General features: G+C 66.7%; 109 protein-coding genes and 1 tRNA gene (1 of these 110 only partly in view). 56 read left to right on the top strand and 54 right to left on the bottom strand.

Annotation, left to right across the window (positions count from 1 at the left end):
- From PSA7680_RS03345 to PSA7680_RS03330, 4 genes are all read left to right on the top strand, one after another.
- A protein-coding gene (locus PSA7680_RS03345; RefSeq protein WP_085867245.1) for a GNAT family N-acetyltransferase crosses the window boundary here: on the top strand, positions 1 to 529 show its 3' portion. It extends 11 nt beyond the left edge of the window; the window shows 529 of its 540 coding nt (coding positions 12-540); its start codon lies off the left edge, out of view; the stop codon is at positions 527 to 529.
- A 100-nt stretch (positions 530 to 629) separates the two neighbouring features.
- Positions 630 to 1,676 carry a GTPase ObgE gene (gene obgE / locus PSA7680_RS03340; protein WP_085867244.1) on the top strand — a complete coding sequence of 349 codons (1,047 nt, stop codon included), beginning with the start codon at positions 630 to 632 and terminating at the stop codon, positions 1,674 to 1,676.
- Positions 1,664 to 2,770, top strand: coding sequence for a glutamate 5-kinase (gene proB / locus PSA7680_RS03335; RefSeq protein WP_085867243.1), 1,107 nt, complete (start codon positions 1,664 to 1,666; stop codon positions 2,768 to 2,770). The genes obgE and proB overlap by 13 nt, the downstream gene beginning before the upstream one ends.
- Before the next feature lie 69 nt (positions 2,771 to 2,839).
- Complete coding sequence (locus tag PSA7680_RS03330) at positions 2,840 to 4,096, top strand: glutamate-5-semialdehyde dehydrogenase (protein WP_085867242.1); 1,257 nt, start codon at positions 2,840 to 2,842, stop codon at positions 4,094 to 4,096.
- Between the two features lie 107 nt (positions 4,097 to 4,203).
- Here PSA7680_RS03330 and PSA7680_RS03325 read toward each other — a convergent pair whose 3' ends face one another.
- Positions 4,204 to 4,806, bottom strand: coding sequence for a histidine phosphotransferase family protein (locus PSA7680_RS03325; RefSeq protein ID WP_176244071.1), 603 nt, complete (start codon positions 4,804 to 4,806; stop codon positions 4,204 to 4,206).
- A 58-nt stretch (positions 4,807 to 4,864) separates the two neighbouring features.
- Here PSA7680_RS03325 and PSA7680_RS03320 point away from each other — a divergent pair, with 58 nt between their 5' ends.
- From PSA7680_RS03320 to olsA, 3 genes are all read left to right on the top strand, one after another.
- Positions 4,865 to 5,011 carry a DUF3553 domain-containing protein gene (locus PSA7680_RS03320; protein ID WP_085867240.1) on the top strand — a complete coding sequence of 49 codons (147 nt, stop codon included), beginning with the start codon at positions 4,865 to 4,867 and terminating at the stop codon, positions 5,009 to 5,011.
- Between the two features lie 156 nt (positions 5,012 to 5,167).
- Positions 5,168 to 5,947 carry an L-ornithine N(alpha)-acyltransferase gene (gene olsB / locus PSA7680_RS03315; RefSeq protein WP_085867239.1) on the top strand — a complete coding sequence of 260 codons (780 nt, stop codon included), beginning with the start codon at positions 5,168 to 5,170 and terminating at the stop codon, positions 5,945 to 5,947.
- Entirely contained in the window at positions 5,944 to 6,774 is an 831-nt protein-coding gene (olsA, locus tag PSA7680_RS03310) for a lyso-ornithine lipid O-acyltransferase (protein WP_085867238.1), read from the top strand. Before olsB ends, olsA begins: the two co-directional genes overlap by 4 nt.
- Before the next feature lie 38 nt (positions 6,775 to 6,812).
- On the opposite strand, the gene PSA7680_RS03305 is transcribed toward olsA, so the two are convergent.
- Complete coding sequence (locus PSA7680_RS03305; protein WP_085867237.1) at positions 6,813 to 7,433, bottom strand: thiamine phosphate synthase; 621 nt, start codon at positions 7,431 to 7,433, stop codon at positions 6,813 to 6,815.
- A gap of 55 nt (positions 7,434 to 7,488) precedes the next feature.
- Positions 7,489 to 7,818, bottom strand: coding sequence for a TfoX/Sxy family protein (locus PSA7680_RS03300; protein ID WP_085867236.1), 330 nt, complete (start codon positions 7,816 to 7,818; stop codon positions 7,489 to 7,491).
- 73 nt (positions 7,819 to 7,891) lie between these two features.
- Here PSA7680_RS03300 and PSA7680_RS03295 point away from each other — a divergent pair, with 73 nt between their 5' ends.
- The 5 genes from PSA7680_RS03295 to PSA7680_RS03275 all read left to right on the top strand — a co-directional run bounded on the left by PSA7680_RS03295 (position 7,892) and on the right by PSA7680_RS03275 (position 12,855).
- Entirely contained in the window at positions 7,892 to 8,632 is a 741-nt protein-coding gene (locus PSA7680_RS03295; protein WP_085867235.1) for an RNA methyltransferase, read from the top strand.
- Between the two features lie 145 nt (positions 8,633 to 8,777).
- Positions 8,778 to 9,929, top strand: coding sequence for a heme A synthase (ctaA, locus tag PSA7680_RS03290; protein WP_085867234.1), 1,152 nt, complete (start codon positions 8,778 to 8,780; stop codon positions 9,927 to 9,929).
- Positions 9,926 to 11,404: a carboxypeptidase M32 gene (locus tag PSA7680_RS03285; RefSeq protein WP_085867233.1), complete on the top strand. Its 1,479-nt coding sequence runs from the start codon at positions 9,926 to 9,928 to the stop codon at positions 11,402 to 11,404. The genes ctaA and PSA7680_RS03285 overlap by 4 nt, the downstream gene beginning before the upstream one ends.
- Before the next feature lie 85 nt (positions 11,405 to 11,489).
- Positions 11,490 to 11,915, top strand: a complete 426-nt coding sequence (locus PSA7680_RS03280) for a PaaI family thioesterase (RefSeq protein ID WP_085867232.1) — start codon at positions 11,490 to 11,492, stop codon at positions 11,913 to 11,915.
- Between the two features lie 154 nt (positions 11,916 to 12,069).
- Positions 12,070 to 12,855, top strand: a complete 786-nt coding sequence (locus PSA7680_RS03275; RefSeq protein WP_085867231.1) for a lysophospholipid acyltransferase family protein — start codon at positions 12,070 to 12,072, stop codon at positions 12,853 to 12,855.
- A gap of 15 nt (positions 12,856 to 12,870) precedes the next feature.
- Here the strand turns inward: PSA7680_RS03275 and PSA7680_RS03270 are convergent, their stop codons facing one another.
- Positions 12,871 to 13,674: a methyltransferase domain-containing protein gene (locus tag PSA7680_RS03270; protein ID WP_085867230.1), complete on the bottom strand. Its 804-nt coding sequence runs from the start codon at positions 13,672 to 13,674 to the stop codon at positions 12,871 to 12,873.
- A 125-nt stretch (positions 13,675 to 13,799) separates the two neighbouring features.
- Entirely contained in the window at positions 13,800 to 14,033 is a 234-nt protein-coding gene (locus tag PSA7680_RS03265; RefSeq protein ID WP_085867229.1) for a DUF1127 domain-containing protein, read from the bottom strand.
- A 98-nt stretch (positions 14,034 to 14,131) separates the two neighbouring features.
- Here PSA7680_RS03265 and PSA7680_RS03260 point away from each other — a divergent pair, with 98 nt between their 5' ends.
- The 5 genes from PSA7680_RS03260 to PSA7680_RS03245 all read left to right on the top strand — a co-directional run bounded on the left by PSA7680_RS03260 (position 14,132) and on the right by PSA7680_RS03245 (position 17,695).
- Positions 14,132 to 15,568: an aminotransferase-like domain-containing protein gene (locus PSA7680_RS03260; RefSeq protein ID WP_085867228.1), complete on the top strand. Its 1,437-nt coding sequence runs from the start codon at positions 14,132 to 14,134 to the stop codon at positions 15,566 to 15,568.
- A gap of 173 nt (positions 15,569 to 15,741) precedes the next feature.
- Positions 15,742 to 16,203, top strand: a complete 462-nt coding sequence (rplM, locus tag PSA7680_RS03255; RefSeq protein ID WP_085867227.1) for a 50S ribosomal protein L13 — start codon at positions 15,742 to 15,744, stop codon at positions 16,201 to 16,203.
- A 2-nt stretch (positions 16,204 to 16,205) separates the two neighbouring features.
- Positions 16,206 to 16,694: a 30S ribosomal protein S9 gene (gene rpsI, locus PSA7680_RS03250; protein ID WP_085867226.1), complete on the top strand. Its 489-nt coding sequence runs from the start codon at positions 16,206 to 16,208 to the stop codon at positions 16,692 to 16,694.
- Between the two features lie 76 nt (positions 16,695 to 16,770).
- On the top strand, positions 16,771 to 16,950 hold the full coding sequence (locus PSA7680_RS18470) for a hypothetical protein (RefSeq protein WP_139838539.1): 180 nt from the start codon (positions 16,771 to 16,773) through the stop codon (positions 16,948 to 16,950).
- Between the two features lie 19 nt (positions 16,951 to 16,969).
- Positions 16,970 to 17,695, top strand: coding sequence for a hypothetical protein (locus tag PSA7680_RS03245; RefSeq protein ID WP_139838538.1), 726 nt, complete (start codon positions 16,970 to 16,972; stop codon positions 17,693 to 17,695).
- Here the strand turns inward: PSA7680_RS03245 and PSA7680_RS03240 are convergent.
- The 9 genes from PSA7680_RS03240 to guaA all read right to left on the bottom strand — a co-directional run bounded on the left by PSA7680_RS03240 (position 17,656) and on the right by guaA (position 26,292).
- Positions 17,656 to 18,276, bottom strand: coding sequence for a TetR/AcrR family transcriptional regulator (locus PSA7680_RS03240; RefSeq protein WP_085867224.1), 621 nt, complete (start codon positions 18,274 to 18,276; stop codon positions 17,656 to 17,658). The two genes, PSA7680_RS03245 and PSA7680_RS03240, sit on opposite strands and share 40 nt — an antisense overlap.
- Positions 18,269 to 19,138: a polyphosphate kinase 2 gene (gene ppk2, locus PSA7680_RS03235; RefSeq protein WP_085867223.1), complete on the bottom strand. Its 870-nt coding sequence runs from the start codon at positions 19,136 to 19,138 to the stop codon at positions 18,269 to 18,271. Before ppk2 ends, PSA7680_RS03240 begins: the two co-directional genes overlap by 8 nt.
- A 62-nt stretch (positions 19,139 to 19,200) precedes the next feature.
- On the bottom strand, positions 19,201 to 20,196 hold the full coding sequence (locus PSA7680_RS03230; protein WP_085867222.1) for an alpha/beta fold hydrolase: 996 nt from the start codon (positions 20,194 to 20,196) through the stop codon (positions 19,201 to 19,203).
- Positions 20,180 to 21,097, bottom strand: a complete 918-nt coding sequence (metA, locus tag PSA7680_RS03225; protein ID WP_085867221.1) for a homoserine O-acetyltransferase MetA — start codon at positions 21,095 to 21,097, stop codon at positions 20,180 to 20,182. Before metA ends, PSA7680_RS03230 begins: the two co-directional genes overlap by 17 nt.
- Positions 21,098 to 21,143: 46 nt before the next feature.
- Positions 21,144 to 22,004 carry an ATPase gene (locus PSA7680_RS03220; RefSeq protein ID WP_085867220.1) on the bottom strand — a complete coding sequence of 287 codons (861 nt, stop codon included), beginning with the start codon at positions 22,002 to 22,004 and terminating at the stop codon, positions 21,144 to 21,146.
- Positions 22,005 to 22,149: 145 nt separating this feature from the next.
- Positions 22,150 to 23,310 carry an OmpP1/FadL family transporter gene (locus tag PSA7680_RS03215; RefSeq protein WP_085867219.1) on the bottom strand — a complete coding sequence of 387 codons (1,161 nt, stop codon included), beginning with the start codon at positions 23,308 to 23,310 and terminating at the stop codon, positions 22,150 to 22,152.
- A 149-nt stretch (positions 23,311 to 23,459) separates the two neighbouring features.
- Positions 23,460 to 24,320 carry a DMT family transporter gene (locus PSA7680_RS03210; protein WP_085867218.1) on the bottom strand — a complete coding sequence of 287 codons (861 nt, stop codon included), beginning with the start codon at positions 24,318 to 24,320 and terminating at the stop codon, positions 23,460 to 23,462.
- An 8-nt stretch (positions 24,321 to 24,328) separates the two neighbouring features.
- Complete coding sequence (locus tag PSA7680_RS18685; protein WP_085867217.1) at positions 24,329 to 24,694, bottom strand: hypothetical protein; 366 nt, start codon at positions 24,692 to 24,694, stop codon at positions 24,329 to 24,331.
- A 35-nt stretch (positions 24,695 to 24,729) separates the two neighbouring features.
- Positions 24,730 to 26,292, bottom strand: a complete 1,563-nt coding sequence (gene guaA, locus PSA7680_RS03200) for a glutamine-hydrolyzing GMP synthase (protein WP_085867216.1) — start codon at positions 26,290 to 26,292, stop codon at positions 24,730 to 24,732.
- A 184-nt stretch (positions 26,293 to 26,476) separates the two neighbouring features.
- Between guaA and PSA7680_RS03195 the strand changes: the two genes are divergently transcribed.
- A complete protein-coding gene (locus tag PSA7680_RS03195) occupies positions 26,477 to 28,018 on the top strand; it encodes a trimethylamine methyltransferase family protein (RefSeq protein WP_085867348.1) in 1,542 nt (513 codons plus the stop codon).
- A gap of 5 nt (positions 28,019 to 28,023) precedes the next feature.
- Here PSA7680_RS03195 and PSA7680_RS03190 read toward each other — a convergent pair whose 3' ends face one another.
- A complete protein-coding gene (locus PSA7680_RS03190) occupies positions 28,024 to 28,320 on the bottom strand; it encodes a DUF6477 family protein (protein ID WP_085867215.1) in 297 nt (98 codons plus the stop codon).
- A 236-nt stretch (positions 28,321 to 28,556) separates the two neighbouring features.
- On the opposite strand from PSA7680_RS03190, the gene PSA7680_RS19130 reads away from it, so the two are divergent.
- Positions 28,557 to 29,696: a DUF6456 domain-containing protein gene (locus PSA7680_RS19130; protein ID WP_503128324.1), complete on the top strand. Its 1,140-nt coding sequence runs from the start codon at positions 28,557 to 28,559 to the stop codon at positions 29,694 to 29,696.
- A gap of 22 nt (positions 29,697 to 29,718) precedes the next feature.
- Here PSA7680_RS19130 and PSA7680_RS03180 read toward each other — a convergent pair whose 3' ends face one another.
- Together PSA7680_RS03180 and PSA7680_RS03175 are read right to left on the bottom strand one after the other, a co-directional pair.
- On the bottom strand, positions 29,719 to 30,264 hold the full coding sequence (locus PSA7680_RS03180) for a peroxiredoxin (RefSeq protein WP_085867214.1): 546 nt from the start codon (positions 30,262 to 30,264) through the stop codon (positions 29,719 to 29,721).
- A 174-nt stretch (positions 30,265 to 30,438) separates the two neighbouring features.
- The gene (locus PSA7680_RS03175; RefSeq protein ID WP_085867213.1) at positions 30,439 to 31,128 is read right to left on the bottom strand and encodes an aquaporin; all 690 of its coding nucleotides are present in this window, start codon (positions 31,126 to 31,128) and stop codon (positions 30,439 to 30,441) included.
- Positions 31,129 to 31,292: 164 nt separating this feature from the next.
- Here PSA7680_RS03175 and lipA point away from each other — a divergent pair, with 164 nt between their 5' ends.
- Positions 31,293 to 32,243: a lipoyl synthase gene (gene lipA, locus PSA7680_RS03170; RefSeq protein ID WP_085867212.1), complete on the top strand. Its 951-nt coding sequence runs from the start codon at positions 31,293 to 31,295 to the stop codon at positions 32,241 to 32,243.
- Between the two features lie 201 nt (positions 32,244 to 32,444).
- On the opposite strand, the gene PSA7680_RS03165 is transcribed toward lipA, so the two are convergent.
- From PSA7680_RS03165 to hpt, 3 genes are all read right to left on the bottom strand, one after another.
- Positions 32,445 to 33,341: a c-type cytochrome gene (locus tag PSA7680_RS03165; RefSeq protein WP_085867211.1), complete on the bottom strand. Its 897-nt coding sequence runs from the start codon at positions 33,339 to 33,341 to the stop codon at positions 32,445 to 32,447.
- Between the two features lie 89 nt (positions 33,342 to 33,430).
- Entirely contained in the window at positions 33,431 to 33,613 is a 183-nt protein-coding gene (locus PSA7680_RS03160; RefSeq protein WP_085867210.1) for a hypothetical protein, read from the bottom strand.
- 1 nt (position 33,614) lies between these two features.
- Positions 33,615 to 34,160 (bottom strand): hypoxanthine phosphoribosyltransferase, encoded by a 546-nt coding sequence (gene hpt, locus PSA7680_RS03155; protein ID WP_085867209.1) that lies wholly within the window; start codon positions 34,158 to 34,160, stop codon positions 33,615 to 33,617.
- A gap of 70 nt (positions 34,161 to 34,230) precedes the next feature.
- Between hpt and PSA7680_RS03150 the strand changes: the two genes are divergently transcribed.
- Positions 34,231 to 34,683 carry a type II toxin-antitoxin system RatA family toxin gene (locus tag PSA7680_RS03150; protein WP_085867208.1) on the top strand — a complete coding sequence of 151 codons (453 nt, stop codon included), beginning with the start codon at positions 34,231 to 34,233 and terminating at the stop codon, positions 34,681 to 34,683.
- A gap of 2 nt (positions 34,684 to 34,685) precedes the next feature.
- Here PSA7680_RS03150 and PSA7680_RS03145 read toward each other — a convergent pair whose 3' ends face one another.
- The 5 genes from PSA7680_RS03145 to PSA7680_RS03125 all read right to left on the bottom strand — a co-directional run bounded on the left by PSA7680_RS03145 (position 34,686) and on the right by PSA7680_RS03125 (position 39,997).
- A complete protein-coding gene (locus PSA7680_RS03145) occupies positions 34,686 to 36,404 on the bottom strand; it encodes an amidohydrolase (protein ID WP_085867207.1) in 1,719 nt (572 codons plus the stop codon).
- A 117-nt stretch (positions 36,405 to 36,521) separates the two neighbouring features.
- The gene (locus tag PSA7680_RS03140; RefSeq protein WP_085867206.1) at positions 36,522 to 37,697 is read right to left on the bottom strand and encodes an ammonium transporter; all 1,176 of its coding nucleotides are present in this window, start codon (positions 37,695 to 37,697) and stop codon (positions 36,522 to 36,524) included.
- Between the two features lie 154 nt (positions 37,698 to 37,851).
- On the bottom strand, positions 37,852 to 38,337 hold the full coding sequence (locus PSA7680_RS03135) for a CinA family protein (protein WP_085867205.1): 486 nt from the start codon (positions 38,335 to 38,337) through the stop codon (positions 37,852 to 37,854).
- Complete coding sequence (locus PSA7680_RS03130) at positions 38,334 to 38,840, bottom strand: phosphatidylglycerophosphatase A family protein (protein ID WP_085867204.1); 507 nt, start codon at positions 38,838 to 38,840, stop codon at positions 38,334 to 38,336. The genes PSA7680_RS03135 and PSA7680_RS03130 overlap by 4 nt, the downstream gene beginning before the upstream one ends.
- Positions 38,837 to 39,997 carry a bifunctional 2-C-methyl-D-erythritol 4-phosphate cytidylyltransferase/2-C-methyl-D-erythritol 2,4-cyclodiphosphate synthase gene (locus PSA7680_RS03125; protein ID WP_085867203.1) on the bottom strand — a complete coding sequence of 387 codons (1,161 nt, stop codon included), beginning with the start codon at positions 39,995 to 39,997 and terminating at the stop codon, positions 38,837 to 38,839. The genes PSA7680_RS03130 and PSA7680_RS03125 overlap by 4 nt, the downstream gene beginning before the upstream one ends.
- Positions 39,998 to 40,183: 186 nt before the next feature.
- On the opposite strand from PSA7680_RS03125, the gene dusB reads away from it, so the two are divergent.
- The 9 genes from dusB (at position 40,184) to hflX (ending at position 52,017) form a co-directional block, all read left to right on the top strand.
- Complete coding sequence (dusB, locus tag PSA7680_RS03120) at positions 40,184 to 41,167, top strand: tRNA dihydrouridine synthase DusB (RefSeq protein ID WP_245824427.1); 984 nt, start codon at positions 40,184 to 40,186, stop codon at positions 41,165 to 41,167.
- Positions 41,164 to 42,246 (top strand): two-component system sensor histidine kinase NtrB, encoded by a 1,083-nt coding sequence (locus PSA7680_RS03115; RefSeq protein ID WP_085867201.1) that lies wholly within the window; start codon positions 41,164 to 41,166, stop codon positions 42,244 to 42,246. The genes dusB and PSA7680_RS03115 overlap by 4 nt, the downstream gene beginning before the upstream one ends.
- The gene (locus PSA7680_RS03110) at positions 42,246 to 43,610 is read left to right on the top strand and encodes a response regulator (RefSeq protein ID WP_085867200.1); all 1,365 of its coding nucleotides are present in this window, start codon (positions 42,246 to 42,248) and stop codon (positions 43,608 to 43,610) included. The genes PSA7680_RS03115 and PSA7680_RS03110 overlap by 1 nt, the downstream gene beginning before the upstream one ends.
- A 98-nt stretch (positions 43,611 to 43,708) precedes the next feature.
- Complete coding sequence (locus tag PSA7680_RS03105) at positions 43,709 to 45,982, top strand: sensor histidine kinase NtrY-like (RefSeq protein WP_139838536.1); 2,274 nt, start codon at positions 43,709 to 43,711, stop codon at positions 45,980 to 45,982.
- Positions 45,975 to 47,387 carry a nitrogen assimilation response regulator NtrX gene (gene ntrX / locus PSA7680_RS03100; protein WP_085867199.1) on the top strand — a complete coding sequence of 471 codons (1,413 nt, stop codon included), beginning with the start codon at positions 45,975 to 45,977 and terminating at the stop codon, positions 47,385 to 47,387. Before PSA7680_RS03105 ends, ntrX begins: the two co-directional genes overlap by 8 nt.
- Before the next feature lie 94 nt (positions 47,388 to 47,481).
- Complete coding sequence (trkA, locus tag PSA7680_RS03095) at positions 47,482 to 48,858, top strand: Trk system potassium transporter TrkA (RefSeq protein ID WP_085867198.1); 1,377 nt, start codon at positions 47,482 to 47,484, stop codon at positions 48,856 to 48,858.
- 3 nt (positions 48,859 to 48,861) lie between these two features.
- Positions 48,862 to 50,382, top strand: coding sequence for a TrkH family potassium uptake protein (locus PSA7680_RS03090; protein WP_085867197.1), 1,521 nt, complete (start codon positions 48,862 to 48,864; stop codon positions 50,380 to 50,382).
- A gap of 123 nt (positions 50,383 to 50,505) precedes the next feature.
- Positions 50,506 to 50,739 (top strand): RNA chaperone Hfq, encoded by a 234-nt coding sequence (gene hfq / locus PSA7680_RS03085; protein WP_085867196.1) that lies wholly within the window; start codon positions 50,506 to 50,508, stop codon positions 50,737 to 50,739.
- A 3-nt stretch (positions 50,740 to 50,742) separates the two neighbouring features.
- Positions 50,743 to 52,017, top strand: coding sequence for a GTPase HflX (gene hflX / locus PSA7680_RS03080; RefSeq protein ID WP_085867195.1), 1,275 nt, complete (start codon positions 50,743 to 50,745; stop codon positions 52,015 to 52,017).
- A 104-nt stretch (positions 52,018 to 52,121) separates the two neighbouring features.
- Here hflX and PSA7680_RS03075 read toward each other — a convergent pair whose 3' ends face one another.
- A complete protein-coding gene (locus PSA7680_RS03075) occupies positions 52,122 to 54,581 on the bottom strand; it encodes a penicillin acylase family protein (protein WP_085867194.1) in 2,460 nt (819 codons plus the stop codon).
- Positions 54,582 to 54,640: 59 nt separating this feature from the next.
- Here PSA7680_RS03075 and PSA7680_RS03070 point away from each other — a divergent pair, with 59 nt between their 5' ends.
- Positions 54,641 to 55,552: an NAD(P)-dependent oxidoreductase gene (locus PSA7680_RS03070; RefSeq protein WP_275936510.1), complete on the top strand. Its 912-nt coding sequence runs from the start codon at positions 54,641 to 54,643 to the stop codon at positions 55,550 to 55,552.
- A gap of 105 nt (positions 55,553 to 55,657) precedes the next feature.
- On the opposite strand, the gene PSA7680_RS03065 is transcribed toward PSA7680_RS03070, so the two are convergent.
- Together PSA7680_RS03065 and hemB are read right to left on the bottom strand one after the other, a co-directional pair.
- Positions 55,658 to 56,218, bottom strand: a complete 561-nt coding sequence (locus PSA7680_RS03065) for a lipid-binding SYLF domain-containing protein (RefSeq protein WP_085867192.1) — start codon at positions 56,216 to 56,218, stop codon at positions 55,658 to 55,660.
- Between the two features lie 147 nt (positions 56,219 to 56,365).
- The gene (gene hemB / locus PSA7680_RS03060; protein WP_085867191.1) at positions 56,366 to 57,367 is read right to left on the bottom strand and encodes a porphobilinogen synthase; all 1,002 of its coding nucleotides are present in this window, start codon (positions 57,365 to 57,367) and stop codon (positions 56,366 to 56,368) included.
- Between the two features lie 145 nt (positions 57,368 to 57,512).
- Here hemB and PSA7680_RS03055 point away from each other — a divergent pair, with 145 nt between their 5' ends.
- The 3 genes from PSA7680_RS03055 to PSA7680_RS03045 all read left to right on the top strand — a co-directional run bounded on the left by PSA7680_RS03055 (position 57,513) and on the right by PSA7680_RS03045 (position 62,793).
- The gene (locus PSA7680_RS03055) at positions 57,513 to 58,034 is read left to right on the top strand and encodes a component of SufBCD complex (RefSeq protein WP_176244070.1); all 522 of its coding nucleotides are present in this window, start codon (positions 57,513 to 57,515) and stop codon (positions 58,032 to 58,034) included.
- A 31-nt stretch (positions 58,035 to 58,065) separates the two neighbouring features.
- Complete coding sequence (gene mfd / locus PSA7680_RS03050) at positions 58,066 to 61,527, top strand: transcription-repair coupling factor (protein ID WP_085867345.1); 3,462 nt, start codon at positions 58,066 to 58,068, stop codon at positions 61,525 to 61,527.
- Between the two features lie 501 nt (positions 61,528 to 62,028).
- The gene (locus PSA7680_RS03045) at positions 62,029 to 62,793 is read left to right on the top strand and encodes a helix-turn-helix transcriptional regulator (RefSeq protein WP_139838535.1); all 765 of its coding nucleotides are present in this window, start codon (positions 62,029 to 62,031) and stop codon (positions 62,791 to 62,793) included.
- Here PSA7680_RS03045 and PSA7680_RS03040 read toward each other — a convergent pair.
- Genes PSA7680_RS03040 through PSA7680_RS03025 form a run of 4 tightly spaced genes read right to left on the bottom strand, consistent with a single transcriptional unit; the run spans position 62,718 to position 66,470 of the window.
- Complete coding sequence (locus PSA7680_RS03040) at positions 62,718 to 63,083, bottom strand: potassium channel family protein (RefSeq protein WP_085867189.1); 366 nt, start codon at positions 63,081 to 63,083, stop codon at positions 62,718 to 62,720. The genes PSA7680_RS03045 and PSA7680_RS03040 overlap by 76 nt on opposite strands.
- Before the next feature lie 9 nt (positions 63,084 to 63,092).
- Entirely contained in the window at positions 63,093 to 64,298 is a 1,206-nt protein-coding gene (locus PSA7680_RS03035) for a multidrug effflux MFS transporter (protein ID WP_085867188.1), read from the bottom strand.
- Positions 64,295 to 64,948 carry a DsbA family oxidoreductase gene (locus PSA7680_RS03030; RefSeq protein WP_085867344.1) on the bottom strand — a complete coding sequence of 218 codons (654 nt, stop codon included), beginning with the start codon at positions 64,946 to 64,948 and terminating at the stop codon, positions 64,295 to 64,297. The genes PSA7680_RS03035 and PSA7680_RS03030 overlap by 4 nt, the downstream gene beginning before the upstream one ends.
- Positions 64,935 to 66,470, bottom strand: a complete 1,536-nt coding sequence (locus tag PSA7680_RS03025; protein WP_085867187.1) for a class I adenylate-forming enzyme family protein — start codon at positions 66,468 to 66,470, stop codon at positions 64,935 to 64,937. The genes PSA7680_RS03030 and PSA7680_RS03025 overlap by 14 nt, the downstream gene beginning before the upstream one ends.
- A gap of 66 nt (positions 66,471 to 66,536) precedes the next feature.
- Here PSA7680_RS03025 and PSA7680_RS03020 point away from each other — a divergent pair, with 66 nt between their 5' ends.
- A complete protein-coding gene (locus PSA7680_RS03020) occupies positions 66,537 to 67,160 on the top strand; it encodes a helix-turn-helix domain-containing protein (protein ID WP_085867186.1) in 624 nt (207 codons plus the stop codon).
- Positions 67,161 to 67,240: 80 nt separating this feature from the next.
- Here the strand turns inward: PSA7680_RS03020 and PSA7680_RS03015 are convergent, their stop codons facing one another.
- Positions 67,241 to 67,360 carry an entericidin EcnA/B family protein gene (locus PSA7680_RS03015; RefSeq protein WP_085867185.1) on the bottom strand — a complete coding sequence of 40 codons (120 nt, stop codon included), beginning with the start codon at positions 67,358 to 67,360 and terminating at the stop codon, positions 67,241 to 67,243.
- The gene (locus PSA7680_RS03010; protein ID WP_085867184.1) at positions 67,357 to 69,171 is read right to left on the bottom strand and encodes an extracellular solute-binding protein; all 1,815 of its coding nucleotides are present in this window, start codon (positions 69,169 to 69,171) and stop codon (positions 67,357 to 67,359) included. Before PSA7680_RS03010 ends, PSA7680_RS03015 begins: the two co-directional genes overlap by 4 nt.
- A gap of 299 nt (positions 69,172 to 69,470) precedes the next feature.
- Between PSA7680_RS03010 and PSA7680_RS03005 the strand changes: the two genes are divergently transcribed.
- Together PSA7680_RS03005 and PSA7680_RS03000 are read left to right on the top strand one after the other, a co-directional pair.
- Positions 69,471 to 70,244 carry a 3-hydroxybutyrate dehydrogenase gene (locus PSA7680_RS03005; protein WP_085867183.1) on the top strand — a complete coding sequence of 258 codons (774 nt, stop codon included), beginning with the start codon at positions 69,471 to 69,473 and terminating at the stop codon, positions 70,242 to 70,244.
- Positions 70,245 to 70,270: 26 nt separating this feature from the next.
- Positions 70,271 to 71,314, top strand: a complete 1,044-nt coding sequence (locus tag PSA7680_RS03000) for a patatin-like phospholipase family protein (RefSeq protein WP_085867343.1) — start codon at positions 70,271 to 70,273, stop codon at positions 71,312 to 71,314.
- Positions 71,315 to 71,365: 51 nt separating this feature from the next.
- On the opposite strand, the gene PSA7680_RS02995 is transcribed toward PSA7680_RS03000, so the two are convergent.
- The 3 genes from PSA7680_RS02995 to PSA7680_RS02985 form a co-directional block, all read right to left on the bottom strand.
- Positions 71,366 to 72,064, bottom strand: a complete 699-nt coding sequence (locus PSA7680_RS02995) for a DUF502 domain-containing protein (RefSeq protein ID WP_085867182.1) — start codon at positions 72,062 to 72,064, stop codon at positions 71,366 to 71,368.
- 82 nt (positions 72,065 to 72,146) lie between these two features.
- Positions 72,147 to 73,064, bottom strand: coding sequence for a pseudouridine-5'-phosphate glycosidase (locus PSA7680_RS02990; RefSeq protein ID WP_085867181.1), 918 nt, complete (start codon positions 73,062 to 73,064; stop codon positions 72,147 to 72,149).
- Positions 73,061 to 73,957: a PfkB family carbohydrate kinase gene (locus PSA7680_RS02985; RefSeq protein ID WP_085867180.1), complete on the bottom strand. Its 897-nt coding sequence runs from the start codon at positions 73,955 to 73,957 to the stop codon at positions 73,061 to 73,063. The genes PSA7680_RS02990 and PSA7680_RS02985 overlap by 4 nt, the downstream gene beginning before the upstream one ends.
- A gap of 285 nt (positions 73,958 to 74,242) precedes the next feature.
- On the opposite strand from PSA7680_RS02985, the gene rpsB reads away from it, so the two are divergent.
- Together rpsB and tsf are read left to right on the top strand one after the other, a co-directional pair.
- On the top strand, positions 74,243 to 75,028 hold the full coding sequence (gene rpsB, locus PSA7680_RS02980) for a 30S ribosomal protein S2 (RefSeq protein WP_085867179.1): 786 nt from the start codon (positions 74,243 to 74,245) through the stop codon (positions 75,026 to 75,028).
- A gap of 75 nt (positions 75,029 to 75,103) precedes the next feature.
- Positions 75,104 to 75,979: a translation elongation factor Ts gene (gene tsf, locus PSA7680_RS02975; protein ID WP_085867178.1), complete on the top strand. Its 876-nt coding sequence runs from the start codon at positions 75,104 to 75,106 to the stop codon at positions 75,977 to 75,979.
- A gap of 444 nt (positions 75,980 to 76,423) precedes the next feature.
- On the opposite strand, the gene PSA7680_RS02970 is transcribed toward tsf, so the two are convergent.
- From PSA7680_RS02970 to PSA7680_RS02925, 10 genes are all read right to left on the bottom strand, one after another.
- Positions 76,424 to 77,173, bottom strand: coding sequence for a LuxR family transcriptional regulator (locus tag PSA7680_RS02970; protein ID WP_085867177.1), 750 nt, complete (start codon positions 77,171 to 77,173; stop codon positions 76,424 to 76,426).
- Positions 77,173 to 77,631 carry a type II 3-dehydroquinate dehydratase gene (aroQ, locus tag PSA7680_RS02965; protein WP_085867176.1) on the bottom strand — a complete coding sequence of 153 codons (459 nt, stop codon included), beginning with the start codon at positions 77,629 to 77,631 and terminating at the stop codon, positions 77,173 to 77,175. The genes PSA7680_RS02970 and aroQ overlap by 1 nt, the downstream gene beginning before the upstream one ends.
- A gap of 253 nt (positions 77,632 to 77,884) precedes the next feature.
- Positions 77,885 to 78,574, bottom strand: a complete 690-nt coding sequence (gene phoB / locus PSA7680_RS02960) for a phosphate regulon transcriptional regulator PhoB (protein ID WP_085867175.1) — start codon at positions 78,572 to 78,574, stop codon at positions 77,885 to 77,887.
- Between the two features lie 2 nt (positions 78,575 to 78,576).
- Positions 78,577 to 79,290, bottom strand: a complete 714-nt coding sequence (gene phoU, locus PSA7680_RS02955) for a phosphate signaling complex protein PhoU (protein ID WP_085867174.1) — start codon at positions 79,288 to 79,290, stop codon at positions 78,577 to 78,579.
- Positions 79,291 to 79,304: 14 nt separating this feature from the next.
- Positions 79,305 to 80,102, bottom strand: coding sequence for a phosphate ABC transporter ATP-binding protein PstB (gene pstB, locus PSA7680_RS02950; protein ID WP_085867173.1), 798 nt, complete (start codon positions 80,100 to 80,102; stop codon positions 79,305 to 79,307).
- Between the two features lie 387 nt (positions 80,103 to 80,489).
- Complete coding sequence (locus PSA7680_RS02945; protein ID WP_085867172.1) at positions 80,490 to 81,536, bottom strand: ATP-binding protein; 1,047 nt, start codon at positions 81,534 to 81,536, stop codon at positions 80,490 to 80,492.
- Between the two features lie 75 nt (positions 81,537 to 81,611).
- Positions 81,612 to 82,787 (bottom strand): trans-sulfuration enzyme family protein, encoded by a 1,176-nt coding sequence (locus PSA7680_RS02940; protein ID WP_085867171.1) that lies wholly within the window; start codon positions 82,785 to 82,787, stop codon positions 81,612 to 81,614.
- Positions 82,784 to 83,317, bottom strand: a complete 534-nt coding sequence (locus PSA7680_RS02935; protein WP_085867170.1) for a gamma carbonic anhydrase family protein — start codon at positions 83,315 to 83,317, stop codon at positions 82,784 to 82,786. The genes PSA7680_RS02940 and PSA7680_RS02935 overlap by 4 nt, the downstream gene beginning before the upstream one ends.
- Entirely contained in the window at positions 83,314 to 83,955 is a 642-nt protein-coding gene (gene gmk / locus PSA7680_RS02930) for a guanylate kinase (protein WP_085867169.1), read from the bottom strand. The genes PSA7680_RS02935 and gmk overlap by 4 nt, the downstream gene beginning before the upstream one ends.
- A gap of 2 nt (positions 83,956 to 83,957) precedes the next feature.
- Entirely contained in the window at positions 83,958 to 84,875 is a 918-nt protein-coding gene (locus PSA7680_RS02925) for a YicC/YloC family endoribonuclease (protein ID WP_245824425.1), read from the bottom strand.
- Positions 84,876 to 85,083: 208 nt separating this feature from the next.
- Between PSA7680_RS02925 and PSA7680_RS02920 the strand changes: the two genes are divergently transcribed.
- Positions 85,084 to 85,740: a PAS domain-containing protein gene (locus PSA7680_RS02920; RefSeq protein WP_176244069.1), complete on the top strand. Its 657-nt coding sequence runs from the start codon at positions 85,084 to 85,086 to the stop codon at positions 85,738 to 85,740.
- 3 nt (positions 85,741 to 85,743) lie between these two features.
- On the opposite strand, the gene PSA7680_RS02915 is transcribed toward PSA7680_RS02920, so the two are convergent.
- A complete protein-coding gene (locus PSA7680_RS02915) occupies positions 85,744 to 87,114 on the bottom strand; it encodes a class II 3-deoxy-7-phosphoheptulonate synthase (RefSeq protein ID WP_085867166.1) in 1,371 nt (456 codons plus the stop codon).
- 193 nt (positions 87,115 to 87,307) lie between these two features.
- On the opposite strand from PSA7680_RS02915, the gene PSA7680_RS02910 reads away from it, so the two are divergent.
- On the top strand, positions 87,308 to 88,312 hold the full coding sequence (locus tag PSA7680_RS02910; protein WP_085867165.1) for a GlxA family transcriptional regulator: 1,005 nt from the start codon (positions 87,308 to 87,310) through the stop codon (positions 88,310 to 88,312).
- 10 nt (positions 88,313 to 88,322) lie between these two features.
- On the opposite strand, the gene PSA7680_RS02905 is transcribed toward PSA7680_RS02910, so the two are convergent.
- Positions 88,323 to 89,420: a PQQ-dependent sugar dehydrogenase gene (locus tag PSA7680_RS02905; protein WP_085867164.1), complete on the bottom strand. Its 1,098-nt coding sequence runs from the start codon at positions 89,418 to 89,420 to the stop codon at positions 88,323 to 88,325.
- A gap of 205 nt (positions 89,421 to 89,625) precedes the next feature.
- Between PSA7680_RS02905 and PSA7680_RS02900 the strand changes: the two genes are divergently transcribed.
- The 7 genes from PSA7680_RS02900 (at position 89,626) to PSA7680_RS02870 (ending at position 98,173) form a co-directional block, all read left to right on the top strand.
- Positions 89,626 to 90,816, top strand: coding sequence for an ABC transporter substrate-binding protein (locus PSA7680_RS02900; RefSeq protein ID WP_085867163.1), 1,191 nt, complete (start codon positions 89,626 to 89,628; stop codon positions 90,814 to 90,816).
- 104 nt (positions 90,817 to 90,920) lie between these two features.
- Positions 90,921 to 91,703: an ABC transporter ATP-binding protein gene (locus tag PSA7680_RS02895; RefSeq protein WP_085867162.1), complete on the top strand. Its 783-nt coding sequence runs from the start codon at positions 90,921 to 90,923 to the stop codon at positions 91,701 to 91,703.
- 105 nt (positions 91,704 to 91,808) lie between these two features.
- The gene (locus tag PSA7680_RS02890) at positions 91,809 to 92,522 is read left to right on the top strand and encodes an ABC transporter ATP-binding protein (RefSeq protein ID WP_085867161.1); all 714 of its coding nucleotides are present in this window, start codon (positions 91,809 to 91,811) and stop codon (positions 92,520 to 92,522) included.
- A 1-nt stretch (position 92,523) separates the two neighbouring features.
- Positions 92,524 to 93,534, top strand: a complete 1,011-nt coding sequence (locus PSA7680_RS02885) for a branched-chain amino acid ABC transporter permease (RefSeq protein WP_085867160.1) — start codon at positions 92,524 to 92,526, stop codon at positions 93,532 to 93,534.
- On the top strand, positions 93,531 to 94,835 hold the full coding sequence (locus PSA7680_RS02880; protein ID WP_085867159.1) for a branched-chain amino acid ABC transporter permease: 1,305 nt from the start codon (positions 93,531 to 93,533) through the stop codon (positions 94,833 to 94,835). The genes PSA7680_RS02885 and PSA7680_RS02880 overlap by 4 nt, the downstream gene beginning before the upstream one ends.
- Before the next feature lie 273 nt (positions 94,836 to 95,108).
- Positions 95,109 to 97,535, top strand: a complete 2,427-nt coding sequence (locus tag PSA7680_RS02875; protein ID WP_085867158.1) for a GcvT family protein — start codon at positions 95,109 to 95,111, stop codon at positions 97,533 to 97,535.
- A gap of 32 nt (positions 97,536 to 97,567) precedes the next feature.
- A complete protein-coding gene (locus PSA7680_RS02870; protein ID WP_085867157.1) occupies positions 97,568 to 98,173 on the top strand; it encodes a nucleotidyltransferase family protein in 606 nt (201 codons plus the stop codon).
- Between the two features lie 103 nt (positions 98,174 to 98,276).
- Here the strand turns inward: PSA7680_RS02870 and PSA7680_RS19150 are convergent, their stop codons facing one another.
- Entirely contained in the window at positions 98,277 to 99,317 is a 1,041-nt protein-coding gene (locus tag PSA7680_RS19150; protein ID WP_370738523.1) for a Hint domain-containing protein, read from the bottom strand.
- Positions 99,318 to 99,320: 3 nt separating this feature from the next.
- Between PSA7680_RS19150 and PSA7680_RS18680 the strand changes: the two genes are divergently transcribed.
- Positions 99,321 to 99,512: a hypothetical protein gene (locus tag PSA7680_RS18680; RefSeq protein WP_176244067.1), complete on the top strand. Its 192-nt coding sequence runs from the start codon at positions 99,321 to 99,323 to the stop codon at positions 99,510 to 99,512.
- 591 nt (positions 99,513 to 100,103) lie between these two features.
- Here PSA7680_RS18680 and PSA7680_RS02860 read toward each other — a convergent pair.
- A tRNA-Leu gene (locus PSA7680_RS02860) sits at positions 100,104 to 100,189 on the bottom strand.
- Between the two features lie 147 nt (positions 100,190 to 100,336).
- On the opposite strand from PSA7680_RS02860, the gene PSA7680_RS02855 reads away from it, so the two are divergent.
- Together PSA7680_RS02855 and PSA7680_RS02850 are read left to right on the top strand one after the other, a co-directional pair.
- On the top strand, positions 100,337 to 100,915 hold the full coding sequence (locus PSA7680_RS02855) for a YqaA family protein (RefSeq protein ID WP_085867156.1): 579 nt from the start codon (positions 100,337 to 100,339) through the stop codon (positions 100,913 to 100,915).
- The gene (locus PSA7680_RS02850) at positions 100,912 to 101,382 is read left to right on the top strand and encodes a disulfide bond formation protein B (protein WP_085867155.1); all 471 of its coding nucleotides are present in this window, start codon (positions 100,912 to 100,914) and stop codon (positions 101,380 to 101,382) included. The genes PSA7680_RS02855 and PSA7680_RS02850 overlap by 4 nt, the downstream gene beginning before the upstream one ends.
- On the opposite strand, the gene PSA7680_RS02845 is transcribed toward PSA7680_RS02850, so the two are convergent.
- Positions 101,379 to 101,813: an Lrp/AsnC family transcriptional regulator gene (locus PSA7680_RS02845; protein WP_085867341.1), complete on the bottom strand. Its 435-nt coding sequence runs from the start codon at positions 101,811 to 101,813 to the stop codon at positions 101,379 to 101,381. The genes PSA7680_RS02850 and PSA7680_RS02845 overlap by 4 nt on opposite strands.
- Before the next feature lie 114 nt (positions 101,814 to 101,927).
- On the opposite strand from PSA7680_RS02845, the gene rocF reads away from it, so the two are divergent.
- The 3 genes from rocF to ocd are packed head-to-tail and all read left to right on the top strand — an operon-like array spanning position 101,928 to position 104,865.
- Positions 101,928 to 102,854: an arginase gene (rocF, locus tag PSA7680_RS02840; RefSeq protein WP_176244068.1), complete on the top strand. Its 927-nt coding sequence runs from the start codon at positions 101,928 to 101,930 to the stop codon at positions 102,852 to 102,854.
- Entirely contained in the window at positions 102,851 to 103,795 is a 945-nt protein-coding gene (gene ctlX / locus PSA7680_RS02835) for a citrulline utilization hydrolase CtlX (RefSeq protein ID WP_085867339.1), read from the top strand. The genes rocF and ctlX overlap by 4 nt, the downstream gene beginning before the upstream one ends.
- A complete protein-coding gene (gene ocd / locus PSA7680_RS02830) occupies positions 103,792 to 104,865 on the top strand; it encodes an ornithine cyclodeaminase (RefSeq protein WP_085867154.1) in 1,074 nt (357 codons plus the stop codon). The genes ctlX and ocd overlap by 4 nt, the downstream gene beginning before the upstream one ends.
- Before the next feature lie 196 nt (positions 104,866 to 105,061).
- Here the strand turns inward: ocd and PSA7680_RS02825 are convergent, their stop codons facing one another.
- Positions 105,062 to 105,331, bottom strand: a complete 270-nt coding sequence (locus tag PSA7680_RS02825) for an usg protein (RefSeq protein ID WP_085867153.1) — start codon at positions 105,329 to 105,331, stop codon at positions 105,062 to 105,064.
- 195 nt (positions 105,332 to 105,526) lie between these two features.
- On the opposite strand from PSA7680_RS02825, the gene gyrA reads away from it, so the two are divergent.
- Together gyrA and PSA7680_RS02815 are read left to right on the top strand one after the other, a co-directional pair.
- Positions 105,527 to 108,280 carry a DNA gyrase subunit A gene (gene gyrA, locus PSA7680_RS02820; protein ID WP_085867152.1) on the top strand — a complete coding sequence of 918 codons (2,754 nt, stop codon included), beginning with the start codon at positions 105,527 to 105,529 and terminating at the stop codon, positions 108,278 to 108,280.
- Between the two features lie 270 nt (positions 108,281 to 108,550).
- Positions 108,551 to 109,132 carry a hypothetical protein gene (locus PSA7680_RS02815; RefSeq protein ID WP_085867151.1) on the top strand — a complete coding sequence of 194 codons (582 nt, stop codon included), beginning with the start codon at positions 108,551 to 108,553 and terminating at the stop codon, positions 109,130 to 109,132.
- On the opposite strand, the gene PSA7680_RS02810 is transcribed toward PSA7680_RS02815, so the two are convergent.
- Positions 109,129 to 109,320 (bottom strand): transposase (locus PSA7680_RS02810; RefSeq protein ID WP_217808310.1); only part of this gene is annotated, 192 nt, incomplete at its 5' end. The two genes, PSA7680_RS02815 and PSA7680_RS02810, sit on opposite strands and share 4 nt — an antisense overlap.

Below are 109,320 nucleotides of genomic sequence, written 5' to 3'. Positions count from 1 at the left end.
AGCGATCATCAATCAGCCCGTGATCGAAACGGAGCGCTTCACGCTGCGCCCGTTGCGGCGTTCGGATGCGGGGCTTCTGGCCATGTATGCCGGCGACCGCCGCGTGGCGGAAGGCACGCGTTCGATCCCGCATCCGCTGCCGCCCGGCGCCATCGAGGCCTTCATCACCCGCTCCACGGCGGATGACAGGATCGAGGACGTCTGGGTGATGGACGGCACCGCCCACGGCGGGCCCGAGGTGCAGGGCGTCATCAGCCTCAAGCCGGAAGGCGAGGGGCGTTCGGTGATCGGCTACTGGGTGGCGCCGCTGTTCTGGAACACCGGCCTTGCTTCCGAGGCCGTCGCCGCGCTGCTCGCGGCGAATCCGCAGAACTGCAAGACGATCTTCGCGGAAGTCTTCCAGGACAACCCGGCCAGCGCCCGCGTGCTGACCAATGCCGGCTTCGCCTACATCGGCGATGCCGAAACCTACTCCGTGGCCCGTGGCGCGAACGTGCCCACGTGGACATATCTGAAGAAACTCGCCTGAGGCGGCCGGTGATTTCGGCCTTTGCGGCGCCGTTGCGCCGCAAAGGCTTGAGCCTGCTGCCTTTCTGAATTATCGCACCCCATGAAAGGGTTGGCTCGCAATGAAATTCCTCGATCTCGCTAAGGTCTACATCCGCTCCGGCGCGGGCGGCGGGGGGTGCGTCAGCTTCCGGCGCGAGAAGTTCATCGAATACGGTGGCCCCAACGGCGGCGACGGCGGGCGCGGCGGCGATGTCTGGGCCGAGGCCGTGGACGGGCTGAACACGCTCATCGACTTCCGCTACCAGCAGCATTTCTTCGCCAAGAACGGCCAGCCCGGCATGGGCAACCAGCGCACCGGTGCCGACGGCAAGGACATCGTGCTGCGCGTGCCCGTGGGCACCGAGATCCTCGACGAGGACGGGGAGACCCTGATCGCCGACATCACCGAGGTGGGCCAGCGCGTGCTGCTGGCCAAGGGCGGCAACGGCGGCTTCGGCAACCTCCACTTCAAGAGCGCCACCAACCAGGCGCCGCGCCGGGCCAATCCGGGCCAGCCGGGCGTGGAGCGCACCCTCTGGCTGCGGCTCAAGCTGATCGCGGACGTGGGCCTGTTGGGCCTGCCCAACGCGGGCAAATCCACCTTCCTCGCGGCCACCTCCAACGCCCGGCCCAAGGTGGCCGACTACCCGTTCACCACGCTGCACCCCAATCTCGGGGTCGTCGGCGTGGACGGCGTGGAATTCGTCGTCGCCGACATTCCCGGCCTGATCGAAGGTGCTTCGGAGGGGCGCGGGCTGGGCGATCTCTTCCTCGGCCACGTGGAGCGCTGCGCGGTGCTGCTGCATCTCGTGGACGGCACCTCGGGCGATCCGGTGAAGGATTACGAAACGATCATCGGCGAGTTGGAAGCCTACGGCGGCGCTCTGGCCGAGAAGCCACGGGTGACGGTACTCAACAAGATCGACACGCTCGACGCGGAGGAGCGCAGCTTCATCAGGGAAGAGCTGGAGGCCGCCGTTGGTGGCCCCGTCCTGCTGATGTCGGGCGTGACCGGCGAAGGGGTTGAGGCCGTCCTGCGCACGCTGCGCAGCCAGATCGACGAGAACCGCCTGCGCGTCAGGCGCGAGGAAACCGGGGGGGAGGAACCCGAGGCATGGCAGCCCTGAAGGATGCGCGCCGCCTCGTCGTGAAGATCGGGTCGGCCCTGCTGGTCGATCGCGCGACCGGGGATCTCAAGACGGACTGGCTGAAGGCGCTGGCCGCGGACGTGGCCGCCGCCAAGGCGCGCGGCAGCGACGTGGTGCTGGTGTCCTCCGGCTCCATCGCGCTGGGGCGCGGGGTGCTGGGGCTGCCCGCCGGGGCGCTCTCGCTCGAACAGAGCCAGGCCGCGGCCGCCGTCGGCCAGATCCGGCTCGCCCGTGCCTACGAGGAGGCGCTCGCGCCCCACGGGATCACCACCGCGCAGGTGCTCGTGACGCTGGAAGACAGCGCCAACCGCCGGCGCTACCTCAACTCCCGCGCCACGCTTTCCCAGCTCCTGGGGCTCGGCGCCGTGCCCATCGTGAACGAGAACGACACCGTCGCCACCGACGAGATCCGCTTCGGCGACAACGATCGCCTCGCGGCCCAGATCGCGGTGACGGTGGGCGCCGATCAGCTCGTGCTTCTGAGCGACGTGGACGGGCTCTATACCGCCAACCCGGCGCAGGATCCCGATGCCCGGCGCTTCGACGTGGTGGAGGAGATCACGCCCGAGATCGAGGCCATGGCCGGGGACGGCATCTCGGGCCTCTCCAAGGGCGGAATGAAAACCAAGCTCATGGCGGCGAAGACCGCGATGGGCGCGGGCTGCGCCATGGTCATCACCGAGGGCAGCCGGCTCAACCCGCTGTCGGCGCTGGACGCGGGCGCGCCCTGCACCTGGTTCCTGCCGAAGGAGGATCCGGCCGCCGCGCGCAAGCGCTGGATCCTGTCGATGAAGCCGCAGGGCGAACTGCGGGTGGACGCGGGCGCGGCGAAGGCGCTGGCGCAAGGGACATCGCTGCTGCCGGCGGGCGTGACGGAGATTCACGGGGATTTCGGACGGGGTGATCCGGTCTCCATCCTGGGCCCATCGGGGGAAACGCTGGGCAAGGGGCTCGCGCGCTACACGGCGGAGGAGGCCCGCCGGATCCGGGGCCTGCGCTCCGGTGACATCGAGGGCGTTCTCGGCTACACAGGCCGCGCCGCCCTCATCCACAGGGATGACATGGTGCTCTAGGCGGGGCCGCGCGTGGAAAGACGCCGCCGCCGGGCCCGGAGCGCCGCGAGGATACGAGGAACACGCACCATGAAAGACATGGAAAACATCGCCGAAATGATGGCCGACATCGGCGCCCGCGCGAAGGCCGCCGCGGCGGAACTGGGCTTTGCCTCCGCCGAGCGCAAGCACGCCGCGCTGATCGCCGCGGCCGAGGCCGTCTGGGCGCGGCGGGGCGAGATCATCGCCGCCAACGCCAAGGACATGGAGTTCGGCCGCGAGAAGGGGCTCAGCCCGGCGATGATGGATCGCCTGATGCTGGACGAGGCCCGGATCCGCGGCATCGTCGACGGGCTGCGCGCCGTGGCCGAGCAGAAGGATCCGGTCGGCGAAATCATCACCGAGTGGGACATGGCATCGGGCCTGCACATCCAGCGCGTGCGCACGCCGCTCGGCGTGATCGGGGTGATCTACGAAAGCCGCCCCAACGTGACGGCCGATGCCGGCGCGCTCTGCCTGAAGGCCGGCAACGCGGTGATCCTGCGCGGCGGCTCGGAGAGCTTCCACTCTTCCGGCGCCATCCACGCGTGTCTGCAGGAGGGGCTGCGCGCCGCCGGCCTGCCCGAGGACGCCATCCTGCGCGTGCCCACCCGCGACCGGGCCGCCGTGGCGGAGATGCTGAAGATGGTGGACACGATCGACGTGATCGTGCCGCGCGGCGGCAAGGGGCTCGTGGGCCTCGTGCAGCGCGAGGCGCGCGTGCCCGTCTTCGCCCATCTCGAAGGCATCTGCCACATCTACGTGGACGCCAAGGCCGATCCGGAGAAGGCCAGGGCCGTGGTGCTGAACGCCAAGACCCGCCGCACCGGGATCTGCGGCGCTGCCGAATGCCTGCTGATCCACAAGGACGTGGCCGCGGGCCTCGGCCAGGCGCTCGTGGACATGCTGAAGGAGGCCGGCGTCGAAGTGCGCGCCGGCGAAGGGCTTGTTGGCTCCGTCCCCGCCGGCGAGGAGGATTTCGGAAAGGAATTCCTCGACATGATCATCGCGGCGAAAGTGGTCGAGGACATCGACGGGGCCATCGCCCATATCCGCAGATACGGCTCCAACCACACCGATTGCATTCTCACCGAGGATGACGCCGCCGCGGCTCGTTTCTTCGCGCGGCTGGACAGCGCCATCCTGATGCGAAACGCCTCCACCCAGTTCGCCGACGGCGGCGAGTTCGGCATGGGGGCGGAGATCGGCATCGCAACCGGCAAGATGCACGCCCGCGGCCCGGTGGGGGCCGAGCAGCTGACGAGCTTCAAGTACCTGGTGACGGGCGACGGCACCATCCGCGGCTGATCCGCGATTGCACTGCGTGGCCGGGGGCGGGCAGGGGGCTCTGCCCCCGCCGCGCCTTGCGGCGCGCCTCCCCCGAGGTATTTTTCGCGAGAGGAAAGGCGCCGCGCTCAGAGGCGGAACAGCAGCCTTTCCTCGGCCTCCTCGACTTCCGGTGAGAGGCCTTCGGTGGCGATGTCATCTGCCAGCAGGGCAAATTGCACCGTGGCCGCGGAGGGCGCCTCGGGGCGGCGGCCGGCCAGCATCGGCTCCCACAGGTCGGGTTCGCGCAGGACGCGGGGGCCCGTGGCGGTGAGGGCGAGGCTGCGGCCATCGCTGTCGGCGACGAGTCGGCCGCCGCGCGGCAGCGCCGGCAGCAGGCACAGCAGCATCAGGAAGGCGCGGCGCAGGTGTTTCCTGGCGAGATCCTCGTCGATCCGCCAGGCGATCTCGTGCCGGGAGCCGGTGGTGAATCCTTCGATGATGGCGCGGATCTCGGGCGCTGCGACCGGTGCGGAATCGCGCGCCGGACCGAAGGCGATACGCAGGAATTTCACGCGGGACTGGGCGTTCCGGACCGAGGCCTCCAGAAGCTCGACTTCCGGGGCGGGGGCGTCGAGCGTGAGCAGCAGCAGCTCAAGGCCGTTTCCGATTGCGCCGAGAGGGTTTATCACGTCATGGCAGATGCGCGCGCCGACGAGGCCGGCGAGATCGTCTGTGAGGCGTTCAGGCAAGAGGATCATCCTTGTGACAGGCAAAACGGGAACCACGAACGATTTTCTCGAACCCGGCATGTTGGTGCGCCATCCGCAGCAGCCCGACTGGGGGCTGGGGCAGGTGCAATCCAACATCGACGGGCGGATTACCGTGAATTTCCAGGAAATGGGAAAGGTCGTGATCGACGGGCATCGGGTGCAACTTCTGATCCAGTACGAGTAACGGAACGGCCACGCAGGGTGACGGGGCCGGTGACGGGCAAGCGGATCGGATCACGCCTCGAGAACAACCTTAGGATGAGCCCTCGCCGGGCGCAATGTTGCAATTTCGCCGGCGTGCCCCTAGAACCCGCCCACTGCTGCAAAATAGCCGGGGCCCATGTATTCGCAGGCACAGAAATTCGTCGTTCGGCTGGCCGAAAACGACGCCGACATCGAAGCCGCCCAGCGGCTGCGCTACGAGGTCTTCGTGGAAGAGCTCGGCGGCGACGGCGCGCTCGTGGATCACGAGGCCCGGCTGGAGCGGGATGCCTTCGATCCCCATTACGATCACCTGCTGCTGATCGATCCGGCGGCGCCGCAGGGGGTGCCGGGCGGTGTTGTCGGCGTCTATCGCCTGCTGCGCAGCGACAAGCTCGACGCCGTGGGGCGGTTCTACAGCGAGGATGAATACGATCTCGAGGTCCTGAAGTCCTCGGGGCGGCGCCTGCTGGAGCTCGGTCGCTCCTGCCTGCATCCGGCCTACCGGGGCGGCACCGGCATGTATCACCTCTGGAACGGGCTGGCCGGCTACGTGCGCAGGCACGGGATCGAAGTGCTCTTCGGTGTGGCGAGCTTCCACGGCACGGACGTGCAGGCCCTGGCCGCGCCGCTGTCGCTGCTGCACCACCGCCACCTCGCGCCCGAGGATCTGCGGGTGCGGGCGCGGCCCGGGCATTTCCAGCGGATGGATCTGCTGCCGGAGGCGGGGATCGACCGCAAGGCCGCGATGCTGGCGACGCCGGCGCTGATCAAGGCCTACCTGCGGCTCGGCGGCTTCGTGGGCGAGGGCGCCTACGTGGATCACGCCTTCAACACCACCGATGTCTGCCTCGTGCTGGACACGGCCCGGATGAACGACCGGCAGCGCGCCATCTACGCGCGGGAGCACGGGGCATGAACGTGACGTGGAATTCCGAGGATCGGCCGCAGGCCGGCGCGCCGCTCGCGTGGCAGGATTGGCTTCGCGTGGCCTGGCGTGGCCTGGCGTTGGCCGCCCTGACCTTCGGCGGTCTGCTGATCCTGCTCCTGCTGCGCCTCATCGAGCGCCCGCTCTACGGCGTGGAGCGCCCGATCACGCCCTATGTGACGCAGTTCGTCTGCCGCAATGCCTTCCGCATTCTCGGCATGGGCTATGCCACCGTCGGCGCGCAGATGCGCCAGAAGGGGGCGGTGGTGGCCAACCACGCCTCCTGGCTGGACATCTTCACCCTCAACGCCCGCAACCGCGTCTATTTCGTGAGCAAGTCCGAAGTGGCCGGCTGGCCCGGCATCGGCTGGCTCGCGCGGGCGACGGGCACCGTGTTCATCACCCGCGACCCAAGGCAGGCGCGCGCCCAGAAGGAGATCTTCGAAGCGCGGCTCAAGGCGGGCCACAAGCTGCTGTTCTTTCCCGAGGGCACTTCGACGGACGGCCGCCAGGTGCTGCCCTTCAAGCCGACGCTCTTCGAAGCCTTCTTCGCCGACGGTCTGCGGGAGATCCTCTGGGTGCAGCCGGTCAGCGTCGTCTACCATGCGCCGGAGGGCGAGGATGCGCGCTTCTACGGCTGGTGGGGCGACATGGACTTCGCCACCCACCTATTGAAGACGCTGGCGGCCCGGCGGCAGGGCAGCGTGGAGGTGATCTATCACGCCCCGGTGAAGGTTTCCCATTTCCCGGGGCGCAAGGCATTGGCGCGCCATTGCGAGGCCGCCGTGCGGCAGGGCTTCAACGACTATCTCGCGTGAGGACTGCCTCGCGTGAAGCCCGCGCCCGGCGCGCGGGCTCAGCCCATTTCGGCGACGAGGGCGCGCAGGGCGGCGGCCGGTGAGTCGCTGCGCCAGATCTCCTCGCCGATGCCGAAGAAATCGGTGATCGGGGCCAGCTTGCGCACGAGGTCTTCGGTCAGCGCGCCCTCGGCGACCACGGGCACCTCGATCATCTCGCTCCACCACTGGAACAGCTCGGCCTCCGCGATGGTGCCGTCGCCCAGCGGCGTGGTGCCGACGGGACCGAAGGCCACGTAGTCGGCCCCGGCCTCGCCGGCCACGAGCCCGTCGTGCCGCGAAGCGCCGCAGTAGGCGCCCACGATGGCATCGCCGCCGAGGGCCTTGCGCACCTTGCGCAGGGAGCGCCCGCCATCGACGAGGTGCACCCCGTCAAGGCCCAGCCGCTCCACCAGCATCACGTGGCTTTCGATCACCAGCGCGATGTCGCGGGCGTGGCAGACTTCGCGCACCGCGTCGGCGGCGCGGGCGAGGCGGTCTTCGTCCTTGGTGGCAAGCGCCAGGCGCACGCAGGCGATCTCCTCGGCGTCCAGCACGCCGGCAAGGGCGTCGGGAAAGGTGGAAAGTTCGATTTCAGGCGGTGTGATCAGGTAGATCTGCGGGCGCTCGATTTCGGCCATCTGGCGGAGTCCTTCTTTGTCTTGCCGCCCCTATAGCGCGCTTTCGGGGGCTTGGCTACTTCGGCGGCAGGGCCGATGCATGGGCCAGCGCCAATGCCATCCAGAGGCCCCGGCGGCCATCGTCGCCGAGCGCGGCCGCGTCGGTTTCGATCATGCCCCCCAACGGCCGCCCCGTAAAAGACAGCGGGGCCGCGCCCGGGATCGCCAGCGCCTCGGCCTCGCGCGCCTTGCCCACCCGGAACATCGCGCCGCCGGCATGCACGCCGCAGACCATGTTGCCGTTCAGCAGGAAGCACAGCCCGCCGAACATCTTCTTCTCCGTTATGCCGGACTGCCCGGCCAGCTCGTCGCGCATCAGCTGGGCCAGTCCCTCGTCATAGGCCATGTCCGGCTCCTTGATCTCCGGATAGCCGCAGCGTATCACGCGCCAGCCCCGCAACGCCAAGGAAACAGAACAGATGACGCCCGCACCCCAGCCCGCCATGATCCTCGTGCGCCCGCAGATGGGGGAGAACATCGGCGGCGCCGCCCGTGCCATGTGGAACTTCGGGCTGGACCGCATGCGCATCGTCGCCCCGCGCGACGGCTGGCCCAACCAGAAGGCCGTGGCCATGGCCTCGGGCGCCGGCCGCCTGCTCGACGAAGCGCAGCTTCATGACGATCTCGACGGCGCCATCGCCGACTGCAACTACATCTTCGCCACCACCGCCCGAGCCCGCGGCCTCACCAAACCGGTGATGACGCCCGAGCGCGCCATGGCGCACGCCCGCGCCCTGATCGCGGAGGGCAAGAAGGTCGGCGTGCTCTTCGGCCCCGAGCGCGCCGGGCTGGAAAACGAGGACGTCGCCCGCGCCAACGCCATCATCTCGGTGCCCGTCAACCCGCAGTTCGCCTCGCTCAACCTCGCCCAATGCGTGCTGCTCACCGCCTACGAGTGGCGCCGCCAGACCGAGGACGCCATCCCCGAGGTGATGGAGATGGCGAAGACGGAATTCGCCGAGGCCCACGAGGTCACCAAGCTGGCGGAGCACTACGAGCAGCGCCTCGATGAGGCGGGCTTCTTCTTCCCGGAGGCCAAGGCCGAAAACATGAAGACGAACCTGCGCAACCTCTGGTCCCGGATGCCGCTCACCCGCGCCGACGTGCAGGTGTTCCACGGGATGATGCGCCAGATGGTGCGCTGGAAGGAGCGCGGCTGAGCCGCCCCACTTTGTTCCGAAAATATCCCCGCCGGAGGCCCGCCGCGCACAGCGCGGCAAATCGTGCCCGGCGCGGGGCCTTGCCCCGCTCCGGTGCTGCGCCTAGGTTGCGCCGCAGGAAAAATCAGCCGAAGAGACACGCCAGATGAGCCAGAAACGAGCGATCTTCGAAGAGGTCGGCACCGACGAAAAAACGAAGGTGGCCGCGCCGAGCCCCGGTCTGATCGACAAGGACACCGGCGGCGCACGCCGCGCGATCCGAATCTGGCTCATGGTTCTCTTTGCCATGGTGGCGGCGATGATCCTCGTGGGCGGGCTGACCCGGCTCACCGATTCCGGCCTTTCCATCACCGAGTGGAACCTCGTGACCGGCGCCGTGCCCCCGCTGAACGAGGCCGACTGGCAGGCCGAGTTCGACAAGTATCGTCAGACGCCGCAATACGAGCTGATGAACCGCGGCATGACGCTCGCCGAGTTCCAGTTCATCTACTGGTGGGAGTGGGGGCACCGGCAGCTCGGCCGCTTCGTCGGCCTCGTCTGGGCGCTTGGTTTCCTCTTCTTCCTTGCCACCAAACGCATCCCCACCGGCTGGACCCCGCGGCTCCTTGGCCTTGGCGCGCTTGGTGGCCTTCAGGGCGCCATCGGCTGGTGGATGGTCTCCTCGGGCCTGACGGGCCGCATGGTCAGCGTGGCCTCCTACCGGCTCGCGGTGCACCTCGGGCTGGCCTTCGTCATCCTCGGGCTGATCACCTGGTTCATCCTCAAGCTCGGCCGCAGCGAGGCCGCGCTGATGCAGGCCCGCCGCGGCCGCAACCCCAAGCTCTTCTCCATGGGCACGGGGCTGATGCATTTCGCCTTCCTGCAGATCCTGTTCGGCGCGCTGGTCGCCGGGCTCGACGCGGGCCGGGGCTACATCGACTGGCCGCGCATGGCCGGCCAGTGGATTCCCGACGACATGTTCAACTACACGCCGCTCTGGACGAATTTCTTCGAGAACCCCTCGCTCGTACAGTTCATCCACCGGATGCTGGCCTACGGGCTCTTCATCTTCGGTATCGTCGTCTGGCGCCGCGCCCGCGGCAGCGGCAACGAGGCCACCAAACGCGCCTTCGACTGGATGGCGGTGATGCTCTTCGGGCAGGTGGTGCTGGGCATCGTCACGCTGATGCACGCCGCGCCGTGGAACATCGCCATCCTGCACCAGCTTGGCGGCATCGTGCTGTGGGTGCTGATCATCCGCGCCCGCTTCCTCGCCCAATACCCGATCACCCAAACCATCCGGAGCACCAAGGCATGAGCGCTTTCGACGAGCTGATGAGCCACCAACGCGAAACCGAGGCGCTGGGGGCCATCGCCGGCCGTCTGGGCTGGGATCAGGAAACGGTGATGCCGCGCGGCGCCGCGGCCCAGCGGGGCGAGGAGATGGCCGCCATCGAAAGCGTGCTCCACGCCCGCCGCACCGATCCGAGGCTGGGGGAGTGGCTCGCCGCCATCGACGCCACCGCGCTTTCCCAGGCCGATCAGGCCAAGCTGCGCCTGATCCGCAAATCCTACGAGCGCAACACCAAGGTGCCGGCAAAGCTCGCCGCCGCGCTGGCAAAGGAAACCTCGATTGCCCAGGGCATCTGGGCCGAAGCCCGCGCCAACGAGGATTTCGACGCCTTCGCGCCGACGCTTCAGAAGGTGGTCGCCCTGCGCCGGGAGGAAGCCGCCGCGTTGGCCGCCGGCGGCGATCTCTACGATGCCCTGCTGGACGACTACGAACCCGAGGCCACCGGCGCCGAGCTCGAGGCCATGTTCTCCGCCCTGCGCCCGCGCCTCGTCGCGCTGCGGGAGAAGATCCTCGCCTCGGGCAAGGTGCCGGAGCCTCTTGCCGGCGAGTTTCCCGAGGACAAGCAACTTGCGCTGTCGGAAAAGCTCGCCCGCGCCTTCGGCTACGATTTCAATCGGGGCCGGATCGACAAGGCGGTGCACCCCTTCTCCTCGGGGTCCGGGCAGGACGTGCGCATCACCACGCGCACCGCGTTGCATGATCCCTTCAACTGCTTCTACTCCACCATCCACGAGGTCGGCCATGCCGCCTACGAGCAGGGGGTGAGCGAGGATTTCCTGCTCACGCCGCTGGGGCGGGGCGTCTCGATGGGGGTGCATGAAAGCCAGAGCCGCATCTACGAGAACCAGCTCGGCCGGGGCGAAGCCTTCACCGCCTGGCTCTACGGACAGATGCGCGAGGCCTTCGGCGATTTCGGCGTGGCGGACGCGCGCAGCTTCTACCGGGTGGTGAACCGCGTCACCTCGGGCTACATCCGCACCGAGGCCGACGAGATCCACTACAACCTCCACGTCCTGCTGCGCTTCGATCTGGAGCGCAAGATCATCAGGGGCGAACTGGAGGTGGCCGACCTGCCCACCGCCTGGAACGAACGTTTCGAGGCCGATTTCGGCGTGGCCGTGGACAAGCCCTCCAACGGCGTCCTGCAGGATGTGCACTGGTCGGTCGGGCTCTTCGGCTACTTCCCGACCTACACGCTTGGCAACGTCTACGCGGGCTGCCTCAACAAGGCGATGCGCGCGGCCCTTCCCGATCTGGATGCGCAGCTAGCGCAGGGCGATACCTCCGCCGCCACCGGCTGGCTGCGCGAGAGCCTTCAGCAATACGGCGCGCTGCGCAGCCCGAAGGAGACCATCGCCCATGCCTGCGGTTTCGCGCCGTCCGAAGGTCCGCTGCTGGACTACCTCGAGGCGAAATTCGCCGATCTCTACGATCTCTGACGCCACGTCACGCCGCGGCACGCGGGGCAGGCCCTTGCCCGGCGTGCCCGGCTGCGGACAGGATCGGCGTCAAGGAGGATCGCCCATGCCCATCGTGATGGACGCCGAGGCGCTGAACGGCTTTCTGCACGGCGTGTTCGAACAGGTGGCCGATGATTTCATCGTGGAGAGCGTCACCGAGGAGGCGCTGACGGTGCGGCTCCGGGTGAGCGACAAGCACCTGCGCCCCGGCGGCACCATATCGGGGCCGTCGATGTTCGGCCTGGCCGATGTCGCCGTCTATCTCGCGGTGCTCTCGAAGATCGGCCCGCAGGCGCTGGCCGTCACCACCAACGCCGGGCTGGATTTCCTGCGCAAACCGGCGGCCGGGGTGGACCTGATCGCCACCTGCCGCCTGCTGAAGCTGGGCAAGGTGCTGGCCGTGGGCGACGTGCTGATCCATTCCGAGGGCCAGCCCGAGCCGGTGGCGCGCGCCAACATGACCTATTCGATCCCGCCGCGCAAAGGCTGACGCCGCGCCGGCGATTGCACTTCCGGCGGAAAGCGTCCATGAAGGTGCGTCGCGCTGGGGCTGGCCATTCCAACACATGCGGCGGTGCAGGCGCACCCGATGACAGGCCGCGAGCCCTCGCGCAACAGGCGGGGCCAAGAGGGGGCAGCCCAAGATGTCCGATACTCCCGTCCTGCCGCAGGCCGGCCTAGCGCCGCGGGGCGGCGCTTTTTCGCGGCGCGCGCGGCGCGTCCTGCTGGTGCTCGCCGGGCCGTTCTACTTCCTCGCCATCGCCTTCGCGCCCGTGCTCTGCCGCCATCGCGCGGGCTTTCGCGGCTGGTACTGGCGCAGCGTCAAGCGCGCCTGCTCGCGGCTCTTGTGGCTGCTGGGGATCCGCGCCGAGATGAGCGAGGCCGACAAGGCGCGTCTTGCCGGCGATACCGACAGCCTCATCGTCATCAACCACCGCAGCCACCTCGACGGTTTCTGCCTCATGCACGTGGTGCCCGACGAGAAGTGGTTCACCTTCGCCGCCAAGAAGGAGTTCTTCTCCTCCCGGCTGCTGCGGACAGGCTTCACCGCCGCGGGCCTCGTGCCGATCGACCGCAGCAACGGCAAGCTCGCGCTCAAGACGCTGGTCGATGCGGTGAAATCCATGCCCGCGCGCCGGTCCGTGGTGCTGTTTCCCGAGGGCACGCGCAGCGAGGCCGACGTGCTCGGCCCGTTTCGGGCGGGCGCGGTGCTGGCGGCGCGGGAGACCGGGCGGCGCATCCTGCCGATCGTGATCCATGATTCGGACGCGCTGCTGCCGCGCGGACGCTTCTCGCCGAAGCCGGGCACCATCCATCTCGAAGTTCTGCCGGCGATCGATTGCGATCCGGGGGCAAGCGTCGATGACGACGTGGCCCGCCTGCACGGCGCGATGCGGGCGGCGCTTCTGGCCGGCCGGGGCGGGGCATGAGCCGGGCCTGACCGCCTAGGGCTTGCGGGCGATCGCGGTGCCGATGGCCTGGTAGCCGTAGAGCGCGCCTTCCTCGGCGCGCCTGTCGTGTTCCGCGATCAAGGCATCGGCCAGCGTGGTGCCGATCTGGCCGCGCGATTCCATCAGCCGTGCCGTCTGCTCGACCCAGGGCAGCATCTGCTGCGCCGTCACGACCACGCGGCTGTCCACGCCGAAATGGGTGAGCGCGAAGCCCGCATCGCGCATCAGCCCGCGCAGCTTGCCCACGACATGGGGGTCGGTGACGAATTCGGCCACGAAGGCGCGGGCGCAGGCGTCCAGCGGGTCGTTGGCGAAACTCGCCAGCGCCGCCTTCGAGAAATCCACGTCGCAGGCCACGAGCCAGCCGCCGGGGCGGAGCACGCGGAAGGCCTCGGCCAGCAGGGCCTCGGGGGCGGTGACATGGGTCAGCACCGTGTGCATCACCGCGATGTCCACGCTTTCTGCGGAGAGCGGCAGATCCGCGCCGTCTGCCGCGGTGAAGGAAAGGTTGCCGATGCCTTCGGCGCGCGCGCGTGCCTCCGCCACGAAGCCTTCGGAGGGCTCGAAGCCGGTGATCCCGGCCTCCGGGAAGCGCGCCGCGATGCGCCGGGTCACCGCGCCGGCCCCGGCGCCGATCTCGATGATCCGCGCCCCCGGGGGCACCGGGCCGAGGCGGTCAAGGTAGGCCGCTACCACCGCCTCCATCACCGGATCGGCCTGCCGCACCTCCATCGAGTCCGAGAAGACGCGAATGAACTCCGGCCCGGCCGCGTCCACGTCCTGAAATGGATCCGCCATGAAAACCCCTTCCCGCTGAAATGCCGCCCAAGCCTAGCACGGCGGGGGCTTCGGTTGGAAATCCGCGCAAAAAAAGGCCGGGTGCGAGACCCGGCCCAGGAAGAGTCTGTCGTGCGGACGGGGAGTTACGCACGCCAGAATTCGCGCCTGGCTTCCGTCCAGGCCTGTTCACGGGTCAGCCCGATGTCCTTGAGTTCATGGGCTGTCAGCCGGGAGAGCGCCCGGCGGCTTCGGGCGCGGTCCTGCCATTTCGCCAGCACGACGGCCACGGTCAGCGCGATCTGGCTGAGCGGCGGCAGGGGGTGACGGCTTTCCAGGAAGTGGATGTTCCGTGCATGCTGGGAAAGGGGGCGAACCATGATACTCTCCTTCGTGATTTGTATTGATACAATGTAGAATGTTCGCTACAAGTGTATGCATACATACCGTGAATATATCGGTCCAATGAAAGATTGTAATGAATACAATTTGGTTTCCTGATCTCTCCGAAGGCGACGCCCCGAAATACCAGGCGCTGAGCGATGCCATCCGTGCCGCGATCGCGTCCGGGCAGCTGGCGGAGGGCGAGAAACTGCCGCCCGTGCGCGAACTGGCCTGGCAGCTGAAGGTGACGCCGGGCACGGTGGCGCGCGCCTACAAGGTGCTCGTGGATGCGGGCGTGCTGCGGGCCGAAGTGGGGCGGGGCACCTTCGTGGCCGGCCCCGCGCCGGAGCCTTCCGCCGCCGCGCCGGTGCCTGCTCCGGCCCCGCAGGGCGGCCCGGCGCCGCTGGCCGCGGCCACCGCGCTGGACTGGCCCGAAACGGTGGATCTGCGCAGCCCGAAACTGCCCGACTGCGGCCAGTCGGCCCTGATGGCGGAGGCCATGCGCGCGCTCTGTGCCGCACCGCTGCCGGAGCGCTACGGGCGCTACCCGAAACACGCGGGCGAGGCGCCGGCGCGCGAGGCGGTGCGCAACTGGCTCTCCACCGCCGACATCGGCGCCTTCGGGGCCGAAGACATCGTGCTCACCCACGGCGGCCAGAACGCGATCACGCTGATCTTCCAGACGGTCCTGCGGGGGGAGGCGCCCGTGGTCTTCGCCGAAGAGCTTTCCTACGCCGGGTTCCGCCATGCCGCGCGGCTGGCGCGGGCGCGGATCGTGAGCGTCGAAAGCGATGCGGAAGGGATCATCCCCGAGGCGCTGCACGAGGCGATCCACACCCACGGCGGGCAGCTTCTGTGCACCTCGCCCGAGGTCCACAACCCGACGCTCGTGCAGACGACGCTTGCGCGGCGCCAGGAGCTGGCCCGCGTCATCAGTCACCACAAGCTGCACGTGATCGAGGATGACTGCTACCGCATGGGGCAGGGGCGGCTGCCGGGCTATCGGGCGCTGATCCCGGAATGGGCGTGGTATGTCTCGTCCCTCTCCAAGGAGCTCACCCCGGCGCTGCGCTTCGGCTACGCGGTGGCGCCGAAGGGCTGGGCGGAGCGCCTGCGCCGCGCGCTCCAGCATTCCTCCTTCGGCATGGCCGTGCCCGTGGCCGACATCGCGGCCGCCATGCTTGCCGATCCCCGCGCGCGCGGCGTGGCGCAGGCGGTGGAGGCGAGGGTGGACGATTACGTGCGCCGCGCGGTCAACATCCTCGGCGGCTTCGATCTGAGATGGCGGCAGGACGTGCCGCTGATCTGGCTGCGCCTGCCGCGGGGCTGGCGCGCCTCGGCCTTCTGCGTGGCCGCCGAGCGGTCCGGGGTGCTCGTGCGCTCGGCCGATGACTTCGCCCTCATCGACGGCAAGGCGCCTCATGCGATCCGCATCGCGATCAACGGGCAGATTGCACCGGAGCGCTTCGAGCAGGGGCTGGAGGCGCTTGCGGCCCTGCTGGCGGACCCGCAGGACGCGATCGCGGTGTGATGACGCGCAAAATGAGGGGGTAAAATAATACCATATTTACAACCCGCTGTTTTGAAACGTTTTATTGCGGGCTGAGGCTCTTGACTGTGCGTGGGAAACCTTTAGAACCCCGCCATCAGTTCTTCCGCCGGCGCCCGCGCCGTGCGGCTCACTCCCAAACCAGGGTCGAAACCATGAAAACCTTTACCGCTACCCCGGCGGATATCGAAAAGAAATGGATCCTGATCGATGCCGAAGGCATCGTTCTGGGCCGTCTCGCCTCGATCGTCGCCATGCGCCTGCGCGGCAAGCACAAGGCCACCTTCACCCCGCACATGGACATGGGTGACAATGTCATCGTGATCAACGCGGACAAGGTCCAGCTGACGGGCAACAAACGCTCCGACAAGATCTACTACCGCCACACCGGCCACCCGGGCGGCCTGAAGTCCCGCACCGCCGGCCAGATCCTCGAGGGCGAACACCCCGAGCGCGTGGTGACGAAAGCCGTTCAGCGCATGCTGCCGAGCAACCGCCTGTCGCGCCAGCTGATGACCAACCTGCGCGTCTACGCCGGTGCCGAGCACCCGCACGAAGCGCAAAACCCCGAAGTTCTGGACGTGAAGTCCATGAACAAGAAAAACACCCGGAGCTGATCATGGCTGAAGATATCAACACTCTGGAAGAGCTGTCCGCCGTCGTCTCCGGCGACGAAGCCGTGACCGAAACCGCCATCGTGCGCGAGCCCGTCCGCGATGAGCTGGGCCGCTCCTACGCCACCGGCAAACGCAAGGACGCCGTTGCCCGCGTCTGGATCAAGCCGGGCTCCGGCAAGATCACCGTGAACGGCAAGGACCAATCGGTCTACTTCGCCCGCCCGGTGCTGCAGATGATCCTGCGCCAGCCGTTCTCGGTTGCCGGCGTGGAAGATCAGTTCGACGTGGTTGCCACCGTCAAGGGCGGCGGTCTCTCCGGCCAGGCCGGTGCCGTCAAGCACGGGATCTCCAAGGCCCTGCAGCTCTACGATCCCTCCCTGCGCGCGCCGCTGAAAGCCGCCGGCTTCCTGACCCGCGACAGCCGCGTGGTGGAACGGAAGAAATACGGTAAGGCCAAGGCCCGCCGCTCCTTCCAGTTCTCCAAGCGTTAAGCTGCGAGACAGACTTGCTTCGGGCCACCCTTCATCGGGTGGCCCTGCTTGTTTTACGTGCCCCATGGAGCAAGGCATGAGCGAAGCGGACGCGCGCGGCCATCCTCCGAGAGTCATCGCCCACGTCGGCCTGGGGAAAACTGGTTCGACACATCTTCAGCGCGTCGTCTTCAAGCGGTTCGCGGCGGAGACGGGCTGGAGCTATCTCCGTGCCCGCGACATTCAGGAACGCTTGCGGCCAGCCCCCGGTTCCTAAGCCCCCCGCGCGGCTTTCCGTGCCCCGCGATACGCTCATCAGCGCCGAACAACTGGCGGGAATCCACCCTGAAAACTGGGCAATGGCGGCCGAGGCCAACCGGGACTGGCTCGGATCCTCCGCGGAAATCCTCATCACGCTTCGGGAGCCCGACGCGTGGCTTCGCTCCCGCTACCAGCAGGATTGCCACCACGCAGGATGCATGATCCCGCCGCAGGTCTATTTCGGCCGGCACTGCGGGCATCGGGCACAGGATGGAACGCCGCGCCTCGACATGGCCGCGTTTTCCCATCGTCGCCTGATCGATATCTACACCGGTCTCTTTGACCGGGTGTTCATCGTCAAATACGAGGCCCTGGCCGGGATGGCATTCCTTGAGCCCCTGTTCGGCCTTTCGCCCGAAGCGCGGGAGCGGATCGGGGTGACCGCCCGGGCCGGGCGCAGCAACCGCAGCTATTCGGACGGCGCCGTCCGCCTGACGTCCGGCGTCCGGCGGCTCCTGGGGCGCGGCGCGTATACGCCGGAGCGGCCGTTCCGGCCGGGCCTGCGCCACCGCTACTGGCGAAAGCTGATGCAGGGCGGCTTCGATCACGTGGTGCGCTACCGGCGCTTCCGCATCGACTGGGCCGAGATCGAGGCCGCGGACATGCAGATGCTGAAGGCGGAATACGCCGCCATTCCCGAGGTCGCGGAGTTTCGCGCCGGTCAGCTGTCGGCGGTGATCAGCCCCAGCCCGCGCAGGTAGATGCCGATCCCGCTTTCGAGCAGATCCTCGGGCGGGTAGGGCGATTTGGTGCCGGGGGCGCCACGGGCGAAGAGTTCCACCACGCCATGGCTCATTGCCCAGATGTGGGCCGCCACCATGGAGGCCGGCGGGCGTTTCTCGGCCGGGATGTGGGCGGTGAGCTTCTCGGCGGCACGCTCCAGCACCCCGAGCGCGCGTTTCGAGGCGCGGGCCAGTTCGGGGGTGCTGTTGATCGAGATGCCGCTTTCGAACATCGCCACGTAGTGCCCCGGATGACGGCGCGCGAAGGCAAGATAGGCGCGCCCGGTGGCCTCGAAACTGGCCAGGTCGGAGGGCTGGCCGGTCTCGTAGGCGTATTCCAGCAGATCGGCGAACATCTCGAAGCCCTGAAGCGCGGCCTCGGCGATCAGATCCTCCCGGCCCTGGTAGTGGCGGTAGACGGCCGCCGGGGTGACGCCGGCGTTCTTGGCCGCTTCCGAGAGGGTAAAGCCGTTCGGCCCCTTCTCCTCGATCAGGGTGAGCGCTGCATCCATGAGCGCGGCACGCAGGTTGCCGTGGTGATAGCCGCGTTTCTTAGGCATCCCAGAGTTCGGGCCCTCCGCAGATCAGGGGGTCGGCCGTGCCGAGCGCCGCGGTATCCTTTCCGGCGTAGTCGATCGCGCCGAGCACGCTCTGGATCGCCGCGATGCGGGCGCGCCGCTTGTCGTCGGAGCGCACGATCGTCCAGGGGGTGCTCTCCGTGTGGCTGCGCTCGAAGGTTTCGCGGATGGCCTCGGAGTAGGCGTCCCAGAGGGGCAGGCCCTCTACGTCGATCCGGCTGAGCTTCCACTGCTTCAGGGGATCGCGTTCGCGGTCGAGGAAGCGGCGCAGCTGTTCGGCGCGGCCCACGTTGAGCCAGATCTTGAAGAAGTGGAAGCCTTCGTCCACCAGACCCTGTTCGAAGCCCGGAAGCTGGGCGAAGAAATGGGCGCGTTGCTGCGGCGTGCAGAAGTTGAACACATGTTCCACGACGCCGCGGTTGTACCAGCTGCGATCGAAGAAGACGATCTCACCCCCGGCGGGCAAGTGGTTGATGTAGCGCTGGAAATACCATTGCTGCGCCTCCCGGTCGCTGGGCTTGGGCAGCGCCACGGTGCGGGCCGTGCGCGGGTTCAGGTTCTCGCGGAAACGGGCGATGGTGCCGCCCTTGCCGGCCGCGTCCCTACCTTCGAAGATCACAACGACCCGCTTGCCGGTTTCGCGCACGTCGCTCTGTAGCTTCACCAGTTCGCGTTGCAGCGTCTCCATCTGCCGCGCGTAGGCCTTCTTGCCCATGCGTTCTTCATAGGGGTAGCTCTCGGTCACGATGGCCTTGCCGTCCGCCCCCTCAAGGCTGCGCCGGACATCCTCCGGGGCGCCGGAGGCATAATAGCGGCTGATCGCGCCGTCGAATGGCAGGTCCATGGGCCATCTCCCTGTTTTTGCTTATGTAACCATGCAGGCGTGGGGTTTCCAGCGCAAGCGCGCTACTGAAGCGCGGCCACGCCTGCCCGCGCCGCGGCGCGGTCCACGGCGGCGATCACGGCCTCGGGCGCCACGTGGTGGGGCATGTGGCCGATGCCTTCGAGGGTCGTCATGTGCAGGCTGGGCAGGCGCGCCTCCAGCCCCTCGGCGTGCAGCGCGTAGGGCACGATTTCATCCGCCGTTCCATGCACAGCCTCGATCGGCGCGGTGATGGCGGCGTAATGCGGCTGGATCGCCCGGACGTGGCCCAGCAGATCGTTCACCTGCTCGGCGTTGGCCACCAGTGAGTCGCGCCGCAGGGTGAGCCCGACGCCGACGTAGGACTCGTAGCCTTCCGGTGGATCCTGCGGGGCGAAGATGCTGCCCAGCACGCGGTCGGCGTTCTCTTCCCGGCCGTAGGCCGCCAGCAGCGGCGCCACGACGGCTTTGCCGAAGCGGCTGTCCATCAGCGCATACCATCCGCCGAGCCCGGTTTCCCAGGGCGTGGTGACGGCGGAGACGAGAACGACGCCCTGCACCGTCCGGGGCCGCTCGACGGCCCATGCCAGCGCCACCGCGCCGCCGTAGCTCTGGCCCAGCACGATCGCGCGTTCGATCCCCAGCCGCTTTGCGGCCTTGTCCAGCAGGATGGCCTGCTCGGAGGGGCTTTCGGCGGCATCGGCGTTGAAGCCCTCGGCATAGGCGGGCAGGCGATTGGTGTAGCCGAGGCCGGGCCGGTCGAAAACGGTGACCCGGTAGCGCCCTTTCAGCCTGTCCACGAGATCGAAGGTGAAATCGCGCAGGTTGCCGCTGGCGCCGTGCACGAAGATCAGGTCCGGCCCCTGACCGGCGGTGAAGGCATGGACCTGCGTGCCCTCCACGTCGATCAGCCTGCCGATCGGCGGGTAGGCGGCCTCGGCGGCGGCCTCGCGGGTGGCGGCCCGCTGATCCACATAGGCCCCGCAGCCCACGAGGGCGGCGAGGAGCAGCGGAAGGAGGATCTTAAGAGCCGATTTCATTCAGGTCGAAGGGCGTGGTCTGGTAAATCTCGTTGATCCAGTTTCCATATAGAAGATGCGCGTGGCTGCGCCAGCGGTTCAGCGGTTTCTTCGTCGGATCGTCGTCCGGGTAGTAGTTCAGCGGCACGTTGATCGGGGTGCCGTTGGCCACGTCGCGATCGTATTCCTGCTTCAGCGTGTCGCTGTCGTATTCGAAATGGTTGAAGATGTAGATGGCGCGATGCGCGGGATCCTCCACCAGGCAGGGGCCGGTCTCGGGGCTGCCCAGCAGGATGCGCAGGCCTTCCCGGGCCTCGATCTCTTCCTGCTTCATCTCCGTCCAGCGCGAGACGGGGATCACGCAATCGTCGGAGAAGCCGCGCAGGAAGGGCGAGGCGGGGGCGAGGTTCTGCTGGCGGAAGCAGCCGAAGGCCTTCGCCGGCAGCATGTGTTTCTGCACGCCGTGGAAATGGTTGATCATCGCCATGCCGCCCCAGCAGACGCCGAAGGTGGAATGCACGTTGGTCTGGGTCCAGTCCATCACTTCGCAGAGTTCGTCCCAGTAGGTGACCTCTTCGAAGGGCAGATGCTCGATCGGGGCGCCGGTGATGATGAACCCGTCGAACTTGCGCTCCTTCACCGCCTGGAAGGGCTGGTAGAAGGCTTCCATGTGGGCGGGCGCGGTGTGCCGGCTCTGGTGTTCCGTCATGCGGATCAGCGAAAGCTCGATCTGCAGCGGCGTGGCGCCGATCAGGCGGGCGAACTGCGTCTCCGTCTGGATCTTCTTGGGCATCAGGTTCAGCAGCCCGATCTTGAGCGGGCGGATGTCCTGGCGGGCGGCGCGGCTTTCGTCCATCACCATCACGCCTTCCTGCGAGAGGACCTCGTAGGCGGGAAGGGCGGTGGGGATGGTGATGGGCATGGATCGGCCTCCGGGTTGCGTTGGAACGGCTCAGATAATCAGAAATTCAGCGGGCCTCAAGGGTTTCGGCGATCAGCGCATCGAAGGCCTCGGGGCTGTCGGCCGCCTCGATCTGCTCGGCGGAGACCTTGATGCCCCAGTTCCTCGCCATGGCGGCGTAGCGCGGCTGGCGGTGGGCCAGCGCTCGCGCATAGGCGCTGCGCACGAAGTGATCCGGATCAACTTCGGCTTCTCCCACGTTGTTTTCGCGCAGGTATTCCTGCCAGACCTCATGCAGGAACTCGGGCTGGTAATACATCGGCTTGGGGGCGCGGTCGAAGCGGCGGATCAACTCTTCGGTATGGGCCTCGCTGCCTTCGATCCAGATCATCAGCGTGTTCTGCGCAAGGGCGGTGAGCACCTCGTCTTCCGGGTCTTCCGGGTCCACAACCTCGCAGATCGAGCCGCCGGAGTCGCAGACGAAATTGTCGTAGCCGTAAAGCGTCTTGGCGCGGTCGATGAAATGGGCCGTATCCAGCAGGGCGTTGATCTCGGCGTGGCGGTGCAGGCTCTGGCGGCGCATGTATTCGAGGAAGGGCAGGCCGCCCTTCTCGGGGTTGCCGGGCTTGCCGAGATAGGTGGAGAGCGGCGCGAGGTTGTTGAAGGTGATGTTGGAGGCGATGTAGATCGAATCCGAGCGCAGAAGATCGGCGAGGAACGGGTTGCGCATCGCCTCGGCCTTGAAGTTGTCCACGATGTGCTCGCCCATGTAGCGGGTGCCGATCCGGTAATCCACCGAGTAGTGGAACCAGCCACCGGAGGCGCGCAGCATGTTGGAAACATGGGTTTTTCCAAGGCCGGACATGCCGAAGAGCAGAATGCGCTTCTGCTTGGCGTTCAGCCAGTCGCTCGCGGTTTCGTAGATCATCTCTTGCCTCTTGCCTGCACTGGTTTCGTGCCTAGCGGGCCGCGCGGCTTTGGTCAAATGGGCAATCGGGCCGGGGCCGCGGCGGCCACGAAAAAGCCCCGCCGGAGCGGGGCTTTTCCGATGTCTTGACGTGATCCGCGGCAGATCAGAAGCGGTAGCCGATGCGGATACCGGCGGCGATTGCGGAGTTGTCGTTGAACTCCAGCTTCTGCACGGGATCGGTGCCGGCCGGGCCGGCGAAGGTTACGTATTGATCGCCCGGAACCACGTATTCCAGACCGCCGGACACGACCCAGTTCTTGGGCGAGGTGTAGGTGGCGGCGATGCCGATGCTCTTGGAGCCGGTCGTCGGCGCCAGGGCGGTGGTGGAGGGGCGCGTGCCGGCGCTCTCGTAGCCGGCCACCAGGGCGACCGACCACTCTTCGTTCAGGCGGCGGCCGATGCCGAGGCGGTAGGTGATGGTGTCGTCGTCGAAGTTCACCCACTCGATATCACCGGCGAGGCCGGGCGTCGTCAGGTTGAAGCCGCCCCAGCCGACCCAGCGCACGGAGCCGAACAGCAGCGTGTCGGGCGCGACGCCGGTCTGGAAGTCGAGGTTCACGCTTTCCGGGAATTCCACGGTGAAATCCGTGGGCATCGACGGGGCGAGGGTACCCGGCGCGACGAGCTGGCTCATGGTGCCGTCGAAATCGACGTTCGTTGCGGTGGCGTAGGTCAGGGCCACGCGCAGGGCGATGTCCGGGCGCTCGTAGGCCACGCCCACGACGCCGCCCCAGTTGTAGTCGCTGTCGGCGTCGAGGATGCCGTCACCGGACTGGATGATGCCGTTCACGGAGAGGCCGCGCAGACCGCCGTGGATGCTGAAGCCGTTGCCGACGTTGTATTGCGCCAGCATGGTGATGGCGCGGCTGTCGATGTCGGCCTCGGCGTCATAGGGCAGGGCGCCGCCGCTGCCGATGTTGCTGAAGGGGCCGTCGGCATAGAGCACGTGGGCGCCGAAGGGCTGATCCACGATCACCGCCAGATCCCAGTTCTCGTTCAGCTCGTGCTTGTAGCCGAAGGACAGCTGGTTGTACGTCTGCGCCACGTCGCTGGCGGAAGTGGACCCCACGATCACCGAGCCGCCGCCGGCGGTGATGTCGGCCTTGCCGTCAACGCTGGGGTTGATGTTGGCGAAGGTGAACTGGACGTAGTTGCCCTCTTCAAAGAGGATGTTCACGCCCTGACCTGAGCGGTCGATGCCGCCGGCATGCGCCAGCGAAGTGGTTGCCAGCAGTGCGGCAACCGTGATGGAAACACGTCTCATCTTTAATCTCATCCCTACCGTGTTTTTATTGGTGTGCGGCAACACTACGCACCGCGCCGATTTTCCGTCAATTTGTGACGCCACGTCATGGCTTTGATTGGCGAAAGGCGTGGCAAAACGCACGCAGGTTCGCCGCAAAACCTTAAGAATTAACGAGTTTCTCGCAGGATATTGAGGTAATTCGCCCCGAAGATCAGGGCCGCGCCGGCAATTACCCAAACGTCAACTTGCTCGCCGTAGAGCGCCATCCCCACCAGGGCGACGAGGGGGAGGCGGGCGAAATCCACCGGCATCACGACCGCCGCCGGCGCGAGGCTGAGCGCGGTGGTGAGGCAGAAATGGGCGAACAGCCCGGTGGCCCCGACCAGCATCACCCAGGGCAGAAGCGCCCAGGTGAGGGGGGCGATGTCGCCGTCGTAGCCGGCGCAGATGAGGCCGAAGAGCGTCTGGGTGACGGTGAGGTAGAAGAGGATGCAGGTGATGCTTTCGCTTCGGGTGAGGATCTTGGTGAAGAGCGCGGAGCCGGCGAAGCCCACTGCCGAGCCGGCGGCACAGAGCACGCCGATGCTCACCTCGTTCACACCGGGGCGCGCCACGAGGAGGATGCCCATGAAGCCCACCAGCGCCGCCGTGGCGCGGCCGCGGGTGAGCGCCTCGCCCAGCACCAGCGGCGCCAGCAGGATCACCCAGAGCGGCGTGGTGAACTCCAGCGCCACCACCTGCGCCAGCGGCGCCACGCCGATGGCGTAGAACCAGAGGTTCTGGCCGGTGAAATGGCTGACGTTGCGGGCGATCTGGAGGTGCAGGTTCCTCGTGGTGATCTGGCCCAGCGTTCCGGCCGCGCCGCCGACGGTGAGCACGACGATCACTCCGAAGATGCTGCGGTAGAGCATCAGTTCGAAGGTGTCGAGATGGCCCGTCACCGCCCGCCCGCCGATGGCCATGGTGGTGAAGGAGAAGATCGCGCCGATCATCCACAGCGCGCCCTGGATGGGCCTTGGCTCGCGCATGGGGGCGTCTACTCCGCCACGGTGCAGCAGCCCGGCGAAAGCGTGCCGGTGGACGGGTCGAACAGCTCGACGGTGAGCGGGAAGCTGGCGCCCCCGGCCGCGCAGGCGGCCTCGTTCACCCGCACCACGCGGGTTTCGGCTTCCGAGGCCAGAGCCTGCCAGGCGGGCCAGCCCTCGGGGCCGCGCGCGATGGCGGAGGCGACGAATTCCACGAGTTCGGGGCTGCGCAGCTGCGCGACCGGGCCGTAGAGCCCGAGCGTCCAGCTGCCGTCCTGCGCTTCGCAGGCCAGGGGCGGCAGCCCCTGCGCCCCGGCGGGAAGCCCCGCGCAGGCGGCGGCAAGGCCGATGGCGGCTCTGGCCATGAGGTTGCGCATGGAGGCTCCCTGTCCGGCGCGCCCGGTGGCGCGGCTCATTCCCACTCGATGGTGCCCGGCGGCTTGGAGGTGATGTCGTAGGTGCAGCGGTTGATGCCCTTCACCTCGTTGATGATGCGCGTCGCGGTCTCGCCGAGGAACTCGTGGCTGAAGGGGTAGTAGTCCGCCGTCATGCCGTCCACCGAGGTCACCGCGCGCAGGGCGCAGGCGTAATCGTAGGTGCGGCCGTCGCCCATCACGCCCACGGTGCGCACCGGCAGGATCGCCACGAAGGCCTGCCAGATCTCGTCATAGAGCCCGTGCTTGCGGATCTGGTCGATGTAGATCGCGTCGGCCTCGCGCAGGATTTCGAGCTTCTCGCGGGTGATCTCGCCGGGGCAGCGGATCGCGAGGCCCGGCCCGGGGAAGGGGTGGCGGCCGATGAAGCTCTGCGGCAGGCCCAGTTCGTGGCCCAGCGCGCGCACCTCGTCCTTGAACAGCTCGCGCAGCGGCTCCACCAGCTTCAGCCCCATCTTCTCGGGCAGACCGCCCACGTTGTGGTGCGACTTGATGGTGACGGACGGCCCCCCGGAGAAGGAGACGGATTCGATCACGTCCGGGTAGAGCGTGCCCTGCGCCAGGAACTCCGCGCCCTCGATGGTGTCGGCGTGCTTCTGGAACACGTCGATGAACAGCTTGCCGATGATCTTGCGCTTGGTTTCCGGATCGGACACGCCTTCCAGCTCGCCAAGGAACAGCTCGCTTTCGTCGGCGTGGATCAGCTGGATGTTGTAGTTGTCGCGGAACATCGCCACGACCTCTTCGGCCTCGTTCTTGCGCAGCAGGCCGTGATCCACGAAGACGCAGGTCAGCTGATCGCCGATGGCCTCGTGGATGAGCACCGCCGCCACCGAGGAATCGACCCCGCCGGACAGGCCGCAGATCACCTTCTTGTCGCCCACCTGGGCGCGGATGGCCTCGATCATCTGCTCGCGGTAGGCGCCCATCGTCCAGTCGCCGCTGAAGCCGGCGATGCGGATGAAGTTCTCGTAGAGCGTGCGGCCGTTGGGGGTGTGATGTACCTCGGGGTGGAACTGCACCGCGTAGAAGTTGCGCGACAGATCGGCGGTGATTGCGTAGGGCGCGTTGGGCGAGGTGCCGTAGACCTCGAAGCCCGGCGCCAGCTGGCTGACGTGATCGCCGTGGCTCATCCAGACCTGTTCCTTGCCGTCAAGAAACCATCCGTTGAGAAACGGAATGCGCTCGCCGGCCGGGCTCACGTAGGCGCGGCCGAATTCGGCGGTGCCGTGGCCGCTTTCCACCTTGCCGCCCAGCTGGTGCATCATCACCTGCTGGCCGTAGCAGATGCCGAGGATCGGCACGCCCAGCTCGAAGATCCCTTCCGGGGCGCGCGGGCTGCCGTCGCGGGTCACGCTGTCGGGGCCGCCGGAAAAGATCACCGCCTTGGGCGCCAGCTTGGCGACGAGATCCATCGTCACGTTCTGGTAGGGGTGGATTTCGCAATAGACATTCAACTCACGCAGACGGCGCGCGATCAGCTGCGTCACCTGGGAGCCGAAATCGATGATCAGGAGGGTCTCGTGGGATGTGCTCGTCATGCCTGCCGCAATAGGGCCGGGGGGCGTTTCATGCAAGCCCGTTTCGCCCCTGCGTGCCCGCCATTCCCGTGGGGCAATGTCGTTTCTTTTCCCCAGAGGACGCAAAACCGAGGGGCAGGCGGGGCGGCAGGCAGTAAGTAGGCTGGCAGAAAGAGCCAGAGAGCGAGCCCAAGGAGGTATGGAGATGGCCGAAGCAGCAACCCGGCGGCGTGGACGTGGCGGTGGCGGTGCGGCACGGCGTGCCGAGCGCACGGCGGTGCGGATCGAGACCGCGCGCTTCATCGAGCGCAATATCCCCAACCTCGAGCTTCTGAACGAAGAGGCGCTGCAGATCATCGAGGCCAACGCCGAAACGGTGCTGGAAGAAATCGGCGTGAACTTCCCGGAAAACCCGGAGGCGCTGGAGCGCTGGCGCCAGGCCGGCGCCATGGTGGAGGGCGAGCGCGTGCGCCTGCCCAAGGGGCTGGCCCGCAAGCTCTGCGCCACCGCGCCCGGACGCTTCACCCAGCACGCCCGCAACCCCGAGCGCAACGTGGAGATCGGCGGCAGGAGCCTCGTGCTCGCGCCCGTCTACGGCCCGCCCTTCGTGCGCGACGAGCACGGCCGCCGCTATGCCACGATGGAGGATTTCCGCAAGTTCGTGAAGCTGGGCTACATGTCCAAATGGCTGCACCACTCCGGCGGCACCGTCTGCGAGCCCACCGACGTTCCGGTGAACAAGCGCCACCTCGACATGCTCCACGCCCACATGACGCTCTCGGACAAGCCCTTCATGGGCTCCGTGACCGAGCCGAGCCGGGCACAGGACAGCGTGGAGATGTGCGAGATCCTCTTCGGCAAGGAATTCGTCGCCGAGAACACGGTGATGACCTCGCTCATCAACATCAACTCGCCGCTCACCTTCGACAACGTGATGATGGGCGCGCTCGAAGTCTACGCCCGCTCCAACCAGGCCTGCATCATCTCGCCCTTCATCGTGGGCGGCGCGATGGCGCCGGTCTCGGTGGCCGGCACGCTCACGCAGGTGCTGGCCGAGGTGCTGGCCGGCGTGGCCTACAGCCAGCTGATCCGCCCCGGCGCGCCTGTGATCTTCGGCGCCTTCGTCACCTCGATCGACATGAACTCCGGCGCGCCCACCTTCGGCACGCCCGAGGCCAGCCAGATCCTCTACGGTGCGGGCCAATTGGCGCGCCGCCTCGGGCTGCCCTTCCGCTCGGGCGGCGGGCTCTGCGGCTCCAAGCTGCCGGACGCCCAGGCCGCCTACGAAAGCGCCAACACCCTGAACGCGGCCCTGCTGGGGGGCGTGAACTTCATGCTCCACGCCTGCGGCTGGCTGGAAGGGGGGCTCGTGGCCTCCTTCGAGAAGTTCGTCCTCGACGCCGATCAGCTCGGCGCGCTGCACAAGATGGCCGCCGGCGTGGCGATGGACGAGAACGGGCAGGGCATGGACGCGCTGCGCGAGGTGGGGCCGGGCGGCCACTACCTTGGCTGCGCCCACACCCAGGCCAACTTCAAGGATGCCTTCTGGCGCACTGAGGTGCTCGACTACAAACCGTTCGAGACCTGGGACGAGGAAGGCGCGCGCGACAGCCGCGCATTGGCGAGCCTGCGGGTCCAGAAACTGCTGGACACCTACCAGCAGCCCGCGCTGGATCCGGCGATCGCCGAGGCGCTGGAGGCCTATGTTCGCCAGAAGAAGGAAAGCATGTCGGACGCCTTCATCTAGCCGCCTCAGCCGTCGTCATGGGCGGCGGCGCTGGTGAGCCGCGCTTCGCTGATGAGCGCGGCAAGCAACTGGATATGACGGGTGATGCTGTAGGTGGCATCGCCCGTTTTTCTTTTCGTTTCCATGGTTTGCTCCGCACCGACAAGGGCTTGCAGGCAGCCGGCCATGTCCCGCGGGGAGAGCAGGCCCAGCAGCCGCGGAAGATCGCGGCTGCGGTTGTAGTTCAGGCAGACATGCTGGGCCGCCGAGAGCAGCAGGCGGGGGCGGCGGATGGCGGCGAGCAGAGGGGCCGGGTCGTCCATCGGATCTCCTTTCCGGATGAAGAAAGCGCGTTTCCGAATGAGTGAAGCACAACTCAAGCGGGTGTTGCGCGCGGGGGGCTCCCTGCGTTCGGGCCACTTCTCGCTTGTTTAGACTTTCGCAACAAAATCGGAAAAAGAGGCAGATTTTAATAAAAGAGTAACCAAACGGAAAAAAGACTGAGCGCCGAATTTCGCGCCAAAATAATGGCTTATGAAGCGAAGGGAATGTGGATAACATGAAGGAGGGGGTCAGCGCACATGCGGGCGAAGGGTTTCCGGACTGGGTGCCGATGGAGGCCCAGCTCTACCTGTTCCACACCGAAAGCGGGCGTTCGATCCGGTCCTTGGCCAGGGGGGCGGGCTGCCATGCCTCCACCGTCCTGCGCCAGATCCGCAAATACGAGGCCCGGCGCGAAGATCCCCTCGTGGACCGGGCGCTTCTCCGATTGGGCCGCAGGCATCTGACATCGCAGCAGTCTCATCCCCCAAAGGAGACTTACACGATGACACACGTCGACAAGGAGAACATCGAGCGGCAGGATGACGCCCACTTCCGGGCGGAGGCACAGCGGGTCCTGGCCCGCCTGCTTCCGGAGGGCAGCTTCCTGGCCGTGGCCGCGCAGATGGAGAACGCGGTCGTGATGCGCCCCGACGAAGCCGGAGAGCCTTGCCGGGTGGCCGTCGTCCACCGGGACGTTGCCGAGGGGCTGGCGCTGAAGGAATGGATCGCCGCCAGCGGCGAAGGCCGCGTGCGCCGCTACCGCATCACCGCGCAGGGGCGCAGCTGGCTCAAGGCGCGCCGGGGCGAAACCGCGCGGGCCGGGCTCGAGGAGGGGCCTGCGGGTTTCGACTTCCCTGCCTCCGGCGGGCCCGGCCGTCCGGTGGTGGCGGAATCGCCGCTGGCCATTCTCGCCCGGCGCAAGGATCGCAACGGGCGGCCCTTCCTGACGCCGGAGCTCGTGGCCGCGGGCGAGCAGCTGCGCGAGGATTTCGAACTGGCGCAGGTCGGGGAGCGCACCTGCCAGAACTGGGATCATTTCCTCACCGGCGCGGCGCAGCCCACGGGCGGGGTCAGCGATCTGGCGGCGGCCGGCCCGGCGGCGGCGCGGGCGCGGGTGATGAGCGCCCTGCGCGAGCTTGGCCCAGGCCTCGGTGACGTGGTGCTGCGCTCTCGAAGGCATGGAGCGCGCCGAGCGCCGCATGGGATGGTCTGCGCGCTCGGGCAAGATCGTGCTGCGCATCGCGCTGCAACGCCTGCGCCGCCACTACGACGAGATGGTCGGCCCCCATGGTCCGCTGATCGGCTGAGCCACCCGCACCCGCTTCTTCTTCACGATGCGCCCACGAAAAAGCCCCGCCGGATCGGCGGGGCTTGATCTTTGTTCAGGAAACCGGGCCTCAGGCGGCGGCGGTCTTGGCGTCCTTCAGCCAGGCCAGCACGTTTTCCGGTGCGGATTCGCCGTAGGGGTCTTCGGGGTGGTTGTCGGCGCGGCCCGGCTCTTCGAACCAGGCTTCGATCACGCCGTCGTTCACCACGGCGGCATAGCGCCAGGAGCGGGCGCCGAAGCCGAGATTGTCCTTGGCCACGAGCATGCCCATCTTGCGGGTGAACTCGCCGGAGCCGTCCGGGATCACGCCGACGTTCTTCAGGCCCTGGGATTCGGCCCATTTGTTCATCACGAAGCTGTCGTTCACCGACAGGCAGTAGATCGCGTCGATGCCCTGGGCGGCGAAATCGTCGAAGCCTTTTTCATAGCCGGGCAGCTGGTAGGTGGAGCAGGTGGGGGTGAAGGCGCCGGGCAGGGCAAAGAGCACCACGCGCTTGCCGGCGAAGTAGTCGGCGGTGGTCTTGTCTTCCCACTTGAAGGGGTTCGGGCCCTCGATGGACTCGTCGCGCACACGGGTGTGGAAGGTGACGTCGGGGAGGCGCACGCCTGCTTTCATCGCTCTGTCCTCTTTCCTTCTTGAAGGATCTGAAATTGCGAGCGAGCAGCTAGCGCGAATCCCCGGCGGGGGCAATCGGCGATTGCGCATGTCCGGCCCATGCCCGGCGCATGGCGGGCGCGGATGGCAGGGGGATGGCCCGGTGCGCGGGTGTCGGCGCACCGGGCCGAAGGCTCAGGCGTTCTCGTCGGCGGCCGTGAGCCCCGCGGCATGGACGATCCCGGCCAGCGCGCCGCCGGCGAGCGGGGCCACGATGAACACCCAGAGCTGCCCCAGCGCCGCGCCGCCCACGAAGAGCGCCGGGCCGATGGAGCGGGCCGGGTTCACCGATACGCCGGTCACGTTGATGCCCACGAGATGGATGCCCGTCAGCGTGAGGCCGATGGCAAGCCCTGCCATGGCTGCCGGGGCCGAGGCCTGCGTCGCGCCGAGGATCACGGTGACGAAGACAAAGGTGGCGATGAATTCGAACAGCAGCGCGGCCATGAGCCCGTATTCGCCGTTGTTGCCGGGCCCGAAGCCGTTCTGGCCCAGACCGTTGGCGGCGACGGTGAAATCATCGGAGCCTGATGCGATCACATAGATCGCCAGCGCGCCCAGCGTGGCGCCGATGATCTGGCTCACGGCATAGGCGATGAACTCACCGGCGCTCATCCTGCCGGCCAGCATCACGCCCAGCGAAACCGCCGGGTTCAGATGCGCGCCCGAAATCGCGCCGATGCCGTAGGCCGCCGCCACGATCGACAGGCCGAAGGCCACGGCAATGCCGTGGAAACCGATGAAATCCCCCATCAATACGGCCGATCCGCAGCCGAAGAAGACGAGGATGAAGGTGCCCAGCACCTCGGCGAAGTTCTTTTTCATAAGTCCCTCCCTGAATTGGCGGGCATGTGGTGCCCGCACTGGAAGGTTACACAATATCTTGCGTTTGCGGGAGAAAATTGCATAGCGGCTATGCAGCGGCACGCGGCGGCTGGTTTCCTTTGCGAAACCCCCTATGATGCAGCGGCAAGGAGAGGACTATTTCCATGCGTGATCTCAAGATTCCCGATCAGCGCCACCCCGAGAAGGCGCACCGCCCCGACAACGCCCAGCCGCGCAAGCCGGACTGGATCCGCGTGAAGGCCCCCAGTTCCGAAGGTTACAAGCAGACGCGCGACATCATGCGCGAGCACAAGCTCGTCACCGTCTGCGAAGAGGCGGGCTGCCCCAACGTGGGCGAGTGCTGGAGCCAGGGCCACGCCACCATGATGATCATGGGCGAGATCTGCACCCGCGGCTGCACCTTCTGCAACGTCGCCACCGGGCGGCCCGACGCGCTGGACGTGTTCGAGCCGGGGCGCGTGGCGGATGCGGTGAAGAAGCTGGGGCTGAACCACGTGGTGATCACCTCGGTGGACCGCGACGACGTGGAAGACGGCGGGGCGGAGCATTTCGCCCAGACGATCCGCGCCGTGCGCCGGCAATCCCCCAACACCACGATCGAGATCCTCACGCCGGATTTCCTCAAGTGCAAGCCCGAGGTGCTTGAGGTCGTCGTGGCTGCCAAACCCGACGTCTTCAACCACAACCTCGAAACGGTCCCCGGCCTCTACCCGGAAGTGCGCCCCGGCGCGCGCTACTTCCATTCGCTGCGCCTGCTGCAACGGGTGAAGGAACTGGATCCGACGATGTTCACCAAGTCGGGCATCATGGTCGGGCTCGGTGAGGATCGCCAGGCCGTGCTGCAGGTCATGGACGACATGCGCGCCGCCGACATCGATTTCCTCACCATCGGCCAGTATCTCCAGCCGACGCCCAAGCACCACCGCGTGGACCGTTTCGTGACGCCCGAGGAATTCGCCGCCTACGAGAAGGCCGCCTACGGCAAGGGCTTCCTGATGGTTTCGGCCACGCCGCTGACGCGCTCCAGCTACCACGCGGGCGATGATTTCGCGCGTCTGCGCGAGGCGCGTCTCAAGAAGCTCGGGCGGGCGTAAGAAGAATATTTCTTCTATCGCCCAACAGGCACTGTTGGGCCGCGCCGACCCGCCCCCACGGGGCGGCGCTCGCGCTGTTTAAGAAGCTGGGGCCGGTATAACTTCCTTTCGCCCGGCGGCACGCCGGGCAGCGCCCGACCCGCCCCATGGGCGGGCGCTTTCAGCACCCACCCCGGGTCGGGAGCTGCCCTCAGTGTTCAGCTATTCCTTCGCCACCTCCGGCACCGCCTTCACATAGGCCGCGATCGCATCGCGATCCTCCTGCGAAAGCTGCGCGGTGTTCTCCACCACCGCCGCCATGTGCCCGCCCACGCTGTCGAAATCCGGCGTGAAACCCGAGGAGAGGTATTCGGCCACGTCGCCCGCGCTCCAGTCCAGCGTGGCGGGGGTGATGCCCGGCGTGCGGCCCTTGCCGTCCGGGTTGACGGCGCCGGCCAGCCATTCGCCCGTCTTCAGCCCGCCCAGCGCGTTGCGCGGGGTGTGGCATTCGCCGCAATGGCCCAGCGCCTCAACGAGGTAGCGCCCGCGTTCCAGCTGCGGACCTTCCACATCCTCGATCACCCAGCCGTCCTTCAGGAACAGCAGCTTCCAGCCACCGAGGCTGCGGCGGATGTTGAAGGGAAAGCCCACGTCGTGGGGTTTGCTGGGCGTGGCGTCGGCGGGCAGCGTCTGCAGGAAGGCGTGGAGGTCCACGATGTCCTGCAAGTCGGCGCGCGCGTAGGAGGTGTAGGGGAAGGCCGGATAGTAGTGCTGCCCTTCCGGCGAGGTGCCGTGCTTCATTGCGTTCACGAGGTCCAGCGCGCTCCATGTGCCGATCCCGGCCTCCGGATCGCTGGAGATGTTGGGCGCGTAGAAGGTGCCGAAGGCGGACGGAAAGCCCATGCCGCCGGCGAGCACCAGTTTCTCTTCGCCGCTGGCGCCTTCGCGCGCGTGGCAGGAGGCGCAGCCCCCCGCGTAGAAAATCACCTCTCCGCGTGCCGCGTCGCCTTCGAGGCCGGCGAGGTTGCTTTCGGGTTCGGTGGTGGGGCGGGTGAGCAGCCAGAAGCCGAGGCCGCCGACCAGGGCCAGAAGAACGATGATGCGCAGGAAACGATACATGAAGGGCCTCGTGGAAAATCGCGTTCGGCACGCCGAACACGCGCGCTTGTGGCCATTCTGACCGCCGCCGGCGTTTCCCGCAACCCGGCCTAGCGCAGCGGGCGGCCCTGCATCCGGTTCACCGTGGCCCAGTCGGGCCAGCCCACGAGCCGCTCCACCGCGAAGAGCGCGAGGCAGACCGCGATGATGCCGAAGACGAAGAGCACCTTCTTCAGGGGCGGCGGGTTGCGCGCCCACATGCTCATCTTCATCAGCCAGCGCGGGCCCAGCATGTCAGGCCTCGTCCGGGAAGCGCACCTTGCCGATGTAGGGCAGGTTGCGGTTGCGTTGGGCGTAGTCGATGCCGTAGCCGACGACGAATTCGTCGGGGATCTCGAAGCCCGTCCAATCGGCCTTCACGTCCACCTCGCGGCGGCTGGGCTTGTCCAGCAGCGCGATGGTGCGCATGGTGCGCGGCTCGCGAGACTGCAGCAGCCGGATCACGTGGGAAAGCGTGAAGCCCGTGTCCACGATGTCTTCCACCACCAGCACGTCGCGGCCGGCGATCTCGCCGCGCAGATCCTTCAGGATGCGCACTTCGCGGCTGCTTTCCATGCCGTCGCCGTAAGAAGAGGCTTCGAGGAAATCCACCTCCACCGGCAGGTCCAACTCGCGCACCAGATCGGCGATGAACACGAAGGAGCCGCGCAGCAGGCCCACCACCACGAGCTTGTCGGTGCCCTCGAAGGTGGCGCGGATTTCACGGGCCAGATCCTCGATCCGGGCGGCAATGGCCTTGGCCGAGATCATTTCATCGATGACATATGGCCGCGTCGGCATGACAGACCCCTTGATTTTTTGGGCGCATTCACCGAAATGACGCGCCACTGTCCACAGGAAGCACCACGATATGCCGAGCCACGCCGAAAAACGCAAGCTGCCCTACAGCGCGCGCCAGATGTATGACCTGGTGGCCGACGTGGCAAAATATCCGCAATTCCTGCCGTGGTGCGCCGCGGCGCGCATCCGCTCCCGCGCGGGCGGCCCGGAAGGGGAGGTGATGCTGGCGGACCTGGTGATCTCCTTCAAGGTGTTCCGCGAGCGCTTCGGCTCCCGCGTGACGCTCTATCCCGGCGCGCACCGCATCCAGACCGAATACCTCGACGGCCCCTTCCGCTACCTGAAATCCAACTGGCACTTCACCGATCTGCCCGAGGGTGGATGCGAGGTGTATTTCGACGTGGATTTCGAGTTCAGGAACGCGATCCTCCAGAAGGTGATCGGCGTGGTGTTCAACGAGGCGATGCAGCGGATCGTGCGCGCCTTCGAAGATCGCGCGCACAGCCTTTACGGCACGGCCTGAGCCTAAGGGGCGGCGTAGATCACGGCACCGTCCTTGATCGTGGCCTCGACGCGGATCCCGTCCAGCGTTTCCGGATCGACCGCGGTCGGATCCTGCGAAAGCACCACGAAATCGGCCCGCTTGCCGGGGGCGATGCTGCCCTTGCTGTCTTCCTCGAAGTGCTGGTAGGCGGGCCAGATCGTCATGGCCTTGAGCGCGGTGAGCACGTCCACGCGCTGGGTGGGGCCGATGATGTCGCCGGAGCGGGAGCGGCGGGTGACGGTGGCATCCAGGATGCGCATGGAATCGGGCAGGGCGACGGGGGCGTCGTGGTGGCTGCCGAAGATCATGTCGCGCTCCCGCAGCCAGCCGGTGGGCGAGATGTCGTCGGCGCGCGCCGGCCCCACGGTGAAATCGCGGTGCCAGTCGCCCCAGTAGAAGGTGTGCATCGGGAAGAGCGAGGGAAAGACGTTCAGCGCCTTGATCCTGTCCACCTGGTCTTCACGCAGGAACTGGCCGTGGATCAGCACCGTGCGCCGGTCGGCGGGGCCGTGCTCGGCCTCGGCGTTGGCGATGGCCGAAAGCAGCATGTCGGAGGCGCGCTCGCCGTTGGCGTGGGTCAGGATCTGGACGCCGTTGGCGAAGGCCCAGTCGATGCTGTCGATCACCTGTTCCATCGTCACCGCCGAATAGCCCGCCCAGCCCGGCGGGTAATCCCCGATGGGATCATAGTAGGGCCTGTCGCGGAAGGCGGTGAAGCCCTGCGGCGAGCCGTCGATGGTGAGCTTGGCGCCGCCGACGCGCAGGTTGTTCTCGTAGTCGCGGGAGGCGCTTTGCAGGATGGCGTCCCTGTCCAGCAGCACGTCCGGGTAGAGCACCACGTCGTTGAGCAGTAGCCCCCGGCGCGCGGCCTCCTGCGCGATCTGGATGAAGGCCGGCGCGGCGCGGCCCTCCTGCGCGGTGGTGTAGCCGTAGCGCGCCCACATGCGGCTGCCGGCCTCGGCGAAGCCGATGAAGCCCTCGGCGTCCACCTTGGCCAGCAAGGCGCCGAGGGCCGCGAAATGGGCGTTCTCCTCCAGCACGCCGGTCGGGGCGCCTGTATCGCTGCGCTTGCGGATGATGCCGCCGGGCGGGTTCTCGCTTTCGGCGGTGATCCCGGCGCGCTCCAGCCCGAGGCTGTTGGCCACGCCGAAATGGCCGGACTGGTGGATGATGTAGACGGGCACCTCGGTGGACACAGCGTCGAGTTCCTCGCGCGTGGGTGGGCGCAGTTCGGCAAGGCGGGACTGATCGTAGCCAAAGCCGATGATGGCGTCATAGGCCGCGATGAACGCGCCGTTTTCGGCCGCCCAGCGGCGCAGCTCCTCTTGCAGGGCCGGGATGTCGTTCACGGTGCCGTCGGGCTCCGACAGGAGGTTGGCCGAGAGCGCCTGGAGCCCGCCCATGACCACGTGGCCGTGGCTGTCCACGAAGCCGGGCAGCAGCGTGCGCCCCGCGAGGTCGAAGCGTTCGGTGGCATCCGAGGCCAGCGCCTCGATCTCCGCGGCGCTGCCCACGGCGAGGATGCGCCCGTCGGCCACCGCCACGGCCTCGGCGCGCATGGCGCCCTCTTCCATCGTCAGGATCGGGCCGCCGGAATAGATGGTTTCGGCGAGGGTTTGCGCGTGCGATGCGAGGGGCAGGGCCAGCGCGGCAGCGGTGAGGGCGATCAGGCGGGGGCGGGGAAATGCAAAAGGCAACATGGGGTTCCGGTAATGAAATGACGCGTCCAAACGATAGGCCGCCGGGCCGGGCTTTCAAAAAGGAAAAGGCGGGCCCTCGCGAAAAGGCCCGCCCGAAATGCTCCCTGGCACCCTGCGTCAGGTCAGGTGATAGGCTTTCTCGCCGTGCACCTCGAGATCGAGACCGGAGCGCTCGGTCTCCTCGCTGACGCGCATCGGGGTCACGAGGCCCACGAGCTTGATCAGCACGAAGGTGACCACCAGCGTGTAGACGCCGACGATCAGCAGGGCGCCCAGCTGCGCCGCCCAGGCGCCGGCGCCGAAGACGGCGATCATGATGGTGCCGAAGATGCCGCCCACGCCGTGCACGGCGAAAACGTCCAGCGTGTCGTCGATGCCCAGCTTGTTGCGCACGAGGTTCACGGCCTCCTGGCAGAGCACGCCTGCCACGGCACCGATGACGAGCGCTTCAACGGGGCCGACGAAGCCCGAGGCCGGGGTGATCGAGGCCAGCCCCGCGATGGTGCCGGTGACGATGCCCACCAGCGAGGCCTTGCCGAACTTGATCTTCTCCCAGAGCGCCCAGGTGAGCGAGGCGGTGGCCGCGGAGATATGGGTGACGGTGAGCGCCATGGCCGCGCCGCCGTCGGCCGCCAGCTGGGAGCCGCCGTTGAAGCCGAACCAGCCGACCCAAAGCATGGCCGCGCCGATCATCACGAAGCCGGGCGAATGCGGCGGCTTGCTGCGATCCTTGCGCGCGCCCAGCATCACCGCGATCAGCAGCGCCGCGAGGCCGGCGGTTTCATGCACCACGATGCCACCGGCGAAATCGCGCACGCCGGTCTCGCCGAAGAGGCCGCCGTCGGCCATGAAGCCGCCGCCCCAGATCCAGTGCACCACCGGTGCGTAGCACAGCAGCATCCAGAGGCCGGAGAACAGCAGCACGAAGCCGAAGCCCACGCGCTCCACGTAGGCCCCAACGATCAGCGCGGGAGTGATGATGGCGAAGGTCATCTGGAAGGCGAAGAACAGGACTTCGGGCAGGGTGCCCGACAGGCTGTCCGCCGTCACGCCGGCCAGGAACATCTTGCCCAGCCCGCCCCAGTAGGGGTTGGCCTCGCCGAAGGCGATGGAATAGCCGAAAGCGAGCCACAGCACGCTCATCAGGCAGGCGATGGCATAGCAATGCATGAAGACGCTCAGCACGTTGCGCGCGCGCACCAGCCCGCCGTAGAAAAGTGCCAGCCCCGGCAGTGTCATGAACAGCACCAGTGCTGTTGCCACGATGATCCAGGCCGTATCTGCCCCGTTCATTGTCCCCTCCAAAATTTGGTCGTTTGCGTGTTTTTCATGCGGTGAAGCGAACCGCGTGCGCGAAGGAAACAGGCAAACGCCTTTGGAGGTGGTCAAAAAGGCATCAAATGGCGCAAAGATTAATAATTAGGCGCCAGCCTGGGGGCCGCGCTGCTTATCTGGGCGCTTTGGAAAGGGCCGCCAGCAGCAGCTCCAGCGCATGTTCCACCGTCGCCGCGCGCACCTCCGCGCGCCCCCGCGCGCCGAACTCCACCGTCTCCGTGGCCGTTTCCCGGCCGGCGGCGGCGAGGCCGAAACACACCCGCCCCTCGGGCTTGTGCTCGGAGCCGCCGGGCCCGGCGATTCCGGTGACGGAGACCGCCAGCGTTGCCGCGGAGCGCGCCAGCGCCCCTTCCGCCATCTCGCGGGCGACCTGTTCTGAGACGGCGCCGAATGCTTCGAGGGTGGCTTTCTTGACGCCAAGCATTTCCCGTTTCGCAGCGTTGGAATAGGTGATGAAGGCGCGATCGAAGATTGCCGAGGAGCCGGCCACGTCGGTGATGGCCACCGAGATCCCGCCGCCGGTGCAGCTTTCCGCCGTCGCGATCACCGCTCCGGCGGCGGAGGCTTCGACGAGCAGGGCCTCGGCGCGCGCCCTCATGCGCCCAGCATCCCGTGGGAGACGAAGGCCGCCAGCGCCACGCAGATCGCGGCGAGGATGCCGGCCACGGCATCGTCGAACATCACCGTGAAGGCGGTGTTGCCGCGGTCGAAATAGCCGACGGGGCCGGGCTTCCAGATGTCGAACAGGCGGAAGGCGAGGAAGGCGCCGACCCAGCCGGGATAGGGGAAGATCCACGGATCCACCCCGGCGTGCCAGAGGCCGGCGGAGAGCGGCCAGAGGGCGATCCACTGCCCGATCACCTCGTCCACCACCACTTCGCTCGGGTCATGGGTTTCCATGCCTTGCGTCAGTTGCGCCGTGGCCCACCAGCCGATCAGAAAAACGACGATCGTGGCCACGACCAGCAGCGGGAAGCCCCCAAGCCCATGCAGCACCCACGCCATGGGGATCGCCGCGAAGGAGCCCCACGTGCCGGGGGCGGGCTTGAGGTAGCCGACGTAAAAAACGGTTGCGATCAAACGGCTTGCGGTCTGGCTCATGGTTTCACCAGCGTTGCGGTTGCGATGGCGGCGATGCCTTCTTCGCGGCCCGTGAAGCCGAGCCGTTCGGAGGTGGTGGCCTTGATGCTGACGCGCCCGGGCTCAAGCCCCATGATGGCGGCCATCGCCGCCTGCATGGCGCCGGCATGGGGGCCGATCTTGGGGCGCTCGCAGATCAGGGTGCAATCGACGTTGGAGATGGTGAACCCTTTCTCGCCGGCAAGTTTCACGGCGTGGCGCAGGAAGATCTCGCTCGCCGCGCCCTTCCACTGCGGCTCGGAAGGCGGGAAGTGGCGCCCGATGTCGCCCTCCGCCAGCGCGCCGTAGATCGCATCCGTCACCGCGTGCATCCCGACGTCGGCGTCGGAATGGCCCAGAAGGGCGCGGGCGTGAGGGATTTCGACCCCGCAGAGGATCACGTGATCCCCGTCGGTGAAGCGGTGCACGTCAAAGCCGTTGCCGAGGCGGATGTCCATGGCGGGGGCGGTCTCCTGTTCTGCGAGAAAGCGTTCGGCGCGGGAAAAATCCGGCGGCGTGGTGAGTTTCAGGTTGCTCTCTTCCCCCTCCACGATGGCCACGTCAAGCCCGTGGGCGCGGGCGACCTCCACGTCATCAGCGGCGCCGCCGGGGTGGGCGGCATGGGCGGCGCGGATGGCGTCGAGCCGGAAGCCCTGCGGCGTCTGTGCCCGGAACAGGCCCTCGCGGGAAGCGGCGGTCAGCACCCGGCCATCCGTGCCGCGCCAGAGCGCATCCGTCACCGCCAGCGCCGGGGCGGCGCCCGGCGTGGCCTCCAGTGCCGCGAGCACGCGGGAGATCAGGGCCGCGCTCACAAGCGGGCGGGCCGCATCGTGGATCAGCACGCGGCGGGTGCCCGCCGGCACCGCCGCAAGGCCGGCGCGCACCGAGGCATCGCGGCTGTCGCCGCCGGCGACCCAGGGCACGGGCGGCCCCTGCATGGATTGTGTGCAGCCCTCGAAGAGCGCGGTGTCCTCCGGGTTCAGCACCACCAGGACGTGATCCACCTCGGGGTGGTCGATGAAGCGGCGCAGCGTGCGCGCGATCACCGGCTGGCCCGCCAGATCCATGAATTGCTTGGGAATCCCGCCGCCCATTCGGCGCCCGCGCCCCGCTGCAACGATGATGGCTGTTGTCGTCATGTGCTCCCCGAACGCTTTTGACCTGTTTAGATTTCCGCCCGCGCCGTGACAATGGCGCGGCGCTCCCATGGGGTATGGCGATTAAAAATTGTGCAAAGCCTGTTTTTGCGGAGTTTCCACTTGCCGGGCATTTGCCTTTTCTACAAGCACTGGATACCTAGAGATTGTTGCACAAGGATTAGGCAATTGACCATCCGTCTGGCAGAAAAGACGCTTACACCGCCGGTTTTCCTCGCGCCGCTGGCCGGAATCACGGATCTGCCGTTCCATGACCTCGTCTCGCGGTTCGGGGCGGGGCTCGTCGTGAGCGAGATGGTGGCCAGCCAGGAGATGGTGCAGGCCAAGCCCGGTGTGCGCGAACGCGCCGAACTGGGGTTCGAGGCCGCCAACACCTCGGTGCAGATCGCCGGGCGCGACGCCTACTGGATGGCGGAGGCTGCGCACATGGTTGAGGCCAACGGCGCCGCGCTGATCGACATCAACATGGGCTGCCCGGCCAAGAAGGTGACGAACGGCTACTCCGGCTCCGCGCTGATGAAGGATCTCGACCACGCGCTCACCCTGATCGAGGCGGTGGTGGGGGCGGTGTCGATCCCCGTCACCCTGAAGACGCGCCTGGGCTGGGACGACAGCCTGCTGAACGCCCCCGAGCTGGCCCGCCGCGCCGAGGCTGCGGGCATCTCCATGATCACCATCCACGGCCGCACACGCTGCCAGTTCTACAAGGGCCGCGCCGACTGGGCCGCCATCCGCGCCGTCAAGGAGGCGGTGGAGATCCCGGTCATCGCCAACGGCGACATCACTAGCCCGCAGGCCGCGCGGGAGGCGCTGCGCCTCTCCGGAGCCGACGGGGTGATGATTGGGCGCGGCGCGCAGGGCCGCCCCTGGTTGCTGGCGGAGGTGGCCGCGGCACTCTACGGCACACCCGCGCCCGAGGTGCCGGTGGGCAAGGCTTTGATTTCATTGGTTCAGGAACACTACGACAGCATGATCGCATTCTACGGGCCCGAACTGGGCAACCGCGTCGCACGCAAGCATCTCGGCTGGTACATGGATGCCGCCGCCACCCCGCCGGCGCTGCGCAAGGCGGTGCTGACGGAGCGCCGGCCGGCGCAGGTGCTGGCGCTTCTTCCGGAGGCCTTGAGCGGGCAGGGGGCCGTTGCAGCATGAAATTCGCAGGCGTCGAACTTTGGGCTTCCCTGCCGGTTCCCGGCCTCATCCTCGACGGCGAGGACAGGATCACCGCCGTGAACCCGGCGGCGGAAGGGTTCCTGAACCTTTCCGGGCGCAGCCTGATCGGCACGCCGGTCTGGGACAAGGTGATGATCGATGCGCCGCTGGAAGAGGCCTTCGCCCGGGTGCGGCGCGATCAGTCCGGCCTGCTGATCAACGACGTGGACGTGGGCAGCGGCGAGCGCAAGCCCATGCAGTGCAACATCCAGATCGCCCCTCTCGGGGAGAGCGACGATGACGTTCTGATGCTGATCTCTCCACGCGAGCTTGCCGGGCGGCTGGGCCGTTCGCACTCCGTGCATACCTCGGCGAAGAGCGCCATCGGCATGGCCGAGATGCTGGCCCACGAGATCAAGAACCCGCTCGCCGGCATCACCGGTGCGGCGCAGCTTCTGAGCATGAACCTTTCGCCGGAAGATCAGGAGATGACCGATCTGATCGTGGCCGAGACCCGCCGCATCCTGAAGCTGCTGGAGCAGGTCGAGCAGTTCGGCAACGTGCGCCCGCCGGATCGCAAGCCCGTCAACATCCACGACGTGCTCGACCGCGCGCGCAAATCCGCGATGGTCGGTTTCGCCGCGCACATGCGCTTCGTGGAGGACTACGATCCGTCGCTGCCGCCCACCTGGGCCGATCCCGACCAGTTGACGCAGATCTTCCTGAACCTGTTCAAGAACGCCGCGCAAGCCGCTGAACGGGAGGGGAAATCCGGCACGATCACCATTCGCACCTTCTACGATACCAGCCTGCGTCTGCGCCGCCCGGGCGGGGCCGCGCGGGTGCCGATCCAGATCGAGGTGATCGACGACGGCCCCGGCCTGCCGCCGGAGATCGCCGCCGACATCTTCGAACCCTTCGTCTCTGGCCGCGAGAACGGCACCGGGCTGGGCCTCGCGCTGGTGAGCAAGATCATTTCCGAACACGACGGCTGGATCGCGGTGGATTCGGTGCCCGGGCGCACCGTCTTCCGCGTCTCCCTTCCCGTCGCCCCCAAAGAAAGTATGGAGCAGCCCTGATGGATGGCACCGTTCTCGTCGCCGATGACGACCGCACAATTCGCACCGTTCTCACCCAGGCCCTGACCCGCGCGGGCTGCAAGGTCCATGCCACCTCCTCGCTCACCACGCTGATGCGCTGGGTGGAGGAGGGCAAGGGCGACCTCGTGATCTCGGACGTGATGATGCCGGACGGGAACGGGCTGGAGATGCTGCCCAAGATCGCCGAGGAACGCCCCGGCCTGCCGGTGATCGTGATCTCGGCGCAGAACACGATCATGACGGCGATCCAGGCGGCCGAGGCGGAGGCCTACGATTACCTGCCCAAGCCCTTCGACCTGCCCGACCTGATGAAACGGGCCGGCCGGGCGCTGGAGGTGAAGCGCCGGGCGCCCACCCCGCGCCAGGCCGATGACGGCCCCTCAGACGATCTGCCGCTGGTGGGGCGCACCACCCAGATGCAGGCGCTCTACAGGCTGGTGGCGCGGGTGATGAACACCGATCTTCCGGTGATGATCACCGGGGAAAGCGGCACCGGCAAATCCCTGATCGCAAAGGCAATTCACGATTTTTCCGATCGCCGCACGCTGCCTTTCGTGGTGGCCGGGGCGGCGGAGCTTTCGGGCATGGACGGCCCAGCGACGGTGCTGTCGCGGGCCCGCGGCGGCTCGATCCTGTTCGACGAAGTGGGGGATCTGGACGAAGAGGCGCAGGCGCGCATCGTGCGCATGCTCGACAGTTTCACCGACAACGCGCCTCGGATCATGGCCACGAGCCAGGCCGATCTGACGGCGAAGATGGAAAGCGGCGCGTTCCGGCAGGATCTCTTCTACCGGCTCTCAGGCGTCACCATCAACGTGCCGTCGCTGCGCGAACGGGTGGACGACATCCCGCTGCTGGCGGAGCATTTCCTGGCCAAGATGGAGCGTGACGGCGCCCCGGTGCGCAAGTTCGCGGCCGATGCGATGGAGCTGATCCGCGCCTACAGCTGGCCCGGCAACGTGCGCCAGCTCGAAAACGCCGTGCGCCGCCTCGTGGTGACGAGCCCCGAGGAGGAGATCACCAAGCCCGAGGTGCAGATGATCCTCGGCAACCAGCCGGCGATGGAGCCGCTTTCGGGCAACGCGGAGGGCGACAAGCTCTCGGCCTCGGTCGCCAAGCACCTGCGGCGGTATTTCGACCTGCATGGCGGCGTGCTGCCGCCGCCGGGGCTCTACCAGCGCGTGCTGCGCGAAGTGGAACTGCCGCTGATCGAGATCGCGCTGGATGCCACCGGCGGAAACCAGGCCAAATGCGCGGATTTGCTGGGCATCAACCGCAATACGCTCAGAAAGAAGATCACCGACCTTGATATTCACGTGACACGCCGCCGCAAGTTGATGTAAAACCGCAACAGAAGCGTGGCCCAAAGGCGTCAATCGCCGGGAAGAGCCACGACATATGGCGGTTTGCCGCATTCGCGGCGCAACAGATATGAGGGCGCGTGGCTCGCCTCGGGCAAAAATCGGCTATCGAAAGGCTGAACCGTTTGCGGCTGCAACGCCGCGTTCAGACGGTTTCGACCTTCGCCCTGGTGGCGCTCGGCCCCGTGCTCGCGCTGGCCACGATCCTGATCCTCGGCCCCATGGGGCAGGGCGGATCTTCCAATGCCCTGCGCCTGATCCTGCTGACGGATCTCGTCTACATCCTGCTCGTGGCCGCGCTGGTGATCCAGCGCGTGGCGCAGATGATCGCGGCCCGGCGGGCGAAATCCGCCGGCTCCCGGCTGCACCTGCGGCTCACCGGCGTCTTCGGGCTTCTGGCGCTCATTCCCACGGTTCTGGTGGCGGTGTTCGCCGTTCTCACGGTGAACGTGGGGCTGGAGGGCTGGTTCTCCGACCGGGTGCGCAACGTGGTGGGCAATTCACTCGCCGCCGCCCAGGCCTACGAGAACGAACACCGCGAGGACCTGATCGCGGATGCGCGCTCGCTGGCGGCCTACATCACCGCGGCGCGGTTGGCGGATCCGGGCGTCACCGACGGCGAACTGCGCGAGCTGCTGTCGCAGGGGCAGGCTCTGGTGCAGCGCGGGCTGCGCGAGGCCTATCTGATCGACGGCACCGCCGAGTTGCGCGCGCGTGGTGAGCGCTCCTATCTCTTCAATTACGATCCCCCGACCCCGGAAGAGATCGCTCGCGCCGCGCAGGGTGAGATTGTCGTCATAAGGGATTGGGACAACAACGAATTTCGCGTTCTGATGCGGCTTGGCGGCTTCCTCGACCGCTATCTCTACGTCTCCCGCGACGTGGACGGCGACATCCTGAGCCTGCTGGATGAAACCAAGGAAACGGTGCTGCTCTACCAGCAGCAGGAGGCCGAGCGCGGGCGCATCCTGTTCGATTTCGGCCTGCTCTACCTGGGCTTCGCGATGATTCTGATCCTGGCCGCCGTCTGGCTCGGGCTCTGGTTCGCCGAGCGCCTGTCGCGCCCGGTGGGGCGGCTTGCGGGCGCGGCGCAACGGGTCGGGGCCGGGGATCTGGACCTGCGCGTGGTGGAGGAAAAGGGCGATGACGAGATCGCCATGCTGGGGCGCTACTTCAACCAGATGACGCGGCAGCTCAAGCTTCAGCGCGAGAACCTGCTGGAGACCAACCGCCAGATCGAGCGCCGGCGGCGGCTGTTCGACTCGGTGCTGTCATCGGTGACGGCCGGCGTGGTGGGGCTGGATGCCGAGGGCAAGGTCACGCTGGTGAACCGCTCGGCCATGCGGCTGCTGGGGCTCACCGAGGAAGGCGACACGCCGCAGGACATCACGCTCCTGGTGCCCGAGTTCGGCGCACTCTTCGCAACCTTGCGCGAGGAGGGGCGGGAAGTGGCGCAGGAGGAGATCAAGATCCTGCGCGACGGCAAGCAGGAGAACCTCCTGGTGCGTTTCGCCACCCGGCGCAACGAGGAGGGGCGGCTGGAGGGCTACGTGGTGACCTTCGACGACGTGACCGATCTGGTGACGGCGCAGCGGATGGCGGCCTGGGGCGACGTGGCCCGGCGCATCGCCCACGAGATCAAGAACCCGCTCACCCCGATCCAGCTTTCGGCCGAGCGGATCCGGCGCAAGTTCGCCCCCAAGGTGGGCGACGAGGCCGAGGCGCTGGAGCAGATGACGGAGGTCATCGTGCGCCAGACCAACGATCTGCGCCGCATCGTGGACGAGTTCAGCAAGTTCGCGCGGATGCCCGAGCCCGAGCGCAAGCTCACCGACGTGGGAGCGCTGGTGAAAGGGGCGGTGCTGCTGCAGAACGAGGCGGTGGACGGGGTGCGGGTGACGCTGGAGGCGCCGGACCATCCGATCTGGATGCAGGTGGATGGCACGATGATCTCCCAGGCGCTGACGAACCTCATCAAGAACGCGGCGGAAGCCACGGAAACCTATAAGGAAAAACACGATGATCCCGCCTATCGCGGCGCGGTGCGCGTCTGCGCCCGCATCGCGCAGGACGGTCTGATCATCGAGATCGCGGACAACGGCATCGGCCTGCCGGCGGACCGCGCCAAGCTCTTCGAGCCCTATGTCACCACGCGCGACAAGGGCACGGGCCTCGGGCTGCCCATCGTCAAGAAGATCATCGAGGAACACGGCGGCAGCCTGAAACTGCAGGACGCCGAGCCCTTCGAGGGCTGCACGCACCGGGGCGCCTGCGCGGTGATCTTCCTGCCGGGGCCGTTTGAGACGACGCACAAGGAAAAAGATGTGAGCATGTATGAGGTGAGCAATGGGTGACATTCTGATTGTCGATGACGAACGGGATATTCGGGAGCTGATCTCCGATATCCTCAAGGACGACGGCTACACGACGCGGCTTGCGGCCAACGCCGAGGAATGCATGGCCCAGCTGGAGGCGGAATTGCCGTCGATGATGATCCTCGACATCTGGCTGAAGGACAGCCACATGGACGGGATCGACATCCTGAAGAAGGTCAAGCGGGAGAACCCCGAGATCCCGATCGTGATCATCTCCGGCCACGGCAACATCGAGATCGCCGTCGCCGCGATCAAGCAGGGGGCCTATGACTTCATCGAGAAGCCCTTCAACATCGATCAGCTGATGGTCGTGATCGGGCGGGCGATGGAAACGGCGCGGCTGCGCCAGGAGAACCAGGCGCTCAAACGGCAGGACGGCACGGTTTCCGAGATGATCGGCGTGTCGGCGGCCTTCCGCGCCCTGAAGAGCAGCCTCGACAAGGTGACGAAATCCAACGGCCGGGTGATGCTCACCGGCCCCGCCGGCAGCGGCAAGGAAGTGGCCGCGCGCTACATCCACGCCAATTCCAACCGCGCCGATGCGCCCTTCGTGACGGTCAGCAGCGCCACGATCGAGCCGGAGCGGATGGAAGAGGTGCTCTTCGGCCGCGAAAGCGCGGAACGGGGCATCGAGCCGGGCCTTCTGGAGCAGGCCAACGGCGGCATCATCTTCTTCGACGAAGTGGCCGACATGCCGCTGGGCACCCAGTCCAAGATCCTGCGGGTTCTGGTGGAGCAGCGCTTCCAGCGCGTCGGGGGCAGCACGCCGATCGACGTGGACGTGCGGGTGATCTCCTCCACCACGCGCGATCTGGAGGAAGAGATCGAGCTGGGCCGTTTCCGCCGCGAGCTGTATCACCGCCTGAACGTGGTGCCGATCGCGGTGCCGTCGCTGGAGGATCGCCGCGAGGACGTGCCGCTGCTGGTTGAACATTTCATCGCCACCTTCCACAAGACGCAGGGCCTGCCGCTGCGGCGGCTTTCGGAAGAGGCCGAGGCGCTTCTGCAGACGATGACGTGGCCGGGCAACGTGCGCCAGCTGCGCAACGTCATCGAGCGGGTGCTGATCCTGGGCTCCGACGCCGAGGAGATCGACGTGCGCGAACTGCCTACCCAGGAAGCGGTGCCGCAGGAAGAGGGGCGCGTGGTGCTTTCGGGCGGGCTGGCGACGCTGCCGCTGCGCGAGGCGCGCGAACTCTTCGAGCGCGAATACCTTATGACGCAGATCAACCGTTTCGGGGGCAACATCTCCCGAACGGCGACCTTCGTGGGTATGGAGCGCTCCGCGCTGCACCGCAAGCTGAAGTCGCTGGGGGTGGTGACCTCCAACAAGTCCGGCGCGCGGGTCGCCGAACACGTGGACGAGCCCGCCGAAGAGGCATGATTGACCCCGCCGCCCGCTTCTGCGAAGGATTGGGCGGCATGGCCGGGCCCCGCTGCCCGGCAAGACCAAGAGCCAGGGCCATGAAGGTTTTCCCATGAAAGTGATCATTTGCGGGGCCGGGCAAGTCGGCTGGCAGATCGCGCGCCACCTGTCGGGCGAGCGCAACGACGTGACGGTGGTGGACAACAACCCCGATCTGGTGAACCGGGCCACCGACACGCTGGACGTGCAGGGGATCGCGGGCTTCGCCTCCTACCCGGACGTGCTGGAGAAGGCCGGCGCGCGGGATGCCGACATGATCATCGCGGCGACCCATTCCGACGAGGTCAACATGGTGACCTGCCAGATGGCCCATTCGGTCTTCGCGATTCCGCAGAAGATCGCGCGGCTGCGCTCCAAGAGCTACCTTGAAGCGATCTACTCCGATCTCTACCGCCGCGATCACGTGCCGATCGACGTGGTGATCAGCCCCGAGAAGGAGGTGGCCGAGGCCGCGCTCCAGCGCCTCGCCGCGCCGGCGGCCTTCGACACCGAGAGTTTTCTCAACGGCAAGACGCAGCTTCTGGGCCTGAGCCTCGATGACGACTGCCCGGTGGTGAACACGCCGCTGCGCCAGCTCACCGATCTCTTCTCCACGCTGTCGGCCATCGTGGTGGGCGTGCGCCGCGAGGGCGTGCTCTTCGCCCCGGAATCCAACGATCAGCTCTTCATCGGCGATCAGGTCTACGTCTTCACCAACACCGAGGACGTTCCGCGCACGCTGGAAGTCTTCGGCAAGGCCAGCAAGAAACAGGACAGGGTGGTCATCATCGGCGGCGGCAACGTGGGGCTCACCGTGGCCCAGGCGCTGGAGGAACGCACCCAGCGCGTGCGCGCCAAGGTGATCGAGCGCGACCGCAAGCGCGCCGAGGTGGCCGCGGACAACCTGGAGCGCACCATCGTGCTCAACGGCGACGGGCTGAACGCCGATCTGCTGATCGAGGCCAACATCGCCCGTGCCGACGCCGTTCTGGCGCTGACCGACGACGACAAGACCAACATCCTGGCCGCCGTGCGCGCCAAGAGCATGGGGTGCCCGATGGCGATCTGCCTCGTGAACGATCCCACGATGGTGCCGCTCATGGATCCGCTGGACATCGACGCCTACATCAACCCGCGCTCCACCACGGTCTCCTCCATCCTGCGCCATATCCGCCACGGGCGGGTGCGCGACGTCTATTCCATCGGCGATGCCGAGGCCGAGATCATCGAGGCGCAGGTGCTCTCCACCTCGCCCATCGCCGGCCAGCAGCTGCGCGACATCGACTTCCCCGAGGGCGTGCTCGTGGGCGCGGTGCAGAAGGGCGGCAAGGTGGCGCGCCCGGCCGGCAGCCTGCGGATCGAGGAGGGCGACGTGATCGTGATCTTCGCGCTCACCGCCGACGTGCCTGCGGTGGAGCAGCTGCTCCAGGTCTCGATCGATTTCTTCTAGGCCATGGTGGCACGGCTCCTCTCTCTTCCGCTTTTCGTGATCCTGATGGGGGCGGGCGCGCTGGCGATGCTTCTGCCGGCCCTCCACGCCTACATCGAATCCGACATGGAGACGGCCCGTGTCTTCCTGCTGAGCGGGGTGATCTTCCTGCTGCTGACGCTCTTCGTCGCGGTGGCGACGGCGGATTACTCGCCCGCCTCCACCGCGCTGAGCCACATGATCGCGCTGGTGGCGGCCTTCACCATCCTGCCGGCCATGCTGGCGGTGCCATTCATGGAGGCCGTGCCGGGGGCGGATTTCGGCGATGGCTATTTCGAGATGGTCTCGGCCCTCACCACCACGGGCGCGACGCTCTACGACGATCCCGGGAGCCTGCCGCGCGCGGTGCACTACTGGCGCGCGCTGGTGGGCTGGCTCGGGGGCTTTCTGATGTGGGTGGCGGCCTTCGCCATCCTTGCGCCGCTGAGTCTCGGTGGTTTCGAGGTGACGAGCACCTCGGAGGCCGGGCAGCGGGCGCGGGGAGAGTTCAGCTTCATCCAGGTGGCGGGGCCGGGTGACCGGCTGATCAAATATGCCGGCCGGCTGTTTCCCGTCTATACCGGGCTGACGGTCCTGCTGTGGCTCGGGCTGACCATTTCCGGCGAGAACGCCTTCGTGGCCCTGTGCCATGCCATGAGCACCTTGGCCACAAGCGGCATTTCCCCGGTGGGTGGGCTGTCCGGCGGCACGGCGGGGATCGGCGGCGAGGTGCTGGTGTTCTTCTTCATGTTCTTCGCCATCTCGCATCTGACCTTCGCGCCGGATCAGAGCCGGCGCCGGCTCAACGCCTTCCTGAACGATCCCGAGTTCCGCTTCGCGCTCGTCATCATCACGGTGGTGCCGCTGCTGCTGTTTCTGCGGCACTGGACGGGGGCGCTGGAGCAGAGCCCGGTGAGCGCGCCGCTGACGGCGCTGCGGGCGGCCTGGGGCAGCCTGTTCACGGTGTTGTCCTTCCTGACGACGACCGGGTTCGAATCCGTCAGCTGGGCGGATTCGGCCGCCTGGTCGGGGCTTCAGACGCCGGGGCTCATCCTGATCGGGCTCTGCCTCGTGGGCGGCGGCGTGGCCACCACGGCGGGCGGAGTGAAGCTGATGCGCGTCTACGCGCTCTACATCCACAGCCGCCGCGAACTCGATCGCCTCGTGCACCCGTCCTCGGTGGGCAACCTCGGGGTGCAGGCCCGCAGGATCCGCCGGCAGGGGGCCTATGTCTCCTGGGTATTCTTCATGCTGTTCACCCTGTCGGTGGCGGCGATCATGTCGGCGCTGGCGCTCACCGGGCTTTCCTTCGAAAGCTCGCTGGTGCTGACGGTCTCCACGCTTTCGACCACCGGGCCGCTGGCCGACATCGGCGGTGAATTCGCGGTGAAATTCGCCTTTCTGGACGATTGGACGCGGGGCATTCTCATCATCTCGATGGTGTTGGGGCGTCTTGAAACGCTCGCCTTCATCGCGCTTCTGAACCCGGCGCTCTGGCGCCGCTGACCCATGGGCAGGGCTGCGGTGATTTTTGCACTGGAAACTCCCCTTTACGCGGACCATAATCAGGGCCACGGTCAAAGAACTGCCAGCGAGGGGCTGGAGGCAAGAAAAAAGGCTCGTATTTAAATGGCTGCAGATAAACAGAATTTGCAGGATGCTTTTCTGAATCACGTCCGCAAGACGAAAGTTCCGGTAACCATCTTTCTCATCAACGGTGTCAAGCTGCAGGGCGTGATCACCTGGTTCGACAATTTCTGCGTGCTGCTGCGCCGTGACGGCCAGTCGCAACTCGTCTACAAACACGCGATCTCCACGATCATGCCGGCCCAGCCGATCAACCTGTACGACGGCGAAGACTGATCCATGGAAGCGCACGATCGGGGCGCGACCCGCGCCTGGGTCCTGCATCCCGACATCAAGACCGAGAAATCGCGCCGTGCCCCGGGCCCGGCGCTGGAAGAGGCCGTTTCGCTGGCCCGCGCGCTGCCCGATCTCGAGGTGGTCGGCAGCGAGGTCGTGCCACTGCCCAAGGCCCACCCCGGGCAATTGTTCGGCTCCGGCAAGGTCGAGGAACTGGCGGCCCGGCTGAAGGCCGAAGAGATCGAGCTGGTTCTGATCGACGGGCCGGTGACGCCGGTGCAGCAGCGCAATCTCGAAAAGGTCTGGAAGGTCAAGATTCTCGACCGCACCGGGCTGATCCTCGAAATCTTCTCGGATCGCGCCCGCACCCGCGAAGGGGTGCTGCAGGTCGAGATGGCGGCGCTGTCCTACCAGCGCACCCGGCTGGTGCGCGCCTGGACCCACCTGGAGCGGCAACGCGGCGGGCTGGGCTTCGTGGGCGGCCCCGGCGAGACCCAGATCGAGGCCGACCGCCGCGCCATCGACGAGGCGCTCACGCGGCTTCGCCGCCAGCTTGCGAAAGTGGTGAAGACCCGCGATCTGCACCGCGCCGCGCGCAAGAAGGTGCCGTTCCCCATCGTGGCGCTGGTGGGCTATACCAACGCCGGGAAATCCACGCTTTTCAACCGCCTGACGGGGGCCGAGGTGATGGCGAAGGACATGCTCTTCGCCACGCTGGACCCGACGATGCGCGCGGTGACGCTTCCCTCGGGCCGCGAGGTGATCCTTTCCGACACGGTGGGCTTCATCTCCGATCTTCCGACGCAACTGGTGGCCGCCTTCCGCGCCACGCTGGAGGAGGTGCTCGACGCCGATCTGATCCTCCACGTGCGCGACATCTCCCACGAGGAAACGCAGGAGCAGGCGCAGGACGTGGAAGAGATCCTCGCCGCCCTCGGCGTGGACGACTCCACGCCCCAGCTCGAGGCCTGGAACAAGATCGACAGGCTGGAGCCGGAGGCGCGCGCGCAGGTCGAAACGCTGGCCGCGCGGCGCGCGAACGTCTTCGCCGTCTCCGCGCTCACCGGCGACGGGCTCGATGCGCTGCTGGACGAGGTCTCCGAGAAGCTCACCGATCCGCGCACGGCGGAAACGCTCTTCGTGCCCTTCGCGCAGGGGCGCCGGCGGGCGTGGCTGTTCGAGCAGGGGGTCGTGACGGAGGAAGAGCAGCAGGACGAGGGTTTCCGGCTGCAGGTCTTCTGGACGGCGCGCCAGCGCGCCCGCTACATGGCGCTTTGATCCTCTAAACAATTAAGCGGAAAGCGCTCGCCCGGGAGGGCGCGGATACGCGCCAGCCGTGGGGCGGGCGGGCGCGGGCCTGCCGCTTGCGCGACAGGCCAAGATCACTCCGCCGGCCGCAGCACCGTCACCCCTTCGGCCGCCGCGCGGGCCAGGGCCGGATCCAGCGACATCGGGATGTATTCCCCCCGCCGCCACAGTTCTCCCAGATCGTCGTAGTGGCGCGAAAGCGGGTGGCCGGACTGACCGGTGGAGATGATGAAGACCGAGGAATCCGGATCGGCGAAATCATAGACGCCGCGATACCCGGCGCCATGCACGTTGAGGAACGGGTCCGGCCCGCTGCCCTTGGTGAGGCCGCGTTGCAGCGTGTTGTCGCCCCCGGAGGTGGACTGGCGGATGTTCACGAAGGCCGAGAGCACCGGCACCGTGCCAAGCACCTGGTGATCGTGGGTCGCCTCATGGGCATCGCCCCAGCGCAGGCTGCCGATGGCGGGGCCGTAGGTCTCCTGCGTCCAGATCAGCGCATCGTCCAGCGCCATGCGGGCGATGTCGGTGCAGCTTTCCACGCGGGTGGACTGCACCACGTTGCACCAGGCGGAGGCGCCGTCGGTGTCGCGGAACACGCGCTCGATGAACACCGGGTCGATGTGGCGGAATTCGGCGGCCAGCGGGCCCAGCTCATCGCGGATCAGCCGGTTCTGGAGCGCGCGCATCCATGCGGCGTAGATCAGCGGCTCGGGCAGGTGTTCGTTCATCTCGCCGTTCCACTCCGCCAGCAGGTCCAGCGCCTGCTTGCGGCGCTGCTCCACCGTGCCTTCGGGCGCGGCTTCGCCGGTGAACCACAGATCCTTGGCCACCAGCGGCAGCAGGGCGCGGGCGGTGAAGCTCACGGTGTCGAGCTGGGCCTCGATGAAGCTTTCGCGGGTGTGCACCTCGCGGTTCTGCATCAGGCGCTGCCAGCGGTAGATGCGCTGGGTGTCGCCCCATGTGAAGGAGATGTGATCGGGGAAGGGGCGGTTGACCGTCTTGTTGTTGGTGTTGCCGAGGATGCCACCCTCCGGGTCGAGGAATTCCGGGTTGGAGGCATAGGGCATGCGGCCCTGCCAGCGGTTCGTGGCGATCCAGCCGGGCGAGGGGAAGCGCCCCTGGCTCTGGTGGCGGACGTCACGGCGGGGCACGGCGCCGATAGTCTTCATGGCGATGCGGCCCGGCTCCACCAGCGTCAGGTTCTGGGCCGGGGCGATGTGGCGCTCGCCCGCCTCGATCGCGGCCTCGATGCTCTGGGCGCGCATCAGGTCGAGCGCGGCGCCGATGGAGGTGTCGCGCGGGGAGAGCGCCGTCCAGGACAGCGCGGCGACGTGGCCGGGCGGGGTGACGGTGGCGAGGTTGAAGTGCTCGCCGGTGAGCACGGGGCCGTTCTCCGTCCAGCGCAGTGCGATCGTCTTCGGCGCGGCGTCCTTGATCTGGATGATGGAGCTGCGCGTGCGGAAGGGTTTGAAGCCCGTGGGCGTTTCGTATTCGCCGGGGTTCTCGGGGTTGAGCCGTTCGATGAAGATGTCCTGGTCGTCCACGTAGGCCGTCGTGATGCCCCAGCCGAGCGCGGCGCTGCGGCCCGACAGGATCACCGGGATCCCCGGGATCGTGCCGCCGATCACGCCGCCGGTGGAAAGCTCCATCCGGGCGAGATACCAGATCGAAGGCGCGGAGAAGCCCAAGTGGGGATCGTTGGCCAGCAGGGCGCCGCCCGAGGCCGAGCGGCTCGGCGCGGCGGCCCATGCGTTGGAGGCCCCGGCAAAGCCGCGCGGTTGCACCGGGTTGAGCGGAGAATAATCCATCGTCGAGGCGGCGAAGCGCGGCGCGGTGGGGAAGAGCGCGGCATATTCCGGCAGGCTGGCGATGCCCTCGCCGGGCACGTCGGGCAGGATGTCGCGCACGCGCTCCGGCGGCAGCACGAGGGAGATGCGCGCGCGCAGCACCTCGCTTTCGAGCTGGCCCGAAAGCTGGAGCGCCATCAGCTTGACGAGGGCGATGGAATCCGCCGGCTGCCAGGGCGCGATCTCGTTGGAGAAGAGGAAGAGTTCCGGTGCGCCGCGGCCCAGCGCCTCGGTGTTGACGGTTTCGAGCCAGGCGTTCACCCCGGCGGAATAGGCTTCCAGCGCGGCCAGGGTGCGCGCGTCCTGCGCCGCGACCGACTGCACCGCCAGCGGGTAGAGATCCAGCCGGCGCATCATCTCGTCGATCTTCAGGGTGCGGCTGCCGAAGAGCTCCGACAGACGGCCCTGCGCGGTGCGGCGCAGCATCGTCATCTGCCAGAGCCTGTCCTGCGCGTGGGCGAAACCGAGCCCGAAGAAGACGTCGGCGTCGCTCTGGCCAAAGACATGGGGTACCGAATGGGTGTCGCGCACGATTTCCACTTCCCCGTCAATGCCCTGCACGGTGTGGGCGGCGTCGTAGTCCAGCAGCGAGCGGCTGGCGAGGTAGTAGACTCCGATCACGCCCAGCACGGAAAGCAGGATCATCCCCGAGACGATACGCAGGAGCCAGCGAAAGACGGTTGCCATGTGTATCCCTTGGTTGACGGCGCGGCGATTGCCTTTAGGGTTCCCGTGATAATGCGGATTTGTGGGCGACACAATCAAAGGAACATGGGGAAGAGATCATGGCGAAAACAGCGTTTCTGGGCCTTGGCGTAATGGGCTATCCGATGGCCGGGCATCTCAAGGCCGCCGGCCATGAGGTGACGGTCTACAACCGCACCGCCGCCAAGGCGCAGGCCTGGGTGGAGCAGCACGGCGGCCAGATGGCCACCACGCCGCGGGCGGCCGCGGAAGGGGCGGAGTTCGTCTTTTCCTGCGTTGGCAATGACGACGATCTGCGCAGCGTCTGCCTCGGCGAAAACGGCGCCTTCGCGGGCATGGCGCCCGGATCCGTCTTCGTGGATCACACCACCGTCTCCGCCGCCGTCACCCGCGAGCTCTACGCGGAGGCCAACGAACACCAGATCAGCTTCGTGGACGCGCCGATCTCCGGCGGGCAGGCGGGAGCCGAGAACGGGGTGCTCTCGGTGATGTGCGGCGGCGACGAAGGGGCCTACCTGCGGGCCGAGCCGGTCATCGGGGCCTACGCCAAGATCTGCCGCCGCCTCGGCGACTGCGGCGCGGGGCAGCTGACGAAGATGTGCAACCAGATCGCCATCGCCGGGCTGGTGCAGGGCCTGAGCGAGGCGCTGCATTTCGCCGAGAAGGCCGGGCTCGACGGGCGGGCGGTGGTGGAAGTCATCAGCCAGGGCGCGGCCGGCAGCTGGCAGATGGCCAACCGCTACGAAACCATGCTGGACGACCATTTCGACTACGGATTCGCGGTGGACTGGATGCGCAAGGATCTCGGGATCTGCCTCAGCACCGCCGACGAGAACGGCGCCAGCCTGCCGGTGACGGCGCTGGTGGACCAGTTCTACAAGGACGTTCAGAAGATGGGCGGCGGGCGCTGGGATACCTCTTCGCTGTTCAAGCGCCTGCGCGCGCTCGGGTAGCGGGGAGGGGGCTCTGCCCCCGCCGCGCCCAAGGGCGCGGCTCCCCCGAGGTATTTCGGGCGAGAGGAAGGCGCACGGGATCGCCTGCGCGCCTTCGGTGCGGGATCAGGGGATGATGCGGGTGTATTTGGTGCCCTTGATGGAGGCGCCCGCGATGAGACCGGCCTGGCCGAAGACGAGCGCGATGACGGGTTTGCGCGTCGTGGTGGTGTCGATCTTCATGTTGCCGCCCTGGTCGATCGCGGCATATTGCACGTCCGCGCCGGCGGCCCAGCCCGGGGAGCGGCGGAAATCGCTCAGGGCGTCGTCGGTCATGAAGAAGAGCGCGTGGGCGTATTGCTGCGCGCCGACCTGGAAGCCCACGGAGGCCTGCGTGGCCGAGTAGTAGTCCACCGTCACGCCGTCGATCTGAAGCGCGCCCTGTCCGTAGGCGCCGCCGACCCAGAGCCCGGCTTCCGTCATCAGCGGCATCACCAGGATGCCGGAGGCCTTGGCGGCGAGATCCTGGGTGTCGGGGTAGGTGGAGAAGAGGTAGTTCATCGTCGCGTTGACGCGTGCGTCCAGCGCCATGGCGCCGGTGCTGCCCACACCGTTGCCGCAGGCCGAAGTCATGGCCACGGCGGCTCCGGCTCCGGCGAGGAAGCCGCGACGGGAAAATCTGTTCATGGGTCTGCCCTTTTGTTCTCGTTGCCTGACGTGCGCCGGATTCTGCGAGCCGGCTTGGCGCGAAATATAGGTGAGTTTTCAAGGGGTGTCACGGGCCCAAAGCGCCCGTGGCGCCCATTTGCGGAAGCTTGCCGCCCGGTCAGGGCCTCAGCCGGCGCGCAGGCGGCGGGCGACGCGCGGGGCGAAATAGGTGAGCACGCCGTCGCAGCCGGCGCGTTTGAAGGCCAGCAGGCTCTCCATCATCGCCGCTTCGCCGTCGATCCAGCCCCGGGCCGCTGCGGCTTCGATCATCGCGTATTCCCCGGAGACCTGGTAGGCGAAGGTGGGAGCGCCGAAGGCCTGTTTCACGCGGCGGCAGACGTCGAGATAGGGCAGGCCGGGCTTGACCATGACCATGTCGGCGCCCTCGGAGAGATCGCGCTCCACGAGGCGCAGGGCTTCATCGCTGTTGGCCGGGTTCATCTGGTAGGTCTTCTTGTCGCCCTTCAGGGCGCCCGATGCGCCCACGGCATCGCGGAAGGGGCCGTAGAAGCAGGAGGCGTATTTGGCGGCATAGGAGAGGATGGCGACATCCTTGTGGCCGGCGGCCTCCAGCGCGCCGCGCATGGCGCCGATGCGGCCGTCCATCATGTCGGAGGGGCCGAGGATGTCGGCGCCGGCCTCGGCCTGGGCGAGCGCCATCTTCACCAGCGCCTCGACGGTTTCGTCGTTCAGGATCACGCCGTCTTCGACGATGCCGTCATGGCCGTTGATGTTGTAGGGATCGAGCGCGATGTCCGTCATCACCGCGATGTCGGGCACGGAGGCCTTGATCGCGCGGATCGCGCGGTTGGAGAGGTTGTCGGGGTTCCAGGCCTCTTCGCAGGCCTGCGTCTTCAGCGCCGGATCTGTGTAGGGAAAGAGGCAGATCGCCGGGATGCCGAGCGCGGCGGCCTCGGCGGCGGCATCCACCAGCAGATCGATCGACAGGCGTTCGACTCCCGGCAGCGAGGCCACCGGCTGGCGCGTGGCCTGGCCTTCCACCACGAAGACCGGCCAGATCAGATCCTTCACCGAGAGGGTGTTTTCCTGCACCAGGTCCCGCAGGGGTGCGCTGGCGCGGGTGCGGCGCAGGCGGGTGGCCGGGAAGGGGGCAAGGGTCGGGCGCATGATGTGGCTTCCTTCGAGGTGTTTCCTTTTTGCGTGACACGGATTTATTCCGCTCTCAAGGGTAGGAAAAGCCGCAGCCGCGCGCTATTGCAAAGCCAGCCGCATTCGGTTTGAAGCAAAATTACCAAAAAAAGGAACGGGCTTCGTGGACTGGTACTCTCTCGTCTTCGAGATGATCGACATGCGCTCCTTTTCGAACCTGTGGTACTGGATCGCGCTCGGGGTCATGTGGTCCAGCGCCAGCCACTTCGTGATCGGCGTGCCCTACGACCTGGTGACGCGCGCGGAGAAGGATGCGCAGGCCGAGGCGGACCTGAGCCTGATCGTGGGCGTCAACGTGCGGCGGATCCACTACATCGTGCACAGCGCCGGGCTCTGGGTGCTAGGATTCACCTTCTTCCTGCTCACCACGCTGGCGATCACCGGCTTCTTCTACGGCGTGGAGTTCAGCCAGGCGGTGTTCCTGCTGGCTTTCCCGATGAGCGGCGTGGCGCTGCTTTCGGTGTTCACCGCGGATGCGATCATGGCGGGCGAGCTGGAGGGCGAGGCCCTGCGCAGGCGGCTGCGGCGGCACCGGCTCTACACCCAGATCATCGGCATGATCTCGATCTTCATCACCTCGATCTGGGGCATGTACCAGAACCTGATGATCGGTCTTCCCGGTTGACTTTCCCCGCGCCATGGTTACCTCGGCGGCCATGACGAATACCCAGCATCTGACCTTGAGCGGCGCGCCGGAAGGCTACGACGCTCGCCTGCTCCTGCGGGAGCTGGAAAGCTCCGGCGCGCCCGTCGTCCACGTGGCCCGCGACGACCGGCGCCTGAACGCGATGCGCGATGCGCTGCGCTTCTTCGCCCCCGACATGCCGGTGCTGGTGTTCCCGGCCTGGGATTGCCTGCCCTATGACAGGGTGTCGCCCAACGCCGACGTCTCCGCGGCGCGCATGGCCACTCTGGCCGCGCTGGTGCATGGGGCGCCGGCGCGCTTCGTGCTGCTGACGACGCTCAACGCCGCCACCCAGCGCCTGCCGGCGCGCAGCGTGCTTGCGAATGCGGCCTTCGTGGCGGAGGTGGGCCAGCGCATCAACGAGGCGGACCTGCGCGGCTTCCTCGTGCGGATGGGCTTCACCCAGACGCCCACGGTGATGGAGCCGGGCGACTACGCCGTGCGCGGCGGCATCATCGACATCTTCCCGCCGGGCGAAAGCGGGCCGGTGCGGCTCGATTTCTTCGGCGACGTGCTGGACGGCGCGCGCCGCTTCGATCCGGCTACCCAGAAGACGACCGAAAAACTGTCGCGCGTGGAGCTGGCGCCGGTCTCGGAGGTGATCCTCGATGAGGCGGCGATCACCCGCTTCCGGCAGAACTACCGCATCACCTTCGGCGCCGCCGGCACCGACGATCCGCTCTACGAGGCGGTGAGCGCGGGCCGCAAGCACCAGGGGGCGGAACATTGGCTGCCCTTCTTCCACGAGCGGCTCGAAACCCTGTTCGACTACCTGCCCGGCGCCAGCGTCCTGCTGGACGAGCAGCTTGCCGCGGCGCGCCTGAGCCGCTGGGAAGGCATCGCCGACCAATACGAAAGCCGCCAGATCGCGATGCGGCAGAAGAACCGGATGGATACGGTCTACAAGCCGTGCCCGCCCGAGCAGCTCTATCTCGACGACGACGCCTGGCAGGCCGCCACGCAGGGGCGCCGGGTGCTGCAGCTGGTGCAGCTGCCCCAGAGCACGGGCGCCGGCGTGCTGGACATGGGCGGGCGGATCGGGCGCAATTTCTCGCCGGAGCGCCAGCTGGAAAACGTGAGCCTTTTCGGGGCTTTGGCCGCGCATATTGAAGAAAAGCGCAAGGCGGCGCAGGTGATCGTGGCCAGTTACTCGGAAGGTGCGCGGGAGCGGCTTCAGGGGCTGATGCAGGACGAAGGCCTCGCCGATACCCGCCCGATCGTGGATTTCAACGACGTGCCCGATGGCAAGGGCGGCATCTTCCTCGCCGTCTGGGCGCTGGAACATGGGTTCGAGGCCGAGGGGCTCTGCGTCATCAGCGAACAGGACGTGCTGGGCGATCGCCTGATCCGCGCGCCCAAGCGCAAGCGGCGGGCCGAGAACTTCCTGACGGAAACCCAGAGCCTGACACCCGGTGATCTGATCGTGCATGTGGATCACGGCATCGGGCGATACAGGGGGCTGGAGGTCGTCACCGCGGCGGGCGCGGCCCATGAATGCCTCGCGCTGGAATACGCCGGCGGGGATCGGCTGTTCCTGCCCGTTGAAAACATTGAGCTTCTCAGCCGCTACGGACACGAGGAAGGCCTGCTGGACAAGCTCGGCGGGGGCGCGTGGCAGGCCAAGAAGGCCAAGCTGAAAGAGCGCATCCGCGAGATGGCGGACCGGCTGATCCGGATCGCGGCGGAGCGCGAATTGCGCCACGCCCAGATCATGGAGCCGCCAGAGGGCATGTGGGATGCCTTCTGCGCGCGCTTCCCCTACCAGGAGACGGACGACCAGCTCGCCGCCATCGGAGACGTGCTGGACGACCTGGCGCGCGGGCGCCCGATGGACAGGCTCGTCTGCGGCGACGTGGGCTTCGGCAAGACGGAAGTGGCCATGCGCGCGGCCTTTATCGCCGCCATGTCCGGGGTGCAGGTCGCCGTGATCGCGCCGACCACGCTTCTGGCTCGCCAGCACTACAAGAGCTTTGCCGAGCGCTTCCGGGGTTTTCCGTTGGAAGTCAGGCAGTTGTCGCGCTTCGTTACGGCGAAGGAGGCGGCGGATACCCGCGAGGGGCTGGCCCGCGGCACCGTGGATATCGTGATCGGCACCCATGCGCTGCTGGCCAAGACGATCCGTTTCAAGAACCTCGGCATGCTGGTGATCGACGAGGAGCAGCATTTCGGGGTGGCCCACAAGGAGCGTCTGAAGGCCATGCGGTCGGACGTGCATGTGCTCACGCTCACCGCCACGCCCATCCCGCGCACGCTTCAGATGTCGCTCTCCGGGGTGCGCGACCTTTCGATCATCGGCACCCCGCCGGTGGATCGCCTCGCCATCCGCACCTACGTGAGCGAATTCGATGCCGTGACCCTGCGCGAGGCGCTGCTGCGCGAGCATTACCGGGGCGGGCAGAGCTTCTTCGTGGTGCCGCGCATCAAGGATCTGCCTGAAATCGAAGAGTTCCTGCGCGATCAGGTGCCGGAGGTCAGCTTCATCACCGCCCACGGGCAGATGGCCGCCGGTGAACTGGACGAGCGGATGAACGCCTTCTACGATGGCAAATACGACGTGCTTCTCGCCACCACCATCGTGGAGAGCGGGCTCGACATCCCGACGGCCAACACGATGATCGTGCACCGCGCCGACATGTTCGGGCTCGCGCAACTCTACCAGATCCGGGGCCGGGTGGGCCGCTCCAAGACGCGCGCCTATGCCTATCTCACGACAAAGCCGCGCAAGCCCTTGACTCCGAACGCGGAAAAGCGTTTGCGGGTGCTCGGCAGCCTCGACAGCCTGGGCGCCGGTTTCACGCTGGCGAGCCAGGATCTGGACATTCGCGGCGCGGGCAACCTGCTGGGCGAGGAGCAGTCGGGCCAGATGCGCGACGTGGGCTACGAGCTGTATCAATCCATGCTCGAAGAGGCGGTGGCCAAGATCCGCTCCGGCGAGATGGAAGGGCTCACCGAGGCCGACGATCAATGGGCGCCGCAGATCAACCTCGGCGTGCCGGTGCTGATCCCGGAAAGCTACGTGCCCGATCTCGATGTGCGCCTCGGCCTCTACCGCCGGCTGTCGGGCCTCACCACCAAGGTGGAACTGGAGGGCTTCGCCGCCGAACTGATCGACCGATTCGGTAAATTGCCCAAGGAGGTCAATACCTTGCTGCTCGTCGTTCGCATCAAGGCCATGTGCAAACGCGCCGGGATTTCCAAGCTGGACGCCGGGCCGAAAGGCGCCACGATCCAGTTCCACAACGACAAGTTCGCCTCGCCGCAGGGGCTCGTGGAATTCATCACCGATCAGCGCGGGCTGGCCAAGGTGAAGGACAACAAGATCGTGGTGCGGCGCGATTGGAAGACGGAGGCCGACAGGATCAAGGGCGCCTTCGCCATCGCCCGCGACCTGGCCGAGAAAGTGGCCGCCGAAAAGAAACGGGCCAGCGCCTGACGCCGGCCCGTTCCCGATTGGCGCCCGTTCATGCATCCCCCTACATGAACGGGCAGTGGCGGGAACCGTGTGAAACTCCGTGAGCCTCGTTTCCGCGCCTGAACCGGGGGAGATGAGCGCAGGCGCCGGGCAACTCCGGCGGCAAGGCGCTGATATGCGTGTGGTTTTACAGAGTGAGTGCTGTCACGCCGGCCCTGTCTCCCCAGCTGTTCCGCTGGGTTTGAACGGCCGTTTCCCCGGTGAAAGATGTGCCTGTATGTCCCCTCGTCGTTTCAACTTGCCGCGTGGGGAGCCGGCCCGCCCCGCTTGAAGGGCCGTGCCGCGTGAACCGCCTGGGTCATGGGGTAATTCCGAGCAGGATCTCTTTCCGGCGCAAGGCCGTCATCCCTTGATTTCCTGGCGGAAGCCCCCCCGGCGTTCCGATGTCCCCGTCAACGTTGACAGGCAAGTTAGCGGATGTGCAATCTAGGGATGTCCAAAATATCCGACAGAGGGTCCAGCATGAGACTTGATCGCCTGACCACGTTTCTGACTGGGCTCAAGGTATCCGACGTTGCCGCCACCGTGGCGCTGGAGCACAATTTCTTCATTCATCGTCAGCAGGATGGGAAGGATTTCCTGCTGGTCAGCCCGGAGCCCTCGGCGGGCCTCGGGGCGCCGGTGGCCTGCGCCACGCTGTCCTGGGGCTTCAAGTCGGATCTCTTCCGGGGGGCCAACGGCGGCTTCTCCATGCGCGTCGGCCCCGACAGCAGCCTGCACCCGATGATTCTGCTCCTGGAGCAGGAGCTTTCGGCGCCGCGCTGCGGGGCGCCGCTGCTGCTTGCGGGCTACGTGGAAGTCCTGCTGGTGCATTTCCTGCGCAACGCGTTGCAGCAGGGGCTGGCGGAGTTCGGGCTGATGGCCGGGCTGGCGGACCCGCGCCTGGCGCGCACGCTTGTGGCCATGCACGGCAGCCCCGACAAGGCCTGGTCGGCCGAGGATCTCGCCGCGCTGGCGGGGATGTCGCGCTCGGGCTACATGGACCGCTTCCAGAAGGTGATGGGCGAGGGCCCGATGGGCTACCTGCGGCGCTGGCGCCTGAGCCGCGCGCGCGAGGCGCTGGAAGCGGGGGAGCGGGTGGCCGTGGTGGCGCGCCGCTTCGGATACGGCTCCACCGATGCCTTCACCCGCGCGTTCCGCCGGGCCGAAGGTCAGCTGCCATCGGATCTGCGGCGCGCGCGCTCCAGCGTCTCTTCCACCTCCTCGCCGACCTTGGAAAGCTTCTGAGCCAGCCGTTCCTCCGGTGACGGGATGTTGAGCCGGTGGTTCACGCGCCGCGTCAGGTTCTGCACCCCGAGGGCGAAGGCGCCGATGCCGAAGATGATCAGGAAAGTCGTGGCGATCCTGCCCTGCGGCGTCTGCGGCACGAGATCGCCGTAGCCCACGGTGGACATCGTGACGATGGTGAAGAAGTAGGCATCCAGCCAGCTCCAGCCTTCCACGAACCGGAAGAATACGGTGCTGGCGCAGATCATCGCCAGAAGCGCGGTGAAGAATGTCTTGGCGAAAAGAGACATGGGCTTTCTCTAGGCAACGCGCTTGATCCGGGCTTCCCCGGCTATGCTGCGCATCAGCACCGTCGAGATCAAGGCGCAGATCAGAACGGTGGCGGTGAGCGGGGTGGCGGTGCCGTCGAACATCAGCCCCACGGCCCCGGCCAGCACCGCGCCGCCGACGGTCGAGACGGCGCCCATCACCGAGGCGGCGATCCCGGCGATGTGGCCCAGCGGCTCCATCGCCAGCGCGTTCAGATTGCCCAGCGTGAAGCCGACCATGTAGAAGACCGTCAGGATCCAGAAGAGAAACAGCCAGAAATTCAGCAGCCCCGCGAGCGAAAGCGCCAGCGCCGCGGCGGCGAAGCCGATCTGCACCGTGTAGCCCATCGTCGCCAGCGGCCGCATCCCTAAGCGCTCCACGAGGCGGGCGTTGAGCACGTTGGCCGTGCCCGCGACGAGCGCGATGCAGGCGAACCAGAAGGCGAACTCGGTTTCCCGCCCGTAGGTGATGGCGAAGAGCGGCTGGATCGAGGAGATCATGCCCAGCAGCATCCCGAGGGTGAGCGTCTGCACCGCGATGGACACGACGACCATGCGCAGGCGCATCATCTCGCGCGTGGCCTCGGCGAAACTGCCGAAGGTGAAGGGGCGGCGGTGCTCGGGGGCGAGGGTTTCGGGCTGGCGCAGCGCATACCAGCCGCCGGCGAAGACGGCGAAGAGGACAAAGGCCACGAAGATCGCGCGCCACGAGAAGGCCGCCATGATCGCCAGCCCCACGGCCGGGGCGGCGGCGGGCACCAGCACGAAAATCATCATCATGAAGGAGACGATCTTGGCCATTTTCTCTCCGGCGTAGAGATCGCGGATCATCGCCTGCGTCGCGATGCGCGGACCGGCGACGCCGAGGCCCATCATGAACCGCGCCAGCAGCATCACGTCGAGCGATTGCGCGCGCGCGCAGAGGATCGCCATGGCGCAGTAGAGCGCGGTGCCGCCCAGGATGACGGGGCGGCGGCCGAGGCTGTCGGACATCGGACCGGCGAAAAGCGTGCCAACACCCATGCCGAGCATGAAGATCGCGATCAGCAGCGAGATGCGGCCCGGATCCTCCGGCGTGAGGTCCGCGGCGATGCGGGTCATGGCCGGCAGCATCGCGTCGATCGCGAAGGCGATCATCGCCATCAGCATGGCGCAGAGTGCGATGAATTCGCCTTCTTTCAGCGGCTTGCCGGTCATTCTTTATCCGCTTCCGGGGCCAATTGCTCGCGGATGTCCTGGATCACACGCCGCCAGAGTTCCGCCGGTTGCGCCCCCGGAACCACGTGGCGCTGGCCGACGATGAAGGTGGGCACGCCGGTGACCCCCATCTTGCGGCTGTGGGCATCGCGCTCGCGGACCATCTCGACATCCGCATCGCCGGCAAGCAGCCGCAGGGTGACGTCACGGTCCATCTCGATCGACTCGGCGATGTCGGCCAGAATCTGGGCGTCGCCGATGTCCTTGCCTTCCTCGAAATAGGCGCGGAAGAGCGCGCTGACGGCGGCGGTCTGGCGCCCCTCCAGCCCCGCCCAATGGATCAGGCGGTGGGCGTCGATCGTGTTGGGGGTGCGCTTGATGGCGCCGAAATCGATGTTGAGGCCGGCCTCTTCGGCGGCCTGCGCGATCTGGGCGTAGACGCGTACCGCGGCTTCCTTGCCACCGAATTTCGTTTCGAGGTAGGTGCGCCGGTCCATGCCTTCCTTCGGCATGTCGGGATTCAGCTGGAAGGGGTGCCATTCGATGGTGAACGGATGCTCGGGCGCTTCGGCGAGCGCTTCGTCCAGCCGGGTCTTGCCGATGTAGCACCAGGGGCAGATCGGATCGGAAATGATGTCAAGCTTTACCATGGGTTGCCTCGAAGTCTTCGCGCAGTTTCCGGCGCAGGATCTTGTTGTTGGCGCCCTTGGGAAGGGCGGGAACGCGCCGGTAGAGGCGCGGGCTCTTGTAGCGGGCAAGGCGGCTCTCGGCGAAGGCGGAAAGCGCGGCCTCGGGGATTTCGGCCTCGGACACGTAGAAGGCCGCGATGACGGTGGTGTCTGCCTTCACCATGACCTCGGCGGCGGCGCATTCCAGCACGTCGGGGTGGGCGTTGAGCACCCGCTCCACCTCCAGCGGCGAGACGCGGAAGCCGCCGGCGTTCATCATGTCGTCGCTGCGGCCGAGGTAGTGAATCGCGCCGTCGGCGTCCATCGAAACCGTGTCGCCGGTCAGGAACCATTCCCCGGCGAAGCGGGCGCGGGTTTCGCCTTCGGCGTCCCAGTAGCCCAGCATCAGGCCGGGATCCCGGTTTGAAACCCCGAGGATGCCGGGCGTGCCGTGGGGCACGGGCTGTCCGTCTTCGCCCAGAACGGCCACGCGGCGGCCCGGTTGCGGGTAGCCCGATGCCCCTGCGGGCGCCGGGTGGCCGGGCGCGCCGGAGACGAAGGTCGAGCATTCCGACATGCCGTAGGCCTCGTAGATGGCGGTGCCGGTGGCCGCATTCCAGGCCGCGCGGACCGGATCGGGCAGTTTTTCGCCGGCGGAGAGCCCGTGGCGCAGCCTTGGCAGGTGGAACCGGTTTCCATGCTTGAGGATCTGGCGATAAACGCCCGGCGCAGCAGCAAAAATCGTGACGTCCTCCCGCGCCAGAAGGGCCGGGAGATCGGCGCTGCGGGTGCCGGCTTCCGGGATCACGGCGGTGGCACCGCGGGACCAGGGGTCCATCAGCCCGGTGCCCAGCGTATAGGTCCAGTTGAAGGCCCCGGCATGCAGCAGCACGTCCTCGCTGGTGAGCCCGTACCAGCCATCCCACATCATCCGCCGCGCCCAGATCGCGCGGTGCGCATGGCAGACGGCGCGCGGCTGCCCGGAGGTGCCCGAGGTGTAGATGATGTAGCCGAGCCGCTCCGGGTCGCCCATCACGTAGTCCGCCGGCGGCAGATCCCGCCATTGCGCCAGTTCCCCGGCGGCGACGACCGGCACGCCGGGTGCGTCGGGCAGGGCGACGCCGGCATCGGCCACGATCAGCGCGGGGCGGATCTCAGCCGCGATCCGGCTGCATTCGGGCGCGGTCAGCATGGCCGAGGTGGGCACCGGCACGAGCCCGGCGGCGATGGCGGCCAGGAATGTGAGCGGGAATTCGAGGCTGTTGCCCAGCCGCATGAGCACGCGGTCGCCGGGGGCGAGCCCCTGGCGCAAAAGGCCGGAGGCGATCCCGCGCACCATGCGCTCAAGGTCGCCGTGGCCGTAGCAGCGGCGCGCGCCGTCGGGGCCGGCGATCACGAGCGCCGGCTTGCCGGGGGTCCGTGCGCCTGCGGCGAGCACATGGCGGGCCATGTTGAAGGGGCTGGGGCAGGGCGGCGGCGTGCCCTGATCGAAAATGGAAACCATGACTGACAATTACGCCCGCATTTGCCAAGTTGCAAGCGGTGCGGCCGTTCCCCTATATCTGCGCCCATGAGCGACGACGATCAGACGAAAATCATCCGTATCGCCCGCGAAAGCGGCGAGGACACCCATGTGGAGCCGCTGAACCTGGGCGAGCGCGTGCGCGAGCTGCGCAAGGCGCGCGACTGGACGCTGGAGCAGGCGGCCCGGCAGGCCGGGCTTGCGCGCTCGACCCTGTCCAAGATCGAGAACGGGCAGATGTCGCCCACCTACGAGGCGCTGAAGAAACTGGCCGAGGGGCTCCAGATCTCGGTGCCGCAGCTGTTCACGCCGCCGTCGCGCAACCAGGTCAACGGGCGCATGGCGGTGACGCAGGCCGGCACCGGCACGGCCCATGTCACCACGACCTACGAGCACGAGCTGCTCGCCGGTGCGCTCACCAAGAAGCAGATGCTGCCCTACCGCGCGCGGATCCGAGCGCGGGACATCTCGGAGTTCGAGGGCTGGGTGCGCCACGACGGCGAGGAGTTCCTCTACGTGCTCACCGGGATCGTGCGGCTCTACACCGAGTTCTACGAGCCGGTGGAGCTGCGCCGGGGCGACAGCGCCTACTACGACGCCACGATGGGGCACAACGTGATTTCGGTGTCCGAGGACGATGCCACGATCCTCTGGGTGACATCGCTCACCTGAGCCCCGCCGGGCGATGAGGCTTCGATGAAAAAGGGCCGGGGATGACCCGGCCCTTTTCGTGTTTCGGTGCGGGGCGCCCGTCAGAGCGCATCTTCCACGGTGCGCGCGGCGGTGGAGATATCCTGCCCGATCCCGTCGACCGTGGCGCAGGCGCCCAGCAGAAGCCCGAGCGCAAGCAGGGCGGCGGCCGGCGTTCTCATTCCTCGACCCACCAGACATCGGGCTGATACTTGATCCAGTCGCCGTACATCGGGATGTGCTCGGGATATTTGAGCGAGGCCGAATGGGCGATGCGGCTGGCGTTGAAATACCAGATCGGGATCACGTAGCGCCCCGCCGTGAGGATGCGGTCCAGCGCCTTCACGGCGGCGCGGAAATCGTCCTGGCTGGTGGAGGTGAGCATGGTTTCGATCATCGCCTCGGCCGCCGGGGAGTTCATGCCCATGTAGTTGCGGCTGCCCGGCTCGGTGACGCCCGCGCTGCCCCAGTAGGCCATCTGCTCGTTGCCGGGGCTCAGCGACAGCCCGCGCCGGTAGTAGGTCATGCCGAAATCATAGGTGTTGGTGCGCTCCTTGTACTGGGCGCTCTCCACCGTGGTGATCGTGGGCACGATTCCCACCTTGGCCAGCGCCTCGGCGTAGATGTCGATCATCGCCTGGTGCTGGCTGGAGCCCTGCGACAGCAGGATCTCGAAGGTGAAGGGCTCGCCTTGTGCGTTCTTCATCACCCCGTCCTGCACCGTCCAGCCGGCTTCCTCGAACAGCTTGAGCGCCCGGCGCGTGTTGGCACGGTTGCGCTCGGTGCCGTCGGAGACGGGCAGGCTGTAGCCTTCCAGCGTGCCGGGCAGCAGATCCTCCGCGAAGGGTTGCAGCAGTTCCGCCACGCGCCCCTCGGCCGGATCGTGGCTCATCCCCAGCACGGAGTTGGAGAAGTAGGAGGAGATGCGGGGCAGGGCGCCGCCGTTGATCGTTTCGTTGATGAACTCGAAGTTGAACAGCGTGATCATCGCCTCGCGCACGCGCCAGTCCTGGAACTGGGGCAGGCGGGTGTTCATCACGAAGCCCTCGATGCCGGTGGGCCGCTGGTGCGGGATCAGCGATTTCACCACTTCACCGGACTGCACCGCCGGGAAATCATATTGCAGATCCCACTTGGCGGCGTCGGTCTCGCGGTTGGAGGTGAGCAGCCCGGCCTTGAAGGCCTCGAACATGGCGGTGCCGTCGGTGAAGAACTCCATGCGGATCTCGTCCACGTTGGCGCGGCCGCGGTTCACCGGAAGATCCTTGCCCCAGTAGTCGGGGTTGCGCTTGAGCGAGACGTAGCGCCCGGCCTGGAAATCATCCACCACGTAGGGCGCCGAGGAGATCGGGATCTCGGTGAGCCCGCTTTCGGTGAAATCCTTGCCCTCCCACTGGGCCTTCTTCAGGATCGGGCGCAGGCCGAGGATCAGGGGCAGTTCGCGGTCTTCGGTGCTGAAGGTGAAACGCACGCTGCGCGGGCCGGTGGCCTCGGCCTTGGCCACCTTCGTCCAGGCGCCGAGGTAGCGCGGATGGCCGACGGTGCCCAGCGTCTCGTAGGACCACAGAACATCCTCCACGGTGACGGGCGATCCGTCGGAGAAGCGGGCCTCTTCGCGCAGGGTGAACTCCACCCAGCTGCGGGCCTCGTCCGTCTCGACCGATTCGGCGAGCAGGCCGTAGAGCGTGAAAGGTTCGTCCCAGGAACGCGCCATCAGGCTTTCGTAGGCGTAGAAGCGCAGCATCCAGGGCACGCGGCCCTTGCGGATGTGCGGATTGAGGGAATCGAAGCTGCCGCTTTCGCCCAGCACGATCCGCCCGCCCTTGGGCGCATCCGGGTTCACGTAGGGAAGGGACACAAAATCAGGTGGTAGGGCGGGTTCGCCATACATAGCTATGCCATGCTGCGGCTCGGCCTGCGCGAATCCCCCCAGTGCCAGAATGGCCGCGGCAAGGCTTCCGCGACGGAAGGCCCGGAATATCGATGGTCTCATTTTGGCAACAATCCTTCTGCTCCCTTTATTCTTTGTGGGCAAGGCTACCGCTGCTTCCTTGGGTTTTCAAACTTTTAGCTTGGCGCATGGCGGGAGATTGCGTATAACAAACTCACTGCTCGATAGGTTTCTTGCCTGTATGAAACCTGCCTCAATAACTTAACGCCCGCTTCGTGCGGGCGTTTTTTTTGGCACTCCCGCTCCCGCGGCGCCGTGGATTTCGCCTCAATTTTGATGTGCATTTCGCACTCGCAGCATCTACCGTGTCGCCAATATCTGAGGCGACGAGGAGAACCAGAATGTCGATCAAGGGAAAAACCGCCGTCATCACCGGCTCCAACTCGGGAATCGGGCTGGGCGTGGCCACCGAACTGGCCCGGCTGGGCGCGAACGTGGTGCTGAACTCCTTCACCGACCGCGAGGAAGATCACGCGCTGGCGGCCGAGCTGGCCGAGGCCCACGGCGTGCAGGCGCGCTACATCAAGGCCGACATGTCTTCGCCCGAGGAATGCCGCGCGCTGGTGGAGCAGGCCGGTGTGTGCGACATCCTCGTGAACAACGCGGGCATCCAGCACGTGGAGCCGATCGAAAGCTTCCCGGTGGAGAAATGGAACGCGATCATCGCGATCAACCTCTCCTCGGCCTTCCACACCACCGCCGCCGCGCTGCCGATGATGCGCAAGGCGGGCTGGGGCCGGGTGGTCAACATCGCGTCTGCCCACGGGCTCACCGCCTCGCCCTTCAAATCCGCTTACGTGGCCGCCAAGCACGGCGTCGTCGGGTTGACGAAGGTCACCGCGCTGGAAACCGCCGAGGAGCCGATAACGGCCAACGCCGTGTGCCCAGGCTACGTGCTGACCCCGCTCGTGGAGGCGCAGATCCCCGACCAGATGGCCGCCCACAACATGGACCGCGAAACCGTGATCCGCGAAGTGATGCTGGAGCGCCAGCCGAGCCGGCAGTTCGCCACCACCGAGCAACTCGGCGGAACCGTGGCCTTTCTCTGCTCGGATGCGGCCGCGCAGATCACCGGCACCACGATCAGCGTGGACGGCGGCTGGACGGCCCTGTGAGCAAGAAACTTGCGAGCAAGAAACCCGTGAGCGACAGGACCCGCATCAACCTGGCCCTGCAGGGCGGAGGCGCCCATGGCGCCTTCACCTGGGGCGTGCTGGACAGGCTGCTTCAGGAAGAGGACATCGAGATCGCCGCCATCTCCGGCACCTCCGCCGGGGCGATGAACGGTGCGGCGCTGAAGGCCGGGATGCTCGCCGGCGGGCGCGAGGGCGCGCGGGAGAACCTCGCCTGGCTCTGGCAGCAGATGGGGGCGGTCGAGGATCGGCGGTTCTCCAATTGGATGACGGCGCTTTCGCCCTTTCCCTCCATGTTCTCGGCCTTCTTCGAGCACTCCATCCCCTTCCAGATGGCTGAGGCCGCCACCAATTTCATCAGCCCCTACGATTACGGCCCGGCCTATTTCAACCCGCTGGAGCGCATCGCGGAGCGCTTCCACTACGATCTCGTCTGCAAGGATTGCGAGCCGCATCTCTTCGTTTCGGCCACCAACGTGCGCACGGGCAAGCTGAAGGTCTTCAGCGGCGCTTCCATCACCCCGCAGGCGATCCTGGCCTCGGCCTGCCTGCCGACGCTGTTCCAGGCGGTGGAGATCGAAGATCCGGACACCGGCACCACCGAGGCCTATTGGGACGGCGGCTACATCGGCAACCCGGCGCTGTTTCCGCTCGTGGACAAGGATCTGCCCGGCGACGTGGTGATCGTGAACATCAACCCGCTCCACCGGGAGGAACTGCCGCGCAGCGCCGCGGAGATCCAGAACCGGATCAACGAGATCAGCTTCAACTCCTCGCTGCTGCGCGAACTGCGCGCGCTCACCTTCACCCAGCAACTTGTGGCCGCGGGCCTGTTGCAGAAAAACGAGATGAAGGATCTGCACATCCACATGATCGCCGACGACGAGCTGATGAACGAGCTTTCGGTCGCCACGAAGATGATCCCGAACCCGGCCACGCTGGCGCGGCTGTTCGATGCCGGCGTTGCGGCGGCCGAGCGGTTCCTGTCGGAAGACCGGGGCAACCTCGGGAAGCGGGATTCGGTGGATCTGGAGGCGATGTTCCGGGGCTGAACGGGCGCTTGACGGTGAAGGGCCGCGTCCCGGCCACCGCGCGCCGCCCGGTCAGGTGATGTTTTTGGGCTTTTCGCGCAGGGGCTGCGTCGGATCTTTCCCGTTCGGGTAGACGAGCCCGGCCGAGATCACCAGCTTCGCGGCGTCTTCCACCGACATCTCCAGTTCGATCACGTCATGGCGGGGCAGAAAGAGCAGGAAGCCCGAGGTCGGGTTCGGCGTGGTGGGCAGGAAGACCGAGACGATTTCCTCCCCGGCGGGGATCTTCTCACGCACTTCTCCCTTGGCGTTGGTCGAGATGAAGGCGATGGCCCAGAGCCCCTTGCGCGGGTATTCCACGAGGCAGGCCTTGTCGAAATTCGAGTCGCGTTCGGCGAACACCGTTTCCGCGATCTGCTTGATCCCGGAATAGACGGAGCGCACCACGGGCATCCGGTTCACGATGCGCTCGCCCGCATGCAGCAGCGAGCGCCCGATCAGCCCCTTGGCCAGCATCCCCACCAGAACGGTGAACACGAGGAACACGATGACACCGAGCCCGCGCAGGTTGATGCCGATGTATTCCTCGGGTTGCCAACGGTCCGGGATCAGAGGCAGGACCCAACCGTCGATCCAGCCGATCACTGCCCAGATGAGCCAGATCGTCACCGCGATCGGGGCGATCACGACGATCCCTGTCAGGAAGTTGTTCCTGAGGCGGGCGAAGAGATGCAGCTTCTGCCGTTCCTTGCCGTCTTCTTTCTTGTCCATCGGTCCGTGTTCCGTGTGCGTTCAGCGTTGTGTAGGCGCTTTGGCGCGTCGCAACAACGCCCGTTGCGCCTGTTCGGACCGATCAGCCGCGCGGCTTGGCCAGCGCGCCCGCGATTTGGGCAGCCAGGCGGGCGTTGTTGAGCACGAGCGCGATGTTGGCTTCGAGGCTCTCGCCGTCCGTCAGTTCGAAGATCCGCTGCAACAGGTAAGGCGTGACCTGCTTGGCTGCAATACCATGGGCCTCGGCATCGGCGATGGCGCGGGCGATCACCGGGGCCAGCCGCTCGCGCGGGATCTCGGCCTCGGCGGGGATCGGGTTGGCGACGAGGTGGCCGCCCTCGAGCCCCATGGCCGCGCGCATCTCCATGGCGGCGGCGATCTGGGCCGGATCATCCATGCGCAGCGGGGCCGCAAGTCCGGACTGGCGCGACCAGAAGGCGGGGAACTCGTCCTGGCCGTTCACGATCACCGGCACGCCGAGGGTTTCGAGAACCTCCAGCGTCTTGGGGATGTCGAGGATCGCCTTGGCGCCGGCGGCCACCACGGTCACGGGGGTGCGCGCAAGCTCCTGCAGGTCGGCGGAAATGTCGAAGCTCTGCTCCGCGCCCTTGTGCACGCCGCCGATGCCGCCGGTGGCGAAGACCCGGATGCCGGCCAGATGCGCGCCGATCATGGTCGCGGCCACGGTGGTGGCGCCGGTGCGCCCCTGCGCGATGCAGGCGGCGAAATCGGCGCGGCTGAGTTTGGCCACGTTGCGCGCCTGGCCGAGGGCCTCCAGTTCATCTTCGCTGAGGCCGATGTGCAGCTTGCCCTCGATCACCGCGATCGTGGCCGGCGTGGCACCGTGGGCGCGCACTTCGGCTTCCACGCGCCGCGCGGTCTCCACGTTCTGGGGGTAGGGCATCCCGTGGGTGATGATGGTGCTTTCCAGCGCCACGATGGGCGCCCCGGCGGCGCGGGCCTCGGCGACTTCGGCGGAAAAGATCATGGGGACGGTCATAGGGGCGTTTCTCCGGAAACGTAGGTTGCGGCGGCGCGCAGGGCGGTGGTGAGGGCCGATTCCCGCGCCTCGCCACGGGCTTCGGCGACGATATGGGCGGCCATGAAGGTATCGCCGGCGCCGGTCACGCGGGTCACGAGCACTTCCGGCGGGGTCTGGGTGATGGTGGAGCGGCCATCGGATTCGGAGGCCGAGCGGCCGCCGTCCGTGACCAGCGCGCGCGCGGCGCCGCGCTTGATCAGCGCCTCGGCGGCCTCGGCGCTCTCGCGGAAGGTGGATTGGCACAGGTAGCCGGCTTCCTCGAGGTTCACGTAGAGCGTGCCGCGGCCGTGGTTGAGGAAGGGCGCGAGCCGTTCGGCCTTGCCGGGGCTGGCCGGGGCGACGCGCAGATCGGCTTCGGCGAAGAGCGGGCTGCCCGCGATCATCTCCAGAAGCTCGGTCTTGAGGTTGCCGTCCAGCGCCACGGGGCCGCGGTAGGGCGCTTGCGCGCTGCCGAGGCGGCCGTCTTCCAGCGCCGTGAGGATCTTCTCGCCGGCGGCCTCCAGCGAATGGGCGTCGGCGATGGCGGCGATCAGCCCGTTGGCGCCCTCGACGGCCATGTAGCGATCGGTGGGCAGATCCTCCGAAAGGTAGACGTATTCGGTCAGAAGCCCCATGCGCTCACAGGCGCGCAGCAGCTCGCGGCCCTCGTCATCCTTGCCGATTGTGGTGAGCAGCGCGGGCGTCATGCCGAAGCGGCGCAGGGTCATGGCGATGTTCAGCGCCACGCCGCCGGGCAGGCGGCTGATGCGGCCGGGCAGATCACTGCCCACGCGCATGTGGCTGGCGGAGCGGCCGATCACGTCCCACAGGACGCTGCCGATGCAGAGAATATCGGGGGAAGCATGTGTCATGGGCGCCTTGTGGCCGAAAACGCCGCCCCTGCGCAAGAGAGCGCGTGCGCGCGCGGGGGGGCGGGGGGCGGATCAGCGGGCCGGCAGCGCAGGCCGGGGGCGCGTGAAAAAAAGGCGGTTGCGGCAAGGGCAGGGGGGGTTGCACTCCTGCCCTTTGCGCTGTAAAGCCCGCCTCACTTCACAGGTGAGGTTCGGGCCCTCGGGGGAGACATCCCCGTCTGGTCCACCGGTTGGGCATCCGCCCTCAAAACCTCGCCTAGGCGCAAACCGGAAAGGAACAAGGACATGGCGCTCCCTGAATTCACCATGCGTCAGCTGCTGGAAGCTGGCGTCCACTTCGGCCACCAGACCCAACGTTGGAACCCGCGCATGGCGCCGTACATCTACGGCTCCCGCAATGGCATCCACATCTTCGACCTGACCCAGACCGTTCCGGCCCTGGACCAGGCGCTGATCGCCATCCGCGACACCGTTGCCAAGGGCGGCCGCATCCTCTTCGTCGGCACCAAGCGTCAGGCCGCCGGCCCGATCGCCCAAGCCGCCGAGAACTCCGCTCAATACTACATGAACCACCGCTGGCTGGGCGGCACGCTCACCAACTGGAAAACCGTTTCCAACTCCATCAACCGTCTGAAAGAGATCGACGAGAAGCTGGCGAACGGTGCGGGAGGCCTCACCAAGAAAGAGCGCCTCGGCATGGAGCGTGACCAGGAGAAGCTGCAGGCTTCCCTCGGCGGTATCCGCGACATGGGCGGCGTGCCGGATCTTCTTTTCGTCATCGACGTGAAGAAAGAGGCCCTCGCCATCGCCGAAGCCAACAAGCTGGGCATCCCCGTCGTGGCCGTGGTTGACTCCAACTGCTCCCCGGACGGCGTGGACTACGTGATCCCGGGCAACGATGACGCCTCCCGCGCCATCTCGCTCTACTGCGATCTGGCCGCCCGCGCCGCGCTCGACGGCATGTCCGCCCAGCTGGGCGCCGCCGGCGTCGATCTCGGCGAACTGGCCGAAGGCATGGAAGAAGAAGGCGTGGCCGAGGAAGCCGTCGCCGCCGAAGCTTCCGAAGCCTGAGCGCATTCACACTGACATCGGGCAGGGCCTCGGCGCCTGCCCGTTTCCTCTTCACTTGTTTTTAGGAGAGCCAACATGGCAATCACCGCTGCAATGGTGAAAGACCTGCGCGACAAGACCGGCGCGGGCATGATGGACGCGAAAAAAGCGCTCACCGAAACCAACGGCAACATGGACGAAGCCATCGACTGGCTGCGCACCAAGGGCCTTGCCAAGGCTGCCAAGAAATCCGGCCGCACCGCCGCCGAGGGCCTCGTGGCCGTCGTCGTGGACGGTGGCAAGGGCGTCGCCGTCGAGGTGAACTCCGAGACCGATTTCGTCGGCAAGAACGCCGAGTTCCAGGAAATGGTGGGCAAGATCGCCACCGCCGCCCTGGGTGCCTCCGACGTCGAAGCCCTGAAATCCGCCGACGTGGGCGGCAAGACCGTCGCCGACCTGATCACCGACAAGATCGCCACCATCGGCGAGAACATGTCGCTGCGCCGCATGGCCACCGTGGAAGGCGATCAGGTCGTGGCCTACGTCCACAACGCCGCCACCCCCTCTATGGGCAAGATCGGCGTGCTCGTAGCCCTGAAAGGCGACAACGAAGCCTTCGGCAAGCAGGTCGCGATGCACATCGCCGCCGCCAACCCGGCCTCGCTGAGCGCCGCGGATCTGGATCCGGCCATCGTCGAGAAAGAGCGCCAGGTGCAGATCGACATCGCGCGTGAATCCGGCAAGCCGGAAGCCGTGATCGAGAAGATGATCGAAGGCCGCATGAAGAAGTTCCTCGCCGAAGTGACCCTGCTGGGCCAGAACTTCGTCATCAACCCGGACCTGACGGTGGAAGCCGCCGCCAAGGAAGCCGGTGTCGAGATCGCCGGTTTCGTGCGCCTCGAAGTGGGCGAAGGCATCGAGAAGAAAGAAGAAGATTTCGCTGCCGAGGTGGCCAAGGCCGCCCAGGGCTGATCGCCCGCAACAGCAGATCACGGATCAAGGCGCCTTCGGGCGCCTTTTTTCGTTCGCCCGCAGCAATTGCGCGGGCACCGGGCGGGTTGCGGGCCGGCTGGCCGGGAAGGGCCGGCCGTTCGGGATGACAGGGGCAAGATGGATGCGGCAAAAAGTAAAGCGGCGTGACCTGTGCAGGGGTCACGCCGCTTGTTCAATGTGCCCTCCCTGTTGGGGATGAGGAGGGCCCATCTGGCTGCCGATCCAGCGAGCGGACTAATTCCCGCTTTCTCGGCTCCGGTAAACCGGATCACGCAGGCGCAAGATCGTGTGCGAAGCGTCTTGCGCTGGCGTTTTACGTTCCTTGGTCTGAAGACCACCACTCACGCAACGTGATCAAAGTGCCAAAGCGGGGCGGTTACTGAAAGTCAGGAATTCCTTACCTTTGGTAAAAATCAAAGAAAATCAAATTTCTATCACGAAAATTTGGTTGCTGAACGAGGCTTTGAGCACCGCCTGGGCCGTGGTTTCCACGTTCAGGGCCTCACGTGCGAGTCGCAGGTGTTTCTCCACCGTGGCGGGCGTCAGACCCATGATCTGGGCGATGTCCTGCATGGTTTTGCCTTCGCCGACCCACTCCAGGACCTCGCGCTGGCGCTTGGTCAGGGCAGGGCGGTTGCCCGTGTGCGGCAGGGTGATGAGCTTGAGGTGAGCAACGTTGTTCAGAACGCTGATTTCCTGCCCTTTTTCCTCCCACAGGGCATCCACTTCCGCCTGGGTGACGCCTGGGCCGGCCGTGAGCGCGATCGCGCCTTTGGAGCGCGAGGAATCCGAGCGGAAGCTGATGGTGTAGCCCGCGGTGACGCCCATCTTCTGGTTGAAGCCGATCACGCGCATTTCCTGATCGGTGAGGCCGCCTTGCATGGCTGTCTTTTCCATCCAGCTCCAGGAGCAGGCGCCGTTGTTCTCCATCGCCCATCGGACCATCGGGGCGTGGAAATACATGCCGTTGTGCACGAATTCCTCCAGGTATTCCTGGCTGTGGTTCGACAGCACGAGCAGATCCTGCGGATCGCCGAAGGAATGGGCCGTGCGAAACCGCGTGTAGCCGTAGATGAGCCGGTCGAACCCGTATTCCGCCATGTAGGATTGATGCAGCAGCCAGGCGTCCTCGATCGTGGCCGCATCCAGAATGGCTTCGAGCTTCTCAAGCATCAGCCGTCGCTTTCGAGCTTCTGGCGGAGCGCGTCGATGGCGAGCACGTAACCATGCGCGCCGAAACCGCAGATCACGCCGACGCAGACCTTCGAGATGTAGGACACGTGGCGGAAGCTTTCGCGGGCGTGGACGTTGGACAGGTGCAGCTCGATCGTCGGGATCTCGACGGAGGCGATCGCATCCATCAGCGCGATGGAGGTATGGGTATAGGCGCCGGCGTTGAGGATGATGCCGTCGATGCCGTCGTCCTGCGCGGCGTGGATCGCATCCACCAGCGCGCCTTCATGGTTGGACTGGAAAAACCGCAGGCCCAGCGTCTCGCTCTCATGTGCGGCGCGGCACATGGCTTCGATGTCGGCAAGTGTGGTGCGGCCGTAGACCTCGGGCTGGCGCCGGCCGAGGCGATTCAGGTTGGGGCCATTGAGAATCAGGAATTCCAGTTTGCGTGCAGGCATTTGCGTATCGTCTTTGTTGTGCGTTGGAGCGGAAATGCTCAGCCATAGGGTTACCGAAAGGCGAACCGAAAGTCACGTCATCGGGCGCCACTTCGGCACAAACACGCAAAGTAACATAATACAGATTATACGAGTATCGCATCGAGCGTTCCGGGCCCGCCCACCGGGCGCCCGGAACCGCCTGTATGCGCCCTGTCTGCTCTGTCTCGCGCATGCGCGGCCGAAGCAGCCGCGCGCAGAGGCCCGATGCCCGTCAGCCGAGCGCGTAGCCCGCGCCCCGCACGGTGCGGATCGGATCCGTGCCGCCCTGGGCCGTGAGCGCCTTGCGCAGGCGCCCGATGTGCACGTCCACCGTGCGCGTATCCACGTAGATGTCCCGGCCCCAGACGCGATCCAGAAGCTGATCGCGGCTCCAGACCCGGCCCGGCTTCTCCATGAAGGTGGACAGCAGCCGGAACTCCGTCGGTCCGAGCTTCAGCAGCGCACCGCCGCGATGGACCCGGTGCGTTTCCGAATCCAGCACGATGTCTTCGAATTCGAGCTTCTGGCCGACGGCGGCCGGCCGCGTGCGGCGCAGCTGCGTGCGCACGCGGGCCATCAGCTCGATCACCGAATAGGGTTTCACCACGTAGTCGTCGGCGCCGGTTTCCAGCCCGCGCACCCGGTCCACCTCCTCGGAGCGCGCCGAGAGCATGATGATCGGAATGTCACGAGTGTCGACGCGTGTCTTCAGGCGGCGGCAGATCTCGATGCCCGAGACGTTGGGCAGCATCCAGTCCAGCAGGATCAGATCCGGCTCCACCTCGTCCACCAGCAGCAGCGCTTCCTCGCCGTTCTCGGCCCGCGCGACCTGGAAGCCCTCGGCCTCGAGGTTGTAGGCCAGCACCTCGCGCTGCGCGGGTTCATCTTCCACGACCAGCACGGACGGATGATCGACGGACATGCCTAGGCCTCGCCTTTGCTTTCATAGGAGGTGGTATCGGCCTTGGGGCGCGAATCCTCGGGCGTTTCGCCCGTCACCAGGTAGATCACCTGCTCGGCGATCGATGTTGTGTTATCGCCCGCGCGTTCGATGTTCTTGGCGATGAAATGCAGGTGCATGCAGGCGGTGATGTTGCGCGGATCTTCCATCATGAAGGTCAGGAATTTGCGGAACAGCGCGTTGTACATCTGGTCCACGTCCTCGTCGCGGTTGCGCACGTCCTGCGCCAGGGCCGCATCGCGGTGGATGTAGGCGTCCAGAACGTCCTTGAGCATCAGCTCGACCTCGCGCGCCATGCGCCGGATCGCGCCGGCGGTGCCTTCGATGGGCGTGACCTGCACGAGGATCGAAGTGCGCTTGGCGAGGTTCTTGGCGTAATCCCCTACCCGCTCCAGGTTCCCGGCGATCTTCATCACCGAAAGGATCGTGCGCAGATCGCCCGCGATGGGCTGGCGCAGCGCGAGCAGCGTGGCGCAATCCTCGTTGATTTCATCTTCGAGCGCGTCGATCAGCTTGTCGTTGCGGCGGACTTCCTCGGCCAGTTCCAGATCGCGCGTTTCCAGCGCCTTGGCGGCGTTGGCGATGGCCGCCTCCACGAGGCCGCCCATCTTCAGGATCTTGGCCTGGATCGATTCCAGGTCGCGGTCGAAGGATTTCACGATGTGTTCTTTGATCATCTTCGTCGTCTCCGTCAGCCGATGCGGCCGGTGATGTAGCTTTCGGTGCGCGGATCTTTAGGGTTCGTGAAGATCTGGCTGGTGTCGCCGAACTCGACGAGGTTGCCGAGGTGGAAGAAGGCGGTGCGCTGGGACACGCGGGCGGCCTGTTGCATGGAGTGTGTCACGATCACCACCGAGAAGCGGCTGCGCAGCTCGTCGATCAGTTCCTCGACCTGCGCCGTCGCGATGGGATCGAGCGCCGAACAGGGTTCGTCCATCAGCAGCACTTCCGGCTCCGTGGCCACAGCGCGGGCGATGCAGAGCCGCTGCTGCTGGCCGCCGGAAAGCCCGGTGCCCGGCGCGTCGAGCCGATCCTTCACCTCGTCCCAGATCGCGGCGCGGCGCAGGGATTTCTCAACGATTTCATCAAGATCGGCCTTGTTTCTCGCGAGCCCGTGGATGCGCGGCCCGTAGGCGACGTTGTCGTAGATCGACTTCGGAAACGGGTTCGGCTTCTGGAACACCATGCCCACCTTGGCGCGCAGCTGCACCGGGTCCACCTTCGGATCGTAGATGTCTTCGCCATCCAGGTGGATCTGGCCCTGCACGCGGCAGATGTCGATGGTGTCGTTCATCCGGTTCAGCGTGCGCAGGAAGGTGGATTTCCCGCAGCCCGAGGGGCCGATGAAGGCCGTCACCGTCTTGTCGAGGATATCGACGTCCACGTCCTTGATGGCATGGGTATCGCCGTAGTGCACCTGCACGTTGCGGGCGGTGATCTTCAGGTCGTTTGTTTCCACGGCGCGTTCCACTCGTCTCATGTCGTTCATGTCTTCAGCCCCTTTGCCGGCGGCGTTCGAACCGATGGCGCAGGATCCGCGCCAGCCTGTTCATCTCTCCCGGGAAAAGCAAGAGCGCGGCCGCACCGGCTTGCGCCCGGCACCTCGTGGCGTTCCGTGGCAAGTCCTGCGGCCAGTCGTGCGGCCAGTCGAGCGGCCGGTCCTGTCAGTTTCAATCGCGCGGGCTCCCGGGGCCTGTCGTTTTCGGTGCACCGCCCTGCTCAGACCTGCTCAGAGCGGCTTTCGTGCTGCATCTAGGGGCGATGCGTAAGCCTTTTGTGACAGCTTCGTAACAGTTTCATGACAGCGGCGGATGACGTTGGGAAAAGGACGATTTTCTTGCATCAACACCGCACCCGCGCCGGAAGGGCCCGAACATCAGCCCCGTTCGGCGGGCAGGATCACGCTGAAGACCGTCCCCTGCCCCGGCTTGCTGGAGATTCGCAGCCTGCCCCTGTGGCGGTTGACGATGTGCTTGACGATGGCCAGCCCGAGGCCGGTGCCGCCCATCTCACGCGAACGATGGCTGTCCACCCGGTAGAAGCGTTCGGTCAGCCGCGGCAGGTGGATCGGATCGATCCCCTCGCCTTCGTCGATCACGTCCACCCGCGCGGCGGGGCCGCGCAGCATCGGCTCCGCCTCCTGACGCGTCAGGCGCAGTGTGACGGATTTGTTGCGGCCACCATACTTGATGGCATTCTCGATCAGGTTGTTGAACACCTGCTGCAGCTGGTCCGCATCGCCGGGCACGATCACCGGCGCCTCCGGCGCTTCGATGGACACGGCCACCCCGGCCTCCTCGGCCAGCGGGCGCAGGGCCTGGCGGGCGCTGGCAAGGCAATGGCCGAGGTTGATCTCTCCGGCCGGGCGCAGCCGCTCCTCGCTCTCCACGCGCGAAAGCGAGAGCAGATCGGTGACGAGCCGCGTCATCCGGCGGGTTTCCTTCTCCATGATGGCGAGGAAACGGTCGCGCGCCGCGGCGTCCTCCTTCGCGGGGCCGCGCAGGGTTTCGATGAAGCCGATCAGCGCGGTCAGCGGCGTGCGCAATTCGTGGCTCACGTTGGCCACGAAATCGCGCCGGATCTGGCTGGCATCCTCAAGGTGGGAAATGTCCTCGAAACTCACGAGCACACCTGTCCCCGCCTCAAGTGGCACCGGCGCGCAGAACACGCGGTAGGTCATCGGGCGGCTGCCGGCGGTGCCCAAGTAGCGCGAGGTGGTTTTCTCACCCCTGGACAGCGCGCGTTCTATGCTCTCCAGCACCTGCGGTTGGCGCAGAAGAGCGATGTAGGGCAAGCCCGCCATGCGGGCGCCGAAGATCTCCTCTGCGGAGGCGTTGAGGGCGACGATGCGTTCGTTTTCGCCGATCAGCACCAACGGCATCGGCACCCCGGACAGGAGGTTCGTCAGGTCTTGCGGTCGCATGGGTCCTCGCGCTGCGGCGGATGTTCCGGCGCGCCCAGTGTTACCCGCAACGCGCTCCCCCTGTAAATGCGCCTGCTACAGCGCGGCCCCAACGGCCTCGGCGAACTCCTCGATCAACAGTTCGATCGGCTCGACGCCAACGGAGACCCGAAAGAAACCTTCGCTTATTCCGAGGCTTGCGCGCGCTTCTTCACTCAACGCCCGATGCGAGGAGGATGGCGGGTGCGACAGAGTGGTGCCGATGTCGCCCAGCGTCGGAGCGAAGGCGATGTTCTTCGCTGCCGCCACGAAGGCGTTCGTCCGATCCCGCCCGCCGGCAATCTCGAAGGAGACCATGTTGCCGCCGCGCCCGCCCAACAGGGCCTTGGCGCGGGCGTGATCGGGGTGGTCGGCCCGCGTCGGGTAGAGCACCCGCGTCACGCCCTCCATCCGCGCCAGGGCATCGGCCAGGGCGCGGGCGTTCTCCTCCGCGCGATCGAACCGCAGTTCGAAGGAATAGAGCCCCCGCTCCCCCAGCCAGCAATCGAAGGGGCTGGCGGTGAAGCCGAAGGTGACGGCGCAATCGTAGATCTTGCGGCGATGCTCCGGATCGCGCGCGGCGACGTATCCGAGCGTCACGTCGGAGTGTCCGGCCAGCAGTTTGGTGACGGAGTGGATCACCACGTCCGCGCCGTGATCGAACGGCCGGTAGGCCCGCGGCGTGGTGAAGGTGTTGTCCACCACCAGCGTGATGCCGCGCGCCTTGGCGAGCGCGGTGATCGCCGCCATGTCGGCCACACGCAGCGTCGGGTTGGAGACCACCTCGACGAGAACCAGTTTCGTGTCCGGGCGCAGCGCCGCCTCGAAGGCCTCGGCATCCGTCGGATCCGTAAAAGTCGTTTCGATCCCGAACCTTGGCAGATCTTCCTTGAGCATCCGCAGCGAGCGGCCATAGAGCTGGTTGCCGGCCACCACGTGATCGCCGGCCTGCAGCAGCGCCATCAGGCAGGCGCCCACGGCGCCCATCCCGGAAGACAGCATGATCCCGCCCTCGGCCCCTTCCAGCGCGTCGATCGCCCGGGCCAGCACCTCGGCGTTGGGGTGGCCTTCGCGGGCATAGGAGAAGCCCTTGGTGCGGCCTTCGTATTGGTCATCCAGCGCGTCAGGCGTATCGGCCACGTAGACGACGGAGGGTTGCAGCGGCGTGCCAAGGGCGCGGCTGCGGCTCTCGGGCCAGCCGTTGCGCCGCACCACGGTGCGAGGATCCTTCATTCGCCCACCTTTTCAAGAGTTTGCCGGAAGCGGCGCATGTTCTGTTGGTAGTTCAGCGCGCTGGCGGTGAGCATCTGGATCGTCCGTTCGTCCAGCTGGCGCACCACCTTGCCGGGGGCGCCCATCACGAGGCTGCCATCCGGGATCTCCTTGCCTTCGGTGATCAGCGCCCCTGCCCCGATCAGGCAGTTGGCGCCGATCTTCGCGCCGTTGAGCACCGTGGCCCCCATCCCGATCAGGGAGTTCTCCCCGATCACGCAGCCGTGCAGCATCGCCTTGTGGCCGATGGTGCAGTTGCGGCCGATGGTGAGCGGGAAGCCCATGTCGGTGTGCAGCACGCAGTTTTCCTGAATGTTGCTGCCCGCGCCCACGGTGATGCGCTCATTGTCGCCGCGCAGGGTGCTGCCGAACCAGACGGAGGCGCCGCTTTCAAGCGTGATCTTCCCGATCAGGTTTGCATCGGGCGCAACCCAGAAATCGCCGTCTTCCGGCAGGCTTGGCGCAATGCCTTCAAGTGCGTAGAGCGTCATTTCCCCTCCTCGAATTCCGCCTGCAGCGCCCGCACGTGGGCCTGGAGCCCGGGCTGCTGCTCCCGCCGCATCCGTTCGGCGGTGATGATCGTCTTCAGATCCGCCTCGGTGCGGTCGAGATCGTCGTTGATGAGCACGTAGTCGTAGGCGCCCCAGTGGCTGATCTCGTCCCAGCTTTTCTGCATCCGCTTGGCGATCACCTCTTCGCTGTCCTGGCCTCGGCTCTCAAGCCGGCGGCGCAGCTCGCGGATCGAGGGCGGCAGGATGAAGATCGACAGCGCGTGCTTGCCCAGGTCGGAGTTGCGGATCTGCTGTTCGCCCTGCCAGTCCACGTCGAAGAGCACGTCGCGCCCGCTGTCGATCGTCTCCTTCACGGGGCCGGCCGGAGAGCCGTAGAAGTTCCCGAAAACATGGGCATGTTCGAGCATGTTGCCGTTGGCCACCTCGGATTTGAAGGCCTCCTCGGTGAGGAAGAAATACTCCCGCCCGTGCTGCTCGCCGGGTCGCGGCGCGCGGGTGGTTGCGGAGATCGAGAACTTCAGATCCGGGTCCCAGGCCATCAGCCGGCGTGCGAGGGTGGATTTGCCCGCGCCCGAGGGCGACGACAGGATGATCAAGAGGCCACGGCGATCCGACATATTCACTCCACGTTCTGAACCTGTTCGCGCATCTGATCGATGACCGCCTTGAGGTCAAGCCCGATGGCGGTGAGCCCGGCCGATTGCGCCTTGGAACAAAGCGTGTTGGCCTCGCGGTTGAACTCCTGCATCAGGAAATCCAGCTTGCGCCCGCTCGGCGCCTCCTGCGCCAGCAGGCCGCGGGCGGCGCCGACATGGGCATGCAGGCGATCGATCTCTTCGGTGACATCGGATTTCACCGCGATCAGGGCCAGCTCCTGGGCCAGGCGCTCAGGCTCCACTTCGGCGGTATTGTCCAATATTTTCCGGAGGTTGTCGCGCAGAGTTTCTGCGGTTCTCTCCCGCCGCGCCTCGGCTTCCGCGGCAGCCGCAACCGTCAGCCGCTCGATCGTGTCCAGCTGCCCGGCCAGCACCTGCGCCAGCGCGGCGCCCTCGCGGCGGCGGGAGGCGAGAAAGCTTTCGAGAACCGGGGTGAAATCTTTGAGCAGGAGCGCGCAGAGCGCTTCGGGGTCCGCCTCCGGCGCGCTTGCCTCGGTGATGCCGCGCACCGCGAGGATGTCGGTCGCGCGGCTGGGCGCCAGCTTCAGCCCGGCGGCGTCCGCACGAGCCTCGATCCGGGCGATGGCCTGCAAGGTCCGCGCAAGGATTTCCTCATTGAGAGAGAGGGTTGCATCGCCTTCTTCACGTTGAATGCGCAGGCTCACCGAGATGTTGCCCCGCGCGACGCCGGCGCCGATCGCCCGCCGCAGCCCCGGCTCCAGCCCCGTGATCCAATCCGGCACCCGCAGGCGGATGTCGAGCCCGCGCGCGTTGACGCTACGGATGTCCCACGCCCAGGTGAAGCCCATGCCCTGCCCCGTGCCCGAGGCGAACCCCGTCATGGAATTCAGCGGATGGGATCGGGAAGAAGCGTTAACCATCTTGCACTTTCCTGCCTCAATTTTGTTTGAATTTTGCCGTATTAACACTTTGGTAAGCACCGTCCGCCTATGGTTAACAGTGCGTTACCATCCAGACAATCCGGTGCGTGGCGCACGGCCGCGTTTGCCGGGCGGTGATCCGGGAGGCGCAACAATGACAACACAGGGCAACATCATCCTCTTGCCCCCGAAGCGAGACGTCAGGGCCATGCAATTTTCCCGATGTGCTCAGGTCGAAGCGCTCTGGTGGGCCCTGCGGCGCAACGGCGCCCCCCCGCGCCGCCGGGATATCACCGCAGCGCGGCTCGGCGAAGCCCTGTCCCATGTCTTCATTCTCGACGCCCCCGGCCAGGACGGCCTGCGCTTCCGCCTCGTCGGCTCGGCCCTGCACCAGGCGGCCGGGATCGATCTCACCGCCATGCCGTTCACCGCGCTGTTCACCGACAGCTGGTTCGGAACCGCCAAGGCGCTGTGCCGCACCGCCCTGTGCGAGGGCGCAACGCTGCGGCTGAAGGTCTGCTCCGAGGCCGGCGCCTGGGGGCAGCTCTGCCTGTTTCCGCTTTCCAACCCAAACCGCCGCCAGCTTCTGGGGTGCCTCGAAATGGCCCAACCCGGCGCGGTGCTGCTGAACGCGTTGACGATCGAATCCAGCCATTTCACCCGCGCACCGGGCAGCGTGCGCCTGCCGGCATCCGCCCCCGCGCCCCGGCGCCGGCCGGTGTTGCAGCCCTCCGGCATGGCCGAGGCCCCTGCCCAATTCAAAGGTGCGGACAAGGGCGCGCTGAAGGGCGTGCGGGCGGGCTGGCAACGCAAAAGGCCGGACGCGCAGCGCCCGGCCCTTCGGATCGTTTCAAGCAGCGAGTGAGCGTCAGCCCGCGGCGGCCTGTGTCTGCTGCCCGCCACCGGAGCCCAGCTCCTCGGCCACGAGGAAGGCCAGTTCCAGCGCCTGGCTGGCGTTCAGGCGCGGATCGCAGGCCGTGTGGTAGCGGTCCGACAGATCCTCGTCCGTCACCGCACGCACGCCGCCGGTGCATTCGGTCACGTCCTGGCCCGTCATCTCGAAATGCACGCCGCCCGGCACCGTGCCCTCGGCGCGGTGGATGGCGAAGAACTCCTGCACCTCGCGCAGCACGCTTTCGAAGGGGCGCGTCTTGTAGCCGGTGGAGGATTTGATCGTGTTGCCGTGCATCGGGTCGCAGGACCAGACGACGTTGGCGCCCTCTTCCCGCACCGTCTTGATCAGGCGCGGCAGGTGATCGCCGACGCTGCCGGCGCCGAAGCGCGCGATCAGCGTGAGGCGGCCGGCCTCGTTTTCCGGGTTCAGCTTGGCCATCAGCACCTTGAGATCTTCCTCGGTGGTGGTGGGGCCGCACTTCAGGCCGATCGGGTTCTGCACGCCGGAGCAGAACTCCACGTGGGCGCCGTCGGGCTGGCGGGTGCGGTCGCCGATCCAGATCATGTGGCCGGAGCCGGCGACGGGCTTGCCGGAGGTGGAATCGATGCGGCAGAGCGCCTCTTCGTATTCCAGCAGCAGCGCCTCGTGGCTGGTGTAGAAATCCACCGTCTGCAGGGTGTGGGCACGGTCGCTGTCCACGCCGGCTGCCTTCATGAAATCAAGCGTATCGGTGATGCGCTTGGCCATGTCGGAGTAGCGCTCGATCTCGGCCCGGTCGGTGAAGCCCAGCGTCCAGGCATGGACCTGGTGCACGTCGGCGTAGCCGCCGGTGCTGAAGGCGCGCAGGAGGTTGAGCGTGGCCGCGGCCTGGGTGTAGGCCTGCAGCATCTTGTTGGGATTCGGGATCCGGGCCTCGGGGGTGAACTCCAGTTCGTTGATGATGTCGCCGCGGTAGCTGGGCAGCTCGACGCCGTCCTTCACCTCGGTCGGGGCCGAGCGCGGCTTGGCGAACTGGCCGGCCATGCGCCCCACCTTCACCACCGGCACCTTGGCGCCGTAGGTCAGCACCATGGCCATCTGCAGCATCACCTTGAAGGTGTCGCGGATGTTGTCGGCGGAGAATTCCGCGAAGCTCTCGGCGCAGTCGCCACCCTGAAGCAGGAAGGCCTCCCCGCGGGACACCTTGCCGAGCTGGGCTTTCAGTTTTCGCGTCTCGCCGGCAAAGACGAGCGGCGGATACTTGGCAAGCTGAGCCTCGACGGCTTTCAGCGCGGCCTCGTCCGTATACTCAGGCATCTGGATCCGCGGTTTGTTCCGCCAGCCAGATTTTACCCACTCAGTCATCGTCTTTGCTCCGAAATGTTAGCGTTATAACAGGAGCGGGTTATAGGCCCCTTTTGCGGGGCTGCCAACCGCCCAGCGAAAAGGAAAACCCGGCCGCCCCGCGGCGCGCGTCCGGGCGCGGGCCCCGCGCCGCCCTTGATGCCGCTTCCGAATCCTGTTTCGGTGGGATGACACCATCTGAAGGCCCATCCGCATGGACGCTAACCGCCCGCTCATCGATCTCCCTTCCGTGCCCGAGAAACCGAGGCGCTTCGTCTTTGTTCTGCTTGATAAATTCACCATGCTCTGCTTCGCCTGCGCGATCGAGCCGCTGCGGATCGCCAACCGCGTCTCGGGGCAGGAGCTTTACGAATGGGTGCTCGCCGGCGAAGGGGGCGACATGATCTACTGCTCCAACGGCGCGGGCTTCAAGCTCGACATGGGGCTGGAGGAAACCCGGCGCGATGACGTGGTGCTGATCTGCGGCGGCGTGGACGTGGCCGAATCCTCCACCAAGCCGGTGCTGAACTGGCTGCGGCGCGAGGCGCGGCGCGGCGTGGTGATCGGCGGGCTCTGCACCGCGGCCTACACGCTCGCGAAGGCCGGGTTGCTCGACGGCAAGAAAGCCACCATCCACTGGGAGAACTCCGACAGTTTCGCCGAGGAATTCGACGAGGTGGAGCTGACCAAGAGCGTCTTCGTGATGCAGGGCAACCGCTACACCACCGCCGGCGGCACCTCCTCCATCGACCTGCTGCTCAAGATCATCGCCGACGACTACGGCGAGGAACTGGCCAACGTGGTGGCCGACCAGCTGATCTATTCCTCGATCCGCACCGACCAGGACACCCAGCGCCTCTCGATCCCCTCGCGCATCGGGGTGCGCCACCCGAAGCTTTCGCAGGTGATCCAGATGATGGAGCAGAACCTGGAGGAGCCGATCAGCCCCTCGATCCTCGCGAAGGACGTGGGCATGTCCACCCGGCAGCTTGAGCGTCTGTTCCGGCGCTACCTGAACCGCTCGCCTAAGCGCTACTACATGGAGCTGCGGCTTCAGAAGGCGCGCAACCTGCTGATGCAGACGGACATGAGCGTGATCAACGTGGCGCTGGCCTGCGGCTTCACCAGCCCGTCGCATTTCTCGAAATGCTACCGGACCCATTACAACACCACGCCCTACCGCGAACGCGGCACCCAGGCGACGCGCCTCTCGATCTGAGCGCGCCGCCCTAGCCCGGCACCATGCGGTAGGCTGCCCTGCGCCCTTCCGAGAGGAACCAGATGCTGCCGTCCGGCGCTTCGCGCACGTCGCGCACACGGCGGGTCTCGCCGCTTTCGATCCGCTCGGACTCGGTGAGGTCTTCACCGGAAAGCCTTGAGATATAATCGAATTTCAGAGATCCGATGAAGATGTGTCCGCGCCACTGCGGCCAGAGCCGGCCGGAATAGATCATCATTCCCGAGGGCGCCATCGAAGGATCCCAGTAATGGGCCGGCTGCTCCATCCCCGCGCGCGCGGTGCCCTCGCCGATCCTGCGGCCGGAGTAGTGCACCCCGTAGGAGATCACCGGCCAGCCGTAGTTCGCGCCCTTGCGGATGCGGTTCACCTCGTCACCGCCCTTGGCGCCATGTTCCACCGCCCAGAGGCCGCCGCGGGAGTCCAGCGCCATGCCCTGCGGGTTGCGGTGGCCGTAGCTCCAGATCTCCGCGCGCGCACCGGCCCGCCCCGCGAAAGGGTTTCCCGGCGCCGGGGCGCCGCCAGGCGTCAGGCGCAGGATCTTGCCGTGATGGGACCCCAGATCCTGGGCGCGCGCATCCTCGCCGCGATCGCCGATCGCGAGAAACAGCATGCCGTCGGGGGCCTCCACCACGCGGGAGCCGAAATGCCGTGTGCCGCTGCCCGCCTGCGCCATTTCGAACAGCGTCCGGACATCCTCCAGCGCGGCGCCGTCGGCCGAGAGCCGTGCCGCGCTCAGCGCCGTCCCGGTGCCGCCGCCGGCGAGCGGCTTGGACCACGTCAGCCACAGCCGCCGGCTGCGGGCGAAATCGCGGGCGGCGACGATGTCCATGTAGCCGCCCTGCCCCCGCGTCACGGCTTCCGGCACGCCTTTCAGGCGCTGCTTGCCGCCATCGGCGCGCACGTGCAGCACGCCGGTGTCGCGCTCGGTGATCAGGAGGCCCCCACCGGGCAGGAAGGCAAGGCCGAAGGGCGTCTGAAGCCCGCGCACCATCGGCTCGAAGCGGGGCGCGGCCTGGGCGCGGCGCGCCGAAAGCAGCATGGGGGCGGCCAGCGCGGATGTCAGGAACAGGCGGCGATCGATGGGCATGGGCTCTCCTTTTCGGTGAAACATAGGCAAACGGCGGCGCCCGGCCAGCATGGCTCACGGGGAATTGCGATTTGGCAAACGGGCGAAAGCGGCGTGCCACTTGCTGCGAAAAGGCGGCTTTTCTGCTCTTTTCATTCCCCGAACCCTTGCCTAATCTGCCGGCACAACGCGAATGGCAAACATTCGTCCAACTTGGGAGAACCACATGAAAAAGCTTCTTTTGGCCACCACGGCCGCTGGCCTCGTCGCCGCCGGTGCGGCCTCTGCCGAAGACGTGAAACTCGGCATCATCCTGGGCTTCACCGGCCCGATTGAATCCCTGACGCCCGCCATGGCCGCCGGCGCCGAACTGGCGATGGTCGAAGTGACCGAAAGCGGCAAGTTCATGGACGGCGGCAAGGTCGAGCCCGTGCGCGCGGACTCCACCTGCGTTGACGCCGGCGCCGCCACCGCCGCCGCCGAGCGCCTGATCACCTCCGACGGCGTGAAGGGCATCATGGGCGCCGACTGTTCCGGCGTGACCGGCGCCGTTCTGGCCAACGTGGCCGTGCCCAACGGCATCGTGATGATCTCGCCCTCCGCCACCTCCCCGGCCCTCTCGGACGCCGAGGACAACGGCCTGTTCTTCCGCACCGCGCCCTCTGACGCCCGCCAGGGCCAGGTGCTGGCCGAGGTGCTGAAGGAAAAAGGCATCATGAGCGTTGCGGTGACCTACACCAACAACGACTACGGCAAGGGCCTCGCCGACAGCTTCACCGCCGCGTTCGAAGCCGTGGGCGGCACCGTGACGGGCACCACCGCCCATGAGGACGGCAAGGCCGACTACTCCGCTGAAGTCGGCGCTCTGGCCTCTGCCGGTGGCGACGCTCTCGTGGTGGCGGGCTACGTCGATCAGGGCGGCCCCGGCGTGATCCGCGCCGCGCTCGATTCCGGCGCCTTCGACACCTTCGTGCTGCCCGACGGCATGATCGGCTCCGCACTGGAAGAGACCTTCGGCGACGAGATCGACGGCTCCATCGGCACCGTGCCGGGCACCGAATCCGAAGGTGCGGGCATCATGATGAAGCTGATCGAGGAAGCCGGCATCGAGAACGGCGACGGCCCCTACGTGGGCGAAAGCTACGATGCCGCTGCCCTGATCATGCTGGCCATGCAGGCCGCCGGCTCCACCGATGCCTCCGCCTACAAGGAGAAGATCATGGAGGTCGCCAACGCTCCGGGCGAGCAGATCTTCCCGGGTGAACTGGGCAAGGCGCTCGAAATCCTTGCCGGCGGCGGTGATATCGACTACGTGGGCGCCACGGCCGTTGAGCTGATCGGCAGCGGGGAAGCCGCCGGCGGCTACCGCGAGCTGGAAGTGAAGGGTGGCGAACTCACCACGGTGAAATACCGCTGATCCTGACGGACAATCGAACCGAAAGCAGCCCGGAGCCACTTCCGGGCTGTTTTCCATAGGGGCGCAAGAGGTGAAACCGCCCGTGCGCCGACGGGGGAAACGCAATGATCGTCGTTGAAGACGTTCACAAGCATTTCGGGGGCTTTCACGCCGTGGACGGCGCGTCCCTGACCATCGAAAAAGGCTCCATCACCGGGTTGATCGGCCCGAACGGTGCCGGAAAAACCACTCTTTTCAACGTGATCGCCGGGGTTCTTCAGCCTACGTCGGGCCGCGTCACCATGGACGGCGAGGACATTACGGGCCTGCCGCCGCATGTTCTGTTCCACAAGGGGCTGCTGCGCACCTTCCAGATCGCGCATGAGTTCTCCTCGATGACGTGCCGGGAAAACCTGATGATGGTGCCGGGCGGGCAATCGGGCGAGACGCTCTGGAACACCTGGTTCGGGCGCAAGCGCATCGCCGACGAGGAGCGCGCGCTGCGGGCCAAGGCCGACGAGGTTCTGGAGTTCCTCACCATCAGCCACATCGCCGATCTGAAGGCCGGGCAGGTCTCGGGCGGGCAGAAGAAGCTGCTGGAGCTGGGCCGCACGATGATGGTGGACGCAAAGATCGTGTTCCTGGACGAGGTGGGCGCCGGGGTGAACCGCACCCTGCTCTACACCATCGCCGATGCCATCAAGCGCCTCAACGAGGAGCGCGGCTACACCTTCGTGGTGATCGAGCACGACATGGATTTCATCGAACGGCTCTGCGATCCGGTGATCTGCATGGCCGAAGGCAAGGTGCTGGCCGAAGGCACGCTGGCCGAGATCAAGGCCAACGAGCAGGTGATCGAGGCCTATCTGGGCACCGGCCTGAAGAACAAACACAAGGTCGGCGCATGATGCGGGCGTGCATCGAGCGGCGCGCGCTTTCGCGCGCACGGAACACATGTGCCGGGGCGCTGCCCCGGACCCCGGGATATTTCAAGAACAAAGTTGGGAGGCATCATGGCTGAGCCTTTCCTGATCGGAGACAGCATGACGGGCGGCTACGGCAACGGGCCTGACATTCTGCACGATTGCACCATTGCCGTTGAAAAGGGCGAGATCGCGGTGATCGTCGGCCCCAACGGCGCAGGCAAATCCACTGCGATGAAGGCGGTGTTCGGCATGCTCAACCTGCGCTCCGGCGCGGTGCGGCTGGATGGCGAGGACATCACCGCCCTCACCCCGCAGGCCCGCGTGGCCAAGGGCATGGGCTTCGTGCCGCAGACGCAGAACATCTTCACCTCGATGACGGTGGAAGAGAACCTCGAGATGGGGGCCTTCATCCGCACCGACGATATCTCCGACACGATGGCGCAGGTCTATGACCTGTTTCCGATCCTGAAGGAGAAGCGCAACCAGCCGGCGGGCGAGCTTTCGGGCGGGCAGCGTCAGCAGGTGGCCGTGGGCCGGGCGCTGATGACCAAGCCCAAGGTGCTGATGCTGGACGAGCCGACGGCCGGGGTTTCGCCCATCGTGATGGATGAGCTGTTCGACCGGATCATCGAGGTGGCGCGCGCCGGGATCACCATCCTGATGGTGGAGCAGAACGCCCGCCAGGCGCTGGAGATCGCCGACAAGGGCTACGTGCTCGTGCAGGGCGCCAACCGTTTCACCGACACCGGCAAGGCGCTTCTGGCCGACCCGGAAGTCCGCCGTTCCTTCCTGGGGGGCTGAGATGGATTTTCTCAATGCAATCGTGGCCTTGGCCAACTTCGTCATCGTGCCGGCCGTGGCCTACGGCAGCCAGCTCGCCCTCGGCGCGCTCGGCGTGACGCTGATCTACGGCATCCTGCGCTTTTCCAACTTCGCCCATGGCGACACCATGGCCTTCGGCACGATGGTGACGATCCTCGTGACCTGGTGGATGCAATCGGTGGGCATCGGCTTCGGCGTGCTGCCCACGGCGCTTCTGGCCCTGCCCTTCGGCATCGCCGTCACCGCGCTGCTGCTGCTGGGCACCGATCGCGTCGTCTACCGCTTCTACCGCAGGCAGAAGGCGGCGCCGGTGATCCTTGTGATCGTGTCGATGGGCGTGATGTTCATCATGAACGGGCTTGTCCGCTTCATCATCGGCCCGAACGACCAGCGCTTCGCCGACGGCGCGCGCTTCATCATTTCGGCCCGTGATTTCAAGGAGATGACCGGCCTTCAGGAAGGGCTCGCGATCCGCACCAGCCAGGGCATCACCGTTGTGACGGCCGTCGTGGTGGTGGCGCTGCTGTTCTGGTTCCTCAACCACACGCGCACCGGCAAATCCATGCGCGCCTTCTCCGACAACGAGGATCTGGCGCTGCTTTCGGGCATCAACCCGGAGCGCGTGGTGGCGGTGACGTGGATCATCGTGGCCGCGCTGGCCACCATTGCCGGCGTGCTCTACGGGCTCGACAAGAGCTTCAAGCCTTTCACCTACTTCCAGCTGCTGCTGCCGATCTTCGCCTCCGCCATCGTCGGCGGGCTGGGCAACCCGCTCGGTGCGATCGCCGGCGGCTTCGTGATCGCCTTTTCGGAAGTCACGGTGACCTATGCCTTCAAGAAGGTGCTCGTCTACCTGCTACCCGAAAGCCTTGAGCCGGAGGGGCTCGTGCAGTTGATGAGCACGGACTACAAATTCGCCGTGAGCTTCGCGATCCTGATCATCGTGCTGCTGTTCAAGCCGACGGGGCTGTTCAAGGGGAAATCGGTATGAGCGAGATGATGAAGAACACGCTGCTCTTCGCGGCGGTGGCCGGGCTGATCGTACTGACCGGCTTCGTGCAGAGCTGGAACTCCGCCCTGCTGATCCTGAACATGGGGCTGATCAGCGCCATCATGGCGCTGGGGGTGAACCTGCAGTGGGGCTTCGCCGGGCTGTTCAACGTGGGTGTCATGGGCTTCGTGGCCCTTGGCGGGCTGGCCACCGTGCTGGTGGCGATGCCGCCGACGCAGGAGGCCTGGGCCGCGGGCGGCCTGCGCGTCATCGTGGCGCTGATCGCCGGCGCCGCGACGATCGCGGGCGCGGTTCTGACCTACAAGCGGATGCCCAAGGGGCGCAGCCGCACGGTGGCGCTTCTGGCGATCCTCGTGGGCGGATTCTTCCTGTATCGCTGGCTGTTCGACCCGGCGGTGGAAGCCATCGAAGGGGTGAACCCGGCGGCGACGGGTTACCTGGGCGGGCTCAACCTGCCGGTGCTGGTGGCCTGGCCGGTGGGCGGCCTGCTGGCCGCCGGCGCGGCCTGGCTGATCGGCAAGACGGCGCTCGGCCTGCGCTCGGACTACCTCGCCATCGCCACGCTGGGCATCGCCGAGATCATCATCGCGGTGATGAAGAACGAGGATTGGCTGGCGCGCGGCGTGAAGAACGTGATCGGCATTCCGCGCCCTGTTCCTTACGAGATCGACCTGCAGCAGGATCCGGGCTTCGTGGAAAGCGCTTCAGGGCTCGGGCTTGATCCCGTCATCGCCTCGACGCTCTACGTCAAGCTGCTCTACGCCGGCCTCTTCGCGGTGGTGCTCGTGGTGCTGCTCGTCATGGCGCAGCTGGCGCTGAAAAGCCCCTGGGGCCGGATGATGCGCGCGATCCGCGACAATGAAGTGGCCGCCGAAGCCATGGGCAAGGACGTCACCAAGCGCCACCTGCAGATCTTCATCCTCGGCTCCGCCATCTGCGGTATCGCCGGCGCGATGATGACGACGCTGGACGGCCAGCTGACCCCCGGCACCTACCAGCCGCTGCGCTTCACCTTCCTGATCTGGGTGATGGTGATCGTGGGCGGCTCCGGCAACAACTTCGGCGCGGTGCTGGGCGGCTTCCTGATCTGGTTCCTCTGGGTGCAGGTTGAGCCCGTGGGCATCTGGCTGATGCAGGTGATCACCTCGGGCATGGCGGAAGACAGCGCCCTGCGCGCCCATCTGCTGGACAGCACGGCCCACATGCGGCTGCTGACGATGGGTGTGATCCTGCTGCTGGTGCTGCGGTTCAGCCCGCGCGGGTTGATCCCCGAGCGGTAGGAAGCTTGCTGGTGAGATAGAAAGGCCCGCGCTGGAAACGGCGCGGGCTTTTTTCTGCGCAAAGACGGGAGGGGCGTGCCCGGCCTCGGGAGGAAGCGAAGCGCCCTCCCTGGGGGGAGGTCGGGCGCGGCCCGGCGGGGCCGGGCCTGGCCAAGCCATTTCGCGCAAGCCTCGGCACCAAAACGACACATGATGTCGCCTTCCGGCTCCCCTGCCCCCATGGCCTGCGGCACTCTGCTGCCAAGGATCGCCAGCAGACAGGGGCCACGCATCATGAAATCCCACGCCAAGGTTGTCGTCATCGGGGGCGGCGTCGTCGGCTGCTCCGTGCTTTACCACCTCACGAAATTCGGCTGGACGGACGTCGTCCTGCTGGAGCGCAGCGAGCTGACCTCGGGCTCCACCTGGCACGCGGCGGGCGGGATGCACACGATCAACGGCGATCCCAACGTGGCCAAGCTGCAGAAATACACCGTCGATCTCTACAAGGAGATCGAGGAGGCCTCGGGCCAGAACATCGGCCTGCACATGACCGGCGGCGTCATGCTGGCGGCCACGCCCGAGCGCTTCGACTGGCTCAAGAGCATCATGGCCAAGGGGCGCTACCTCGGGCTTGACGCCGAGCTGATCACGCCCTCGGAAGCCCAGGAGCTGTTTCCGCTGATGGACGCCAGCCAGTTCGTCGGCGCGCTCTATGACGAGGTGGAGGGCCATCTGGACCCGTCCGGCACCACCTACGCCTACGCGAAATCCGCCCGCAAGAACGGCGCCGAGATCTACACCCACACCAAGGTCGAGGATCTGGTGCAGCGCCCGGACGGACACTGGCGCGTGATCACCGACAAGGGCGAGGTGATCGCCGAGCACGTGGTGAACGCAGGTGGCCTCTGGGCGCGGGAAGTGGGCCGCATGGTGGGGCTGGAACTGCCGGTGCTGGCGATGGAGCACATGTATCTGCTCACCGACGACATGCCCGAAGTCATCGAATTCAACGAGGCAACCGGCAAGGAGATGCTTCACGCGGTGGATTTCGACGGCGAGCTTTACCTCCGGCAGGAGCGCAAGGGCATGCTCATGGGCACCTACGAGAAGGCCTGCCGGCCGTGGTCGCCCAAGCAGACGCCCTGGGATTTCGGCCATGAGCTTCTGGAGCCGGACATCGACAGGATCGCCCCTTCGCTGGAAGTGGGATTCGCGCATTTCCCCGCCTTCGCCAATGCCGGGATCAAGCAGATCATCAACGGCCCCTTCACCTTCGCGCCCGACGGCAACCCGCTCGTGGGGCCGATCCGGGGGATGCGCGGCTTCTGGTCGGCCTGCGGGGTGATGGCGGGCTTTTCGCAGGGCGGCGGCGTCGGGCTGGCGCTTGCGAACTGGATGATCCACGGCGATCCGGGCTTCGACGTCTTCGCGATGGACGTGGCCCGCTTCGGCGATTTCGCCACCCTCGCCTACACCAACGCCAAGGTGCAGGAGAACTATTCGCGCCGCTTCTCGATCCGCTACCCCAACGAGGAGCTGCCCGCCGCGCGCCCCCTGCGCACCACGCCGATCTACGATCTGCTGAAGGCCGAAGGCGCGCAATTCGGGGCCTCCCACGGGCTGGAGCAGCCGCTGTGGTTCGCGCCCGAGGGCGTGCGCGATGCGTTCTCCTGGCGCCGCTCCACCGATTTCGACCACGTAGCTACGGAAGCGCAGGCCGTGCGCGACAGTCTCGGCATGATGGAGATCTCGGGCTTTGCGAAATACACGGTTACGGGGGAAGGTGCCGCAGGCTGGCTCGATCGCCTGCTGGCCTGCCGCATTCCGGCCGAAGGCCGCATGGTTCTTGCGCCGATGCTGAAGGAAGATGGCCGCCTGATCGGGGATTTCACCCTCGCCAACCTGGGCGGCGGTGCGTTCTTCATCGCGGGCTCCGGCGTGGCCGAGGATTACCACATGCGCTGGTTCCAGCAGCACCTGCCCGAAGATGGCTCGGTGCAGATCACCGCGCACGGCCCGCGCCTCGTGGGGCTCTCCATCGCCGGGCCGAACGCCCGCGCCTGCCTGCAAAAGCTCACCGACCACAATCTTGATGGCGAGGCATTCCGTTTCATGGACATCGCCCGCATGGACATCGGCATGGCCCCGGCACTCGTGGGGCGCGTCAGCTTCACCGGTGATCTGGGCTATGAAATCTGGATGGAGCCCCATGACCAGCGCTACATCTACGAGGCCCTGCGCGAAGCCGGCGCGGAATTCGGCCTGAAGCTCTTCGGCCTGCGCGCGCTCAACGCGCTGCGGCTTGAGAAGAATTTCGGCGGCTGGGCACGGGAATACCGCCCGATCTATTCGCCCTGGGAAGCCGAGCTGGGCCGCTTCGTGGCACTTGCCAAGGAGGCCGATTTCATCGGCAAGGAGGCGGCCAAGGCCCTCAAGGAAGACGGCGGGAAGATGCGCCTGCGCAGCTTCGTGGTGGAGGCGACGGATGCCGACGTGATCGGGGACGAGCCGATCTATCACGGCGGCAAGGTGGTGGGCTGGGTCACCTCCGGCGGCTATGCCCATCCTTCGAAAGCCTCGGTGGCGATGGGCTACGTGCCGCGCGAGATCGCGGAGGAAAGCGAGGGCTGGGCGGTCGAGATCCTGGGCGACGTGCGCCCCGCCCGCCTGCAACGCCACCCGCTCTTCGATGCCAACGGCGCGGCGATGCGGGGCTAGCGGCGTGGGCGCAAGCCTGCTTATCTGGCGGAATGGACATCATCACCTTCTTTCCCGCCGCCGGGGCCTCGTCGCGGATGCGCGGAGCCGACAAGCTGGCCCGACGGATCGACGGCGTGCCGCTGCTGCGGCGGCAGGTGGGCCGCGCGCGCGAAGCGGGCGGCCCCGTCTGGGTCAGCCTGCCCGCTGCCGATCACCCGCGCGCGGCGCTGCTTGACGGGCTCGATGTGCGGGTGCTGATCGTCGAGGATGCGCGGGAAGGCATGGCGGCCTCGCTGCGCGCGCTGGCCCGCAGCGCACCGGAGGGCGCCCGCGCCATGATCGCCCTGCCCGACATGCCCGACATCGAAACCGGAGATTTCGCCGCCCTGCGCGCGGCCTCGGAGGCCGCCCCCGAGGCGATCATCCGCGCCACATCCGATGCGGGCGCGCCGGGCCACCCGGTGGTGCTGCCCGCCGATCTTGTGCCGCGGTTGGCGGATCTCACCGGCGATGGCGGTGCACGCAGCCTTCTGAAAGCCGAAGCTGCCCGCGTCCGCCCGCTGCCGCTTGCGGGCGACAGGGCGCTGGTCGATCTGGACACCCCGGAGGCCTGGGCGTCGTGGCTGGCGGGCCGGCCGGGCGCGCGCCCGGCGTAGCAAACGGAAAGGCCGGCGCTGGGGAGCCGCCGGCCTTCAACGCGCCGTTTTTCCGTGAGTGGCAGGTTGGCGCGTGCCTGAAATCAGATCCGTTACCCGTTCACTAGTTCAACAGCATCTTCGCTTCCGTCTCCTGCAGCGTCTTGCGGGCGGACTGGTAGGCGACCATGCCTTCATGGGTCTGAAGCTCGGGGAAAAGCTCGAAGATTTCGTTACGCTGGGCATTGCCCATGCCCTTGAGCGAATGATCGCCGGGCTGGAAGCTCTCCGTCCAGCTGCCGTTGGAGAGCACCACTTCGTGGTGGTCGAACATGAAGTGGATGTAGGCCGTGCCGGCGCTCTCCACCTGCAGGATCGTCTTGTTGTTGACGAGGTGCTTGGCGGCCACCAGCACTTCGCGCTCATCGAAGTAAAGCGCCGTCTTGTCGTTGGAGACGAGCACCCGGTGGTTGGGCGAGAGATACATGTCCTTCTCGGGCAGCCCGTTGCCGAGCGCGCCGGCCTTCACGAGGATCGGCTGCAGATAGGGGCTCGCCGCCAGATCCTGCCAGGTGAGCGGACGCCCCCCGATCCAGCGGATTTCCTGGATGCCGTTGTCGCGGGTGATCACCTTGTCCCCCGCCTTCAGCGTTTCAACCGCACGCTCTCCGCGCGGGGTTGCGATCATGGTTCCGGGCGTAAAACACACCGTGACGCTTTCCGATTTCTTGGTATCCATCGTCGCTTTCACCTTTCCCCGGGGATCGCGGTACTGCACCACCGCTTCCCCGTCACCATCCTTACTCATCACCACGCCGCCCCTCTGACCGGGCGCCGGTTCACCGCGGGCGGCGGCCTCGAAGGCCCGGGCCTCGTCCATGCCAACCAGCAACTCGCGCTTGCGCCCTTCAGGAGCGCGTTTGGGCGAGGCCGGCTGGCTGTAACGCACATCGGCCACCTGCGCCCCGCGCGACAGCGCGATCTCGAGCCGCGTGACGCCCTCGGCATGCAGCGCGATGCAACTGCTGGCGCCCTGCGCATCGCCGGCCACGTTCACCCTCCGCAGCATCTCCCCCGAGCCCGAGAAAAGCCGGATCTCCGTGCCGGGCAGGCAGACGTTGACGAGGCACACTTCCTCCACGCGGGCGGCGCGCCCGAAGGACATGATGTGAATTTCTTCTTCTCCGAGCGCGTGGAGCGCGGCGCCATCTTCGGCCATGCGACCTCGATCTATTTCCTGCACCCGATTGCCGGGCGCAACTTTCCAATTGCCGTCCACCGGGGCGAACGGGGCTCACTCGAACTGCGCTCAAACTTTCTGGGTTTTCACCGTGTCATCCGCCGCAATAGCAACACATGACCGGCGTTTTGATTATGGTCCTAGCCGCCCCGGATTTCATGAAAGGGCAGCTCCCCGTTCAGCCCCTGCACGGCTGGATGGGAAAGGGATCGCCCCGGAACGAAACGGTGCCGGCATGGGTGCCCCCCAGTGGGCATCTTCTTTTTACCCGCCAAACTGCGGGCAAAAAGGAAAAAAGTGACGTAAATGCGGCGCAAACATGGCTTGAAATCACAAGAAACACGGCGAACGGGACCGGCAAGGCGCCTCGATCCGCCTCTTTGTTTCCGTTTTCCAAACACCCGACATCCACCTTCGGGTTAACATTTCCTAAGCTTTTTCACCCTGACGGGGCCGCTGTGGCGGCGCGCTGGCGTTTCCATTCCGGAACCAGTGGCTTTTCGGTAATGCCATGCCGATTTCCACTTCCCGCCCCATTTCCGCCTCATTTCAAATTGCCCAATTCGTGAACAAACCCGGAAAACTTTTAGGTATTTTTTCCATTTCCGCGCTGCCGGCTTCGAATCGCGCCGCACGCGCGGCGGGATCGCAGGCCAGGCCATGCGCCCACCTGCACCCAGCCCTTGCCGTCATCCGATCTGATCGAAGAGGTGGTACCCGAGGTCGGACTCGAACCGACAAGGCCGTGAGGCCGGGGGATTTTGAATCCCCTGTGTCTACCATTCCACCACTCGGGCGCTCCAGGCGCAGGGATAGCCCCGGCCAATTGCTCCGTCCAGCCCAAAATTGCCCACGCCTATCCCTTTGCGCTGCCTTGACGTTGCAGCAGATTGGTGGTGGATGAACCCACCCCTTCCGCCCCTTCAGCCCGAGAGCAGGAACAGATGATCAGGCGCCTTTACGATTGGACGATTTCGCTGGCCGAGAGCCGCTATGCGCTCTGGGCGCTGGCGATCGTGGCCTTCGTGGAGAGCTCCGTCTTTCCGATCCCGCCGGACGTGCTGATGATCCCGATGATCCTCGCCCGCCCCAGCCGGGCCTGGCTGATCGCCGGCATCGCCATGATCTCCAGCGTGCTCGGCGGGCTCTTCGGCTATTTCATCGGCGCCTACCTGTGGGACAGCGTCGGCCAGCCGGTGCTCGCCTTCTACGGCAAGGACGTGCTGTTTGACTCCTTCGCCGAGCGCTACAACGCCTACGGCCCCTGGGCCGTGCTCGTGGCCGGGGTGACGCCCTTCCCCTTCAAGGTCATCACCATCCTGTCCGGCGCGACCGGGCTTTCCCTGCCCGTGTTCGCCATCGCAAGCCTCATCGCGCGCGGTCTGCGCTTCTACATCGTGGCCGCGCTTCTCTGGAAATTCGGCCCCCCCATCCGGGAGTTCATCGAGCGCCGCCTCGGCCTCGTCTTCACCCTCGCGGTGATCCTGCTGATCGGGGGCTTCTACCTGGTGAAATACCTATGACCCGCAAAACGCTCGGCCTGATCGCCGCCGCCGGCTCCGCTGCCCTGCTGATCGGCGCCTTCGGCTTCCAGTTCATGGGCTACGCGCCCTGCAAGATGTGCCTCTGGCAGCGCTGGCCCCATGCCGCCGCCATCCTGTTCGGCGCCGCGCTGCTGGCCTTCGGCCAGAGGGTCTGGACGCTGCTGGGCGCGCTCGCCGCCTTCACCACCGGCGCCATCGGCGTCTTCCATGCGGGCGTGGAGCAAGGCTGGTGGGAAGGCCCGGCCTCCTGCACGGGCAGCGGCGGCGGGCTTTCGGGCCTGTCGGGGGCAGACCTGCTCTCCACCGCCGGAACGGCCGACATCGTGATGTGCGACGAGATCGCCTGGGCGCTCTTCGGCATCAGCATGGCGGGCTGGAACGCGCTGTTCTCCTTCGCGCTCTGCGCGCTCTGGATCGCCGCCTTCCGGGCGCCGGAAAGCCGCTAGCGGATCTTCGCCGATTTCCGGGTGGCCAGCAGCAGGTTGGTCTCGCTCGTGACGACGCCGTCGAAGCGGCGGATCTGGGAGAGCACCGCGTCCAGCGCCTCCAGCGACGGCGTGCCGAGTTCCAGCACCAGATCCCATTTCCCGTTGGTCGTATGGATCGCCTGCACGGCGGGCATTCCGTTGAGCTGGCGCACGATCCTGTCGGCCCCGCGCCCCTCGATGCCCAGCATCATCAACCCCCGCACCGGGTGATCGGCCACATCTTCCTTCAGCACCACCGTGAAGCCGAGGATCTCGCCGCTGGCGGCAAGCCGTTCCATGCGCGCGCGCACCGTGGTGCGCGACAGGCCGAGCTTCTGGGCCAGCTCCGAAAGCGAGGCCCGCGCATCCCGGCGCAAGGCGGAAATCAGCTCCAGATCCACTTTGTCCAAAACGATCACCCTCCCCGACATTTTGACCATTTGCCTTCCGGTCTAAGCATTTTGATGGCTGGAATCCACCCCGTTTCGGGCGCAGTTCTGGGAAAACAACCGGAATCACTGCACATGACACCGAAGACCTGCATTCTCATCGGCGCCCCGGTCGACAGCGGAAAACGCCGCAAGGGCTGCCTCATGGGCCCCGACGCCTACCGCACCGCCGGGCTGGCCGAGGCGCTCACCGATCTGGGCCACGGGTTGATCGACCGCGGCAATCTCGCTCCCGCCCAGGTCGAGGTGCCTGCCCCGTCAAACCCGGCCGTGCACGAGCTCGCGCGCACCGTGGGCTGGACGAAAACCCTGATGGCCGCCGCCACCGAGGCCATGGGCGAAGGTTTCCCGATTTTCCTGGGTGGCGATCACAGCCTCTCGCTCGGAAGCGTGGCCGGGGTCGCGGCCCATGCCAAGGCCGTCGGCCGGCCGCTGTTCGTGCTCTGGCTGGATGCGCACACCGACTACCACACCCCCGACACCACCGATTCCGGCAACCTGCACGGCACGCCCTTGGGCTACGTGACCGGCCGCGAGGGGTTTTCGGCCTTCCCGCCCCTGCCCGCCATCGTGCCGGGGGAAAACATCTGCCTCATGGGCATCCGCTCGGTGGACCGCGCCGAGAACGAAGCCCTGCAGGGCAGCGGCATGACGGTCCACGACATGCGCGACATCGACGAGAACGGCATCGCCCGCCCGCTCGCGGCCTTCCTCGAGCGCGTGCGCGCGGCCAACGGCCTGCTGCACGTCTCGCTGGACGTCGATTTCCTCGATCCTTCGGTCGCGCCCGCCGTGGGCACGACGGTGCCGGGCGGCGCCACGGTGCGCGAGGCGCATCTCGTGATGGAGCACCTCCACGATTCCGGCCTCGTGTGCTCGCTGGACCTGGTGGAGCTGAACCCCTTCCTCGACGAGCGCGGCCGCACCGCGAAGCTCATGGTCGATCTCGCCGCCTCGCTCATGGGGCGCCGGGTCTTCGACCGTCCGACGCGGAGCTTCTGATGTCGGTGCAGGCACCCAGGGCCGTCGTGATGATCCGGCCCGGCCGCTTCCGGTCCAACCCCGAAACGGCCGGCGACAACGCCTTCCAGACCTTCGCCTCGGCGCCGCCGCAGGACGTGGCCGCACGGGCGGCGCGGGAGTTCGACGACGCGGTGGCCCGGCTGCGCGCGGAAGGGATCACCGTGCACGTCTTCCGCGACGATACCGACCAGACCCCGGATTCGGTGTTTCCGAACAACTGGTTCTCCACCCATGCCGGCGGCCACGTGGCGATCTACCCTATGTTCGCCCCGAACCGGCGCCGCGAACGCCGCTGGGACGTCATCGAGATGCTGAAGGCCCGCTACCGGGTACAGGACGTGATCGATTTCTCGGGGCTGGAACAGGATGGGCTGGCGCTGGAAGGCACCGGCGCCATGGTGCTCGATCACGTCGGGCGCGTGGCCTATGCCGCCCGCTCCAACCGGGCCGACCCGGTAATCCTCGAACGCTTCTGCACGCAGTTCAACTACGAGCCCATGGCCTTCCACGCCGCCGACAGCCGGGGGTGCGCCGTCTACCACACCAACGTGATGATGGCGGTGGGCAGCCGCGTGGCCCTCGTGGGCCTCGAGCTGATCACCGATCCCGCCCGGCGTGAGGACGTGCGCGCCCGGCTACAGGAAACCGGCCGCGAAGTGATCGCGCTCAGCGAGGCCCAGGTCCGCGCCTTCGCCGGCAACGCGATCGAACTGGAAGGCGCGGCCGGCCCGGTGCTGGCCATGTCCGCGCGCGCCGTGGCCTCGCTCACCCCCGCCCAGACGGCCAGGATCGAGGCCCACGCCCGCATCCTGCCCCTGGACATCCCCACGATCGAAACCGCCGGTGGCTCCGTGCGCTGCATGATCGCCGGCATCCACCTCTCACCCCGCGTGACACATTCAGACAGGACAGCCGCATGACCAAGCCGTCTTCCATCGCCCCCTCGCCCCTCGCCTACGTGCCCTTCGTCAGCGTCGACAACATGATGAAGCTTGTGCATCACGTCGGCATCGAGCGCTTCCTGCGCGAACTGGCCGATTACGTGGAGGCCGATTTCCGCCGCTGGGAACTCTTCGACAAGACGCCGCGCGTCGCCTCCCATTCCGCCGAGGGCGTGATCGAACTCATGCCCACCTCAGACGGCGAGGTCTACGGATTCAAATACGTCAACGGCCACCCCAAGAACACCAAGGAGGGCCTTCAGACCGTCACCGCCTTCGGGCTGCTCGCCGACGTGGGCACCGGCTACCCGGTGCTGCTGTCGGAAATGACGATCCTCACCGCCCTGCGCACCGCCGCCACCTCGGCCATGGCCGCCCGCCACCTGGCCCCGAGGGGCGCGAAGACCATGGCGATGATCGGCAATGGTGCCCAGTCGGAATTTCAGACCCTGGCGATGAAGGCGATCATCGGCCTCGAACACGTGCGCCTCTACGACATCGACCCCGCCGCCACCGCGAAATGCGCCGCCAACCTGCGCGGGCTCGGCATTTCCGTCACCAGCTGCGCTTCGCCCGAAGAGGCGATGGAGGGGGCGGAGATCATCACCACCTGCACCGCCGACAAGCAGAACGCCACCATCCTGACCGACAACATGGTCGGCGCCGGCGTGCACATCAACGCCATCGGCGGCGACTGCCCCGGCAAGACGGAACTGCACAGGGACATCCTCACCCGCGCCGACGTTTTCGTGGAATATCCGCCGCAGACCCGCATCGAGGGCGAGATCCAGCAGATGCCGGAGGATTTCGAGGTCACCGAGCTGTGGCAGGTCATCACGGGCGCCCGGCCCGGCCGGCGTTCGGAGAGTCAGATCACGCTCTTTGACAGCGTGGGCTTCGCGATCGAGGATTTCTCCGCGCTGCGCTACGTGCGCGACCGGCTCGAAGGCACCGCGCTGTTCGAGCAACTGGACATGCTCGCGGACCCGGACGATCCGCGCGATCTCTTCGGGATGCTGCAACGCGCCCGCCCGGAGGCGGCGGCCTGAGGTTGCGGCGCACGCACTGGCTTGAGAAGGCGGCAGGAGCCGTCGACCGACCCGGCACTTCTCCGCCGAAGGTTTGCACGCCTCCGGTGCGGGGCGCCGGACCGGACGGGCGCCGTTGCCCCCGGCCTCGCGACCACCAAACGCGGGGGCGCTGCCCCCGCACCCCCGAGGTATTTCACGCGAGAGGAAGCGGCGTTCAGTGGACGGTGAACTCCCCCGTCACGTTGCGCCACTCGCCCGGCGAGATCAGCTTGCGGTGAGTGAAGCGCACCGAATGCAGCGGGCCGTCGATCTCTTCCTGCCAGAATTCGATGAACTTGAAGAGCTCCGGGTAATCGGGCGCGAGATCGTATTTCTGCCAGATGAAGCTGTTCAGCACGTGGGGGTGATCGGGCATGTGATAGAACATCTCGGCCGTCGTCAGCCCGTAGCCTTTGAGCATCAGGGCGGTCTCGGATTTTTCCATGGCTGTCCTTTCCTTTTCGGTTTCCATGGATCGAGTTTGCCACAGAACTCTGAACAGGCAATGAAAACAATTTGTTAGCAGCCGTGAGCCGGGAGTGCCACGCGCATTTCACATCCGCCATTGCACCCCATATCCCGCACCGTATATACTGCGCGCAACTAAATCTGGTATAACAAGAACAGAGCGGTGCCTTAAGTGAACGACACCCCGCAACCCCCCGAAAACGAGAAAGAAAACGCGCCTCAGCGGCCCTCCTACGATGGCCCTGTCGTCTCGATCACCGACGAGATGCGTTCTTCCTATCTCGATTATGCAATGAGCGTGATCGTGAGCCGCGCGATCCCCGATCTGCGCGACGGGCTCAAGCCCGTGCACCGGCGCATCCTCTACGCCATGCACGAGACCGGCAACACCCATGACAAGCCCTACCGCAAGTCCGCCCGCCCGGTGGGTGACGTGATGGGTAAATACCACCCCCACGGCGACAGCGCGATCTATGACGCGCTGGTGCGGATGGCGCAGGATTTCTCCATGTCGCTGCCGCTTCTGGACGGCCAGGGCAACTTCGGCTCGATGGACGGCGACAACCCGGCGGCCATGCGTTACACCGAGGTGCGGATGGACAAGCCGGCGGCGGCGCTGCTGGCCGACATCGAGAAAGAGACGGTCGACTTCCAGGACAACTACGACGGCAAGGACCAGGAGCCGACGGTTCTGCCGGCGCGCTATCCGAACATGCTGGTGAACGGGGCCGGCGGCATCGCCGTGGGCATGGCCACCAACATTCCGCCGCACAACCTCGGCGAGGTGGTGGACGCCACTCTGGCGCTGATCGAGGATCCGGATCTGACCAGCGAGCAGCTGATGGATTACGTGCCCGGCCCCGATTTCCCCACCGGGGGCATCATGCTGGGCCGCTCCGGCGCGCGCAAAGCCTACCTTGAGGGGCGCGGCTCGGTGATCATGCGCGCCAAGACGCGTGTGGAAGAAATCCGCAAGGACCGTTACGCCATCGTCGTGGACGAGATCCCCTACCAGGTGAACAAGGCCACGATGATCGAGAAGATCGCCGAGATGGTGCGCGACAAGAAGCTGGAGGGCATCGCCCACATCCAGGACGAATCCGACCGCGTGGGCGTGCGCGTGGTGATCGAGCTGAAACGCGACGCCACCCCCGAGGTGGTGCTCAACCAGCTATTCCGCTTCACCCCGATGCAGACCTCCTTCGGCTGCAACATGCTGGCGCTCAACGGCGGCCGCCCCGAGCAGCTGACCCTGCGCGGCTTCCTCACCGCCTTCGTGGCCTTCCGCGAGGAAGTGGTGGCCCGGCGCACGGCCTTCGATCTGCGCAAGGCGCGGGAGCGCAGCCACATCCTCTGCGGCCTCGCCGTGGCGGTCTCCAACGTGGATGAAGTGGTGGCCACGATCCGCGCCTCCGCCGATCCGGCCGAGGCCCGCGAGAAGCTGATGACGCGCCGCTGGCCGGCGCAGGACATCGCCGAATACATCCAGCTGATCGACGATCCGACCCACACGATGAACGAGGACGGCACCTACAACCTCTCCGAGGCCCAGGCCCGCGCGATCCTCGATCTGCGCCTGCAGCGCCTCACGGCGATGGGGGTGAAGGAAGTCACCGACGAGCTGCAGGAGCTGGCCGCGAAGATCCGCGAATACCTCGAGATCCTGCGCTCGCGCGACCGGATCATGGGCATCATCGCCGACGAGCTGCGCGAGGTGAAGGCCCAGTTCGCCGTGCCGCGGCGCACCGAGATCGTCGACTGGTCCGGCGACATGGACGACGAGGATCTCATCGAGCAGGAGGACATGGTCGTCACCGTGACCTCCGGCGGCTACATCAAGCGCACGCCGCTGGCGGATTTCCGCGCCCAGCGGCGGGGCGGCAAGGGGCTTTCGGGCATGGCCACCAAGGAAGAGGACGTGGTGACCACGCTCTTCGTGGCCAACACCCACACCCAGCTTCTGTTCTTCACCACCGACGGGATGGTCTACAAGCTCAAGACGTGGCGCCTGCCCCAGGGCGGGCGCACCGCGAAGGGCAAGGCGATCGTCAACATCCTGCCGATCCCGCCCGGAGTCTCGGTCGCGGCGATCATGCCGGTGGACGTGGACGAGAAGGACTGGGGCGATCTGCAGATCGTCTTCGCCACCTCCGCGGGCACCGTGCGCCGCAACCGGCTTTCGGATTTCACCAACGTGAAATCCAACGGCAAGATCGCCATGAAGTTCGAGGACGAGAACGCCGGGATGCGGCTGATCAACGCGCGCATCTGCTCCAACGACGATGACGTGATGCTCGTCACCCGCAAGGGCCGCGCGATCCGCTTCCCCACCACCGACGTGCGCGTGTTCAACTCCCGCGCCTCCGTGGGGGTGCGCGGCATCCGGCTGGCCGAGGACGACGAGGTGGTGTCGATGTCGGTGATCCGCCATTTCGAGGCCACCTCCGAAGAGCGTGCCGCCTACCTGAAGATGCGCCGCGCCGTCGCCGGGCTGCCCGACGACGGGGAGAGCGACGACGAGGAGGCCGTCGCGGTCAGCGGCGAGCTTTCGCAGGAGCGCTACGCCGAGATGTCGGCGGCGGAAGACCTGATCCTCACCATCACCGAACGCGGCATGGGCAAGATCTCTTCCTCCCACGACTACCCGGTGCGCGGGCGTGGCGGCCAGGGCGTCGCGGCGATGGACAAGGGGCTGCGCGGCGGCCCGCTCGTCGCCTGCTTCCCGGTCGAGGAAAGCGATCAGATCATGCTCGTCACCTCGGCGGGGCAAGCGATCCGCTGCCCGGTTGACGGCATTTCCTTCCGCTCGCGCAGCGCCGGCGGGGTGAAAGTCTTCGACACGGCGAAGGGCGAGCGAGTCGTTTCGGTGGCCTGGATCGCCGACCAGGGCGAGGATGGCACCGAGGCACCGGCCACGGAAAGCTAGGGCCCTGACAATATGAAATAAATCTTCCCGGTTCGGCGCGAGGCGGTGAACCGGGGAAATGCCCTTGTTTTACGGGCGCAAAGCTCCTTCTTGCCACGCGAACAATTTCAATTCGGCCAAAATTGTCTTGATAAGGCACGGGCTTCAGCGAATTTTGCCCTTCTTTCAGCCACATTCGACTCTCATAGAATGGGTGAGCCAGAGGGTATCTCTGGCCCTGTTTGTTGAGTGGGGAACGGTATGTCGGCTCCTGTGGAAAAGAGATTTCAGATGGATGAGGCGGGGCATCAGGCGGTGCGCCTGATCATCGCATCCTACTTCATCGCCATCGCGGTGGGGGTGCTTCCTTCCGAGAACGGGCGCGCCCTGATGACGACGGTTCTGCCCGAGCAATACGCGGTGGCCGCGGTCTCGGGCTTCGTGTTCTTCACCGCTTTCCTCATCCTCGTGGGCCGACAGATGCGCCTTGCCGCGCTCCTGCTGGCCAACTACGTGTTCTGGTCCAGCCTCGTGGCCAATTTCGTGGCCGCCGGGCAGATCAACATCGTGGAGTTCTGGCGCGACCTCGTGATGGTGGCCGCGCTGATGCTCACCTACACCGGCCCCGCCCTGCCGCGCCGCCGCCTGCTGCGCTTCGGCCGCCGGGTGACGCCGCGCCGGATCGTGCCCAGCCGCTCGGAGCAGCGCCGGATTTCCGCAGATGCCCTGCGTGAACAGATCCGCGCCGAGGCCAAGCAGGATCTCCCGACGCCCATCGCCATCGTGGGCACGCACCAGCCCGGCACCAACGGCAAGGCGCGCAACGGCAAGGACGAGCGCAACCTCTTCGCCGACATTTTCGACGCCCGCTAGGTCGTGGACTCATAATGTCTGATCCAGAGCCTTGAGCAAGCGAGGTGAAGTGCGGCGAGGAAGTTTGCTGCGGTTTTGAAGTATCGCGTTGCGATGCCGCGGAAGTGTTTGAGACGATTGAAGAACCGTTCGACCTTGTTGCGTTCGCGGTAGAGGTCTCGGTCGACGGTCCTGACCACGCGGACGTT

This window comes from Pseudoruegeria aquimaris, from assembly GCF_900172235.1.
GTDB classification, from domain to species: domain Bacteria; phylum Pseudomonadota; class Alphaproteobacteria; order Rhodobacterales; family Rhodobacteraceae; genus Pseudoruegeria; species Pseudoruegeria aquimaris.
This window is presented reverse-complemented; position numbering and strand designations above follow the sequence as displayed.

Excerpts from the sequence above, each read along its gene's own strand:
- obgE (WP_085867244.1), top strand. The coding sequence starts at position 630 with ATGAAATTCCTCGATCTCGCTAAGGTCTACATCCGCTCCGGCGCGGGC.
- proB (WP_085867243.1), top strand. The coding sequence starts at position 1,664 with ATGGCAGCCCTGAAGGATGCGCGCCGCCTCGTCGTGAAGATCGGGTCG.
- PSA7680_RS03330 (WP_085867242.1), top strand. The coding sequence starts at position 2,840 with ATGAAAGACATGGAAAACATCGCCGAAATGATGGCCGACATCGGCGCC.
- PSA7680_RS03320 (WP_085867240.1), top strand. The coding sequence starts at position 4,865 with ATGTTGGTGCGCCATCCGCAGCAGCCCGACTGGGGGCTGGGGCAGGTG.
- olsB (WP_085867239.1), top strand. The coding sequence starts at position 5,168 with ATGTATTCGCAGGCACAGAAATTCGTCGTTCGGCTGGCCGAAAACGAC.
- olsA (WP_085867238.1), top strand. The coding sequence starts at position 5,944 with ATGAACGTGACGTGGAATTCCGAGGATCGGCCGCAGGCCGGCGCGCCG.
- PSA7680_RS03305 (WP_085867237.1), bottom strand. The coding sequence starts at position 7,433 with ATGGCCGAAATCGAGCGCCCGCAGATCTACCTGATCACACCGCCTGAA.
- PSA7680_RS03300 (WP_085867236.1), bottom strand. The coding sequence starts at position 7,818 with ATGGCCTATGACGAGGGACTGGCCCAGCTGATGCGCGACGAGCTGGCC.
- PSA7680_RS03295 (WP_085867235.1), top strand. The coding sequence starts at position 7,892 with ATGACGCCCGCACCCCAGCCCGCCATGATCCTCGTGCGCCCGCAGATG.
- ctaA (WP_085867234.1), top strand. The coding sequence starts at position 8,778 with ATGAGCCAGAAACGAGCGATCTTCGAAGAGGTCGGCACCGACGAAAAA.
- PSA7680_RS03285 (WP_085867233.1), top strand. The coding sequence starts at position 9,926 with ATGAGCGCTTTCGACGAGCTGATGAGCCACCAACGCGAAACCGAGGCG.
- PSA7680_RS03280 (WP_085867232.1), top strand. The coding sequence starts at position 11,490 with ATGCCCATCGTGATGGACGCCGAGGCGCTGAACGGCTTTCTGCACGGC.
- PSA7680_RS03275 (WP_085867231.1), top strand. The coding sequence starts at position 12,070 with ATGTCCGATACTCCCGTCCTGCCGCAGGCCGGCCTAGCGCCGCGGGGC.
- PSA7680_RS03270 (WP_085867230.1), bottom strand. The coding sequence starts at position 13,674 with ATGGCGGATCCATTTCAGGACGTGGACGCGGCCGGGCCGGAGTTCATT.
- PSA7680_RS03265 (WP_085867229.1), bottom strand. The coding sequence starts at position 14,033 with ATGGTTCGCCCCCTTTCCCAGCATGCACGGAACATCCACTTCCTGGAA.
- PSA7680_RS03260 (WP_085867228.1), top strand. The coding sequence starts at position 14,132 with ATGAATACAATTTGGTTTCCTGATCTCTCCGAAGGCGACGCCCCGAAA.
- rplM (WP_085867227.1), top strand. The coding sequence starts at position 15,742 with ATGAAAACCTTTACCGCTACCCCGGCGGATATCGAAAAGAAATGGATC.
- rpsI (WP_085867226.1), top strand. The coding sequence starts at position 16,206 with ATGGCTGAAGATATCAACACTCTGGAAGAGCTGTCCGCCGTCGTCTCC.
- PSA7680_RS18470 (WP_139838539.1), top strand. The coding sequence starts at position 16,771 with ATGAGCGAAGCGGACGCGCGCGGCCATCCTCCGAGAGTCATCGCCCAC.
- PSA7680_RS03240 (WP_085867224.1), bottom strand. The coding sequence starts at position 18,276 with ATGCCTAAGAAACGCGGCTATCACCACGGCAACCTGCGTGCCGCGCTC.
- ppk2 (WP_085867223.1), bottom strand. The coding sequence starts at position 19,138 with ATGGACCTGCCATTCGACGGCGCGATCAGCCGCTATTATGCCTCCGGC.
- PSA7680_RS03230 (WP_085867222.1), bottom strand. The coding sequence starts at position 20,196 with ATGAAATCGGCTCTTAAGATCCTCCTTCCGCTGCTCCTCGCCGCCCTC.
- metA (WP_085867221.1), bottom strand. The coding sequence starts at position 21,097 with ATGCCCATCACCATCCCCACCGCCCTTCCCGCCTACGAGGTCCTCTCG.
- PSA7680_RS03220 (WP_085867220.1), bottom strand. The coding sequence starts at position 22,004 with ATGATCTACGAAACCGCGAGCGACTGGCTGAACGCCAAGCAGAAGCGC.
- PSA7680_RS03215 (WP_085867219.1), bottom strand. The coding sequence starts at position 23,310 with ATGAGACGTGTTTCCATCACGGTTGCCGCACTGCTGGCAACCACTTCG.
- PSA7680_RS03210 (WP_085867218.1), bottom strand. The coding sequence starts at position 24,320 with ATGCGCGAGCCAAGGCCCATCCAGGGCGCGCTGTGGATGATCGGCGCG.
- PSA7680_RS18685 (WP_085867217.1), bottom strand. The coding sequence starts at position 24,694 with ATGCGCAACCTCATGGCCAGAGCCGCCATCGGCCTTGCCGCCGCCTGC.
- guaA (WP_085867216.1), bottom strand. The coding sequence starts at position 26,292 with ATGACGAGCACATCCCACGAGACCCTCCTGATCATCGATTTCGGCTCC.
- PSA7680_RS03195 (WP_085867348.1), top strand. The coding sequence starts at position 26,477 with ATGGCCGAAGCAGCAACCCGGCGGCGTGGACGTGGCGGTGGCGGTGCG.
- PSA7680_RS03190 (WP_085867215.1), bottom strand. The coding sequence starts at position 28,320 with ATGGACGACCCGGCCCCTCTGCTCGCCGCCATCCGCCGCCCCCGCCTG.
- PSA7680_RS19130 (WP_503128324.1), top strand. The coding sequence starts at position 28,557 with ATGAAGGAGGGGGTCAGCGCACATGCGGGCGAAGGGTTTCCGGACTGG.
- PSA7680_RS03180 (WP_085867214.1), bottom strand. The coding sequence starts at position 30,264 with ATGAAAGCAGGCGTGCGCCTCCCCGACGTCACCTTCCACACCCGTGTG.
- PSA7680_RS03175 (WP_085867213.1), bottom strand. The coding sequence starts at position 31,128 with ATGAAAAAGAACTTCGCCGAGGTGCTGGGCACCTTCATCCTCGTCTTC.
- lipA (WP_085867212.1), top strand. The coding sequence starts at position 31,293 with ATGCGTGATCTCAAGATTCCCGATCAGCGCCACCCCGAGAAGGCGCAC.
- PSA7680_RS03165 (WP_085867211.1), bottom strand. The coding sequence starts at position 33,341 with ATGTATCGTTTCCTGCGCATCATCGTTCTTCTGGCCCTGGTCGGCGGC.
- PSA7680_RS03160 (WP_085867210.1), bottom strand. The coding sequence starts at position 33,613 with ATGCTGGGCCCGCGCTGGCTGATGAAGATGAGCATGTGGGCGCGCAAC.
- hpt (WP_085867209.1), bottom strand. The coding sequence starts at position 34,160 with ATGCCGACGCGGCCATATGTCATCGATGAAATGATCTCGGCCAAGGCC.
- PSA7680_RS03150 (WP_085867208.1), top strand. The coding sequence starts at position 34,231 with ATGCCGAGCCACGCCGAAAAACGCAAGCTGCCCTACAGCGCGCGCCAG.
- PSA7680_RS03145 (WP_085867207.1), bottom strand. The coding sequence starts at position 36,404 with ATGTTGCCTTTTGCATTTCCCCGCCCCCGCCTGATCGCCCTCACCGCT.
- PSA7680_RS03140 (WP_085867206.1), bottom strand. The coding sequence starts at position 37,697 with ATGAACGGGGCAGATACGGCCTGGATCATCGTGGCAACAGCACTGGTG.
- PSA7680_RS03135 (WP_085867205.1), bottom strand. The coding sequence starts at position 38,337 with ATGAGGGCGCGCGCCGAGGCCCTGCTCGTCGAAGCCTCCGCCGCCGGA.
- PSA7680_RS03130 (WP_085867204.1), bottom strand. The coding sequence starts at position 38,840 with ATGAGCCAGACCGCAAGCCGTTTGATCGCAACCGTTTTTTACGTCGGC.
- PSA7680_RS03125 (WP_085867203.1), bottom strand. The coding sequence starts at position 39,997 with ATGACGACAACAGCCATCATCGTTGCAGCGGGGCGCGGGCGCCGAATG.
- PSA7680_RS03115 (WP_085867201.1), top strand. The coding sequence starts at position 41,164 with ATGAAATTCGCAGGCGTCGAACTTTGGGCTTCCCTGCCGGTTCCCGGC.
- PSA7680_RS03110 (WP_085867200.1), top strand. The coding sequence starts at position 42,246 with ATGGATGGCACCGTTCTCGTCGCCGATGACGACCGCACAATTCGCACC.
- ntrX (WP_085867199.1), top strand. The coding sequence starts at position 45,975 with ATGGGTGACATTCTGATTGTCGATGACGAACGGGATATTCGGGAGCTG.
- trkA (WP_085867198.1), top strand. The coding sequence starts at position 47,482 with ATGAAAGTGATCATTTGCGGGGCCGGGCAAGTCGGCTGGCAGATCGCG.
- PSA7680_RS03090 (WP_085867197.1), top strand. The coding sequence starts at position 48,862 with ATGGTGGCACGGCTCCTCTCTCTTCCGCTTTTCGTGATCCTGATGGGG.
- hfq (WP_085867196.1), top strand. The coding sequence starts at position 50,506 with ATGGCTGCAGATAAACAGAATTTGCAGGATGCTTTTCTGAATCACGTC.
- hflX (WP_085867195.1), top strand. The coding sequence starts at position 50,743 with ATGGAAGCGCACGATCGGGGCGCGACCCGCGCCTGGGTCCTGCATCCC.
- PSA7680_RS03075 (WP_085867194.1), bottom strand. The coding sequence starts at position 54,581 with ATGGCAACCGTCTTTCGCTGGCTCCTGCGTATCGTCTCGGGGATGATC.
- PSA7680_RS03065 (WP_085867192.1), bottom strand. The coding sequence starts at position 56,218 with ATGAACAGATTTTCCCGTCGCGGCTTCCTCGCCGGAGCCGGAGCCGCC.
- hemB (WP_085867191.1), bottom strand. The coding sequence starts at position 57,367 with ATGCGCCCGACCCTTGCCCCCTTCCCGGCCACCCGCCTGCGCCGCACC.
- mfd (WP_085867345.1), top strand. The coding sequence starts at position 58,066 with ATGACGAATACCCAGCATCTGACCTTGAGCGGCGCGCCGGAAGGCTAC.
- PSA7680_RS03045 (WP_139838535.1), top strand. The coding sequence starts at position 62,029 with ATGAGACTTGATCGCCTGACCACGTTTCTGACTGGGCTCAAGGTATCC.
- PSA7680_RS03040 (WP_085867189.1), bottom strand. The coding sequence starts at position 63,083 with ATGTCTCTTTTCGCCAAGACATTCTTCACCGCGCTTCTGGCGATGATC.
- PSA7680_RS03035 (WP_085867188.1), bottom strand. The coding sequence starts at position 64,298 with ATGACCGGCAAGCCGCTGAAAGAAGGCGAATTCATCGCACTCTGCGCC.
- PSA7680_RS03030 (WP_085867344.1), bottom strand. The coding sequence starts at position 64,948 with ATGGTAAAGCTTGACATCATTTCCGATCCGATCTGCCCCTGGTGCTAC.
- PSA7680_RS03025 (WP_085867187.1), bottom strand. The coding sequence starts at position 66,470 with ATGGTTTCCATTTTCGATCAGGGCACGCCGCCGCCCTGCCCCAGCCCC.
- PSA7680_RS03020 (WP_085867186.1), top strand. The coding sequence starts at position 66,537 with ATGAGCGACGACGATCAGACGAAAATCATCCGTATCGCCCGCGAAAGC.
- PSA7680_RS03015 (WP_085867185.1), bottom strand. The coding sequence starts at position 67,360 with ATGAGAACGCCGGCCGCCGCCCTGCTTGCGCTCGGGCTTCTGCTGGGC.
- PSA7680_RS03010 (WP_085867184.1), bottom strand. The coding sequence starts at position 69,171 with ATGAGACCATCGATATTCCGGGCCTTCCGTCGCGGAAGCCTTGCCGCG.
- PSA7680_RS03005 (WP_085867183.1), top strand. The coding sequence starts at position 69,471 with ATGTCGATCAAGGGAAAAACCGCCGTCATCACCGGCTCCAACTCGGGA.
- PSA7680_RS02995 (WP_085867182.1), bottom strand. The coding sequence starts at position 72,064 with ATGGACAAGAAAGAAGACGGCAAGGAACGGCAGAAGCTGCATCTCTTC.
- PSA7680_RS02990 (WP_085867181.1), bottom strand. The coding sequence starts at position 73,064 with ATGACCGTCCCCATGATCTTTTCCGCCGAAGTCGCCGAGGCCCGCGCC.
- PSA7680_RS02985 (WP_085867180.1), bottom strand. The coding sequence starts at position 73,957 with ATGACACATGCTTCCCCCGATATTCTCTGCATCGGCAGCGTCCTGTGG.
- rpsB (WP_085867179.1), top strand. The coding sequence starts at position 74,243 with ATGGCGCTCCCTGAATTCACCATGCGTCAGCTGCTGGAAGCTGGCGTC.
- tsf (WP_085867178.1), top strand. The coding sequence starts at position 75,104 with ATGGCAATCACCGCTGCAATGGTGAAAGACCTGCGCGACAAGACCGGC.
- PSA7680_RS02970 (WP_085867177.1), bottom strand. The coding sequence starts at position 77,173 with ATGCTTGAGAAGCTCGAAGCCATTCTGGATGCGGCCACGATCGAGGAC.
- aroQ (WP_085867176.1), bottom strand. The coding sequence starts at position 77,631 with ATGCCTGCACGCAAACTGGAATTCCTGATTCTCAATGGCCCCAACCTG.
- phoB (WP_085867175.1), bottom strand. The coding sequence starts at position 78,574 with ATGTCCGTCGATCATCCGTCCGTGCTGGTCGTGGAAGATGAACCCGCG.
- phoU (WP_085867174.1), bottom strand. The coding sequence starts at position 79,290 with ATGATCAAAGAACACATCGTGAAATCCTTCGACCGCGACCTGGAATCG.
- pstB (WP_085867173.1), bottom strand. The coding sequence starts at position 80,102 with ATGAACGACATGAGACGAGTGGAACGCGCCGTGGAAACAAACGACCTG.
- PSA7680_RS02945 (WP_085867172.1), bottom strand. The coding sequence starts at position 81,536 with ATGCGACCGCAAGACCTGACGAACCTCCTGTCCGGGGTGCCGATGCCG.
- PSA7680_RS02940 (WP_085867171.1), bottom strand. The coding sequence starts at position 82,787 with ATGAAGGATCCTCGCACCGTGGTGCGGCGCAACGGCTGGCCCGAGAGC.
- PSA7680_RS02935 (WP_085867170.1), bottom strand. The coding sequence starts at position 83,317 with ATGACGCTCTACGCACTTGAAGGCATTGCGCCAAGCCTGCCGGAAGAC.
- gmk (WP_085867169.1), bottom strand. The coding sequence starts at position 83,955 with ATGTCGGATCGCCGTGGCCTCTTGATCATCCTGTCGTCGCCCTCGGGC.
- PSA7680_RS02925 (WP_245824425.1), bottom strand. The coding sequence starts at position 84,875 with ATGGTTAACGCTTCTTCCCGATCCCATCCGCTGAATTCCATGACGGGG.
- PSA7680_RS02920 (WP_176244069.1), top strand. The coding sequence starts at position 85,084 with ATGCAATTTTCCCGATGTGCTCAGGTCGAAGCGCTCTGGTGGGCCCTG.
- PSA7680_RS02915 (WP_085867166.1), bottom strand. The coding sequence starts at position 87,114 with ATGACTGAGTGGGTAAAATCTGGCTGGCGGAACAAACCGCGGATCCAG.
- PSA7680_RS02910 (WP_085867165.1), top strand. The coding sequence starts at position 87,308 with ATGGACGCTAACCGCCCGCTCATCGATCTCCCTTCCGTGCCCGAGAAA.
- PSA7680_RS02905 (WP_085867164.1), bottom strand. The coding sequence starts at position 89,420 with ATGCCCATCGATCGCCGCCTGTTCCTGACATCCGCGCTGGCCGCCCCC.
- PSA7680_RS02900 (WP_085867163.1), top strand. The coding sequence starts at position 89,626 with ATGAAAAAGCTTCTTTTGGCCACCACGGCCGCTGGCCTCGTCGCCGCC.
- PSA7680_RS02895 (WP_085867162.1), top strand. The coding sequence starts at position 90,921 with ATGATCGTCGTTGAAGACGTTCACAAGCATTTCGGGGGCTTTCACGCC.
- PSA7680_RS02890 (WP_085867161.1), top strand. The coding sequence starts at position 91,809 with ATGGCTGAGCCTTTCCTGATCGGAGACAGCATGACGGGCGGCTACGGC.
- PSA7680_RS02885 (WP_085867160.1), top strand. The coding sequence starts at position 92,524 with ATGGATTTTCTCAATGCAATCGTGGCCTTGGCCAACTTCGTCATCGTG.
- PSA7680_RS02880 (WP_085867159.1), top strand. The coding sequence starts at position 93,531 with ATGAGCGAGATGATGAAGAACACGCTGCTCTTCGCGGCGGTGGCCGGG.
- PSA7680_RS02875 (WP_085867158.1), top strand. The coding sequence starts at position 95,109 with ATGAAATCCCACGCCAAGGTTGTCGTCATCGGGGGCGGCGTCGTCGGC.
- PSA7680_RS02870 (WP_085867157.1), top strand. The coding sequence starts at position 97,568 with ATGGACATCATCACCTTCTTTCCCGCCGCCGGGGCCTCGTCGCGGATG.
- PSA7680_RS19150 (WP_370738523.1), bottom strand. The coding sequence starts at position 99,317 with ATGTCCTTCGGGCGCGCCGCCCGCGTGGAGGAAGTGTGCCTCGTCAAC.
- PSA7680_RS02855 (WP_085867156.1), top strand. The coding sequence starts at position 100,337 with ATGATCAGGCGCCTTTACGATTGGACGATTTCGCTGGCCGAGAGCCGC.
- PSA7680_RS02850 (WP_085867155.1), top strand. The coding sequence starts at position 100,912 with ATGACCCGCAAAACGCTCGGCCTGATCGCCGCCGCCGGCTCCGCTGCC.
- rocF (WP_176244068.1), top strand. The coding sequence starts at position 101,928 with ATGACACCGAAGACCTGCATTCTCATCGGCGCCCCGGTCGACAGCGGA.
- ocd (WP_085867154.1), top strand. The coding sequence starts at position 103,792 with ATGACCAAGCCGTCTTCCATCGCCCCCTCGCCCCTCGCCTACGTGCCC.
- PSA7680_RS02825 (WP_085867153.1), bottom strand. The coding sequence starts at position 105,331 with ATGGAAAAATCCGAGACCGCCCTGATGCTCAAAGGCTACGGGCTGACG.
- PSA7680_RS02815 (WP_085867151.1), top strand. The coding sequence starts at position 108,551 with ATGGATGAGGCGGGGCATCAGGCGGTGCGCCTGATCATCGCATCCTAC.